A 114,230-nucleotide genomic window follows, 5' to 3' on the forward strand; every position below is an offset into this window, starting at 1 on the left:
TTTTGCACTCATTGTGCGGTTCCTCACGGGCCGCGCCAGACACCTGCACAGCAGGAGACCAGAAGAGGCGCGGGCCCAAACAAAAAGCCCCGGCGGGGAAGCCAGGGCTTTTGTCGATCCTGCCTGCAAGGGGAGCGGGCAGCGATCTGGGCCGAGGCTGAACGGTGTGACCACAGTTCAGCCGGGGCAAGAACCGTGTTCAGTCGAAATGGTTGAACATGAAACAGGACATAGCAAAAACTCCTTGCGGTGCGCTGCAGAAGGTCATTCGTTACTGCAGCGATAGGAAGATGAGCGCTGAATGTAGTGCCAAGACTGGCGGGAATCAAGCATTATACAAAATTCGTTGCAAAAATGCAACCCCTCAACAGCGGGCTTTGCACGACTTTTTGCTGGCTTTGGGCGCCATCTGCCGGCAAGTTGCCAATGATGCAAAACGCGCGCTGCAGGGCGTCGCGGTTGGCGGCATTTTTGCGTACCCCGCCGTCGGCGGCCCGCAGCAGCCAGCCAGCAAGCGCCAACCGCTGTTATTTCAATAGCGCTTGCGGCCTGCCTTGCGGTGCTTGGCGTGCTCGGCCTTCCTGGCCTGGTGCTCGGCTTCCGTGGCCTCTCCTGCAGCACGCCACTGCTCGAATTCTGGCGGCGTCTCCAGCGTGATGCGGCCCAGCATCTGCGTGCGGAAATCGGTGATCAGCAGCTCTGCCGCCTTTTGCAGGTTCACCCGGCCACCGCTCATCACAGCGCCGCGCTTCTTGCCAATCAGGGTCAGCAGTTCGTCGTCGTGCAGCGCGGCAATCTCCTCGTCGTCCAGACCGAGCTTGTAGCGTTCGTCCAGCTGGCGGGCATAGTGCTTTTGCAGGTACAGCAGCAATTCCAGGGCAACCAGCTCGTCGTCATACGCATTGCGGCCCACCGAGCCGCAGGCGGCCAGGTTGTAGCCGGTCTGCGGCACGATGATCTTGGGCCACAGCATGCCGGGCGTGTCCCACAGGTAGAAATCGTCGTCCAGCACGATGCGCTGCTCGTCCTTGGTCACGCCGGCCTCATCGCCTGCCTTGGCCTGGCTTTTGCCGCTCATGCTGTTGATCAGGGTGGATTTGCCCACGTTGGGCACGCCGCAGATCAGCACCCGCATCGGCTTGGCCATGCCGCCGCGCCCGGGGGCCAGCTTGCGGCAGGCTTCCACCAGGCGCTTGGCGGGCGCGGGCTCGCTGGCATCGAGCGGCAGGGCCTTGGTTTCGTGCTGCGCGTCGTACCAGTCCACCCACAGCGCCGTGCGCGCGGCGTCGGCCATGTCCTGCTTGTTGATGATCTTGAGCGTGGGCTTGTGGCCGGTCAGCTCGGTAAGCGCCGGGTTGGCGCTTGATCCCGGCATGCGCGCATCAAGCACCTCGATCACCACATCGATGTCTTTGATGCGTTCGGCAATCAGCTTGCGCGTCAGGTGCATGTGCCCCGGGAACCATTGGATACTCATAATCTTGCTTTCTGCAGGCTGCCAGGGCCCGGTGCGCCTGCGGACGACGCAGGTGCCGGATAATGCAGCCATGTCTTCTTTATCTCAACGCCAGTGGGATGCGCAGCGAAAATCCGATCAGGATCTGCTCATCAAAGGCATTATTCTGGTCATGATCGGGCTGGTGATTGTTGTGTCGCCCTCTGTCAGCCAAGGCGCTATTGTGCAGGGAGTTTTCGCCAAGGCCGCTGCGGTGGGTTGGTTTTCCCTGGTATTGGGGGCGGCCTTTGTGGTGCGCTTTGGCCTGCGCCGCAAGGCCGTGCCGCCACGCCCCACGGAATGACAGCCCCTTCGGGCGCCACTGCCCTGCCCACCCTGCAGCCGCTCACCAGCCTGCGTGCCGCGCGGGACTGCTTTGACACGCTGCTGGCGGCAGCCACGGCGCGCGGCATCAGCCTGCGCACGCCGCCCGACGCCCCCACCACCTGCTGCGGCCGTGGTTGCAATGGCTGCGTGTGGGAAGGTTTTTTTGCCGCCGCCATGTATTGGCAGGAATGCGCGCTGCAGGCCCTGGCCGACACCGAAGCGCACCCCACCTCGCCCGGCGCCCCATCGGGCATTCAATCCTGCGCCTGATCAATTCGCCTGCGCGGCCTCTGCGGCAGGCATTTCGGGCTCCTGCCGTGCCAATGCCTGGTGAATCTGCGCGGCATCGGCCTGCAGCTGCCGCGCCAGGATGCGCGATGCCGCAAGGCGCCGCATCAGCCAGGGCAGCAGGTCGCGGTCTTCCGGGTCGGGCACAGGCTCTGGTGCGGGCGGTTTGGGCAAAGCGGCGTCTCCGGGCTGCGGCGTTGCAGCCACGGGCGCCAGCAGGTGCGCGTCGACGTCGGCCACCGTCTCCTGCAGTTGCTGCACGGCAAACGACGACGGCGTCTGCCCCCGGCGCATCATCAGCATGATCTTGACCGAGGTCATCTGCCCCAGCAACTGGTAGCAGTGGGCCTGCAATTGCTCCAGCGCCTGCAGCGGCGGCTGCACGGCGCGCGGCTCCTTGAGCGAACGGTCCACCGCCTGCACCAGCGCCGAGAGGCTGTCATAGGCTTCGCGCCGGGCGAGGCGCCAGGCGAGCTCGGGGGCGTTGTCCACGGCCTGCAACTGCTCCACCGAGAGCGATGTGCGCACATGCGCGGCCTGGGCCTTGAGCACTCGCTGCACCAGCGCAGGCACTTGCGAGCGCTCCCACGACGGCAGCACATAGGCAAACGCCCAGGCGATGCCGGTGCCGATGATGGTGTCGACCACGCGCTCGAACATGTGGAAGCTCGTGCTGCCCTCGGCATTGAGCATGTGCGCCTGCACGAGGCCCAGCACGGTGGCACCCATGGCGGTGAACAGGTAGCGCCGCAGGGCAAAGCCGTGCGATATGCCCTGCGCGAGCGTGAGGCACAGAATCAGCGCCAGCGGCGGCAGATGTGCCGACAGGATGGCCAGCGCCGCCACGCAGCCCAGCAAGGTGCCCAGCACGCGGATGGTGCGCCGCTCCAGCGTCTGCGCCAGGCTGCCGCGCAGCACCACCACGATGGTCAGCAGCACCCAGTAGGCGTGCGCCTTCCAGGGCAGAAGCTGCACCACCACATAGCCCAGCGCAATCGCCAGCGCAGCGCGAATGGCGTGGCGCAGCGGGGGCGCGTCCCAGCTCATCAGTCCCTTGAAGGGCGACCACGACCAGGCGGTGGGGCTGACGAACATCTGCCAGCTGGCGCGCACCACGGCCAGATCGGGCTCGGCCTCGTCGCGGCCCAGCTGGATCAGGCGGTTCACCTCGCCATGGATGCGCACGATGCGCTCGCTCAGCTCCTGCGATAGCGCCTGCGGCGGCAGGGCTGCGGGGTCGTACTGGTCGGGCAGCGCCTCTTCCAGGCGTTGACGCGGTGTGCAGGCCGCCTTCATGGGCAGCAACAAGGTGTTCAGGTTGGCCATGGGCTGCGGCTTGCGTGCCCACAGCAGGCTGTCTGCCAGGTGCACCAGCTCCAGCGCCAGCGCACGCAGCATGGCCTGCTGGGCCAGCAGCATGGGCGCCTGCTCGGGCACCTTGCGCAGGTGTTCCAGATCGAGCTCGCAGGCGAGCAGATGGTCGCGGATGTCGAGCATCTGCATCAGCATGCCCGCCAGTCGCTGGCGGCGCGGGGTGCGCGGGCTCTCCAGCACGATGTCGCGTGCCGCCTGCAGCTGGTCGGCAAAGGCGGCGTGCCGCGCCAGCAGGTTTCCCATGTGCGCCGCCTGCGGGCTCTGGCGCGAAAAGCTGCCGAAATTGCGGTCGGCCAGGTTGTCGCCATAGGCCTCGCCGTCCACCGTTTCGTCGTCCAGCCCGACATGGCGCGCGGCGTCGGGCAGCACCATGCGTGCCTGCTCCAGCATCAGCGCGGCCAGCGACAGCACCGTATCGGCGATGAACTGCACGCGGTAGCGCAGGTTGAGGATAGCGTTGGCCGCCACGGCATACACCAGGTAGACGGCAGCACCGATGACGAAGAACAGGGTCGATTGCGTTGCCACTTCCAGCACATGGCCGGGCTGCGGCGTGATCGACATGGCCAGCACCATCGCCAGCACGACGGCAATGGCCACCGGCCCGCCCCGCTTGCCCCAGGCCATCCACAAAAAGCCGAAGAAGGTGGAGAACACGGCCAGAAAACCCAGCAGCACCGGGTGCTGGTGCAAAAGCTGCACCAGCCAGAACAGCGGCGCCCCCAGCAGTGGCGCTGGCAACATGCGCCAGAATTTGCCGCGCTTGGGCGCCGGCATGTCCACCACGATGGTGACGATCACCCCCACCGAGGCCGCCGCCGCATGCTGCACGCCCCAGACCAGGTGCACCAGCGTGGTGACGAGGAACAGGCCCAGCGCCACCTCCAGCCCATTGAGCACATAGTGATTGAGCAGGCTGCGCTTGAAGGTGCGCCAGCTGCGGTCGGGAGAGAAATGCGCCATGGCTGAACGATACGGGATGGATGGAGTTCTTGTTGTCAGACAAATGATAGCGCCGCGATTGTGCGCGCCGTCAGCTATCAAAAAAGAAGCAGGCTGCCGCTTGCAACTTCTTGCAATCCACTGCCCTGCGCTGCAGCCTGGGTGCAACAAAAAAGCCCGCGCAGGCGGGCTTGGGTATGGATGGCTTTACCAGCGGTGTCAAACGACCAGGTGTTCGGGCGACATATAGCACTGGCGCCATTCTTCAAACGGCACGGTGTCGGCCGCTTCCAGCGATTTCTGGGCGCTCACGGAATCGGTGGCCAACGCCTGGTAGCGGGCGGTCAGTGCCTCGCTCCAGGGCTGGGCCAGCGTGGCGGCGCGGGCCGCTTGCGACTGTGCGGCGCCAAAGGCCTTGAACTGGCCCTGGAACTGCCCGGTCACCGCTGCCAGCACCTGGGCCGATGGCGTCTGTTCGGGATTGGCCAGCAACTGGTGCGCTGCAGCCAGCGCCTGCGAATAGTCCTGCACGCCGTGGGCAGCATCCAGCGCCGCCGCAATGGGCGCGCAGGCCTGCAGCACCTCTGCGGCCCACTCGGTCAGCAGCACCGGCTGGCCGTTGCGCTGCAGTTGCAGGCCCGGTTCGCGGCCGCGTTCGGCAGTCAGGTGCTGGTTGTGCTTCATCTCGGCGATTTCGGCAGGCGAATCGGGCGGGCTGTCCGACAGCAGGCAGTGCAGCAGGAACACGTCCAGCAGGCGCATGGTCTGCGCCGAGATGCCCATGCTCTCGAATGGATTGATGTCCATCAAGCGCACTTCGACATATTCGACACCGCGCTCCCGCAGTGCATGCAGGGGGCGCTCGCCGCGCTGCACGGTGCGCTTGGGGCGGATGGTGCCGTAGAACTCGTTTTCGATCTGCAGCAGGCTGGTGCCCAGTTGGTTGTATTCGCCGCCCAGGTTCTGGATGCCGATCTTCTCGTAGGCAGGATACGGCTGGGTGAGCGCGCCGTACAGCGAATCGGCGTAGCCCTTGAGGTGGTTGTAGCTGACGCTGATGGATGCCTGCGCATCGCTCTGGTAGCCCAGGCGCCCCATGCGCAGCGATGTGGCATGCGGCAGGTAGAGCGCGCCGCTGCCGTCGCCCAGTGGCTGCAGCTGGTGCTGCCGGCCTTCCACAAAGCACGGACAAAGCAGCGGAGACGCGCCAAACAGGTACAGCAGTACAAAGGCCTGGCGGCGGAAGTTGCGGATCAGCGCAAAGTACTCTTCGCTGCTGATGCCGGGCATGGACCAGTTGTAGTGGATGCCCGAGATGGTCTGCATGCGGCGGCCATAGCGGTGGCCCAGGCCCATGCGGTACACGCTTTTGCTGCGGCCGATGTTGGACGAGCCGTAGCTGCCCAGCGGAATGGTTTCGTCCGGCGGCAGCGAGCAAGGCATGCTCGAAATCCACAGGCGCTCGTCATTGGCCTGCAGCACCTGGTACACATACTGGTGTACCTGCGAGAGGTCGTCCAGGCACCCCTGCACGCTTTGGTGCACGCCGGTGATGATTTCGATCTGCGATTCGCTGAAGTCGGTCGTGATGCTGGGGTGCGTCAAGGCCGAGCCCAGGGCAGCGGGGTGCGGCGTCATCGCCAGCGCGCCGTCCTCGGTCACGCGCAGGCCTTCTTTTTCAATGCCTCGGCCGATGTGCAGCAGGCGCTCGCGGCCGACCGCGTCGATTCGTTGTTGGATATGGTTCATCTGCATTGTTGTGTGCCAAGCTGAGGCAGCACATTATCAGGTTGTGCCCGCCTTGGTTGCGCCATGCGCAGTCAGCCCGCGCCCGCCCCGGGATTTTGCCAGCCCGCCGCTGCGCAAGCGCTGCCGGCAGTGTAGGCGGCCGCAGCCCGTCGCCTTTTGCCGGCAAAAAAGAGAGCTGCCAGTGATTGCCAGCCCTTCGTTACAACCACAAAACCCATTGAAACCAAATATTGGCGAGCGCTACCAGCTATTGTTTTGTGCAACGCCCCCCTGTATGCCAGTGCAGGCGGCCTGCTCAATGCAGCTTTTGCAGGGCCTTGCGCATTTCCATGTCGGCCTGCACAAAGCCGTTGTCGGGCACGGCATCGCCCTGGCGGTCGAGCACCTGGGGCAACTGCTCGGCCAGACGCGTATCCATATCGGCCAGCGGCACGCAATCGGTGCTGATGTGGACGCCGCGCGTCATGGTGATGTGCGATGCCTCGAAGCTGCCTGCGCCTGCGCACAGGATGGTGCGGGTGGGCGCGCTCTCGTGCGCCAGCACCAGCATGGCAGGGCACACCAGCTCAGGGCGCAAGGCTCGCAGCACCTCGGGCGCCATCAGGCCCTCGGTCATGCGGGTGGCCGCCGTGGGCGCCAGTGCATTGACATGGATGTGGTACTTGGCGCCTTCAAGCGCCAGGGTCTGCATCAGGCCGACCAGGGCCATCTTGGCCGCGCCATAGTTGCTCTGCCCAAAGTTGCCGAACAGGCCCGATGACGAGGTGGTAAGCACGATGCGCCCGTACCCGGCCGCCTGCATGTGGGGCCACACCGCCTTGCAGCAGTGCACGCTGCCCATCAGGTGCACATCGAGCACCTGGCGAAAATCGTCCAGCTCCATCTTGGCAAAGCTTCTGTCGCGCAGGATGCCGGCGTTGTTGACCAGCACGTCGATCTGGCCCCAGCGCTCCATCACCTGGGCCACCATGGCTTCGACCGCTGCAAAATCGGTGACCGATGCATGGTTGGCCATGGCGGTGCCGCCTGCCGCCTCGATCTCCTGCACCACCTTTTCGGCCGCCGACGAGTTGCCGCGGCCATCGACCGCGCCGCCCGGATCATTGACCACCACCTTGGCGCCACGCCGCGCCAGGGCCAGCGCATGCTCGCGGCCCAAACCGCCGCCTGCGCCCGTCACAATCGCTACCCGTTCGCTGAAGTCCAATCCCATAGCTGCACCTTTTTGGCTGCGGAGTGCGCGCAGGCACCCCTGTATTGTTTGACTGCCTCCGCCCAAGCGCGAAAGCCGTGATGCAGAGGCACTGTAAGCCAGCCGCCCCACCATTTGCGCCGCTTGGGCGACAGGGCTGTACTCCCAGGAATCCGCTGCAACGCCGTCGCCAGTTGGGATGAACGCGGAACGGGATGAGCCGCAAGACGTCTTTTGAAGGCGAGCCGTAGCCATTGCCGAGGAAGACAACGCAGCGGATCGCCCGAGACCGCGTTCAGACCACGGCAGGGTGTTTTGCAGAAGATCCCTAGGGTTATCCCGAAATTTACTGAACAACCATGTGGATAAGTGGCCGATCCCGGCCAATTCAACCGCTAAGCCCATGTTTTTATTACGCACGTGTTACATTGCCCGCAATTTCAGCAAAACCGGGTCCACCAATGGTTTTGCTCATTTGCATATACCAGGCAAGCGCGAGGCGCTATGCTTTTTTCAGTTGATTTGTTACCAGCACCGGCGTCTGCCCGTGCATTGATTTCCCATGCCGATCACTCCAGAGCTTTACAACGCCCAAATTGATAACGAAGACATCCAGGTCGACGCCTGGGCCGACACGCCATTGCTGCAATCGCTGGAAGAAGGTGGCGTGGACTGGCCCAGCAGCTGCCGCAACGGCACCTGCCGCACCTGCGTGGGCCGCCTCAAATCAGGCAGCGTGCACTACGAAATTGAATGGCCGGGCCTGAGCCCCGAGGACAAGGAGGCAGGCTGTATCCTGCCTTGCGTCGCCTACCCCGACGGCAATGTGGTGCTGCTGCGCGGCGAATATTGATTCAAATTTGATTCAAATCAAGCGATCCATCCCGGTGCGGACCGAGGCCCTCCCATGCCCTCAAGTATGGGAACCTCCCCGCAGGCGCCATGCGCCTGGTCTAAAATTGGGGTTTGTACTGCCTGCCGGGTGCCACCAGCGCCTGCCAGGTCACGCAACGGCAACCCGCCACCTATGTTCTTTAAAGGCAATCCATGAGCAGCCCCTTGTCCCCTGCACCGATCTCCCCGGTGGAGGAAATCGTTGCCGAAATGCGCGCTGGGCGCATGGTCATCCTGGTCGATGAAGAAGACCGCGAGAACGAAGGCGATCTGGTGCTGGCGTCCGACCATGTCACGCCCGAAGCCATCAATTTCATGGCCAAGTGGGGCCGTGGCCTGATCTGCCTGACCCTGACCCGCGAGCGCTGCGAGCGCCTGGAGCTGCGCCAGATGACGGCGCGCAACGGTGCCCCGCTCTCCACCGCCTTTACCGTCTCCATCGAAGCTGCCGAAGGCGTCACCACCGGCATCTCGGCCGCCGACCGCGCCCGCACCGTGCAGGCCGCCGTGGCACCCCATGCCAAGGCCAGCGATCTGGTGCAGCCCGGCCACATCTTTCCGCTGCAAGCCGTTGATGGTGGCGTGCTGATGCGCGCCGGCCACACCGAAGCGGGCTGCGACCTGGCCCGCATGGCTGGCTGCTCGCCTTCTGCCGTCATCTGCGAGGTGATGAAGGACGATGGCACCATGGCCCGCCTGCCCGACCTGCAGCTGTTCTGCGCCGAGCACGGCATCAAGATCGGCACCATTGCCGACCTGATCGAATACCGCAGCCGCAACGAAACCCTGGTCGAGCGCGTCAGCAGCCGCAGCCTGCAGACCGCGCACGGCGAATTCACCGCTCACCTGTATGAAGACCGCGCCAGCCACGCCGTGCACATCGCCCTCGTCAAGGGCGAAGTAAAGGCCGAGATCGACGTGCCCGTGCGCGTGCACGAACCCCTGTCGGTGATGGACCTGCTGGAGACCAACCGCTCCATGCACAGCTGGACGCTGGACGCCAGCCTCGCCTACCTGGGTGGGCAGGACAGCGGCGTGGCCGTACTGCTCAACTGCAATGAAAGCGCCAGCCAGCTGGTGCAGCAGTTCGACGGCAAGGCCCGCGCTGCCCAGGCGCCCGAGCGTGGCCGCATGGACCTGCGCACCTACGGCATTGGCGCGCAGATCCTGCGTGACTGCGGCGTACAGAAAATGCGCCTGATGGGCGCCCCCCGCCGCCTGCCCAGCATGGCAGGCTACGGACTCGAAATCACCGGATATATCAGCAAGGAATAAGCCATGTTTGGAGCAGAAAAAGGCAAGGCCATCAACCTCGACGGCAGCAAGCTGTCCATCGGCATCGTGCAGGCGCGCTTCAATGAAAGCATCACCAACAGCCTCGCAGACGCCTGCCTCCAGGAGCTGGCAGCCATGGGGGTGCAGGCAGACAACATCCGCCACGTCCTCGTGCCCGGCGCGCTCGAAGTGCCCGTCGCCCTGCAGGCCATGGCCGAATCGGAAGATTTCGATGCACTGATCGCCCTGGGCTGCATCATCCGAGGCGAAACCTACCACTTTGAACTGGTGGCCAACGAGTCGGGTGCCGGTGTCACGCGCATTGCGCTGGATTTCCAGATTCCGATCGCCAACGCCATCATCACCACCGAAAACGAAGCGCAAGCCATCGCACGCCAGACGGAAAAAGGGCGCGATGCCGCCATCGTCGCCGTCGAAATGGCCAACCTGCTGGAAACACTATGAACAACCACGACCAGAGCGAATCCTCTCCCGACAAGCGCCCGCCACGCCAATCCCGCAAGGGCCTGACCTCGACCGGCGCGCGCAAGGCAGCCTCCAAGTCCACCCGCAGCCGCTCGCGCGAGTTTGCGCTGCAGGCGCTCTACCAGCACCTGGTCAGCGGCAACAGCGCCAGCAGCATCGACAGCTTCACGCGCGACCTCGCAGGCTTTCACAAGGCCGACGCCGCGCATTACGACGCCCTGCTGCACGGCTGCATCGAGAACGCCGAAGCGCTCAACACCCAGATCGTGCCGCACCTCGACCGCCCGATGGCCGAGATCTCGCCCATCGAGCACGCCTGCATGTGGATCGGTGTGTACGAGTTCCAGCACTGCCTGGATGTGCCATGGCGCGTGGTCATCAACGAAAGCATTGAACTGGCCAAGGAATTTGGCGGCACCGACGGCTACAAATATGTGAACGCCGTGCTCAATGCCCTGGCGCCCGCCCTGCGCGCTGCCGAAGTGGCAGCCGACCGCAACACGGCGGCCTGATCCCCAGACAACCGATGCCCGCACTGCCTGCCGGCATCGGTTCTGTCTTTTGCGCTTGTCCGTCATGCAGTTATACTTTTGATAGCGCATTGCGTATCAACAGCAAGCGCCAGCACCTGTTTCACCCTTGATTGCAGAGACCATGAAGATTGCCAACCGTGCCGACCGCATTGAACCGTTCTATGTGATGGAAGTGGCCAAGGCCGCCCAGGCACTGGCGGCCAAGGTGGCGGGCACGGCCGATCCCATGATCTTCCTGAACATTGGCGAGCCCGATTTCACCGCGCCACCTCTGGTGCAGAAAGCCGCCAGCCAGGCCATCGAAAGCGGCCTGACGCAGTACACGCCTGCGCTGGGCATTGCACCGCTTCGCGAGGCGCTGTCGGCCTGGTATGCGCAGCGCTTTGGCGTCGATATTCCGGCCCGCCGCATCGTGATCACGGCAGGCGCATCGGCCGCGCTGCAACTGGTGTGCCTGGCGCTCATCAATGCGGGCGACGAGATTCTGATGCCCGACCCGAGCTACCCCTGCAATCGCCACTTTGTGAGCGCCGCGGAAGGCAATGCCGTTCTGCTGCCCACCACGGCCGCAGAGCGTTTTCAGCTGAGCGCCGACAAGGTGAGCACCACCTGGGGCGACCGGACACGTGGCGTATTGCTGGCATCGCCCAGCAACCCCACCGGCAGCTCCATTGCTCCCGCCGAGCTGCGCAAGATTCACGATGTGGTCAAGGCACGGAATGGTTTCACCATCATCGACGAAATCTACCTGGGCCTGTCGCATGACGACACCTACGGCCAGACGGCACTCGCCCTGGGCGAGGACATCATCTCGATCAACAGCTTCAGCAAGTACTTCAACATGACCGGCTGGCGCCTGGGCTGGGCCGTTGTGCCCGAGGCGCTCGTGCCCGCCATCGAGCGCCTGGCGCAGAACCTCTTCATCTGCGCCAGCACCATCAGCCAACATGCGGCGCTTGCCTGCTTTGCCCCCGAGAGCATTGCCGAGTACGAACGCCGCCGCGCCGAATTCAAGGCGCGCCGCGACTACTTCATCCCCGCGCTCGAAGCGCTCGGCATGCCCGTGCCGGTGGCGCCCGATGGCGCTTTCTACGCCTGGGCCGACTGCACGCAGGCAGCGCAGAAGCTGGGCATCGCACCCGGCAAGGATTGCAGCTGGGACTTTGCCTACGCCGTGATGGAGCGCGCCCACCTGGCCATCACGCCGGGGCGCGATTTCGGCACGGTGGACACGGGCCGCTTTGTGCGCTTTTCCACCGCCAACTCGATGGAGCAGCTGCAGGAAGCCATCGCCCGCCTGCGCAAGCTGCTGGCCTGAGGCGCACTGCAATGACCTCCAGCGCCCTGCCCTTCACACACAGCCTCCGGATCTACTGGGAAGACACCGATGCTGGCGGCATCGTGTTCTATGCCAACTACCTCAAGTTCATGGAGCGCGGCCGCACCGAATGGCTGCGCTCGCTGGGCATCGAGCAGCAGCGCCTGCGCGACGAGGTGGGCGGCATGTTCGTGGTGAGCGAGGCCAATATCAAATATTTACAACCTGCGCGGCTGGATGATGAACTCGTCGTCACCGCGCAACTCCAATCCGCAGGCCGCGCGTCCATGACCATAGCGCAGCAGGTGCTCTTAAAACCGAAGCAACCAACGGATACACCTGTGCTGCTGTGTGAAGGCACAATCCGTATCGGCTGGGTCGATGCTGCCAGCATGCGGCCCGCAAGAATTCCTCCAACCCTGATTCAAACCATCTCATGAACCCCCAAGAAATGTCCATTGCCAGTCTGGTCTTGCACGCCAGCTGGGTAGTGCAACTCGTGATGCTGATCCTCGTCGGCGCCTCGGTCGCCTGCTGGGCCACCATCTTGCGCAAGGTGGGGATGCTCAAATCGATCAAGAACAAGAATGAAGCCTTCGAGACCGATTTCTGGTCTGGATCGAGTCTGAACGAGCTCTACCAGAACGCCATCCACAACGTCAAAACCTGCGGCCCCATGGAACGCATTTTTGCCAGCGGCATGCGCGAATACCAGAAGCTGCGCGAGCGCCACATCACCAACCCCGACACCCTGCTGGACGGCACCCGCCGCGCCATGCGCGCCAGCTTCCAGCGCGAGATGGACGAGATCGAATCGGGCCTGTCGCTGCTGGGCACCATCGGCTCGGTCTCGCCCTACGTCGGCCTGTTCGGCACCGTATGGGGCGTGATGCACGCCTTCACCGGCTTTGCCAACATGGAGCAGATCACGCTGGCCACCGTGGCCCCCGGCATTGCCGAAGCGCTGGTGGCCACCGCCATGGGTCTGTTCGCCGCCATTCCGGCCGTCACGGCCTACAACCGCTTCTCCAGCGGCATCGACCGCATCGCCAGCCAGCAGGAAACCTTCATCGAAGAGTTCTCCAACATCCTGCAGCGCAACCTGGGTGCCCAGCCGCTGCACGCTGCGCACTAACAAGATTCAAAGGAAACTGCCATGCCGGCCGTAGCCTCTCGCGGAAAACGCAACCGCCGCACCGTGAACGAAATCAACATGGTTCCGTTCATCGACGTGATGCTGGTGCTGCTCATCATCTTCATGGTGACGGCACCCATGCTCACGCCCGGCGCCATCAATGTGCCCAAGGCGGGCAAGAGCGTACGCCCGCCCACCAAGAACATCGCCCATGTGCTGCTCGAAAAGGACGGCACCATCCAACTCAAGACCGGCAAGGCCACCAAAGCCCTCACGGTGAAGGAGCTGGGCGACGCCGCCAAGGCCTGGCAGACCGAACAGCCCGATGACAGCGCCGTACTGCTGGTGGCCGACAAGGACCTGAGCTACCAGAAGGTGATGGACGCCATGGGTGCCCTGCAGCGGGCCAACGTGCAGCGCATTGCCCTGCAGGTTGCAGGCGGCGCCAGCAAGTAAGCAAAAAGACGAAAAGCTTCCATGTCCCCTCGCCAAGAACGCGACCAGTTCGCACCACCCAAGCCACCGTCGCGGACCAAATCCTGGTCCCTAGCCGCGGTTGCGCACTTGCTGGTGGTGATTGCACTGTTGTGGACGGTGCGCAACCCGCGAGACAGCGACCAGCCCGCTGTCGAGGCCGAGCTGTGGGCCCCCACCAATGAACAGTCCGCGCCTGCCCCGGTCACGCCCCCGCCAGCTCCCCAGCCGGTGCCTGAACCGCCGCCACCGCCTCCCCCACCACCTGCTCCCGCGCCCCAACCCGTGGTGACGCCGCCGCCCAAGCCTGTTGCAGCACAGGAGGATGACGACGACCACGAAGCCGAGATTGCCCTGCGCAAGAAAAAGGAGCAGGAAAAGAAGCTGCGCGAGCAAAAGGAACAGAAGGAGCGCGAACTGGCCGAACGCAAGGAAGCCGAGCGCAAGAAGCAAGCCGAGCAGGACAAGAAGGACCGCATCGAGCAGGAGAAGAAAGAAGCCAGGGAAAAGGCGCAGAAAGCCGAGGCCGAACGCAAGGAAGCCGACCGCAAGAAGCAGGCCGAGCAGGACAAGAAGGACCGCCTGGAGCAGGAGAAGAAAGACCGCCTGCAAAAGGAAAAGGACGCCAAGGAAAAAGCCCAGAAGGAACAAGCCGAGCGCGAAAAGGCCGAGAAGGCCGAAAAAGCCAAGGCCGATGCCAAGGCCAAGGCGGAAGCCGACGCCAAGGCCAAAGCCAAGGCAGCAGCCGATGCCAAGGCCGCCGAAGCCCAGCGTGCCGCCAATCTGGCGCGCATGCAGGGACTGGCGGGGGCCGATGGTGCATCCGGCGCCTCCAAGGGCGGCTCGCCCGGCGGTACCGCGAAGGGCGCAGGCGGCCCATCCGGCGGCTATGGCGGCCGAGTGGCAGCCAAGGTGCGCCCCAATATCGCCTTCCCGGACGATATCCAGGGCAACCCCCGCGCCGAGCTGGAAGTGCGTGCCGCACCAGACGGCACCATCGTCGGCGTGCGCGTGGTCAAATCCAGCGGCAACAAGGCTTGGGACGACGCCGTGGTGCGCGCCATGCACAAGACCGAGACGCTGCCCAAGGATGTGGATGGCACGGTGCCGAGCAACCTTGTCATCGGCTTCCGCCCCAAGGACTGAGCGCACGGCAAACTCCGCACATGTGCTGATCGCCAGCAGCAAAAAACAAAAGCAGCTTCGGCTGCTTTTGTTTTCAGCGCACTTTTTCAGCGAACTGCCATATAGGTCCCCAGCAACAGCAGGCTCGCAAACAGGCAGCGCTTGAAGAGCTGGGGCGACAGCCGCCCGCGCAGCCGCTCGCCACACCACATGCCTGCCAGTGCGGGCAGCAGCCACAGTGCAGACCATGCCCATTCGGCCATGGCCACGCCGCCATGCTGCTGCAGGCTGATGGCCAGTGCGATGGTCGATACCGAAAAGCTCAGGCCCATGGCCTGGATCAGGGCATCCTTGCCCAAGCCCAGGCTCTGCAGATACGGCACCGCCGGGATGACGAACACGCCGGTCAATGCCGTCACCACACCCGTGGCCGCACCCACCAGCGCGCCCAGCATGGCATGCGCCAGCGACTGCTGCCTGCCGTCCGCAGAAGCCGGAATCACCAGGGGCCTGCCCCACAACCCCCATAGCGCATACAACACCAGCGCCGCGCCCAGCCAGCGTTGGCTGCTGGCCAGTTGCAAGGCGCCAAACTGCCAGGCTGCGCCCAAGGTACCGATCACCACGCCCAATTGCATGGGCCACAGCTGCCGTGCCAAGACGCGCAACTGTGGCCAGGGGCGCATTTGCCACATATTCGTCACCATCGAGGGCAACACCAGCCAGGCCGCAGCGGTTGCCGGGCTCAGCCACAGCGCCAGCAACGCCATCGATACTGTGGGCAAGCCCAGGCCCACGACCCCTTTGACCATGCCCGCAACCACAAAGACGGCTGCAACACCCAGCCACCAGCCCGGATCCGTCATGCGCCACCTCCATAGGCCCGCGTGTTTGCAGCAGCCATGGCAACACAGCCCGCATCTGCAACCGGAGGGAGCAGTGGCAAGCCATGCAGGCACCCATTCATTTCAGTTTTTTCCATAGAAAAAATTCTGAACCAAGCGTCTTCACAATACAAACTGGATAGTTTTGACAATCAGTATGGAAAATCCATATCAAAAACATCAACACCCCGCTACCATGGATTGATGCATCCAACCTCCCTTTCACGCTTTGCCTGCCATGCGCTTTGACCTGCAAGACCTGCGCCTCTTTGTGCACACGGTGGAATCGGGCACCATCACGCAGGGCGCCGAGCGCAGCCACATCACCCTGGCGTCGGCCAGCGAGCGCATCCGCGGCATGGAAGCCGTGCTGGGCACGGCCCTGCTCTCGCGCAGCAAGCGCGGCGTGTTGCCTACCGAGGCCGGGGCCGTGCTCCTGCCCCACGCGCGCCGCATGCTGCTGCAGATGGAGCAGATGGCAGGCGACATGCAGGCCTTTGGCGAAGGACTGGGTACACGCATCGAACTGCTGGCCAACACCTCGGCCATCAGCGAACACCTGATTGCACCGCTCGGCGCCTTCATGCAGGCCAATCCGCTGCTGCGACTGGAGCTGCGCGAATGCACCAGCGACACCATTGCACGCGCGCTGATGGACGGAGAGGCCGACCTGGGTGTGCTCTCCAATGCGGCACCCTCCGGCGCGCTGCATACGCAGACCTGGCGCGCCGACCCGCTGGTACTGATGGGCCCTGCGCCGCTGCTGGATGGCATGCCAGCAGATATTGAGCTGCCCCACCTCAAGGATTTGCCGCTGCTGGGACTGCTCCCGCAGCATGCCTTGCAGCAGCTGATTGCCACGCAGGCGTTGCAGGCAGGCGTTGGCCTGCGCTACCGTGCCAGAGCGCCGCATCTCGACGCCCTGTGCGACTGGGCCGCCATGGGCCTGGGGGCAGCACTGGTACCGCAGGCTGCCGCGCAGCGTTGCGTTGAGCGCTGGCCACAGGCGCCACTGCGCATCCTCCCCCTGGCTGCCGGATGGGCCGCGCGCCACCTGGTGCTGGCCTGCCGCAACCCCGAGCAATTGCCTGCGCATGCGCAGCAACTCTGGGCTTTTTTGATGGAACTGCCTGCAAGCCCATAGCCGTTTCAATGCCCGCAACACGCGAGGTTTTTGGCCGCAAGCCCGCCAAGTTGTGCAACACTTGCGCGCTTATGTTTTTCCGCCCCTCTTTTCTTCTCGCGCCCGCCCTGCTTTCCTGTGCCGCTACGGCTTTTGCAGCAGGTTTTGATGACTGCCCGCAATTCTTCGCTGGCAAGGCCCCGGTCATTCAAGGCTATGGCCAGCAGCGTGCGCTGTGCTTTGAGGAGTTTGCGGTGCTGCACTCGGGCCAGACCAAGACGCCGCTCTACACCGCCCAGCGCCTGAACGCCCGAATGCTGAACAAGGCCAAGGATCTGAAGCGCAATGACAAGTTCTATGAGGAAGCCCGCCTTCCCGAATCCGAACGCGCCCTGCTCTCCGACTACCGCCGCTCTGGCCTCAGCCGGGGCCACATGGCAGCCGCAGGCGACATGAGCACCACCTTTGGCAAGGCGCAGAGCTATTCGCTGGCCAATATGGTGCCGCAGGACCCGACGCAGAACGGCAAGCCCTGGTCGCAGATCGAGCAGGATACGCGCCGCTACATCCGCCGCGCCCGGGGCGATGTGTACGTGATCACCGGCCCGGTGTTCAGCAGCCGCCAGCCCCGCACGATCGGCAACAGCGAAGTCTGGGTGCCGGACGCCGTGTTCAAGATGGTGTACGACCCGGCCACCGGCGAGCGCTGGGTGCATCTGCAGGCCAACCAGAAATCCACCCGTGCCGGCAAGCCGATCAGCTACGAGGAATTTGTTCAGCGCACGGGCATCCGGCTGCTGAACTGAGTGGCCTGGCCCCTGAATGGCGTAGCCCCCGGGGAACGACCATGAAAAAGAGGCCTTCCGGCCTCTTTTGCGTCATGCGGTGCGCGGCAATCACCGCCTAGGCGTCGTTGGCGGCATCCAGAAAGGCCTTGCCTTCCGTCAACGGCGCAAAGCGGTAGGACGCAGGCGTGCGGCTGAGCTTGACCGGCGCGCCCAGGCCGGTGTATTCGCCCATTCTGACGACCAGCTCGCGGTGCTGGGTGTGCGGAGCCTGCAGGGCCTGTTCCACATTCAGCACCGGGGCAGCGGGCACGCCGATGTCCATCAGCTCCTCCGCGAGCTTGACACCGTCCAGCGCAGCAAAAGCCGTCTCCAGCAGCGGCTTGAGCGCGGCCCGGTGCACCGAGCGCTGGCCCGCCGTGGCGTAACGCGGGTCGTCCGCCAGCCCTTCTTGGCCAAGGTGCTTGCACATCAGGCGGAACTGGCGGTCGTTGCCCACAGCCAGAAAAATGGGCGAGGTACCGGTGCTCACCACATCGTAGGGGTAGATGTTGGGGTGGGCATTGCCGGAGCGGCCGGGAATCTTGCCATTCATGAACCAGTTGGCTGCATGCGGGTGCAGCAGCGAAATGCCTGCGTCGTAGAGCGATGCATCCACCAGCTGGCCCTGGCCGCTGGCCGCGCGCTCGTGCAGCGCCAGCAGCACGCCGATGACGGCGTTCAGGCCCGTCACCATGTCGACCACGGGCAGGCCCACACGCAGCGGATCACGGTCGGCTTCGCCATTGATGCTCATCAGGCCTGCCATGGCCTGGATGGCGGCGTCGTAGCCGGGCAGGCTGCCCAGCGGGCCGTCGGCGCCAAAGCCGGTCACACGGCACCACACCAGGTGCGGAAACACATGCTGCATCTGCTCGTAGCCGATGCCCCATTTCTCCATGGTGCCGACCTTGAAGTTTTCCACCACCACGTCGGCCTGCGCCATCAGTTCCTTGATTTCCCGCTGCCCCTCGGGGCTTGCCAGGTCCATGAACTGGATGCGCTTGTTGCGGTTGAGGCCAAAATAGTACGAAGCTACGCCGTCGCGGAACGGGGGGCCCCAGGTGCGGGTGTCGTCGCCCTGCGGCGGCTCGACCTTGAGCACATCGGCGCCATGGTCGCCCAGGATCTGGCCGCACAGCGGGCCACCCAGGATGCGCGAGAGGTCCAGCACGCGCACGCCCTTGAGCGCGCCGGTATTGGGAATGGATTGCGGAGTATTGCTCATGCTCGGATGCTGATGGTTGGGCCCTGATTGTGCGTTCAATCCAGCGTCACACCCGACTGCTGCACAACGGATTTCCACTTGTCCACTTCGGTCTTGATGAAGCCCGCCAGGTAGGCTGGCGAACGGTCAGGCGATGCCTCCAGCCCCTGGGCGGCAAATGCCTTCTTCACAGCGTCCGAATCCAGCGCCTTGGAAAAGGCCTGGTTCAGCACCTGAATGCGGTCCTGCGGCGTTCCCTTGGGTGCCACCACACCAAAGAATACGCTCACGTCATAGCCTTTGAGGCCCTGCTCGGCCACGGTCGGAATCTCGGGCATGGCGCTGGATTTTTTGGCGGTGGCCACGCCCAGCGCCTTCACCTTGCCGGTCTTGATGTACGGCATGGCGGTGAGGATGTCGGTGAAGGTCATGTCCACCTGACCGGCCAGCAGGTCGTTGAGCGCAGGGCCCGTGCCCTTGTAGGGAATGTGCTGCAGATGGGTGCCGGCAACGCCGTTGAACATGACACCTGCCAGGTGCGACGAAGCGCCGTTGCCCGACGAGGCAAAGTTGAGTTTGCCAGGCTGGGCCTTGTCGAGAGCAATCAGCTCCTGCACGTTCTTGACGGGCAGATCGGGCTTGACCACCAGGATGTTGGGCAGGTAGCCCACGTAGATGATGGGCGCAAAGCTGGTGCGCGGATCGTACTTGATGGCCTTGTACAGGCTCTGGTTGATGGCCAGCGGGCCGGAGGTGCCAAACATGATGGTGTAGCCGTCAGGCTTGGCACGCGCCACGTACTCGGCGCCAATGTTGCCGCCAGCGCCCGCCTTGTTTTCCACGATCACGCTCTGGCCCAGCTCCTGCGTCATTGCGGTGGCCAGAATGCGCGCCATGGCATCCGTGGGCCCGCCCGGCGGGAAGGGCACGGTGAACATGATCGGGCGATCAGGAAACTTCTCTGCCGCACTGGCCACCGAAGCGCCCATCCACTGGCCCATACCTGCGGCCACGAGGGCCAGCAACATGCTGCGTTTTTTCATCATCTGTCTCCTTGCATCTTGTTGTTGCGCTGCCTGCAGCACGGTTTTGCGCCGCACCACAGAACAACTCACTATCAAAAAAGCAGCTTATGGCGCACACACCGTGCGTGCCATCAGCACTTTTTCCTAAAACTGCTTGTATCAACCGGTCGCCGCCTTACCGCCAGTCGGCAGGCACGGCGCCGCTCTCCAGCGGATCGCGTGGCAGCACGCGGTGCAGCAGCACCAGTTGCGACAGGCGCAGGCGCTCTGCAGATCCGGTCTTGCCCGCTTCCCATGCCATGGCAATCGCCGTGGTGCAGTTGTACAGGCCCGTGGCGGCCTGGCGGGCCAGCGCGTCGCCACCTTCCTGCGCGGCACGCTCGGCCAGCGCACTGGCGCGGCCCAATGCGTCTTCCAGCGCCTTGCGGTAGCCTGGGCTGGTCGTGCTGTGGTCGAGCAAATCCTTCAGATACGCCTGCAATACCGGCAGCGAGCCTTCGCGCTTGATGGCGCGGATCACATCGAGCGCCACGATGTTGCTGGTGCCTTCCCAGATCGAGCCCAGGTGCGAATCGCGCACCAGGCGCGGATCGCTCCACTCTTCGATATAGCCGCAGCCGCCACGCACTTCCATGGCGTCGCCCGTCACCTTGCGCGCATCGCGGCAGGCGCGGAACTTGATCATCGGCGTGAGGATGCGCAGCAGCGCGTAGGCGTTTTCTTCACCCGCGTCCGAGCGCATCAATGTGCGCGCGGTCTGGAACACCATGGTGCGGGCCTGCTCGGCGGGCACGCGCAGCTTGTCGAGCTGGCGCTGCATCAGCGGCATGTCTTCAAGGCGCTTGCCGAAGGCGATGCGCTCGCGTGCGACGAACTCGGCCTCGGCCACGGCGCGGCGCATCATTCCTGCCGAACGCACGCCATTGGAGAGGCGCGAGTTGTTGACCATGTCGGCCATCTGCACAAAGCCCCGGCCCTGCTCACCCACCAGGTAGGCCACGGCGCCGTCCATGCGGATCTCGCCACTGGCCATGGATTTGGTGCCCATCTTGTCCTTGAGGCGGATGATGCGGTAGTGGTTGGCGCTGCCGTCGTCCAGCGTGCGCGGCAGCAAGAAGAGCGAAATGCCCTTCATGCCGGCAGGCGCGCCATCGACATGCGCCAGCACCATGGCAAATGCTGCATCGGGGTTGGAGCAGAACCACTTGTCGCCTGTCAGGCGCCAGCTGCCATCGGCAGCCGCCTTGGCAACGGTCTGGGTGTTCGAGATATCGGAGCCCGCCGCCTGCTCGGTCATGAACATCGCGCCCTGGGCCTGCGTGTCCCAGTCCAGCGACAGGAGCTGAGGCAGGTATTTGTCTACCAGCGCCTGGTCACCGAACTTCTTGAGGGTGCGGGTGAGCGAGTCGGTCATCGACAGCGGGCAGCACAGCCCGAACTCGGACTGCACGAACAGGTACGTCAGCGCATATTTGACGATGGGCGGCATCTTGCCCTTCCAGCCCAGCATGTCGTCGCGGTGCGAGATGGCCTGCAGGCCGAACTGGCCGTAGGCAATGCGCTCCAGCTCTTCATAGGCCGGGTGCTTGATGATGCGCTGCCTGTCTTCGCCCGCGCGGGTGCGGTATTCGAGCGTGGGCGGGTTCTTGTCGGCAATGCCTGCCAACTCGTCGATCCGGCCACCTGCCAACTCTCCCATGCGCGCAAAATGCGGCTGCAGATGCGCTAGCAGATCGACAGGCAGATACAGCTTGAGCAGTGCCTGCAGCTCGGGATCGGTCTCGTAGAAATTGGCGCCATGGCGATCTGGCACCGGGTGTTCGTTGGACAGCACCGTCTTGGCAATGGCAGTATGCTGGGGCTGGTCATGGGCGGACATGCGCGTCTCCTGGAAAGCGGGTCTGTCGCCACAGTTCCACCTTGGAGCCTGCAGCGCAGCCTGTGTTCGATCGCTGAATTTCAGCACCCTGGCCGATTCGCGTCAAATATTATTAAAATCTTGATCGATACATATTAAGTATGAATAGCTTCCCAGAGCCATGGAACCAACCGTGGATGAAGGAGCCCGGATTCAAGGAGACAGCATGGAGCTGCGCCTTCTCAACTACTTCGCCACCCTCGCCGAAGAACTGCATTTCAGCCGCGCGGCCAGGCGCTTGTCCATATCGCAGCCGCCGCTGTCGGTAGCCATCAAGCAGCTGGAAGAGGAAATTGGCGCCCAGCTGTTCGAGCGCACCAGCAAGGGCGTGCGCCTGACGCCTGCGGGCGAGCACCTGCTGCCCCGCGCGCGGCAACTGCTGACCCTGTCCCAGCAGGCAGTGCAGGAGACGCGTGATGTGGGCCATGGCGTTCGCGGCCACCTGCGGCTGGGTTTTGTCGGGTCGGCCTTGTACCGTGGCGTGCCGCAGGCACTGGCAGCCTTTCAGGCGCAGCACCCGCAGGTGCGCGTGGACATGCTCGAACTCAACAGTGCCGAGCAGGTGCAGGGCCTGCAGCAGGGCCGGCTTGATCTGGGTCTGGTGCACAGCATTCTGCTGCCCGAAGGCATTGCCAGCCAGTTGCTGATGGAGGAGGCCTTCGTCGCCTGCCTGCCCGAAGGCCACGCATTGGCGAAGGAGCCGGATATCGATCTGGCGCGCCTGAAGGACGAGCGCCTGATTCTCTTTTCCAGCGCCGTCTCGCCGGTCTACCACCAGCGCATCTACCAGATGTGCATGGCGCACGGCTTTGCCCCGGAGATTCGCCACGAGGTACGGCACTGGTTATCGGTGCTGTCGCTGGTCTCCCACGGCCAGGGAACCGCCATCGTGCCCGCTGCCCTGCAGCGCGTGGGCATGCCACGGCTCGTCTTCAGGCCGCTGCAGGGCCAGCACCCCGTGTCCGAACTGCTGGCAATCTGGCGCAGCCAGCCGGACAACGCGCTGGTGCAGGATCTGCTGCACAACTTGCGCGCTGCCGTCAGCGCCATTGGCAAAGGCAAGGTATAGCAGCCAAAGGCACGGGTAACCTCATCCAAGTGAGACTACTCACTAGTGCTTATACAGCGTGCACTTCAACTATTATTTTCATAGCGTTTTCATTCAAGACCGGCAGCGTTTTTTCCGCCGGTTTCTGTGCTTGGGCCTGACGGGCCGCCTGCCATGCAACACCCTCTTCAGCGGATGCAGCGAAACAATTTGCACAAAATAACTGTACAAATAAACAGTTTCATAAGATACTTAATACTGTTTTTATATACAGATATTCATCCATGGAAACTGTCACCCTGATCGAAGCCCACCTGCAGGATTGCCAGGGCATTGAACCGGCGCTGCGCAGCAAGGCAGAAGCGCGTTTTGTCAAAGAGCTGCAGCGCCAGTTCCCTTCGGAACAAGCACTGGTGGAGGCATGGGAAGCGTGGAGCAGCGCTGCAGAAGGCGCTGATGAGATCAACCCCGGCCAGGAACAGTTGGCCCGCAGCTGGCTCAAGGCCTTTGAACGCGCCCGGTTTGCCGGCTTTCGCGACATCGCGGTAGAAGAAGCGTTTTTTGAAGTCAAGCTGCATTGATGCCTTGCTAGCAGGCCCAGCGTGGAAGCTGGGCTCCGGCTTCCAGCTGTCTGCAAGTCGAGCGGGGCGGCCTCTGGCGGCAAGTTCAGACAACCGCCCGCTGACTCGGCATGGCTGCCCGCCGCGTGGCGCGCAGCCCCATCCACTGCAGATCGGCCAGGGCCAGCACAACAACCGCCTGCACCGCCACCCATGCCACGCCCCAGCCGCTCAATACCAGGCTGGAGCCCAGAACCAGGGCCGCACAAGCCAGCGCCCAGCCCAGATTGCCCACGGCCACCAGCCCGATCAGTGTGCGCGGCACTGGCTGGCGGCGCGCCATCCAGCCCGCAGCCAAGGCATAGGCCAGCAAAAAGAGCCCCGTCCCGGCCAGCAAGGATGGAGGCAGGCCCGTCAAGCGGGCGAGCGGCTGCGTAAAAGCCAGCTGGGCAATGCCTGTACCCGCACAGGACGCTGCATCGGCCCACATCACACGGGGCAAGAACCGGGGAGAAGCAAAGACGGACATGAAAGACTCCTGTTGAATGAAGTAGGTCTGCGGCCAGTCCAGTACCGGCTGCTGGGCTCCATGATTCCCGCCTGCTCGCATGGCGTCGATAACCTCGCAGGTCATGGCGCGCTCTTCCCAGTTGCCACTACGATGCAGGCATGAACACCAGCACCGCGCCCTCCCCTCATGCATCTCGTGCACCCGCTGCGCCTCCAGGGGCCCGCACCCCATTTGGCGAGCACCTGCGCCATTGGCGCCAGCACCGCCGGTTGAGCCAGCAAGGCCTGGCGCTGGAAGCCGATATTTCGACCCGGCACCTGAGCTATGTGGAAACCGGCCGCGCGCAGCCCAGCCGCGAAATGGTGCTGCGCCTGGCCGAGCGCCTGTCGGTGCCGCTGCGCGAGCGCAATGCGCTGCTGGTGGCTGCGGGCTTTGCGCCCATGTACCAGGCGCGCCCACTGGACCATCCTGATCTGGCGGCAGCACGCCAGGCCGTGGAGCTGGTGCTCCGGGGCCACGAGCCCAACCCCGCGCTCGCGGTGGATCGGCACTGGAATCTGGTGGCCGCCAATGCCATCGTGCCGCTGCTGCTCGAAGGCGTTGCGCCGCACCTGCTGGTGCCGCCGGTGAATGTCCTGCGCCTGAGCCTCCACCCCGAAGGGCTGAGCCCGCGCCTGGCCAATGCCACGCAATGGCGAGCCCACCTGCTGCACCGCCTGCAACAGCAGATTGCAGCAACAGCCGACAGCCAGTTGCAGGCCCTGCATGACGAAATCGCCGCCTACCCCTGCCAGGGCGGCGAGGATGCCTCGCACGGCGCTGGCCCCGACAGCCACATTGCCGTCCCCTTCGAGCTGCACACCTCTGTGGGAAAGCTGAGCTTCATCAGCACCATCACCATCTTCGGCACGCCGGTGGATGTGACCCTGCAGGAGCTGGCGGTCGAATCCTTCTTTCCTGCGGATGCCGCAACCAAAACGGCCTTGGCGGACATGCGTGCCGCCATGCAGGCTGCGGCTGGCGCCCCCGATGCCTGATTGCCCGGCTGCACGGGCCGAACGCAGCCCCCCCTTGCCGATGCAATGAAAAAACCCCGCCAGACATCATCTGGCGGGGTTTGTCTAGGGGCGTGGCAAATGCAGCCCTGTGCTTCAGCAGCCCTCAGGCTACTGAGCCTCAGACCTTCTCTGCGACTTCTGCGTACTCCGAGATTTCGTTGAAGTTCATGTAGCGGTACACCGAGGCCTTGTCGGCATCGATCACGCCCATTTCCTGCAGGTACTCTTCCTTGGTAGGCAGCTTGCCGATGCGCGATGCAATGGCAGCCAGCTCGGCCGAGCCCAGGAACACGTTGGTGTTCTTGCCCAGGCGGTTGGGGAAGTTGCGGGTGGAGGTGGAGATCACCGTTGCACCTTCGCGCACCTGGGCCTGGTTACCCATGCACAGCGAGCAGCCGGGCATTTCGGTACGTGCACCAGCAGTGCCGAAGGCGGCGTAGTGGCCTTCCTTGATCAGCTCGCTCTGGTCCATCTTGGTGGGCGGTGCCACCCACAGCTTGACGGGGATGTCACGCTGGCCGCCCAGCAGCTTGGCTGCAGCGCGGAAATGGCCGATGTTGGTCATGCACGAACCGATGAAGGCTTCATCGATCTTGGTGCCGGCCACTTCGGACAGGAACTTGGCGTCGTCCGGGTCGTTGGGGCAGCAGACGATAGGCTCCTTGATGTCGGCCAGATCGATCTCGATCACGGCGGCGTACTCGGCGTCCTTGTCGGCTTCGAGCAGGTCGGGCTTGGCAAGCCAGGCTTCCACCTTCTCGATGCGGCGCTGCAGGGTCTTGGCGTCGGCGTAACCGTCGGCGATCATGTTCTTCATCAGAACGATGTTCGAGGTCAGGTACTCCTTGATCGGCTCGGGGTTGAGCTTGATCGTGCAGCCAGCGGCCGAGCGCTCTGCCGAGGCGTCGGACAGCTCGAATGCCTGCTCCACCTTCAGGTCGGGCAGACCTTCGATTTCGAGAACCTTGCCCGAGAAGATGTTCTTCTTGCCAGCCTTGGCCACGGTCAGCAGACCTGCCTTGATGGCGTACAGAGGAATTGCGTGCACCAGATCGCGCAGCGTCACGCCGGGCTGCATTTCACCCTTGAAGCGCACCAGCACGGATTCAGGCATGTCCAGAGGCATCACGCCGGTGGCGGCACCGAAGGCCACCAGGCCCGAGCCTGCAGGGAACGAGATGCCGATGGGGAAACGCGTGTGCGAGTCGCCGCCGGTGCCCACGGTATCGGGCAGCAGCAGGCGGTTGAGCCAGCTGTGGATCACGCCGTCACCAGGACGCAGGGCCACGCCGCCACGGTTGGAGATGAAGGCAGGCAGCTCGCGGTGGGTTTTCACGTCCACGGGCTTGGGGTAGGCTGCGGTGTGGCAGAAGGACTGCATCACCATGTCAGCCGAGAAGCCCAGGCAAGCCAGATCCTTGAGCTCATCGCGGGTCATCGGGCCGGTGGTGTCTTGCGAACCCACGGTGGTCATGCGAGGCTCGCAGTAGGTACCGGGACGAATGCCCTGGCCTTCTGGCAGACCGCATGCACGGCCGACCATCTTCTGCGCCAGCGTGAAGCCTGCATTGGAAGCAGCAGGGGCTTGCGGCAGGCGGAAAGCGGTGGATGCAGGCAGGCCCAGCGTTTCGCGGGCCTTGGCGGTCAGCGAGCGGCCGATGATCAGGTTGATACGGCCACCGGCTTGCACTTCATCGAGCAGCACGTCGCTCTTGAGGGCGAAGTCGGCGATCTTGGCGCCATTCTTCTCGACCTTGCCTTCGTACGGGAAGACGTCGAGCACATCGCCCATTTCCATCTTCGAGACATCGACTTCGATCGGCAGCGAGCCGGAGTCTTCCTGCGTGTTGAAGAAAATCGGCGCAATCTTGCCGCCCAGCGTCACACCACCAAAGCGCTTGTTGGGCACGAAGGGGATGTCCATGCCGGTCGCCCAGATGATGGAGTTGGTGGCCGACTTGCGCGAAGAGCCGGTACCGACGACGTCGCCCACGTAGGCGACGAGGTGGCCCTTTTTCTTCAGGTCGTCAATGAACTGCATCGGGCCGCGCTTGCCATCTTCCTCGGGCTTGAAGGCCGCGTCTGGGCGGGTGTTCTTCAGCATCGCCAGGTAGTGCAGCGGAATGTCGGGGCGGCTCCATGCATCGGGCGCTGGCGACAGATCGTCGGTGTTGGTTTCGCCAGGCACCTTGAACACGGTGACCGTGATCTTTTCCTCGACCTTGGGGCGCGAGGTGAACCATTCGGCATCGGCCCAGCTCTGCATCACTTCCTTGGCCTTGGCATTGCCAGCCTTGGCCTTGGTGGCGACGTCGTTGAAGTAATCGAACATCAACAAGGTCTTCTTGAGCGCTTCGGCGGCCACCGCGGCGACTTCGGCATCGTCCAGCAATTCGATCAGCGGCTGCACGTTGTAGCCACCCACCATGGTGCCCAGCAATTCGGTCGCCTTGGCCTTGGAGATCAGGCCCACCTTGATGTCGCCATGCGCAACCGCTGCCAGGAAGGACGCCTTGACCTTGGCAGCATCGTCCACGCCCGGGGGCACGCGGTGGGTCAGCAAATCCAGCAGGAAAGCGTCTTCACCAGCGGGAGGGTTCTTGATCAGCTCGATCAGCTCGGCAACCTGCTTGGCATCCAAGGGCAGCGGGGGAATGCCCAGTGCGGCGCGTTCAGCCACATGGTCGCGGTAGGCTTTCAACATACTTACTCCGGTTCTCTATTTCAATGGTGGGGCGCGCCGTGCCTGCTGCATCCGCGCCGCTGACAGGGATCAGCGGCCGTTGCCTTCAAACAAGGCGGCGGGGGGGTTTTTCTTGATGGCTTCAGCCACCTGGCTTTGCTCCGGGCTCATGCATTCGTCAGCCATGCGCTGGCCCAGCTTGCGGTTGATGAGCATGGATTTGTTGGCCACTTGCAGCCACATCGCGCCTGCCTTGGCATCTTCCAGACGCACCGTACCGGTGGAGGTGGAAACAGGCGACATGTGGTACTTGAAGCCCTTGCCTTCCACAAAGAAGTAGCCGGGGTTGACCGAATCCTTGGCAATGCTCACCGAAGCGCCCAGTTCGCAGCTGATGCGGCCCTGGTACACCTGCTCGGCAATGGCCAGCTCGGCAGGCGTGAGCGTCTGCTGGGTAGGAATGGCGGCGGCAGAGCCGACGGCTACTGCACCAGCAGCGCCAGCGGCAACCGCGGCGCCCTTCTTGGCGGTGGATTTTTTGGCAGCCGTTTTCTTGGCGGGGGCTGCGGCCTTCTTGGCCGTAGCGGCGGCAGGCTTGGCGGGCTTCTTTTCTGCAGCCTGTGCACCCACTTGAACCAAGGCCAGCGCAGGAGCCAGCACCAACAACGAAATCACGCGATTTTTCATAACAATAACTCCCGCGATACAACGCAGAAACAGATTGGAAATAGGCTGACCGGATCTGGTTACAGCCACTCCCGCACTGTACTCGGCAAAGGGCAGCCAGTTTGCGCAGCCCGCTCCAAAACTTGCCAAAAGTAACGATAACTGGCGCGATCGTGTAACACTCCATCCACACTGATGGGGGCCCACTGCGCATCGGCCGCAGCCCGCACAATGCGTGCAGCCAGTGCGACTTCCGCCTCCGCCGGCGCAAATGCCTGCAGGATCGGGCGAATCTGTGCGGGGTGAATGCTCCACATGCGCGTATAGCCAAACTCGCTGGCCGCCCTGTGGGCAGCCTGCTGCATCGCGTCAGGATTTTTAAACTCTGTTACCACGCAATGCGACGGCACCTTGCCATAGGCGTGGCAGGCAGCGGCAATTTCGAGCTTGGCCCGCACCACGAGCGGATGCGTGAATTGCCCCTGCACGCCCATGGCGCTGGAAGGAATTGCGCCGCCGTGGGCAGACACAAAATCCATCAGCCCGAAGCTGATGCTCTGCACGCGCGGGTGCGCGGCAATCTCGAATGCGCGGTGCACCGCCTGCGGCGATTCGATCAGGACATGCAGAGGCACATCCGCATCGGTCGCACGCTGGAGCAGCTTTTCCGCCTGCACCACATCGTCCACCGACTCCACCTTGGGCAGCATGATGTGGCAGAGCCTGCTGCCCGCTTCGCCCGCAATCATGGCGATGTCATCGGCAAACGACGGATGATCCACCGCATGCACGCGTGCAGCCACCCGAGCACCCGGCGCGGCGCCATTGGCCAGCGATACGACGAGCCGCGCATGTTCCTTCTCCTGACCGACGGCAGCGCCGTCTTCACAGTCCAGGGTCACATCGAACACGCAACGGCCAAACTCGGCCATCATCTCTGCCTGCAAGGCCAGGCTTTTGCGCATGCGCTCTTCCACGCCGCTGTAATGGTCGCACACCGGCAAGCTCAGGGCGCCGCCCTGGGCGCCGAGCAGAACCTGTGCAGGATGGATGGCAGAAACGCTCATATCGGGCATCAGATGGGGCGCCTGGCCACCAAAAACAAGCGAGGGAATGCCAGCAGGCGCTTGCCATCGTTGCGCTTGCCGTAGGCCGCGTCGATGCGGCGCGTGTATTCGGTCAGAAAGCTGGCTTGCAGTTCGGAATTCAAAGGCTCCAGGAACGGACGCAGTCCGGTGCCACGAACCCATTGGACAATGGCCTCGGCACTGTCCATTGGGTGCTGGTATGCCGTGCGCCACACATCCACCTGCGCGTCACGGGCCAACAAATCGTAGTAGTCATTCAAGGCGAGCAAATCGGTGCGAACCGCATGCGGATCACCGATATGGTCTGCCCAGGGTTGCTCGGCAGCCACTGCACGCATCAGGCGGTGCGTAGGCTCTTCGCGGTTGTCCGGCATCTGGATGGCGAGTACGCCACCGGGCGCCAGCATGCCAAGCAGGCGCGGAAAAAGCTGTTCGTGATCCGGCACCCATTGCAGTGCGGCATTGGCAAAGATCAGGTCAGGCAGGCGGCCATTGATCTTTTCAGGTTGCCAACTGGCGATATCTGACAGTTCGAAGCGGGCATTCGCAAGACGTGCACGCGCAGCCGTGAGCATGTCCTGCGAATTGTCGACACCCAGCACCTGTGCATGCACAAAGCGCCGGGCCAGAAGTTCAGTGGAATTGCCCGGGCCGCAGCCGATGTCCACGACATACGCCGCGTCATCAGCCAAAGGGACTCGCGCCAGCAGCTCGGCGGCCGGGCGCGTGCGCTCGTCCTCAAAGCGGCTGTAGAGTTGGGCGTTCCACTGAACCATGTCTATTGCCTCGCCAGATTACAGCAGGTGCTTGACGCCATCCTGCTCGCCTTGCAGCTCGGCCAGGGTCTTGTTGATGCATTCTTGCGAGAAGGCATCGATTTCCAGGCCGGTCACGATCTTGTACTCACCGTTTTCGGTGGTCACAGGGAAGCCGAACACGATGCCGGCAGGGATGCCGTATTCACCGTTGGAAGGCACGCCCATGGTGACCCACTCGCCATTGGAGCCCAGGGCCCAGTCGCGCATGTGGTCGATGGCGGCATTGGCGGCAGAGGCTGCCGACGACAGGCCACGAGCGGCGATGATGGCAGCACCGCGCTTGCCCACGGTAGGCAGGAACACATCCTTGTTCCATTCCTGGTCGTTGATGGTTTCCTTCACGGATTTGCCGTCCACCGTGGCAAAACGGTAGTCGGCATACATCGTGGGCGAGTGGTTACCCCAGACGGTCAGCTTGCGGATGTCGCCCACCTTGAAACCGGCCTTGGCAGCCAGTTGCGAGGCAGCACGGTTGTGGTCCAGACGCAGCATGGCGGTGAAGTTCTTCGCTGGCAGGTCAGGTGCCGACTTCATGGCGATGTAGGCATTGGTGTTGGCAGGGTTGCCCACCACGAGCACCTTCACGTTGCGCGAAGCCACGGCGTTCAGCGCCTTGCCTTGTGCAGTGAAGATCTGTGCATTGGCGGCCAGCAGGTCGGCACGCTCCATGCCAGGGCCGCGGGGACGGGCACCCACGAGCAGTGCGTAGTCGGTGTCCTTGAAAGCCTGCATGGGGTCGCTGTGGGCTTCGATGCCGGCCAGCAGCGGGAATGCGCAGTCTTCCAGTTCCATGATCACGCCCTTGAGCGCGTTCTGGGCCTTTTCGTCCGGGATTTCCAGCAATTGCAGGATGACTGGCTGGTCCTTGCCCAGCATTTCGCCGGAAGCGATGCGGAACAACAGGGCGTAACCGATTTGACCAGCGGCGCCGGTGACAGCGACACGTACGGGCTTCTTGCTCATGGGAAAACTCCAGAAAATAGATGAGAGGTGTCCATCCAGGCCATTACCGGTAAAACATGTCGCTTTACGGCTGGCAGCATCCCAGTTACAGGCCTGTAAACAACGTGCAAGTGTACTCTTGAACAGATCACTCAGTCAATTTGTCTTATGTCTTATATAAGATATGATTGCAGCTTCGGTTGCTACAATATGTGCATCCGAGATACGTACTGACTGGCGCCGCCCGACGAGCGGCGCACGAGAGGTTAAGCCTCCGAAGAGACAAGCGCATGACATCCTCCACCCCCAACGCAAACGACACCAGCAGCACGCCTGCGGGCGACAGCGTGGGTGGCGGCGCACCGGCTTTCAGCCCGCTCTATCAGCAGATCAAGAGCCTGATCCTGCAAAGCCTGCAGGCAGGGGCCTGGAAGCCAGGGGAGATGATTCCCAGCGAAATGGAGCTGGCTGCCCGCTACCGCGTCAGCCAGGGGACCGTGCGCAAGGCCATTGACGAACTGGCTGCCGAGAATCTGCTGCTGCGCCGCCAGGGCAAGGGCACTTTTGTGGCCACCCATGCAGAGCGCAATGTGCAATACCGCTTTCTGCGGCTGCTGCCCGATGCCGGTGATCGCAACGAAGAAGGGCCCACCCAGCGCAATATCATTTCGTGCCGTACCATCAAGGGCCTGAGCGACATCTGCAAGCTGCTGCAGGTTCCCACGGGTGAATCCCTGATCCACGTGCGGCGCGTGCTGGTTCTGGCGTCCACACCCACCATTCTGGAAGACCTCTGGCTGCCCAGCAGCAACTTCAAGGGCCTGTCTGCCGAGCAGATGCGCGACTACCCCGGCGCCACCTATGCCATGTTCGAGGTGGAATACGGCGTGCGCATGGTGCGTGCCGAGGAGAAACTGCGCGCCGTACTGCCGGACGAAGCGCAGGCCCAGCTTCTGCACGTAGACCAGGCCACCCCGCTCCTCAGTGTGGAGCGCGTGGCCTATACCTATAACGATGTTCCCATGGAATTACGAAGAGGACTTTACCGCACGGACACCCACCACTACAGCAATACCCTGAGCTAGTGCGCCGGTCAAGTCATAGCGATCACCCAGGGGTTAATGAAAAACCCTCAGACCTTTGCGCTGCATTGCAATAAAATTTTCCCGGTTTGAGCAACCCGATTACATAGCAGTTACATCCACGAAAGATATCCTCACCATGACAGATACCACGAAAAAGCGGCCAGAGTTCCGAAATATCAACCCTCTATCGGACCTCACGACCTATCGCCTGCCCGCGGCTGCCAAGCTGTCGATCCTGCACCGCGCCAGCGGTCTGATCATGTTTGTGCTGCTGCCATTCGTGATCTGGCTGCTCGATACCTCGATTTCGTCGGAATACTCCTACGCCCGATTTGCCGCCGCCTTCAACACGGGTGCCGGCATTTTTGCTGGCTGGTTCATCAAGCTGGTGGTGCTGGCACTGATCTGGGCCTACCTCCATCACTTCTGCGCCGGTCTGCGCCACATCTGGATGGATGTCTCGCACAAGTCGGTCACCAAGGAATTTGGCCGCTCTTCCGCCCTCGCCTGCTTTGCAATCAGCCTGATCCTCACCGCGATCCTGGGTGCCAAGCTGTTTGGCCTGTATTGATCGCCTGCGACTGCATTACCCAAGAATAGAAAGGAAATCCCATGTCCGTCAATTACGGCTCCAAGCGTGTCGTGACAGGTGCCCACTACGGCTTGCGCGACTGGCTGGCCCAGCGCGTGACCGGCCTGCTGATGGCGCTGTTCACCGTGGCCCTGCTGGTGCAGGTACTGCTGATCAAGGGCCCCATCGGCTACGAGCAGTGGGCAGGCATCTTTGCCCACCAGTGGATGAAGTTCATCACCGTCGGCACCCTGGTCGCCCTGGCCTACCACGCCTGGGTGGGCATGCGCGAAATCTTCATGGACTACATCCAGCCTGCCGGCCTGCGCCTCGTGCTGCAGGTGTTCGTGCTGGTGTGGTTGGTTGGCTGCCTCGGCTGGGGTCTCCAGGTCCTGTGGCGTCTGTGATCCCTGCGATTGAAAGAAAACAATGAGCTATACAAAAGAGAACATCACCAAACGCAAGTTTGACGTGGTCATCGTTGGCGCAGGCGGGTCTGGCTTGCGCGCTGCACTGGAGCTGTCCAAGGCTGGCCTGTCCGTTGCGGCACTGTCCAAGGTTTTCCCCACCCGCTCGCACACCGTGGCGGCGCAGGGTGGTGTGTCCGCATCGCTGGGCAACATGTCGCCGGACAACTGGGAATGGCACTTCTACGACACCATCAAGGGCTCCGACTGGCTGGGCGACCAGGACGCCATCGAGTTCATGTGCCGTGAAGCACCCAAGGTTGTGTACGAACTTGAACACTTCGGCATGCCTTTTGACCGCAATCCCGATGGCACGATCTACCAGCGTCCATTTGGCGGCCACACGGCCAACCATGGCGAAAAGCCTGTGCAACGCGCCTGCGCCGCAGCCGACCGTACCGGCCACGCCATGCTGCACACGCTCTACCAGCAGAACGTCAAGTCCAAGACCAACTTCTTCGTGGAGTGGATGGCACTGGATCTGATCCGTGACGAATCGGGCGATGTGATCGGCGTGACCGCGCTGGAGCTGGAAACCGGAGACCTGTATGAGCTGCACGCCAAGGCCGTGCTGCTGGCTACCGGTGGTGCTGGCCGCATCTTCCAGGCATCGACCAACGCGTTCATCAACACCGGCGACGGCCTGGGCATGGCGGCGCGCGCTGGCATTCCGCTGCAGGACATGGAGTTCTGGCAGTTCCACCCCACCGGCGTGGCCGGCGCGGGCGTGCTGCTGACCGAAGGCTGCCGTGGTGAAGGCGCCATTTTGCGCAACAGCGACGGCGAGCGTTTCATGGAGCGCTATGCGCCCACCTTGAAGGACCTGGCTCCGCGCGACTTCGTCTCGCGCTCGATGGACCAGGAAATCAAGGAAGGCCGTGGCTGCGGTCCCAACAAGGACTACATTCTGCTGGACATGACCCACCTGGGCGCCGAAACCATCCACAAGCGCCTGCCGTCCGTGGAAGAGATCGGCCACAACTTCGCCAACGTGGACATCACCAAGGAGCCAATCCCCGTGGTGCCCACCATCCACTACCAGATGGGTGGCATTCCTACCAACATCAACGGCCAGGTCGTGGTGTGGGATGGCGAGAAGAACAACGTGGTCAACGGGCTGTACGCCGTGGGCGAATGCTCCTGCGTGTCGGTGCACGGCGCCAACCGCCTGGGCACCAACTCGCTGCTGGACCTGCTGGTGTTCGGCAAGTCGGCCGGCAAGCACATCGTCAACTACGTCAATGGCTATGGCGAATTCAAGGAAATGCCTGAAAACGCTTCCGACTTCTCGCTCTCGCGCCTCAACAAGCTCGATGAATCGAGCAGTGGCGAATATGCGCAGAACGTGGCCAACGACATCCGCAACTGCATGCAGCAGCACGCAGGTGTGTTCCGCACGCAAAAGAGCATGGACGAAGGCGTCAAGAAGATTGCCGAGATCCGCGCTCGCGTGGGCGGTGTAACCTTGAAGGACAAGTCCAAGGTCTGGAACACGGCCCGCATGGAAGCACTGGAAGTGGCCAACCTGATCGAAGTGGCGCAAGCCACCATGGTCTCTGCGGCTGCCCGTACCGAATGCCGTGGCGCCCACACCGTGGATGACTACGAGCATCCCGCCGACGATCCCAAGTACCCTCTGGGCCGCAATGACATCGACTGGCTCAAGCACACCCTGTGGTACAGCGATTCCAACAGCCTGGATTACAAGCCGGTCCAGCTCAAGCCTCTGACCGTGCCATCCGTACCTCCCAAGGTCCGTACGTTCTAAATCCACGCAGCCCACGAAAGAACATCCCAAATGAAGCGTACTTTCAAAATCTACCGCTACGACCCCGATAAAGACGCCAAGCCTTACATGCAGACGGTCGAGGTGGAACTCGACGGTCACGAGCGCATGCTGCTGGACGCACTGGTCAAGCTCAAGGAGATGGATCCGTCCATCTCGTTCCGCCGCTCCTGCCGTGAAGGCGTTTGCGGTTCGGACGCCATGAACATCAACGGCAAGAATGGTCTGGCGTGCCTGACCAACATGAACACCTTGAAGGGTGAGATTGTGCTCAAGCCGCTGCCTGGCCTGCCCGTGATCCGCGACCTGATCGTGGACATGACGCAGTTCTTCAAGCAGTACCACTCGATCAAGCCCTACCTGATGGCTGACAGCTTTGTCGCCAACGACAAGGAGCGTCTGCAGTCGCCCGAAGAGCGCGAAGAGCTCAATGGCCTGTATGAGTGCATTCTGTGCGCCAGCTGCTCGACCAGTTGCCCATCGTTCTGGTGGAACCCTGACAAGTTCGTGGGCCCGGCCGGTCTGCTGCAGGCCTACCGCTTCATCGCGGACAGCCGCGATGACCACACCAGCGAACGCCTGGACAATCTGGAAGACCCGTACCGTCTGTTCCGCTGCCACACCATCATGAACTGCGTGGACGTGTGCCCCAAGCACCTCAACCCCACGAAGGCGATTGGCAAGATCAAGGAACTGATGGTTCGTCGCGCCGTCTAAGAACCGGGTAGAGCAAAGATGGAAAACGAACTGCTGGATGAACGTGCCCGTGATCTGCTGCGTTGGCGCAGCCGCCGCGGCCTGGTGGAGAACGACATCTTCATCGAGCAGTTCTTCCACACCTATGGAGCAAGCCTGAATGTCCGCCAGGCGCAAGGGCTGACCGCTTTGATGAATCTGTCGGACAACGATCTGTTGGATTTGCTGCTCAACCGCAAGGAACCAACAGGCGACCTCGACACACCTGATGTTCATGAAGTGCTGGGAATGCTGCGCAGCCGAAAACACCGCACATCCCTAGCGGACTAACTCGAGAAGGAACCAGTTATGAAACTAGCAGACAACAAAGCCACGCTATCGTTTAGCAATGGCTCAGCAAGCGTGGACCTGCCGGTCTACCAGGGCAGCATCGGCCCGGATGTGATCGACATCCGCAAGCTGTATGCCCAGACCGGCATGTTTACCTATGACCCAGGTTTCCTCTCGACGGCTGCCTGCCAGTCCGCCATCACGTACATCGATGGCGACAAGGGTGAACTGCTGTACCGTGGCTACCCCATCGAACAGCTGGCCAAGAGCTGCAACTACCTCGAAACCTGCTATCTGCTGCTGTACGGCGAACTGCCCAACGAAAAGCAGAAGGCCGACTTCGAGAACACCGTGACCCAGCACACGATGGTCAACGAGCAGATGCAGTTCTTCCTGCGTGGCTTCCGTCGTGACGCGCACCCCATGGCTGTGCTGACCGGTCTGGTTGGCGGCATGTCGGCCTTCTACCATGACAGCACCGACATCAACAACCCTGAGCACCGCAACATCGCCGCGATCCGCCTGATCGCCAAGATGCCAACCCTGGTTGCCATGGCGTACAAGTATGGCGTTGGCCAGCCCTACATGTACCCCAAGAACGATCTGTCGTATGCAGGCAATTTCATGCGCATGATGTTCGGCAACCCTTGCGAGGAATACCAGGTCAATCCCGTGGTGGAACGCGCACTGGACCGCATTTTCATCCTGCACGCAGACCACGAGCAGAATGCATCGACCTCCACCGTGCGTCTGTGCGGCTCGTCGGGCACCAACCCGTTTGCCGCCATTTCCGCTGGCGTGGCTTGCCTGTGGGGTCCTGCCCACGGTGGCGCCAACGAAGCCTGCCTGAACATGCTGGAACACATCCAGGCCAATGGCGGTATCGCCAAGGTGGGCGAGTTCATGGAACAAGTGAAGGACAAGAACAGCGGCGTCAAGCTGATGGGCTTTGGCCATCGCGTCTACAAGAACTACGACCCACGCGCCAAGCTGATGCAGGAAACCTGCAACGAGATCCTGGAAGAACTGGGGCTGGAAAACGATCCGCTGTTCGCCCTGGCCAAGCAGCTGGAAAAGATTGCCCTGGAAGACGACTACTTCGTGTCGCGCAAGCTGTACCCGAACGTCGACTTCTACTCCGGCATCGTGCAGCGCGCCATCGGCATCCCTGTCAAGCTGTTCACCGGCATCTTTGCCCTGGCCCGCACCGTGGGCTGGATCGCCCAGCTCAACGAGCAAATGGCAGATCCCGAGTACAAGATTGGCCGTCCTCGCCAGCTGTACACCGGCTCGGTGGTGCGCGACGTCAAGCCTATCGCGCAGCGCTGATCTGCCTCTGCAAGCACCTCATATCGAGGTGCGCCCGCAGCACAAACCCGCCTCTGGCGGGTTTTTTCTTGGCCTGTACGACACGCAGCACCCTCTTACCTGGCAATAACCTGCTCAAGAGGCTGTCAAGGGGCAATTTCATATCTGTGACACATTAATGCCGCTTTAAGCTGCTCCCGCGACCATGCGCGGATGAAGTTTCTTGCCCGGCTGCTCTCTCTCGCTGGTAAATCCATTGTCCCCCCCGGCAGTGCTGCCCTCCCGCCCTCCATGGCTGGCAACCCGCCCGCTCTGGGTGAACTGGCATTGCGCTCCAGCCGAGGCCTGGTACGGGCTCGTCCCGTATGGTGGGTTGCGCTGGTCATCAGCCTATGGCTTGCCAGCATTGGAAATCTGGCCTTGTGGAAGGCTGTTGCAGGCATCTCCGGCCTGGGAAATACCCAGCAGTGGGGATTGGGTCTTGCCCTCGGCCTGGCCATTGCCTTCGCTTGCTGGGCCATCCTGAATCTGCTCAGCTGGGGCCGTGCATCCAAGCCAGTGATGGTGCTTCTGTGCTGGGTGTCGGCGTTCGCAGCGTACTTCATGCTCAATTACGGCATCTCCATTGACGCGTCCATGCTGGTCAATGTGCTGCAGACCGATGTGCGTGAAGCGCGCGATCTGCTGCACTGGAGCCTCTTTGTCACCGTAGGGGCCATCGCGGTACCACCTACCTGGTGGTTGCTGCGCCAGAACCTGCAGCCCAACACCAGCTGGCGCCCGCTGCTGCGCCAGTTTGCGTTCATGCTGCTGGCCGTGGTGGCCATGGTGCTGGTGGTTCTGGCAGGCTTTCGCCCCATCTCCTCCACCATGCGCAACCACACACAGCTGCGCTACATGATGAACCCGCTCTCCACGCTGTATGCCGCAGGCAGCCTGGGCGTGCAGCAATTCCATCGCCGCGACACCACGCTTTACCCCATTGGTCAGGATGCCAAGCTGGGCGCCAGCTACATCGGCCAATCGCAATACCCCATCTATGTGCTCGTGGTGGGAGAAACCGGCCGTGCGGGCAACTTTGGCCTGTATGGCTATAACCGCGCGACCACGCCCCAGCTTTCTGCCCGCAATGATCTGGTTGTAGCCAAGGATGCCTGGTCCTGCGGCACCAGCACTGCAGTATCGCTGCCATGCATGTTCTCGCACCTGGGGCGAGACGGTCAGAACAGCAGCAAATCCTACGAAAACCTGCTGGATGTGCTGCAACGCGCTGGCCTCGCCGTGCTGTGGGTAGACAACCAGTCGGGCTGCAAGGGCGTATGCGCTCGCGTACACAGTGCCGGAACCCTGCCCGCCAGCAATCAGCCATCCGCTCCCGAAAAAACCGATGCAGGCAAAGCCATTGGCCTGAACCCACAGGAACAAGCCGCCCTTTGCAAGGATGGCGAGTGCGTCGACATGGCCCTGCTGGACGATCTGGACAATCGCATCGACGCACTGCCTGTGGAGCAGCGTGCGCGCGGCGTGGTGCTGGTACTGCACCAGATGGGCAGCCACGGACCGGCATATTTCAAGCGCTCGCTTTCCCAGGATAAGAAATTTGCGCCCGAGTGCACCAATGTGGCCCTGCAGTCATGCGACCGTGAATCGCTGGTCAACGCCTACGACAACAGCATCATCGCGACCGACCGGATGCTGGGCGGCCTGATTGGCTGGCTGGAGCAGAAAGGCCAGCGCCAGCCCACCGCCATGATGTACGTGGCCGACCACGGCGAATCGCTGGGCGAGAACAATATCTATCTGCACGGCCTGCCCTACTCCGTCGCACCCGACGTGCAAAAGCATGTGCCCTGGATCACCTGGCTGTCGCCGCTGATGCAGCAGCGCATGGGTGTCAATACGGCCTGCCTGCAGCAATCCCTGGGCAGCAGCAGGATCAGCCACGACAACTACTTTCACTCCGTGCTGGGCCTGACGGATGTGCAAACCAGTCTGCACAACGCCAAGCTGGATATTTTTGCCGGTTGCGCCAATCCCGGCAGCAGCCAGGCACGCCCGGGTGTGGCGGGCATGCCAGCCCATACCGGCGCCCCCGCCTGAATATCTGCCCCTGCAGCACGGGTGGCAGCTCTGTATGCACCCAAACCAGGCTAAAAAAGGCTGCTTTGCTGCGGCCCGCGCTGGCGCTGCTGCCAAGCGGCAAAGGGGGCCCAATCCAGCGGCTCCCGCTCGCGTCCGTAACCCAGCTGCTCGCAACTGCGCACAAACCGCTGGCGAACCAATTGCGCCCACAGGCCCTGGCCTTTCATGCGGGTGAGATAGTCGCTGTTGTAGCTTTTGCCACGCGTGCGCTCCTCGTCGCTGATCTGGTGCAGGTCGCGCACACGCTCCATCACCCGCGCGGCTCTCTGCGGGTAGTGTGCCTGCAACCATTGCTGAAACACACCGTTCAGCTCCCAGGGCAGACGCAGCACTGTGTAGAAAGCGGTGGTTGCACCTGCTTCACGTGCAGCCTCCAGCACCTGCTCCATGTCGTCGTTCAGAAAGGGGATGTGCGGCGCAACACTGACGCCCACAGGAATCCCTGCTTCTGCAAGGCGGCGTATGGTTTGCAGCCTTCGGCGCGGTGCGGCAGCGCGTGGCTCCAACAACCTTGCCAGCCTCCCATCCAACGTGGTGATGGTGATATAGGCCGCAGCGCGCTTGTGGCTTGCGGCTTGCGCTATCAAATCAATATCGCGCTCGACACCACTGCTTTTGGTGATCACCGAGAACGGGTGGCAGGCTTCGTTCAGAACCTCGATCACCTGCCGCGTCAGCCGCCAGTCTCGCTCGATGGGCTGGTAGCAATCGGTCGCCGAGCCAATGTTGAGCGAGGCCGGCCGGTAGCGGGGATGGCCGATCTCGCGCCGCAGCACCTCTGCAATATTGGTCTTGGCAAACAACTGCGTCTCGAAATCCAGCCCCGGCGATAGATTGAGGTAGCTATGGTATGGCCGCGCATAGCAATAGATGCAGCCATGCTCGCAGCCCCGGTACGGGTTGACCGAATGGTCGAAGAAGATGTCTGGGGAATCGTTCTTCTGGATCGCACTGCGTGCCCGCTCCTCGTGCACCTGGGTGCCCAGTGCCTGCGCAGCCTGCTGCCACCAGATCGCTTCGTCATGCGAGGCCTCCTGCTCTTCCGCATCCATACCGACACCTTGAGCCACGGCTCCATTCCAGCCATCATCCAGCCATTCGCGCTGCTCCTTGGCAAACCGGTGCAGGGGCGCAGAGACGGCCCCGCGCCCTTTCAGAGGCGGGCGAGCCGGCCCAACCGCCACTGGAACCGGCTCCGCATCTTCACCGGAACGCACCCACTCCTCACCATCAGAGACGATGGGAGAGCGAGAGGAATGCTTGTTTTGCGGCACGGTACTTCATCATTGATACTGTGTATTCATACAGTATACAAAGACAAGACAGACTTGCCAATGGGATGAATTGACCAACTTCTATTCGCACCAATATGGTGCGAGATTGCGGATCGCCTACAGTTCGACTTTTCATCATCCGGAGGAAGTTTTGATGTCTCGCAAGCCCCATCTCATCTTGTCGTCGCTGGACGTGGATCGCCTGGAGGCATTGCTGGCACAAATGTCTGCCGCAGCTTTCCCTGGAAAGGCCGATCTGGAAGCGGAAATTGCGCGTGCCGACATCGTCGATCCCACGGACATTCCGCCCGATGTGGTGACCATGAACTCGACTGTCACCTTCGACATGGCTGAATCGGGCAAACAGTTTCAGCTCACCCTGGTCTACCCCAAGGATCTGGATGGCAGCACCGAAAAGGTCTCGGTCTTCGCCCCGGTCGGCAGCGCACTGCTGGGCCTGTCGGTCGGAGACGAGCTGGCATGGCCTTCGGTGGGCGGCAAGAGCATGACCGTGCGCGTGACCGGTATCGTCTACCAGCCGGAGCGCGCTGGCGAACTGCACCGCTGACCCTTCAGGCCATGGCAACCCCATGAAAAAGCACGCCATGGCGTGCTTTTGTTTCAGGTCGCATCGACCAGCGCTTACAGCGCAAAACGGGCACTCAACAAGCTCACGACAAGGCCTGCGCCGATAAAGCCCAACTCCCAACGCGCCACGCCTTTGAGACTGGGCGTACGCGCCTCCACAAAATGATAGAGCACGCGCCCCGACAGCAGTGACAGTGCGAATGCCACACACATGCCCAGCCAGTTGAGCCAGGGCTGTGTCGCAATCACTTGCGAAGCCACGGCATTGCACAGCACCACGATGGAAAAGTGGACGAGGAATACCGAGTACGAAAACTGCCCCAGCGACTGCAACCAGCGCAGCGGAGCAATATGGCCGGCCAGCCAATCGCCCACCTTCCCATCGGAGGGTACACGCATCAACCACAGCAAAGCCACGGCACTGGCGCAGGCTACGGCAATGCGCAGGCGGAACTCGATCTCGAACGAAACGAACCCCAGCAGGAGAAGCAACGCCGTCCATGCCCAGGGACGGCTGCTGGACCTGCCCCAGTAAGCCAGCATGCCCACGCCATAGGCGCCGATGAAGTAGACAAACCACATGTCCAGATCGCTGTTGCGGTTGAGCACCCACAGTGACAGTGCGGTCAGACCGATCACCAGGTACTGGCTGACGGACAGACCCATCCAACGCCGCTCCCAGCCACGCGTGGCGGCAAACAGCAACGTCACTGCAGCAAACAGCTGGAAATCGATGGCCACATACCAGACACCAGCCGACAGCGCGTCTTCACCCGTGATGTCCTGCAGCATCAGGGCATTGGCAATCAGTTGGTGCCAGCTGGGCTCGCCGGGTACGGATTCATGCGCAAACCAGGGGCGTACCAAGGCGGCAATCAGAACGGCAAACAGCAGCGCAACGGAATATGGGGCCAACAGTCTCAGCGCGCGTTTGCCGATTTTTTCCAGCGGCTGGCCAAACCGGGCAACGCCCTGGGGCGCCAGGCTGGCGGCAGCCAGGTAGCCGCCCATGACCAGGAAAATCTGCACGGCGATGCGGGCATAGTCCGCCAGCCAGTCGATGACTCCCGGGGTGACTTGGCGAGCCACGTCGGACATCGGGCCATAGAAGGCCAGGTGATGCCACACGATGGCCGCGCAGCATGCTCCTTTGATGACGTCCAGCCACAGATTGCGATTGTTATGCGTTGTTGTAGAAGACAAGGTCGTCAGGCTGGCCGCTCACCGCTGGGGGAAAGACCGGCCCGTTCCAACCAATCGCTGCAAACGTGGATTGGAGGGGCACGCCAGGAAAGTCTTCCAGCAGTGGAGACCAACAATGGTCAAACACAGTGGCAACACTGCATAAACAGTGCCGCTCAAGGTCTAACGCCTGTTTGCGTATGCTGGTTGACGCCGCAACACACAAATTCGTCCTCTTTACACAGAACAAACTTCACTGCGCTGCTGCCCTGCCACAATGGATTCAGCATTTTCTGAAAAGACCGATAATCCGACCATGAAAACGCCCGAAGCTCCTCTGCCCGAACTCACCCGCCAGTTTGTTTCGCATTTTGGCGAAATGGGCAGCCGCTGGGGTATCAACCGTACCGTCGGGCAGATCTATGCACTGATCTTTCTGTCGCCCCGCCCAATCAATGCCGATGAGATTGCCGAAGGCCTGTCGTTCTCGCGCTCCAATGTCAGCATGGGGTTGAAAGAGCTGCAGTCCTGGCGCCTCGTGCACATGCGCCACCTGCCTGGCGACCGGCGTGAGTATTTCGAATCGCCCAACGATGTGTGGGAGATATTCCGCACACTGGCGGAAGAACGCCGCCGCAGAGAGATCGAGCCCACGCAATCCATGCTGCGCTCCGCCCTGCTGCAGGAAACCCATTCGGACGATGAGAAGTACGCCCAACAGCGCATGCAGGAAATGTACGATCTGATCGACCGCCTGATGACCTGGTTTGACGACGTGCAACGCCTGAACCCGGAAACCGCGATGCAGCTGATGGGCATGGGCAGTGCGGTCACCCGCGTGCTCAGCCTCAAGGATCGCCTGACGGGTAAATCCGCAGGTAAAAAAGAAAACAACGACTAAGAACGTGTTGACGCTCTAGGGCTGCTCAGTGCCTAGCGGCTTGGGCGCAAGAACGATGCGCAGCTTGTCCGCCTGCACTTCCATGCTGTGCACCGTATAGCCCAGTCCTTTGAGCAGCATGCGCTGGCTGGCAGGAAGCTCATACACGGCAAGGCCGTTCAACACTTGCTCCGCCAGGCGCGGCGCATAGGTTTGGAACATGGGCTGGTATTGAAGCGGCACGCCTTGCATGTGGAGTTGCTCCACGCGGACATGCTGCATGCGGATGGTACTGTCGGCATCGCTGTAGTACAGGCCGAAATCCAGCGCTATCTGGCCCGGATACTCGGTGTTCATCAGCTTTTCAGTCACCCAGATATCCAGCATGGTGCGCAGGCTGTTGCTGCTGGCCAGCAACTGCACGGCGGGCTTTTGCAGCTGAATCACCACCATGCCCTGCCACGACCGCGCCAGTGGAAACTTTGCCGCCACAGCGCTTTGCAATTGAGACTGGGTAATGCTGATGCTGCGCGCGCCCTGCGGCAGGGCGGACGAGGCCGCTCTCTCCACGCCTGCGGCAAAGCCGGGCAATGCCGAAAGCGCCAGCAGCCCACCTATACAGGCGCGGCGGGATATTGAAAATGCAGGTGGCCTGCGTCGCTGAAACATACAAAACTTATAGCAGATGGCGCACCATTGGAGCGCACCATCAGCCAAAAGTTCTGTAAACAGCTGTACAACTGTCGAAACGCAAGCTCGCAGGCCAGCGCGGTGCTCAGGCCACAGCGCTCTCACTTGCTGCAGCGGAGCGCTCGGCAGCGGCAGCACGTTCCACCAATCCGTCACGGGCAGCGAAATACTCGCGCTTGAGGCGCGCCACCAGCTCCGCTGCCGGCACCACCTGCTTGATGGCACCAATGCCCTGGCCACTGCCCCAGATGTCTTTCCAGGCCTTGCGCTCCTTGCCAAAGCTCATCGAGCTTGGATCAGAGACCGGCAGATTGTCCGGATCCATGCCAGCCGCGCGGATCGACGGGCTCAGGTAGTTGCCATGCACGCCGGTGAACAGGTTGCTGTAGATGATGTCATCCGAATTGGAGCTGACAATCATCTGCTTGTACTCTTCCACGGCACGTGCTTCGTCGGTCGCGATGAAGGCCGAACCGATATAGGCAAAGTCCGCACCCATGGCCTGCGCCGCCAGTACCGAGCGGCCGCTGGCAATGCTGCCCGACAGCGCCAGCGGGCCATCGAACCATTCACGGATTTCCTGCACCAGTGCAAACGGGCTCTTGATGCCCGCGTGGCCTCCCGCGCCTGCTGCCACGGCAATCAGGCCATCCGCCCCCTTGTCGACGGCCTTGTGCGCAAAGGTGTTGTTGATGATGTCGTGCAGCACCACGCCGCCCCAGCTGTGCGCTGCCTGGAACACGTCTTCGCGCGCTCCCAGCGAGGTGATGAGGATGGGCACCTTGTACTTCTCGCACAGCGCCATGTCGTGCTCCAGACGCTCGTTGGTGCGGTGCACGATCTGGTTGATGGCGAACGGTGCTGCAGGGCTGTCCGGATTGGCGCGGTTGTGCGCAGCCAGCTCTTCGGTAATCTCCGCCAGCCAGTCTTCCAGTTGCTCGGCCGGCCGGGCATTGAGCGCAGGCATGGAGCCCACAATGCCCGCCTTGCACTGTGCAATCACCAACTTGGGATTGCTGATGATGAAAAGCGGCGAACCGATCACTGGAAACGGCACGTGTTTCAATGCGCCAGGAAGTTGGGACATGGGATCTCCTTCGATTCAAAAGGCCTTCGGGCCTGCCGACGGCCACTCTTGCCAAAGGCCGCCTGTCATAGGTAATCGGTGTAAAAAAAGCTGCTCACGCCCACCATGTTTGCGCAAGCAGCCCCTTGCTTCATGGCAATCCGGGCGGTCATCATTGGCCGCCTGCCCTGCCGTCAGAAGCTATCGAGCGGCAGGGCCATCACCGATGCGCCGCCGTGCAGAATTTCATCACGCAATGCCGAGGTTTTTACCAAAATATGCTCGCCATAGAAACGAGCGGTTGTCACCTTGGCTTCGAGGAAAGCCTTGTCGCCATTGCCAGCCGCCAGCAGCTCCTGCGCTGCCAGCAAGGCGCGGCCCATCTGCCAACCCGCCACCAGGTTGCCCGCCAGCATCACGTACGGCACACTGCCGGCAAACACATCGTTGGGTGCCGATTTGCTGGTGCTGACGACAAAATCCACCACATCCAAAAACGCCTTGCGGGCTTTTTCCAGATTGATGGCCAGTGAGCTTGCACCCTCGGTACCGCTGGCAATGAGTGCCTTCTCGGTCGCCTCGATCTGGCTGGCGATGCCCTTGGCCACCTGCCCGCCATCGCGCGCCGTCTTGCGGCCCACCAGGTCGTTGGCCTGAATGGCAGTGGTGCCTTCGTAGATGGTCAGGATCTTCGAGTCCCGGTAGTACTGGGCTGCCCCGGTTTCCTCGATGAAACCCATGCCGCCATGCACCTGCACGCCCAGGCTGGTCACCTCCTGGCTCATTTCGGTGCTGTAGCCCTTGATCAGTGGCACCAGAAACTCATAAAAGGCCTGGTTGACCTTGCGGACCTCTGCGTCGGGGTGCTGGTGTGCAGCATCAAACGATGCGGCCCCCGTCAGCGCCATCGCACGGCAAGCCTCGGTGTAGGCGCGCATGGTCATCAACATGCGGCGGATATCCGGGTGGTGAATGATGGTGGCACTGCCCGCCACGCTGCCGTCCACCGGGCGGCTCTGCACACGCTCTTTGGCGTAGGCCACTGCATGCTGGTAGGCGCGCTCGGCAATGGCCACGCCCTCCATGCCCACGGCGTAACGCGCAGCGTTCATCATGATGAACATGTATTCGAGGCCCCGGTTCTCCTCGCCCACCAGGTAACCCACCGCACCGCCGTTGTCACCATACTGCAGCACGCAGGTGGGCGATGCCTTGATGCCCAGCTTGTGCTCGATGCTGACGCAGTGCACATCGTTGCGCGCACCGAGCGATCCGTCGCCATTCACCAGGAACTTGGGGCAGACAAACAGGCTGATGCCCTTGACCCCTTCGGGCGCCCCTGCCACGCGGGCCAGCACCAGGTGCACGATGTTCTCTGCCATATCGTGCTCGCCGTAGGTGATGAAGATCTTGGTGCCAAAGAGCTTGTAGCTGCCATCGGCTTCCTTGTCGGCACGCGTTCGCACCAGGGCCAGATCGGAGCCAGCCTGTGGCTCGGTCAGGTTCATCGTTCCCGTCCACTGGCCGGAAACCAGCTTTTCGAGATAGGTATTCTTGAGCGCATCGCTGCCGGCAGTCAACAGGGCTTCGATGGCACCATCGGTCAGCAACGGGCACAGGGCAAAGCTCATGTTGGCGCTGTTGAGCATTTCGACACAGGCCGCGCCAATCGTCTTGGGCAAGCCTTGCCCGCCCGCATCCACGGGGTGCTGCAAACCCTGCCAGCCCCCCTCCACATACTGCTTGAAGGCATCCTTGAAGCCGGGGGTTGTGGTGACCGTGCCGTCCTTCCAGGTGGAGGGATGCAAATCCCCTGCCACGTTGAGTGGTGCCACCACTTCTTCATTGAAGCGCGCGCACTCTTCCAGCACAGCCTGTGCGGTATCCAGGCCGGCATCCTCAAAGCCCGGGATCTGCGCCACCTGGTCGATCCTGGCCAGGTGTTCGATCGCAAACAGCATGTCTTTTACGGGCGCCTTGTAGCTCATTGTCTTGTCTCCAACCATCAAATCAATCGCGTATCGCTCAAAGAAAAAGGCACCACGCCGGATGCCTTTTGTATGCGCTCTTTTACAGCTTGCCCACCATCTCGGGCACGGCCTCGAACAGGTCGGCCACCAGGCCATAGTCGGCCACGCTGAAGATCGGCGCCTCCTCGTCCTTGTTGATCGCCACGATCACCTTCGAGTCCTTCATGCCCGCCAGGTGCTGGATCGCCCCCGAGATGCCCGCTGCAATGTACAGCTGCGGCGCCACGATCTTGCCCGTCTGGCCCACCTGCAGGTCGTTGGGCGCGTAGCCCGCATCCACCGCCGCGCGGCTCGCGCCAATGGCCGCGCCCAGCTTGTCGGCCAGCGGGGTGATGACTTCGTTGAACTTTTCCGCACTGCCCAGCGCCCGCCCGCCCGAGACGATGATCTTGGCAGCCGTGAGTTCGGGCCGGTCGTTTTTGGTGACTTCACGGCCTGCGAAGGCGCTTTTGCCGCTGTCAGCGACAGCAGCTGCGGTTTCGACGGCCGCCGTGCCGCCGGTCGCTGCTGCTGCGTCAAAGCCGGTGGTGCGCACGGTGATGACTTTCTTGCCGTCGGTGCTTTGCACGGTGGCGATGGCGTTGCCCGCGTAGATGGGGCGCTCGAAGGTGTCGGGGCTGTCCACCTTGGTGATGTCGCTGATCTGGGCGACGTCGAGCTTGGCAGCTACGCGCGGGGCGACGTTCTTGCCGCCTGCCGTGGCGGGAAAGAGGATGTGGCTGTAGTTGCCTGCGATGGCGAGCACTTGCGCGGCCACGTTTTCGGCCAGGCCGTCCTTGAGCGATGCGCCTTCGGCGAGGATGACTTTGGCAACGCCTGCGATCTGGGCTGCGGCCTGGGCAGCAGCGGCTGCGCCTTCACCTGCCACGAGGATGTGGACGTCGGCTCCGCAGGCCTTGGCGGCCGTGACGGTGTTGAGGGTGGCGGGTTTGATGCTGTGGTTGTCGTGTTCTGCAATAACGAGTGCGGTCATGATGTTTCTTTCAAAGCCATTGATGCGTTGGTCTGCCCTAGCCGGGGTTAGATGACTTTGGCTTCGTTCTTGAGTTTGTCGATCAGGGTGGCCACATCGGGCACCTTCACGCCTGCGCCGCGCTTGGCAGGCTCTGCCACTTTGAGGGTTTTGATGCGGGGGGCCACATCCACGCCCAGCTCTTCGGGCTTGACGGTGTCGAGCTGCTTTTTCTTGGCCTTCATGATGTTGGGCAAGGTGACGTAGCGCGGCTCGTTCAGACGCAGGTCAGTGGTGATGACCGCTGGCGTTGTCAGTTGCAGGGTTTCGAGGCCGCCGTCGACTTCACGGGTGACACTGACCTTGTCGCCCGCGACTTCGACCTTGGAGGCGAAGGTGGCCTGGGGGAGGTCTGCCAGCGCTGCGAGCATCTGGCCGGTCTGGTTGCAGTCGTCGTCGATGGCTTGCTTGCCGCAGATGATGAGGCCGGGCTGCTCCTTGTCGACCAGGGCTTTGAGGAGCTTGGCAACCGCCAGGGGCTGGAGCTCTTCGGTGGTCTCGACCAGGATGCCGCGATCGGCGCCAATGGCCATGGCCGTGCGCAGGGTTTCCTGGCATTGGGCCACGCCGCAGGAGACGGCGATGATTTCGGTGACGACGCCTTTTTCCTTGAGGCGCACGGCCTCTTCCACCGCGATTTCGTCAAACGGGTTCATGCTCATCTTGACGTTGGCAATGTCCACTCCCGTGCCGTCGCTTTTGACGCGCACTTTCACGTTGTAGTCCACCACGCGCTTGACGGGTACCAGTACTTTCATAAACCTCGACTCCTGAGTTATTTGAAATGGGTCTGCGCCAGTTGGCCTGCTGCTTGCATCCACCTGACAACGGGAATGGCTGAAGCGATCATCGCACAAATTAGCACGACCGTGCTTTTTTATACCCAATCGACAACGTCGCCTTGATTATCTGCGCATCACTGCGCACTGCTCCATTTTCCGCACAAGTTGGCAGTGCATCAGCCTTGTGCGGCAGGTATTGCACCGCCCGCATTGTTCTGGATATGCAAAACCCGTTGCGGGAACGGAATGTCGATCTGCGCAGCGCGCAGTCCTTCCAGCATGGCGATATTGACCGCCGAACGGATGTTGGCCTGCCCGTTGACTGGGTCATTGATGTAGTAGCTGAGGCTGAATTCCAGCCCATCGGCGGCAAAATTGACCAGGTAGGCCACAGGCGCAGGCGTTTTGAGCACCCGTGTCTGCGCGATCGCCGCCTCCTGCAGGATCTGCTGAACCTGGGCCACATTGCAGTCAGCCGCGACCACGATATTGCTGGTCAGGTTGAATTTCTGGTCGGCAGCGGTAAGGTTTTCCACCCGCTGGGTGATCAGGGTTTCATTGGGCACGATGGATTCGCGCCCGTTGCCGGCGCGTATCACGGTGTAGCGGGTACGGATGTCGGTGATCCGGCCTTCAAAACCATCCACGCGCACGTTGTCGCCAATGCGCAGGGCCCGCTCGATCAGCACGAGAAAGCCGCTGACATAGTTGGAGGCGATCTTCTGCATGCCAAAACCCAGGCCGACGCCCAAGGCGCCACCGAGCACGGACAAGGCAGTGAGATCCACCCCCACCAGCGACAGGGCCACCAACAGCCCCACGGTGATCAGCACCATCCGCGTCAGATTGACGGCCATCTTGCGCATCGACAGATCGCTGACCATGTCGTCGATCACCCGCTGCTCGAATGTGGCCGAAATCCACAGCACCACGATCATCACGATGCCGACCGACAAAACGCCCTGCAGCAACTCCAGAACGGAGATCGAGGTCTTGCCAAACGCAAAGCGGATCGCATCGAGCTCGCCCGTCACAGCTGGCAGCACGCCCAGAATACCCAGCACAGCGACACCCCAGGCCAGCCAGGAGAAGATACGCTCGATGAGCCTCACCACGGTGGAATGCGGAAAGGTTTTGGCCAGCACGCGCGCCACCAGGCGGATGACTGCCAGCGACAGCAGAATCTGCACGCCCAGGCGCAGCAGAAACACGGGCTGGTAGTGCTCCACCACCATACGGGCCCCGGCGGTGAACAACAGGGCCAGCAGTGGAAACAGGGCACCACCCCAGGCTGAAGTGCCAAACCAGACGGATGGCCCGCCATCGTAGCGGCGGTACAAGGCGCGGGCTAACAAGCCAGCGAGCACCAGACAAGCCAGCAACACCCCCAGCTCCAGCAAGGTGCTGGCCTGGCGAAAATCGTGAATCAGTTTCTCAAAGATATCCATAGACCATTCCATGACCACCCGGTAGCCATTCCATTCCCTAGAAAAGATTGACGCCAAAACACAAGGGCGGCATATGCCACGCACATGCCGCCCTTGCTGTCCATTACCGGGCTTGCTCAGCCCTGCGGCCAGACCGGCTTGCGCTTTTGGGCAAAGGCCTGCGCGCCCTCTTGTGCATCCGCATCCATCATATTCGTTGCCATGCACTGGCTGGCCATCTGGTAGGCAGCCTCCAGGCCCAATTCGCGCTGCTGGTAGACCAGGGCCTTGCCCATGCTGACGGCAACACGCGGCTTGCTCACGATTGCTGCAACGAGCTGCTCCACCTCGGCATCGAGCTGGTCTTCGCTGGCAAGCCGGTTGACCAGCCCTTGCGCCAGCGCGTCCTGCGCGCTGATGAAATCGCCCGTCAGCAGCATTTCCATTGCCTGCTTGATGGGCACGTTGCGTACCAGCGGCACACTGGGCGTGGCGCAGAACAGGCCATAGTGGATGCCACTGGTGGCAAAGCTCGCGTCGCTGCTGGCCACCGCCAGATCGCACTGTGCAACCAGTTGGCAACCGGCTGCCGTAGCCATGCCCTGCACCCGTGCAATCACCGGAACCGGTAGTTTTTGAATGGCCAGCATGACCTTGGTGCAGCGGTTGAACAGGTCCTGGTACCACGCGCGATCCGGGTGCGCAGCCATGTCCTTGAGGTTGTGGCCCGCGCAGAACGCGCGGCCACTGGCTGCCAGCACCACGGCTCGCACGGTTTCGTCCTTGCCAATGGCCACGAGGGCCGCCTGCAGTGCGGCGAGCATCTCGTCCCCCAGTGCATTGAAGCGTGCGGGGTCATTCAGCGTCAGGGTCACAACGCCCCGCGCATCGCGGGTCTGCAAAAGAACAGCGGAATCCGTCATCAGAGCTTCACCTCACAAATCGGCCAGAACACGGATGTGGGCCTCCACGCTGGCGGCCAATGGCGCCATCATGTAGCCCCCTTCCAGGCAGGAGACGATTCGCCCCTTGCTGAAACGCCGCGCCACATCCTTGATGCGGTGCGTGATCCAGGCATAGTCGGCCTCGACCATGCCCAACTGGCCCATGTCATCCTCACGGTGGGCATCAAAGCCGGCACTGACAAAGATCATCTCGGGCTTGAACGCTTCCAGCCGCGGCATCCAGTAGGTCTCCACAATCTCGCGGATGTCCATACCCTTGGTATAGGCAGGTACCGGCACGTTCAGCATGTTGCCAGCTGGGTCCTTGTCGCCGCTGAATGGGTAAAACGGATGCTGAAAGATGCCGCACATCAGGATGTGCGGATCACCCGCGCAGATGTCTTCGGTGCCGTTGCCGTGGTGCACATCGAAATCCACGATCGCCACGCGCTGCAGCTGGTGTCGCATCAGCGCGTACTTAGCCGCCAGTGCCACATTGTTGAAAAAGCAAAATCCCATGGCCTGTTTGCGCGTGGCATGGTGGCCCGGCGGGCGCACCGCGCAGAAGGCATTTTCCATCTCGCCGCCAATCACGGCATCGGTGGCGGCCAACGCGGCCCCGGCAGCGCGCAGGGCTGCGTTCCAGGTATGGGCGTTGACGGAGGTATCGGTATCCAGCATCAAGGTGGCCGGGCCGCCCACGGCCTGGTTGTCGCCCGCCATTTCCGACAGGCCCCGGATCGCGGCAATGTGCAAGCGATCGTGGCCCAATTCCAGATCGGAGACCATGGCCTTGGGCGCGTCGCGCCGCTCCAACGCATCGCCCACGCCCGTCATCAAAAGCCGGTCTTCAATGGCATCGAGCCGCTGCGGACACTCCGGATGGCCTGCGCCCATGTCGTGCATCCAGCAATCGCGATGTGTGAAATAACCTGTCTTGGACACCGCTTTCGTCTCCTTGATTGTTTTTGTCGTATATCGTTATGGCATGCAAACGCAGCACACCATACAAAAATTATTGGCTCAGCTTAACACGGTGATTGTGGGGAAACCGGCTCAGGTTCAGGATTGTCTGACCTGTTTGCTGGCGGGAGGTCACCTGCTGATCGAAGATGTACCCGGCGTGGGCAAGACCACGCTGTCGCACGCTCTGGCGCGCACATTGGGCCTGCAGTTCTCGCGCGTGCAGTTCACCGCCGATCTGATGCCCAGCGACTTGACGGGCGTATCGGTGTATGAGCGCGAACAGCAGAATTTCGTCTTCCACCCGGGGCCCGTGTTCACCCAGGTCCTGCTGGCCGACGAGATCAACCGCGCCAGCCCCAAGACGCAAAGCGCCCTGCTCGAAGCCATGGAGGAAAAGCAGGTCACCGTCGAGGGGGCCACGCGTGCGCTGCCGCAGCCGTTCTTTGTCATCGCCACACAGAACCCGCTGGAGCAGTTGGGCACCTACGCCCTACCCGAGAGCCAGCTCGATCGCTTTCTGATGCGCATCTCGCTCGGCTACCCCGACCAGGCGGCCGAGTTCCAGCTGCTGGCTGGCCAGGGGCACCGCGACATCGCCAACCAGCTGCCCGCCCTGACCTCTGCCGTCGAGTTGAAATTCCTGCAGCAGGAAGTGAGCAGTGTGCGCGCCAGTGATGCGCTGATCCACTATGTGCAGGCGCTGATTGCGGCCACACGCTCAGGGCGATGGTTTGTGCAGGGCCTGTCGCCACGCGCAGGTATCGGCCTCATCCGCGCCGCCAAGGCACAGGCACTGATCCATGGCCGCGACTATGTCGCTCCCGATGATGTGCAGGCCATTCTGCCGCAGACCACGGCGCATCGCCTGGTGCCGGTGAGCAGTGCAGGCCGCAGCGCAGTCGAGCAGGTGCGCGCCATGATGGACAGCGTGCCGCTGCAATAAGGTGAGCACTCTGCGTTTTACAGATGTGCGTCAAAGCCCATTTTGGCCCAAACAATGGCGCCAGCGCATGCGCCTGTGGTGGCTGGGCAAACTGGCCCATAGCAGCGTCCACACCATCACGCGGCGCAATCTGTACCTGCTGCCCACCCGTGCGGGCTGCATGCTGGGCCTGACCTTGCTGGTGCTGCTGGTGGCCAGCATCAACTTTCAGCTCAATCTGGGCTTTCTGCTGACCTTCATGCTGACTGGAGCGGCTCTGGTCTCCATTGGTATCGGCTACCGCAACCTGCTGGGCCTGCAGTTGTCATTGCATGCGCCGCAAACGCAGTTTGCCGGGCAGGCGCTGCGCGTGGAGCTGCGCATCGACAATCCCAGCCGCCGCGCGCGCTTCGCCCTGGGCGTGCGGCACTACCAGGATGAGGAATACAGCATGGCAGACGTCGGCGCTCAGGCCAGCGCCACCGTGCAGCTCGCCGTACTGGCACAACAGCGCGGATGGCAGCCTTTGCCAGCGGTAGTGATGGAGACCCGCTTTCCGCTGGGCGTGTTCCTGATGTGGACCGTGTTCCGCAGCAGCGAAAACGCCCTGGTCTACCCCAGCCCCGAGGCCCACCCGCCGCCATTACCACTGGGCGCAGCCGATGCAGGCATGGGCAGCAGCGCCAGCCTGCGTGCAGCGAGTGGCGAATTCGATGGTGTGCGCGGCTACCGACGCGGAGATCCCTTGAAACTGGTGGTGTGGAAGAAGGCCGCCAGTGCCATGGCGACCGAGATGGGCACTGGCAGCAGCCATTTTGTGGTGCGCGACAACCAACACCAGGCCCAGCAGGACCTGTGGTTGGACGCGAGCCGCTGCGGCCTTGCCGAACGCGAGGCGCAGCTCTCCCGCCTCACGGCCTGGGTGCTTGCTGCAGACCAGCAGGGTTTGCGTTACGGTTTGCGTACACAGACCGGTAGCGGCGAGATAAGCCCGGACGCCGGCGCAGAGCACCGCCTGGTCTGCCTTCGGGCTCTGGCGCTGGCTTGAGGGGGAGCACATGGCACAAAACCTGTCCCCATCGACCACTGCAATGCGCCCCACATGGCCCAGCCTGCCGCGCGAAGCGCGCGATACCGTGTTTCTGCTCGTCGTCGTGGCCTGGGTGCTGCTGCCGCTTGCGGCATCCCTGCCCATCTGGGCGACGGCACTTGCGTACACCCTGCTGCTGTGGCGCGGTGTGCTTGCCGTGCGCCAAAAGCCGCTGCCCGGGCGCTGGGTGCTGGTGGCGCTGCTGGCATGTGTGGTGGGAGCTACGGTTGCCAGCTACAAAACCATTGTCGGTTCGGAGGCCGGTGTCACCCTCATCAGTATGCTGCTGGCACTCAAGACCATGGAGATGCGTGCCCGGCGTGATGCCATGGTGGTGTTCTTTCTTGGTTTTTTTGCGCTGCTGGCCAATTTCCTGCACTCGCAATCGCTGCTCACCGCCCTGGCCATTGCCATTGGCCTGGTGGGCCTGCTGACCGCCTTGGTCAACGCGCACATGCCGGTGGGCCAGCCTTCGCTCAAGTACGCTGCAGGCCTGTCGCTGAAGATGATCGCCATCGGCGCGCCACTGACACTGGCTCTGTTCGTACTTTTTCCGCGCATGGCTCCGCTATGGGGCGTGCCCAACCCGAATGCCGGGAAAACAGGGCTCTCTGATGAAATGACGGTCGGCAACATGGCATCGCTGGCGCAGGACGAAGGCATCGCGTTTCGCGTCAGATTCGATACCCCTGGCAACCAGCCGCCACCCGCCAACCAGCTCTATTGGCGCGGCCCGGTATTGGCTGATTTCGATGGCACCACTTGGCGCACCACTCCCAGCTTTCGCGCAACCGACGACAAGCTGTTTGACGACATCGTCACCACCGGCGAGCCACTGCGCTACGAACTGACACTGGAGCCACACCAAAAACCCTGGCTGCTGGCACTGGATCTGACCCGCACCCCGCCTGTACTGCCCCGTGGCCGCGCCTACAGCACCGGCGATCTGCAATGGCTGAGCAACCGACCGATTGCCGAAGTCACCCGCATCGCCATGCAAAGCCATACCAGCTATCGTTTCGGTATGCAGACGGGCAACCGGGAGCTGGCCTTTAATCGGCGCCTGCCCGCAACCAGCAATCCGCGCACCCGTGCCTGGGTGCAGCAGCTGGTGGCAGACATCGGCGACACGCCCAACCGCGACCAGCAATTGGTACAGCGCCTGCTGGCCCAGTTGCGCACCGGCGGCTACACCTACACGCTCGATCCCGGCATCTACAGCGGTCAGGCGGCCGACCTGTTCTGGTTTGACCGCAAGGAGGGCTTTTGCGAGCACATCTCCGCCGCTTTTGTAGTGGCCCTGCGCAGTGCAGGCGTGCCTGCCCGCATCGTGACCGGCTACCAGGGCGGAGAGCTCAATGGCGTGGATGGTTACTGGACGGTGCGCCAGGCCGATGCGCACGCCTGGGCAGAAGTCTGGCTCGGTGAGCAGGACGGCTGGGTGCGTGTGGATCCCACCGGCGCCGTTAGCCCCGGGCGCGTGGGTGCCGCGCAACGCCTCAACACCAGCAATTTCATGGGCATCAGCGTGAACAGCCCCGCCGCCATCAGCGGCCTGCAGCGCATGCGCGCCGTTTGGGAAGCTGTCAACAACAGCTGGAACCAATGGGTGCTGAACTACACCCAGCGCGAGCAGATGGATCTGCTCGGCAAACTCGGCCTGCAAAGTCCGAACTGGATGGATCTGGTGCGAATCCTGGGCGTGCTGGTAATGGCCGGCGCCCTGATTGCAGCCGCAGCTCTGCAATACCAGCGTCGCCACACCGATCCCTGGCTGGCACTGATCGCGCAGGCGCGCAAACGCCTGGCCAAGGCCGGCATCGCCAGCAGCGACAGCAGTACACCACGCAACCTGGCAAACGCCATTCGCCACCGGATACCGGATTCTCCCGAAGCCCGCGCCTTTGCCAAATGGCTGCAGGCCATGGAGCAGCTGCGCTATGCCACGCCAGCAGGCAAAGCTGCACCACAACACTCCCTCGCCGCCTTGCGCAAACAGTTACGACAATTGCCCTGGCCCAGCCTGGCAACGCAAGCCAACAAGGTATAAAGCCCCCATGCACCGCATTCTCCAAAGTACGATTGTTCTCATAGCCGCCACGGCCTGCCTGACAAGTGCCCATGCACAGAAATCCTCCAAGAAAGCACGCGACAGCGAAGCCAGCGCTTCGACGCAGAGCTACGCCAGCCGCCCGGAAGCCGATGTCTTTGTGCGCGAAGTTGCTTCCCGCCGCCATATCGACGAAGCATGGCTGCGCGCCAGCCTGAGCCAGGCGCGCTTCAACCCTACAGTGCAGCGCCTGATGACCCCGCGCACGGGCCCTGCAGGCGTGAAAAACTGGCGCGCCTACCGCAGCCGTTTTGTCGAACCCATCCGCATCCGCGCCGGTCTGCGCTTCTGGAACGAAAACGAGGCCACCCTGGCGCGCGCCAAGCAAACCTATGGCGTGCCTGCCGAGTACATCGTCGGCATCATTGGCGTGGAAACCATCTACGGCCAGCAGATGGGCAATTTCAGCGTGGTCGATGCACTGGCCACCCTGGCATTCGACTACCCTTCGAGCCACCCGCGCGCAGCAGACCGCGCCCAGTACTTTCGCGGTGAGCTGGAGCAATTTCTGACGACGGCTTATCTGAACAACGCCAACCCGTTCGACACCGTAGGCAGCTATGCAGGCGCCATGGGCATGCCACAGTTCATGCCCACCAGCTGGTCCAACTTTGCCGTCGATTTCGATGGCGATGGCAAGATCAACCTCTTCACCAGCAAGGCCGATGCCATCGGCTCGGTGGCCAACTACTTTGTCGCCCATGGCTGGCAGCGCGGCATGCCGGCCTATTACGACATGCAGCTGCGCAGCACACCGGCGCAGCTGGCTGCCTTGCTCGAGCCCGACATCAAGCCCAGCTTCAGCGCCGCAGACATGGCCACCAACGGCGTTCAACTGGCGCCGCCCGGCAACAGCCATAGCGGTCTGCTGGCTCTGATCGAGCTGAAAAATGGCGACGGAGAGACGCAGTACGTGGCAGGCACGCAGAACTTCTACACCATCACCCGCTACAACCTCTCGAGCTTCTACGCCATGTCGGTGATCGAGCTGGGCCAGGCCATCAAGCGCGCGCGCACCGGCGCGCCAGCCCTGCCCGATACCGACAGCGAAGCGCAGGAGCCCAGCAGCGAAAGCACCAACTCACCGGCTGCCGAAGCCGCCGCCAAAGCCTATCTGCGCAACAAGGCGCGCCAGCAGCGCACGCCTGACCCCGCCAACTTCAGCACGCCATAAGGCGCGCAATATGGCCGCTGTCGAAAGGGTTTCAAGAGCAGCTCCGTAAAAATAAAAACAGAGAATTTCTCTTGAAATCAACGCTTCTCCATCCAACTACCAGTCATCCAGCAGCAATCGTGCTGCGCTGATAGAAAAGGAATGAAGATGATCATGAGCCCTCTGCTGCATCGCTCCGCTTTTGCTGTTTCGCCCGTCGCCATGGACGCTGCCCTGCAGCGCTTCCTGCAGACCACCACCTCCACGTCCGCGAACGAAAAGGTCAACCAGGACGCCAATGTTTTCACCATCCAGCTTGATGTGCCTGGCCTCTCCCGTGAGCAGCTGACCATTGCGCTGCAGGACAAGACGGTGCGGCTGAGCAGCGTGGAAGGCGCACCGCGCAGCGTGCAACGCGCCTGGAAACTGCCCGCTGTGATTGACGCAACCCTTTCCAAGGCAACATTGGAGAACGGCGTGTTGACCTTGATCCTGGCCACCCACCAGCCAGAGCCCACGGTACAGACGCTCAGCATCCAGTAACGAGGCAATCACCCAAAAGCAAACGGGGCCCAAGCGGCCCCGTCTTGCTGCCCGAAGGCGCATGTGCGGCCTACACCACGGCGGACGGCACCACGATGGAATCGAGCGGCCAGCGCGGCTTCACGTCAAAAGCGTAGATCTTCTCGGCCTGTTGCTGCCCTGCCTGTATGCGCATGGCAGCCGCCATGGCAATCATTGCGCCGTTGTCGGTACACAGATGCAGCTCCGGGTAATGCACGCGCACGCCGCGCTTGGCGCAGGCAGCATTCAATTGCTCGCGCAGCAGGCGGTTCGCGCCCACCCCACCAGCAACCACCACGCGCTTCATGCCGGTGTCCCTGAGCGCATTCAAGGTTTTCTTCACCAGTACATCGACGATCGCCGCCTGCGTGGAAGCCGCCAGATCGGCCTTGCGCGTATCCAGCGTGTCACCCAGCTTCTTGGCCTGCGTCAACACGGCTGTCTTCAAGCCTGCGAATGAAAAATCCAGATCGCCACTGTGCAAGAGCGGGCGCGGCAGCTTGAAGGCTTCGGGATCGCCGCCTTGTGCAAGGCGCGAAAGCTCCGGCCCGCCCGGATACGGCAGCCCCAGCAGCTTGGCAGATTTGTCGAAGGCCTCGCCTGCAGCATCGTCAATGGTCTCGCCCAAAATTGCGTACTGCCCCACGCCATCGACGCGCATCAGTTGCGTGTGGCCACCCGATACCAGCAGTGCGACAAACGGGAATTGCGGCGGATCATCGCTCAGAAATGGCGACAGCAAATGGCCTTCGAGGTGGTGGACACCAAGCACAGGCTTGTCCAGCGCCGCAGCCATGGCGCAGGCCACGCCAGAGCCCACCAGCAGCGCACCGGCAAGACCCGGCCCGCGTGTGAAGGCGATGGCATCGATATCATCCAGCGCGCAGCCAGCGTCCTGCAGCACCTTTTCGGTCAGGGGCAACACACGGCGGATGTGGTCGCGGCTGGCCAGCTCTGGCACCACGCCGCCATAGGCACGGTGCATCTCGATCTGGCTGTAGAGCGCATGGCTTAGCAGTTGCGGCACAGCGCCACCTTCCTGCGTGCGCACCAAGGCCACACCCGTTTCATCGCACGACGATTCGATTCCCAAAATCAGCAAACTCATGGGGCGAAAGTGTAGGCGCTTCAAGGGGCGGACATGAAAAATCCCCAACACCACCCCGCGTCGCGGGAAGGTATTGGGGATGCATTGAAGCAGTGGCGAGCGGGCCTGCGATCAGCGGCGGCCACCGAGCAGCGAGCCGCCAATCTTCATCAGATCGCCCACATCCAGCTTGCCGTCGCCATTCTGGTCCAGAAGCGATCCCAGCAGGCCGCCGCCCAAGCCACCTTGCTGTTGCACGCGGCTCTGCTCCTGGCCCAGGGCACTACCCAGATCGGACGAATTCATGCCGCCAGCCATCACGCGCTGCGCAAGGAACGACATCACAATGGGCGCCAGCATCTTGAGCAGGTTGCCTGCATTGTTTCCAAGACCCGTGGCCTGCCCCAGGTTGCTGGAAGCCTGGTCCTGCTGGCCACCAAAAATGTGACCCAGGATGCTGCCACCATCAAGCGCAGCAGGGTTGCCGCCCGCGGGAGCGCCGCCGCCCATGGCACCACCCAGCACGCTGCCCAGCATGCCGCCAAGGCCACCCAGGCCGCCACCGGCCTGGCTGCCACCTGCACCTCCGCCCAGCAACGAGCCCAGCAGACCTCCCAGGTCCGGGCCGCCGGCGTGGTCACGTTGCAGCGCGCCAAACAGGGCATCGGCTCCTGCGGCGTTTTGCGTGTTGTTGCCCAGGGCGCCCAGCATCATCGGAATGGCAGCCTGCACGGCCTGCTCGGTCTGTGCTTCGCTCTCGCCCAGGCTTTGCGCCATCTGCTGCATGGGTGCGCCTTGCAGTTGCTGCAGCAGCTCTTCAACCATCGATGGAGATACGGACATAGGGTTTCCTTTCATGCGCCCAAAAAGGCATTGGCTCAGACCGCCGATATTAGGCCCTTGCCACCGCTTTGCAGCCGCTCACAGCGCAAAACTTCGTCAATTGTCACAGCACTCGGAATGATTGGCATGACAAATGCAAGTCTGCGAAGCATTTGCACCGGACAAGGGCGGCAGGCGCCATACCCGCATGTTGGGAAGCATGATTTTTCTTATTACTTTTCCATCTATAAAACCTAAAATAATATGCCAAACATTCCTGCATACCATGGCCATACAGCACTACATCAAAGAGATCGGTCGCGGCGCACGTGGCGCCAAGGCGCTGGACCGCACACAGGCGGCTGACCTGCTTGGCCAGATTCTGGATGGTCAGGTCAGCGACTATGAGGTAGGCGCCTTCTGCATCGCCATGCGCATCAAGGGTGAAACCGCCGACGAGATGTGCGGCCTGTGGGATGCCGTGCATGCGCGCATCACTCGCATTCGCGTGCGAGGCTCTCAGGGATCGAATGGTGCAGCCATCGTCATCCCCAGCTACAACGGCGCACGCCGCCTGCCCACCCTCACGCCATTGCTGGCGCTGCTATTGGCGCGCGAGGGGCTCCCGGTCCTGGTGCACGGCATGCAGACCGAAGCCAGCCGCACCTCGGTGTTCGCCGTGCTGCAACGCCTGGGCATCAGCACACTCCCTCAGGCAGGCATTCTGGAGCCCGCCCAGGTTACCGCCGTGCATACGGCCACGTTGCTACCGGCGCTGGCGCGGCTGCTGGCCGTACGCCAGGTGATCGGCCTGCGCAACCCGGGCCACAGCGTTGCCAAGCTGCTGCAGCCCGTAGCGGGCCCCGCCCTGCTGCTGGGCAGCTACACCCACCCCGAGTACCTGCCCATGCTGCAAGCTACGCTGACCCAACTGGGTCTCAATGCCCTTCTCTCCCGTGGTCTCGAAGGCGAGGTCTGCGCGGACCCGCGCCGCACGCCTCAGTACGACGGCTTCGTACATGGTCACCATCAATTGCTGCAGGCGCGTGCCGCAGGCACCGACGGCGAAGTGCCGGGCCTGCCTGACAGCATTGACGCCGATAGCACCGCCCGCTATACCGAGGCAGTGCTCGCGGGCCGCCTGCCAGTGCCTCCCGCTCTTGCGCAACAAGTGCAGCACATACGCTGCCTGGTGGATTTGGTGAGAAATTCGGCCTTATCGCCGTCCGAACAATCGCAGAATGCTATTGAATCAGGAACAAAATCCCATGACTGATGAACTTTTTGCCCCTTCTGACAACGCCGATCTGCCCACTACGGCCAAGCCATTGGCTGGCAGCTGCACGCTGGTGGGTGCCGGACCGGGCGACCCAGACCTGCTGACCATCGCTGCCGCCAAGGCCATCGGACGAGCCACGGTATTGCTGGTGGACGATCTGGTGAACGACGCGGTACTGGAATGGGCAGCGCCCGGCGCGCGCATTGTGCATGTGGGCAAGCGCGGCGGCTGCCAGAGCACACCCCAGGCCTTCATCCAGCGGCTGATGCTGCAGGAGGTGCAAAGCGGCGAGCAGGTCGTGCGCCTCAAGGGGGGCGATCCATTCATTTTTGGCAGAGGCGGCGAAGAAGTGGAATTTCTGCGCGCCCATGGCGTCACACCCCGCATCATCAACGGCGTCACGGCGGGCCTTGCCGCCGTCACCAGCCTGGGGGCGCCGTTGACCCACCGCGAACATGCGCAAGGCGTGGTGTTCATCACCGGACACGCCAAGCCCGGCGGTGCAGGGCCCGACTGGGTGCAGCTTGCCCAGACGGCCCACAGCGCCCGGCTCACCCTTGTGATCTACATGGGCGTGGCCAGCGCCAGCAGCATCACCCAAGGCCTGCTGCAGGGATTGCCTGGGAATACGCCAGTGGCCGTGGTGCAGCACGCCAGCCTGCCGCAGCAACGCCAGGCGATCACCACCCTGGCAGAGCTGCCCGCCACCATGGCACGCGAGCAGCTGAGTAGCCCGAGCGTCATCGTGGTGGGCGATATCGTCCACTGCGCGGCCCTGGCGGCTCAAGCCGAGCAGTCCGTTGATCCGCAACAAAGTGGCGATACCGCACTCCACGATACCTCCTCTTTTTACGACTACGATAGCGAGACGCTGCTCGCCCGTGCACCACGACGAGCAGCGCAACCGTAAAACTGCAGCCGGGTGCCCCAGCGCCCCTGGCAATGGCAGTTACGGCCCGCCAGCAGGCCACCCAGCTGCTGGCCTCACTAACAAGACGAGGAGAAAACGTGAAGCCAACGCAACATGCATGGCGCTTGGGAGCCATCGCCATCACCGGCCTGTGTGCAGCGCTCATCAGCGGCTGCAACACCGAATTTGGCGTGGACCCCGGCGACGGCGAAACCCCGGGCAACCCCGATTACCCCACGCTGGATAACAAACGTCCCCAGAGCTTTGCACTGGCCAGCGTTGGCAGCCAGCCCGCCAATTCGCTCGAAAGCATGGCCCAGGCCATGACGCAAAGCGCTGATTTCATTGCTGTGGATCTGGTCATGAGCAAGGATGGCACTCTGGTGGCCCTGGGCTCTCCCGATATCACCAACATTACCAATATCGCCGACCACTCCGAGTTCTCCGACCGCAAGACCACCAAGGTGATCGACGGCATTTCGGTCACTGGATGGTTTGCTTCCGACTTCACGCTGGCAGAACTGCAGACATTGCGCCTCAAGAATCCAACGGGCTCCAGCACTTCGACCGACATCAACAGCTTCCGTATCCAGTCACTTGCGCAGGTGTTCGATTGGGCAAAACGGCAAGCCCGCACGCCCGGGCTCTACCTGCAGACCCACAACCCCACCTACCATAGCAAGCTGGGGCTCCCCATGGAAGACAAGCTGATCGCCGCGCTGCAGCAGGCAGGAAACACGTCAGCCACCTCGCCCGTGATGATCCGCTCAACGGAAGTTCAGCACCTCAAAACCTTGCGCGACAAGACCAAGGTACGGCTGGTGCAGATGATTCAGGGCAGTGACCTCTCCCCCTGGGGCGTGATCCAGTTGTCAGCGCCCTATGACCGTCCGTATGATTTCACAGTGGCAGGCACGGCAACCACCTATGCCGACATGGTCACCACTGCAGGCCTGGCGCAGATCAAGACCTACGCCGATGGCATTTCGCCATGGAAGCCTTATGTCATCTCGGCCACCTATCTGGACAAAAACAATGATGGCCAACCTGACGATCTGAACAATGACGGCAAACTGGACTACCGTGATCGTCAAATGATGACCGCCTCCGACTTGGTAAAAAACGCCCACGCAGCCAACCTGTTTGTGCACCCGTTTAAGTTCTCCAGCGATGTCATCACGCTGGCCAGTGATTTTGCAGGTGACGCCAGCAAGGAATACAAGCTGTTCTACAAAGTAGGCGTGGATGCCGTTTTGTCTGCCAACCCGGCAGATGCCAACAAGGCACGCTGATCACTTGCCTTCGCGCTCGCACATCTGTGCCTGAAAATACAAAAGCCAGCGCCTTCGCTGGCTTTTGTGTTTCAGAGTCATTTACAGGTTTGACGGGATCGCGCGGCGCGCAATCAATTACTGCCCACCCGCACCTCCTGCCGCAACGTCGGTCTGCCGGGTTTCGGCAAAGCGCCGGGCCAGCTCCTTGCGCAGTTCCTTGCGGGTGATGGCAGCATTCCAGCGGCGCTTTTCCTCATCGGTTTCGGGCTGCAGCGGTGGCACGGGCACTGGCTTGCGATTGTCATCCACCGCCACCATCGTGAAAAAGCAACTGTTGACATGGCGCACGCTGCGCTCCTGGATATTCTCGGCCACCACCTTGATACCCACCTCCATCGACGAAGTACCGGTGTAGTTGATGCTGGCATAAAACGACACCAGCTCACCCACATGAATGGGCTCCAGAAACATCACCTGGTCGACGCTCAGCGTGACCACATAGCGCCCTGCATAGCGGCTGGCACAGGAATAGGCCACATTGTCGAGCTGACGCAGGATGGCCCCGCCATGCACATTGCCAGAGAAATTGGCCATGTCGGGCGACATGAGCACGGTCATCGTGAGTTGGTGGTGTGGAAGACGCATGGCCGCAATTGTAGGGATCTGCGGCCCAAAGCGACACTGCCCTCCAGGCAATAGACCCACGCCCCCGGCTGCTATGCTGGCGCCACCATGCGAACACCTGCCCCCGAGCCCGCATCCCCCGTGTTGCAGCCTGCCCAGTTGCAGGCGCTGCAAGCCGTGCAAAGCCGTGGCACCAGCCACCACGGTGCAGCAGCGCTGGCCCCCATTCACATCCACTTTCATGCCGATTGGATGTATGGTGGCCAGCCGGTAATGGCACAACTGGCGGCCAGCGGACGCTACCAATCGCAGTTTGAAAGCGGCTGGAGCAACGGCAGCTACAGCCCGCAATCCGGTGGTCAGCGCTGGCAGTGGGAACATGACTGGTTTGGGGGCGCCTACGACACATCGCCTGCATGCAGCCGCCCGGTGTATGGTGCCGTGGATCTGACCCCATTGGGCCATGCAAGCAGCATTGGCTACGGCGCGGCTCCGCGTTTTGGCAGCGCCTATCTTGTGCTGCACCCGCAACTGGCAATGCGCAGCAGCTTCTGCGACCCTGACAGCTACTGGCAGCCCACGCATGTGGGCCTGTGGCCGCAGATGGATTGGCAACAGCTGCGATGCCTCGCACTGCCCGACCCGCTGGACCAGTATGTGGAGGCACAAATCCATGGGGGCCTGGTGCTGGCACGCGATGTGGCGGCCATCGTGCTGGATCCGAGCCTGGCGGACAGCCCGGCTGCGGCTGCGGCCACGCGCTGCGGTGTGCCGGTGCGCTGGCACGGCGGCTACCGGTTGACGGCAGCCATGCTGATGGATGCTGCCGCCTATCGCGGCGCAGAAATCGCAGATGCGCTGCAAGACATGTTGGTACAGCTGGAAGGCACTGAGCACCAATGCCTGACTCCCGCAACGCTAGGCAGGGCACAGGCAGAGCACCCTGCTCGCTACGGTGGCCCTATCCTGAAAAAGGCCTGGCACTGCATGGCCCGTTTCGGGCGAACGATGTGATGGCGTATGTATCGCCGATAATGCAGCGCTTTTCAGGTGTTGCACCGTCCCCAAGCGCAGCCCGTGCCTGCATCCCCCCAGGCGGCCTCTTGAAAGCGCGGTTCAGCGCGATGATTCATTTCAAGAAAATTGCATAAGCCGTGCAGCCCTCAAGCACAGCCAGCTCTCTTTTTAATAGCATTTCAGCATGTCCCCATCCAACGCCTCTCTGCAATTTGACGCGGTCATCATCGGCGCCGGTGCTGCCGGACTGTTTTGCGCCGCTCAGGCGGGGCAGCGCGGGCTTCAGGTCCTTTTGATCGATCATGCGGCCAAAGTGGCGGAGAAAATCCGCATCTCAGGCGGCGGGCGCAGCAACTTCACCAACCGCGATCTGGATGTGCGCGCACCGCACAAGCACTTTGTCGGCCAGAATCCGCAGTTCTGCCGCTCGGCGCTCTCGCGCTTCACGCCTGCCGATTTTGTGGCCCTGGTCGACAAGCACGGCATTGCCCACCATGAAAAACACAAAGGCCAGTTGTTTGCCGACCGTTCGGCCGAGGACATCATCGCCATGCTGCTGGCCGAGTGCGAGGCCGGCCGTGTGGAGCGCTGGCAGCCCTGCGCTGTCAAAAATATAGAAAAAATGGCAGACAGCGAAGATGCAAAAAGCACCTATCGCTATCAAATTGATACTGATCGCGGGCGCGTGCAGGCCATCAACCTCGTCATCGCCACCGGTGGCCTCTCCATTCCCAAGATCGGCGCCAGCGATCTGGGCTACCGTCTGGCCCAGCAGTTTGGCCTGAAGCTGGTGGCACGCGAGCCCGGCCTTGTGCCCATGACCTTTGACGGTGCTGCGTGGGCACCCTACGCACAACTGGCAGGCCTCGCACTGCCCGTGGTGATTGGCACGGGCAGCAAGAAGACCCGCATGGAGTTTCACGAAGATCTGCTCTTTACCCACCGAGGCCTCTCTGGCCCGGCGATTCTGCAAATCTCCAGCTACTGGCAGGCAGGCACGCCCATCGACATCAACCTGGTGCCCGAGCTGGATGTGGCCGCGCACCTGCTGGCCGCCAAGCAACACTCACGCAAGCTGATTGCCAACGAACTGGCCGCCATCGTGCCGGCACGCCTTGCCGACGCCTGGGTGGCACAGGATTCTGACTGGCAGCGCCCGATTGCCGAGGCCAGTGACAAAGCCCTGCTGCGCCTGGCAGAACGCCTGGCATGCTGGCAACTAACACCGACAGGTACAGAAGGCTACCGGAAAGCCGAAGTAACCGTGGGCGGGGTCGACACCAGCGAGCTGTCGCAGCAAAGCATGGAAGCCAAGCACGTGCCCGGCCTGTTCTTCATTGGCGAGGTGGTCGACATCACCGGTTGGCTGGGTGGCTACAACTTTCAATGGGCCTGGGCCAGTGCAGCTGCGTGTGCAGGGTCGTTGCAATCTTCCAATTAATTTATTAAAAATATACAATTGATTTGAAATTACAATTATTAAAATTGCGATCGCCCTAAAATAACGAAATATTACAACTTTGGCACAGGGGTGGTCATGTCCTTCATATCAAACCATTTCGGGCGTGGCGCCCTTCGGGCCGCCCTGGGTGCGCTTTGCATCGGCGCTGCAACAATGGCGGCAGCACAGGTGCCCAAGGTGCTGATCATTGGCGATGCGTATGTGTTGTCAGGCACCTTTTTCGGCCAAACCTATGCAAACGGTGCCTATAACGAAATGGTGGCAGCGGTCACTGCATTGGGCGGCTCTGCAGCAGACGTCACGCAAAAGAACTTTGATATCACAGGGGCCGGCGGCAACCCGACAACAATCACGGCCAGCGATTTCATTCCACCCGGCGGCGGACAATACGACATTGTGGTGATGACCGCTGTTTATGGCGGCTTCAATGCAGCCAGCGTGAACGCATTGCAGTCCGCCATCCAGAGCCGTGCGGCCAATGCATTCTTCCTGTACCCCGACCAGTGTTCGGCATGCGCACCAAATATTGACCAGATCACCAGTCCCATCATCAATGCGGCAACTGGCTGGGGTATTTCAAGAGGCGTCTTGTTCAACGACAGCTCACAAGGAGCCGGGCCTGGCAGCGTTGTTCTCAACACCGCCACGCCCCTGGCAAGCTCGTTTACCTCGCTCAACCCCATGACGGTGCTCGATTATCGAGCCCTAAACAATGTGCCCGCGTACAACGTGCTGTACATGCCGCCGCAAACTGCCTCGCCCGGAGACCCATCACCTCGCCCCCCGATCACGATGCCCACCCCGGCGGACGTCGCCAACAACACCCGCATCAACAATGTCTCAGCCCTGATCGTGCCCCGGGCACAATCCTTCAGCGGCAACGGCGCCTGTATCTTCACGATCAGCGATGTCAATCCGCTGGCCCTCCCGGGAAATCCCCCTGTAGGCAGGTTGGGCTCGATCATGGTCAACGCCGCCACATCCCCTACCGGCTCCTGCGCTGCGCAATCAGGCAGCATTGCGATCAGCAAGACACTTGCACCGCTGCCCGCTCAGGCTCCCGTGGTCTGGCCATTGAACTTCCAGTTCACGGTCACCTGCGACAAACCTGCGGCAGGCACCAACTATGCCGTTCCCCCGCTGGCATTCAGTGCAGCTGGCACACAAACCACCACCGTCGCCGACATTCCCGCAGGTGCCAACTGCAGCGTTTCCGAGCAGGCCCCCGCAGCCATCTTCGGCTTCCGCTGGGAAATCGCCCCTGCGGCTCCCGTCAACGTAGCAATCACTGAAGGTGCGCAATCCCCTACTGCGTTCACCAATACCCTGGTGCCGACGACCGGCAGCATCGCCATCAGCAAGACCCTGGCTCCGCTGCCTGCAGGCGCGCCAGTGACCTGGCCACAGAATTTCAACTTCACTGCCACCTGCAGCCTGCCGACGGCAGGATCTACCTATACCGCCAGCGCCAGCTTCAATTCCGCGGGTAGCCAGACTGCCACCATCACCAATGTGCCAGAGGGCGCTGTCTGTAGCCTGAGCGAAACGCAGCCCGCCGCGCCTGCGGCGCACACCTGGGATGCGGCGGCATTCTCTCCTTCAAGCGTTACGGTAGCCGCTGGTCAGACTGCCAGCAGTGCCATCACCAACCGCCTGCAGACCATCCCTCCAGCGCTGGGCACGGTCCTCATCACCAAGACCCTGGCACCACTTCCTGCCGGAGCACCGGTGACATTGCCTCTCACCTTCAACTTCACGGCCACCTGTGACAAGCCAGCGGCAAACACGCCCTACACCACAAGTCTCAGCTTCGCTGCCGCCGGTAGCCAGACCGCCACGCTGGCCACCATTCCTGCAGGCTCCAATTGCACGCTGAGTGAAGCGCTGCCCGCTGCGCCTTCCGGCTATACATGGGACGCGCCTGCTTTTGCCCCGGCAACGGTCAGTGTGGCTGGTGGGCAATCGGTGAGCACGGCGATCACCAATACCTTGCGCACCAATGCGGCGCCTGCTGGTGCAGCGCCCGTGCCCAGCAATACGACTGCGGGCCTTGCGGCCATGGCGGTACTGCTTGCCGTCCTGGGCATCCGCCAACGCCGCAACACCGCACGGTCGTTGCATTCGGAGAAAAACCAGTTATAATCTCAGGCTCTTTGCTGGCAAAGCCCTGTCTGCCAATACTAGTCAATATGACAGGGCACAACCGCCATACAAGGCTTTGGGGCCCGATCTTCCCCAAAACCCTCTGTTGGCACCAATGGAAAACATTAGCTAATGACGACTATCCGTGTAAAAGAAAACGAACCCTTTGACGTTGCTCTGCGCCGCTTCAAGCGCACCATCGAAAAACTGGGCCTGCTGACCGATCTGCGCGCTCGCGAGTTCTACGAAAAGCCAACTGCCGAGCGCAAGCGCAAGAAGGCTGCTGCCGTCAAGCGCCACTACAAGCGCGTTCGCAGCATGCAGCTGCCCAAGAAGCTGTACTGATCGCAGCTTTCACACCAGGCGCATTGACTGCCCAGGTTGTGACACCACCCGCGCTCGGGACGCCAGGCGCGGGTTTTTCATTTTCTGGCGTAGCCGCCCCGGCCCACCCATACAACTTCGGCAGCCCGCCGCTCGCGCCTCCGGCCTGCCCCACAAGGAGAAAGCCATGAGCTTGAAAGCACAAATCACCGAAGACATGAAGACCGCCATGCGCGCCAAGGACCAGGAACGACTGGGCACCATCCGCCTGCTGCAGGCTGCGATGAAGCAGAAGGAAGTGGATGAGCGTGTCGAGCTGGATGACGCCATGGTCATTGCCATCGTCGACAAGATGATCAAGCAGCGTAAGGACAGCATCGCAGCCTTTGAAACCGCGAACCGCCAGGACCTTGCCGACAAGGAAAAGGCCGAGATCGAAGTGATCCAAGCCTACTTGCCAGAGCGCATGTCCGCAGAAGAAGTCACCGCAGCCGTTCAAGCCATTGTTGCTGAAGTGGGCGCCTCAGGCCCCGGCGACATGGGCAAGGTCATGGGCGCCGTCAAGGCCAAGCTGGCTGGCAAAGCCGACATGGGCGTGGTGTCTGCCGCCGTCAAGGCTGCACTGAGCCGCTGAAGCCTTTTGAAGGGGCTGCCGAGCCGGTTTCAATTTGTCGCACTTTAGCGCCCAATACCTGCTTTTCAGCACCAATACAAGCTGCCGTACAATACCCGGTTGGTTACGCAGGCAATGCGTTGCCAATTTTTTGCCCGTCATTTAATTGAAGAGACCCATGCGACTGTTTACAAAGAGCATTACCGCTGCACTGATCTCCTGCGCGTTTTCTGCAGGCTGGGCCGCAAACACGATCACGCCACAGAACGGCAACTGGATCATCACCAATGAACTGACGGGCAAACCTGGCCGCGGCATGGGTATCGACGTACAGGACGGCGTCTTCCTGATGCAGCTGTACAACTACAATCAGGACGGCTCGGCCACCTTCCACATGGCTACCGGCCCCGTGGTTGACAACAAAGTGGTTGCTCCACTGATCCAATACAAGGACGGCCCTTCGTTTGGCGGCGCTCCCAAAAATGGCACCGAAGCAGCCAACGCAGGGAATGTCGAAATCGAGTTCACGAGCCGCACCACGGCGACCATCAAGTTGCCTGGCGAAAAAATCAAGCGGATGCAGCGCTTCAACTATGAGAGCATGCCGGAAGACCAATGGTCTGATGTCGCATTTTCTGAGCGTTGGGCCATGGTGGAGTTCGATGAGAACGACAAGCCGGTCAAGACCTATTTTGCCGACATCGGCCTCGGATCGCAGCTGGCCCTCAATCCGGACATGGATCCAGGCTGGCCTTATGGCAAAAGCAATAAATTCACGGTTCGCCGCTTTGACACCGCCACGCCCAAGCAGTATGGGTTCATGGAGTGCAATTACACGGGTGCCGACCATCTGTTTGCCTGCGAAGGCGAAGAAATCAACAATAGCGGCACCGCCACCGCTCGCCAGCCTACAACGCTGACCATGGAGCGCAGCCTGGACGAGCTGCACGGCACCATCACCGTGGGCACTGGCGGCGCCAAGCGTCGTGTGCTGGGCGCACGGGTAGAGAAGGTGGCCTACAGCATCAAGGATAACAAGCTGGTTACCGACCAGTTCTTCCGCCGCAACTCCTTGCCCGAAGCTGGCACCTGGATTGTCACCAGGGAAGTTACCGGCAAGGCTGGCCGCGGCATTTCCCTGGATGTGCAAAAGCCCACCAATGCCAAGCACACCTTGTTCATGCCTATCTACAACTATACGAACACAGGCAAGGCAACCTTCCATATCGGACTGCAGGTCCACAGCCCCAGCGTGGTACCCGTCCCCGATACTCCGTCCATCCGACTACTGCAATACAGGGAAGGCCGCTATCTGGGTGGCCCAGCTGCCAATGGCGTCGAGGACGGCTATGCAGGTATGGCCGACCTGACATTCGCCACCACCGCAACCGGCCTCATCCAGTTCCCGCAGGAAGATTCTCTGCGCATGCAGCGCTTTTACTTCGGGGTCAATGCGGAAAGTGTCGACAGCCTGGTTGGCACCTGGGCACTGGTTCCCCATGCAGGCGCACTCAAGCATCGCATCCTGAATCTGGTGAAGACCGGCGATGGCGTGGTTGAAGACAAGGAAGCGGGCTACACCTGCTTCTCCAACTACTGGTTGGAGTTCCGCTTTGCCTGCGAACCAAAGACGCCAACCGGTGACCAGCAGCGCATCCGCATCGGAACCGGCTTCTATGGCGCAGCGCGCGCCATCATGGGAGATGGTGGCCCGTTGCCCGATACCTCTCCCGAGTTGACCGTCATGCGAATTGCAGATGGCAAGGGCAATCTGGTTCAGGCTGGCCCACTGTATCTTGATCCATCGATCGATGATGGCACAAACGGCCCCGATGATGGCTCCGAGCAGCCTGCACCCAAGCCCAACAAGCCCCCTGTTGCCGTGATTGCAGATGTCACCAATGCTGTCCATGGCAAGATTGTCAATCTGGACGGCAGCAGCAGCTCCGATGCAGACGGCAACCCCATCACCTACAAATGGGCGCTGGTTTCGGCACCTGAGGGCAGCACCGCATACCTGTCATCGAGCACCAGTGCCAAGCCCAGCTTCCTGGCAGACAAGGTGGGCCAGTATGTGATCGTGCTGATCGTCAATGATGGCAAGGACAACAGCCAGGCCGCCCAGACGACCGTCAACGTGAAGGCCACCAACAATGTCCTGCTCTACAGCATTGGCAGCACGGGCACCAATGACACCACGGAAAACCTGGTGACCTGGCCCTACACTGCGACGCCAACCTCCACCGTCAGTTGCGAAGGCAATTGCGGCACGACCTACAAAGTGGCCGGCTACAAGCTGGTGGCCAATGGCAGCAACTACACCATTGCCGACCTGAAGACGGAGAACCTGACGCCAGACTCTCCAGTGAAGCCCACTTTTGACGGCCTCAGGGACGGTCAGGTCGTGACGGCGGGCCAACCACTGGCATTTGCCCTGCGCAGCACTTTCACCAATGGTGAGACCGTGAAGCTGCAATACAGCTTCACCATCAAGGAAACCGGTCAGAAATTCTCATACCTGGCGACGTTCAAGAGCAACTGAGCGTTGACGCCATGACTGAGCCTTCTGTGCACTGCACAGAAGGCTTTTTTACTTTCACCGCCACCTCAAAGGCATCAACGAGTTCAATAGCGCCACCGCTAAATGCGAGCCGATGAAGGGCCATAGCCACTCAGATACCCCAGCAGTGCCCTTGCAGCTAGTGGCAGTTGGCTCTCATCCCTGCAACTGATCGCAAAGCGCCGGTACGCCCAGCTGTCGGCAAGCGGGACCACGCGCACATCGGTATTGGCTACGTAGGATTGCGCCACTTCGCGTGGCACCACGCTGATGGCCAGATTGGCCTGCACCACGCGCAGGGCAGCGTCGAAATTGGAAACATGTACCCGGTGGCGCAGGCTTTTGCCTTCCTGTGCCGCAGCGCGGGTCAGCAGAATCTGTACCGCGCTCAGGGCCGGCATGCTGACGTGTTCGTAATCCAGCACATCGGCAAAGTGCACCTCGTCCAGCCGGGCAATCGGGTGAGTCTTGTGGGCGGCAATAGCCAGCCGGTCGCTGCGGTAGGGGCGCGTCTGCAGACCAGCCAGATCAGCCGCATCCCAGCAGATGCCCATGGCTGCTCTCCCTTCTCGTACACCACGCACCACGTCCGGGCTTACACATTCTTCCAAGGTAACGCGGATGTTGGCGTGCGCAGGCTGCTGCAAGAAACAGGCAACATCTTCGGCCAGCGATTCGGCCATCACCGAGGCTGTCACCAGCACCCGCACCTGCCCTTGCACGCCCTTGCTGTAGGCGGCCATCTCCTGCTGCATGTGGTTGGCGGCCGCGAGCATGGTGCGGGCGTGCTCCAGCAAGGTCTCCCCCGCTGCAGTGGGCCGCAGGCCGCGCTTCTCGCGCAGAAACAGATCAGCTCCCATCTGGTGCTCCAGCTGCGCCAGACGCTTGCTGATGGCCGAAGCCACCAGTGCTTCTGATTGCGCCACCTTGGCAATGCTGCGCTGCTCGCACACCTGCACGAACAGGCGCAGGTTCAACAGGCTGAGGTCATGCATGGGCGCACCTCCCCAGGCAATCATAGGCTGCACATACAGACCTGAAGGCGGGGAGCTGCGCATAGCTGCAGGCTTTTAGATCTTCCATTTTGGAACTACATAGCTTCTCAAATTGATTATTGCTGACGCTTTGGAAATTTTAGAATCCAAGCCAGAACAACCCCACGGAGACAGCCTCTTGCAAACCGCACTCCCTTCTGGCGTTTCCGCCACCATCCGCGAGGTAGGCCTGCGCGATGGCCTGCAAAGCGTCGCCACCATCGTAGGCACCGCAGAAAAATGCATCTGGGTCGACGCCGCCTACGCTGCCGGCGTGCGCGAAGTGGAGGTCGGCTCCATGGTGCCCGCCCGGCTGTTGCCGCAATTGGCCGATACCGAGGCCGTGCTGCAGCATGCGCTGCAATTGCCGGGCCTCGTGGCATCTGTGCTCGTGCCCAATCTCAAGGGGGCGGAACGGGCCTTGGCAGCCGGAGCCCATGCGATGATCGTGCCGCTGTCGGCCAGCCATGCCCACAGTCTGGCCAATCTGCGCAAGACACCCGATGAAGTGGTGGCTGAAGTCGGTCGCATCCGCGCAGCGCGCGATGCATCTGGCGCTCCTACCACCATCGAAGGGGGAGTCGGCACGGCCTTCGGGTGCACCTTGCAGGGCGAAGTGGCAGAAGCAGAGGTGCTGCGCCTGCTGCAGGCCCTGCTCGATGCTGGCGCCGACCGCGTCAGCCTAGCCGACACCGTAGGCTACGCCGATCCAGTTTCGGTCGCCCGCCTGTTTGACAAGGCCTTGCGCCTGGTCGGCGACAGATTGCGCTATGCACATTTCCACGACACACGCGGCATGGGCCTCGCCAATGCCTACGCAGCCTGGCAAAGCGGTATGCGCGGCTTTGATGCCTGCCTGGGGGGCATTGGCGGCTGCCCGCACGCGCCAGGCGCCAGTGGCAATGTGGCCACCGAAGACCTCGCCTACATGCTCGAACGCATGGGCGCCAGCACGGGCATCCAGGTGCCTGCATTGCTGCAATTGCGGCAGCAGCTGCAGCACTGGCTGCCCGGCGAAACCTTGCACGGCAGCCTGTGGCAGGCCGGTGTCATTGACGGCGGCGCCGAGCTATCTCCTCTCGCAGCCACAGCCTGAGTTTTCACAAATATTTTCAACGAAATCCATCTGTCGCTCATACACAAAGCGCTGACAGTTATCAAATCATGAGTCACCTATCTCCGTCCGGAACCCCAGCCTCTCTGCCACTTGCGGGCCTGCGCGTGGTCGAATTCACCCACATGGTCATGGGCCCTACCTGCGGCATGGTGCTGGCCGACCTGGGGGCAGAGGTCATCAAGGTCGAGCCGGTCGAGGGCGACCGCACCCGCCACCTGCTGGGCGCGGGGGCTGGTTTCTTCCCCATGTTCAACCGCAACAAGAAAAGCATCGCCCTGGATCTGCGCCAGCCACAGGGGTTGGAGGCGGCCATCCGGCTGGCCAGCACCGCCGATGTGGTGGCGCAGAACTTCAAGCCCGGCGTGATGAAAAAGTATGGTCTCGACTACGCAACGCTCTCCAGGCTGAACGACCGCCTCATCTACGTGAACCACACCGGCTTTCTGCCCGGGCCGTACGAGCACCGCACCGCGCTCGACGAAGTGGTGCAGATGATGGGAGGCCTTGCCTACATGACAGGCCGCCCCGGCGACCCGCTGCGCGCGGGCACCAGCGTCAACGACATCATGGGCGGCATGTTTGGCGCCATCGGCGCCATGGCTGCGCTGATGCAGCGGGCGCAGACCGGCAAGGGCCAGGAGATCGATTCCGCATTGTTCGAAAACAATGTGTTTCTCGTCGGCCAGCACATGATGCAGTACGCCGTGACCGGCCAGGCCGCCGAGCCCATGCCCAATCGCATTTCGGCCTGGTCGGTGTACGACGTTTTCACGGTGCAAAACGATGAGCAGATCTTTCTGGCCGCCGTCAGCGACGCGCAGTGGACGGCAATGTGCACCGCCTTTGGCTGGAGCGATCTGCTGGCCGACGCGCAATACGCCACCAACAACAGCCGGGTGCGCCTGCGGCCCCGCTTGCTGCCCGAACTGCGCCAGCGCTTTGCGCCGATGACGGCAGCACACATCGCCCAACAGTTTGATGCCAGCGGCCTGCCCTATGCCCCCATCAGCAAGCCCGAGCAGTTGCTGAGCGACCCGCACCTGCTTGCCACGGGCGGCCTGGCCGATGTGCGCCTGACCGATGGCGAGCGCGCCGGCCAGCAAGCGCCCACCACCCTGCTGCCCATCCGCCTGGGAGGCGAGCGCCTGGGCGTACGCCTGAACCCGCCGCAACTGGGTGAGCACACCCAGGAGTTACTGCACAGCCTGGGCTATGACGACGCAGCGATTGCAACCCTGCGCACCTCTGGAGCCATTGCAGGCTAGCTGCAGAGACAAACTTTTGATTTGATAGCAATCACCGCTTACCAAACGGGCGCAGACCCGCATTCAGGAGACAAGGCATGAACGCATCCCCATCCATCACCCGCCGCCAATGGCTGGCTTCCACCATCGCCTGTGCCGCTGCCGCCACAGTGCCACCATGGGCCCAGGCAGCAGCCTCCCACGGCAAGCCGCTGCGCGTCATCCTGCCGCTGTCGGCCGGCTCGGGGGCAGACGGAGCCATCCGCGCCATCGGCCCCAGCATCGGCAAGGTGCTGGGCCAGGCCCTGGTGATCGAGAACCTGCCCGGCGCGGGCGGCATCACCGGCACCGCGCAGCTGGTGCGCGCGCCCAAGGATGGCTCTACGATCGGCATCATCAGCAACAACCACGTCGTCAACCCCAGCCTGTACAAGAACATTCCGTTCGATTCGATCAGCGACATCACGCCCATCACCATCATTGGCAGCACGCCTTTCGTGCTGGTTGCCAGCCCCAAGCTGCCCGTGCGCAATGTGCAGGAGCTGATCGCCTATGCCAAGGCCAACCCGGGCACGCTCAACTATGGATCTTCAGGCAACGGCACTATCCTGCATCTGGGTGCAGCCATGTTTGTGCAGCAGGCCGGGCTGCAGATTCCGCACATCCCCTACCGCGGCATGGGCCAGCTGATGAACGACCTGCTCAGCGGCCAGGTACAACTGGGTGTGGTGGCCGTTGCACCCGCTGCGCCACATGTCAAAGCCGGCGCGCTGCGTGCCCTGGGCGTCACCAGCGCCAAACGGTCGGACGCACTGCCCGACGTGCCCACAATCGCTGAACAGGGACTGCCAGACTATGTGCTGGATGGCTGGATTGCCGCCATTGCACCGGCCGGGCTGGCCGACGCGGAACGGCAACGGTTGTACCAAGGCTTTGTGCAAGGCGTTGCGGCCCCCGAGGCCACGCAGGCGCTGGTGGCGCAGGGATACGATATCCAGCTGATGCCGCCTGCACAGACGACGGCCTTCATCCGTGAAGAAAAATCACGCATGGAAGCCGTGGTGAAAGCAGCCAACGTGAAATTAGATTAACCAAAGGCATTGCGGCAGCTCTCCTACAGGCGCGGAACTATTGAAGCCCTACGCTGTCACACTCCATCGCAGTGCAGACCATGTACGCCACGGCAAAATGCGGGATTCACCTGCAAAGCTGTGGGCCCGGCTGCAACTACCATCGCAAGGACCACCAAGGCATCGCTCACCAGGCCGATGACGGGCCCTGCCTTTCTACGAGGAGTTTTCATGAAAAAAATGCGCTTGCTGGCTACCGCCGCACTGATCGCCGCCGCCCCTTTCGTCACCACCACCGCCATGGCTCAGAACCACACCAACAACTCCAATGCAGCCGATACCGGCCCCACGCTGACCCTGGATGCCGAGGCATCGACCCGCGTGGCCGAAGACACGGCCTGGGCGCAGTTCAGTGTGGAGAAGGAGTCAAAAGACCAGGCGCAGGCACAACAGCTGGGCAAAACCGCGCTGGCTGATGTGCTCGCCACGGTGAAGAAATCGCCTTCGCTGCAGGTCACCACCGAGAACCTGTTCACCACGCCCGTCTACAACAAGGACGGCAAGATCTCCAGCTGGCGCACCAACTTCAATGTGCAGATCGAATCGACCGACACCGCCCAGGTCGGCCAGACCATGGCTGCCTTGATGGACAAGGCGCGGCTGGCGGGCTCCGGCTTTCGCCTGTCGGACGCTGCCCGCAAAAAAGCGCAGGATCAGTTGATTGCCGAAGCCGTCAAGACTTTTGAGGCCAAGGCCAAGGTCACAGCAAGCGCCATGGGGTTTGCGCGCTATGAATATGGCAACATCAACCTGAACCAGAGCGGCACCAGCCAGCCCATGATGCGTGCCAACCGCGGCTACGCCATGGCCATGTCCAAGTCGGCGGATGCCAGCGAACCCGTAGGCCTGGAAGCTGGCTACACCACGGTATCGGTCACGCTGTCGGGCTCCGTCAAGCTGATCAAGTAAGCGTTGCGCGCAGCCTGTACAGCGTTATAGGCTGCGCGACAGAATCAGCGCCACGCCTGCCACCGTCAAAACAGCGCCAAGGCATGCACCCCAGGTGGGCGCCACGCGGGTCTTCCACCACAGCAGCGGCAGCAGCAGAATCGGTGAAATCGACGACAGCATGCCCACCAGGCCCGCGCTACCGTATTTGAGCGCTGCCAAAATCAGCGTCATGCCAAGCGCCATCGACAAGAAGGCGCTGCCCGCTACCAGAGCCCAGTCACGCTGCGCCATGGGCGCCTGCAAACGGGCAGGCTGCCAGCGCGCCACCAGCAGCAATGCATGAAAGCCAAAGCCTGCCGCCATGCGGATGGCCGATGCAGCCACAGGATCAACCTGCGGCCCCATCACCGGCTTGACGACCAAGGTACCCAAGGCCTGTCCCAGTGCAGCCAACAGGCCCAGGCCTACACCCGCCGCCAGGCGGCCACGCGTGGCTTCCCACTCCGTAGCGCTGCCCGCGCGCGAGCCAAAGGCAATCGCCGTCATCACCCCTCCCACCAGCAGGGCGCAGCCCACCATGGCAGTGCCGCCCATGCGCTCGCCCAGAAACAGCGTAGCCAGCACGGCAGACATCATCGAGTGCGTGGCAAACAGGATTCCCGAGCGGCGAGGCCCGAGCCGGTTCATGCAGGCGAAAAGCACCGTATCGCCAATAAAGATGCCGATGAAACCCGAAAGCACCAGCACCGCAACCAGCGTGGGATTGAGCGTGCCCCAGCTACCCGCAACGGTAGCCCAGCCGCCCAGCATGACACTGGCAAATACCATGCGCCAGCGCGTAAAGGCGAATGCCCCCATCTTGCGCGAGACCGGGGCAGAAAAAAGCGCAGCCATCGCCCAGCAGGCGGCAGCCAGCACGGCCAGGAATTCAGGAGGAAAAGGGAGGTGAGACACGGCAGATCAGCGAAAACCGCAGCAAGGGCACATGCTGTCCCGCAAATGCTGCACAGCCCATGCCAATGGCGCTAGGATGCGTGGCAAAGCTGGCATCCTCCTTGCAAAATGGCAAGGACGCGCCATTGTAGGTCTGCCGCCGCAGGCTGGCAGTGCCACCTAGACACCTAGAGGACGATCCATGAGCAAGAAACAACGCATCGCCGTACTGGCTGGCGACGGCATCGGCAAGGAAGTGATGCCCGAAGGAATCCGCGTGCTGGAAGCTGCTGCCAAGCGCTTCGACCTGCCGCTGGAGATGCAGCACTTCGACTGGGCGCACTGCGATTACTTTGCCCAGCACGGCCAGATGATGCCCGACGACTGGAAAGCCCAGTTGCAAGGCTTCGATGCCATCCTGTTCGGCGCCGTAGGCTGGCCCGCCACCGTGCCCGACCACGTCTCGCTGTGGGGTTCGCTGCTCAAGTTCCGCCGCGAGTTCGACCAGTACATCAACCTGCGCCCGGTACGCCTGTTTGATGGCGTGCCCTGCCCGCTGGCTGGCCGCAAGCCGGGCGACATCGACTACTACGTGGTGCGCGAGAACACCGAAGGCGAGTACACCGCGCTGGGCGGCATCATGTTCGAAGGCACGGACCGCGAAATGGTGCTGCAGGAGGCCGTTTTCACCCGCAAGGGCGCAGACCGCCTGCTCAAGTTCGCGTTTGACCTGGCCCAGAGCCGCAGCAAGAAGCATGTGACCCTCGCCACCAAGTCCAATGGCATTGCCATCAGCATGCCCTGGTGGGACAAGTGCGCAGAAGCCATGGCCAAAAACTACCCCGATGTGGTGCTGGACAAGCAGCACATCGATATCCTCACCGCCCGCTTTGTGCTGCAGCCCGGCCGTTTTGACGTGGTGGCAGCCACCAACCTGTTCGGCGACATCCTCTCCGACCTGGGCCCGGCCACCACCGGCACGATTGGCCTGGCACCATCGGCCAACCTGAACCCCGAGCGCAACTTCCCCTCGCTGTTTGAGCCTGTGCATGGCTCCGCACCCGATATCTATGGCCAGAAGATCGCCAACCCTATTGCCATGGTCTGGTCCGTGGCGCTGATGCTGGATTTCCTGGGCAACGGCCAGGGCGCATGGCGGCAGGCACACGATGCCATTGTGGACGCGATCAGCCAGACCATTCTGAGCGGCCCGCGCACGCCCGATCTGGGTGGACAGGCCAAGACAGACGATGTGGGCCAGGCCATTGCGCAATTGCTCGCCTGAGCGCCTGGCAAGGCTGCGCACAGCCACTGCGTTGGCCGCCTTGCTGGCATGCGCGCCCCAGGTACAGGCGCGAGGCTACACGCCGCAGGGCAGTTGTGGCGGCTACGAGCGCGTGAGCATCGGCAGCCCGGCAGGAACCTGCGTAGCCCTGGTGGCCGATGAACGCGATGGCCTGCGCGCGCCGCGCCGGGTGCTGGAGATCAGCCCGGGCCGCCTGTGGATCATCGACATGGGCAGCTGGGTGCCCCACCAGGGACGGCTGCTGGAAGTGACACTGCCCGCGCAACCGACTGCCACGCCCATGCAGCGCCCACAGATCAAGGTGCTGGCAGACAAGCTGGACCGCCCCCTGGCACTGGTGCGTGGCCCGGATGCGCAGGTCTACATTGGCGAGGCGGGCCGCATCTGGCGCACGCCGGTGCCAGCAGCAGGCCAGCCGGTACAGCCGCAGACGGTGCTGGACGCACTGCCCAACGACGGTGCCCACCCGCTCAAGGAAATCACGTTCGGGTTGGATGGCAGCCTCTATGTCAACATGGGCTCGGTCACCGACCGCTGCCAGGACGCGCAGGGCGAGCTTGCCTATCCGTGCCCCGAGCGCGAGGCCATGCAGTTCCGTGGTGCCGTCTGGCGTGCGGTGCTTCACAACCCGCCAGTACCTGGGCAGCCGCCTGTGCAGCAATTTGCACCCTTTGCACTCGGCCTGCGCAATTCGGTGGCGCTTGCCACGCTGCCCGATGGCCCGGCCGCAGGCAGTCTGTGGCAAGGCGAAAACAATATCGACTACCGCGACAAAAATGAACCGCCGGAAGAGCTGAACGAGCTGGTCGCGGGCGCAGACTACGGTTGGCCCTATTGCGTGGGCCAGCAACGCGTGGCGCGCGGCTACGACAAGCGCGTCCAGTGCGCGTCCACCAGAGCACCCCGCATGCTGTGGCCTGCGCACACGGCGCCGCTGCATTTGCTGACCACATCCGTTGCCAGCCCCTTCCAAGGTCAGTTGCTGGTGGCCTGGCATGGCCCGCAGGGCCATCGGGTGGTGGGCTTTGCGCGCCAGAAGGACGGCAAGCCAGGCGGAAAACCGGTGGAATGGCTGACCGGATGGACGGCAGACGGAAACATGCGCCCGCTGGGCCGCCCCACCGGCCTCGCGCTGAACCACCTGGGGCAATTGATGGTGGTGGAAGACTACAACCGCACGCTGCTGATGCTGTTGCCCGACACCACGACCCGAGCCATTCGCAAGCGCTGAACCGCAGCCAACCATGCCGCGTGGGCGACATCCAGCCGCTCCACGTGCTTGCTGATCCTGAGCCCCGGCCTATCATCTGCAGTTATCCATCCCTGCTGCGCAGGCCCGCCTTAGGGCGCCCTGCAGCCACCGCGACATGACTGCGCTCCCCTCTTCCGTGCCCCCGGGCCCTACCCCGCCGCCCGGCCTTTACTTCGGCTGGGTGATCGTCGCGGCTTCCACCATCCTCACGCTGCTCACGGTTGGCATGCGCATGGGCATTGGCCCGTTCATGCTGCCCATGTCGGAGGATCTGGGCTTCAGCCGCAGCCTGCTCTCGTCCATCGTGGCAGTCGGCATGCTCTGCTATGGCCTGGGCATGCCAGCGGCAGGCTGGCTGGTGGCGCGCAAGGGCACGCGCACCGTTTTGCTCACAGGCACCGCCATTGTCGTGCTCGCCTGCCTCTGGACGGTGAACGCCCGCACGCCATGGAGCTTTTTCTGGGCCTATGGCGTCGCGCTGTCACTCGGGCTGGCCTTTACCAGCCCGGTGGCAGTCACACCCATGATCAGCCGATGGTTCACGCGCCAGCGTGGCATGGCTTTGTTCTTTCTGTCGACAGGTTCGATGGCGGGCATCGCGGTGATGACACCCGTCTTCACCACCACCATCGGCCTTTGGGGTTGGCAGCGCACCCTGCTGGGATTTGCGGTGGTGTTTGCGCTCATCATCGGCGCCATGGCACTGTGGATCGTGCGCGACGATGCCCCCGAAAATACCGATCTGACTGCTGCGCAAATTGACAAAAAACGGCAGACAACGCCAGCGCATCAAACGCCAGCAGCTAAGAAATCAGAAGCAATCACCTTTACCCAGGCCATCGCAACCGCACCGTTCTGGCAGATATTCCTGGGCCTGTTTGCCTGCGGCTTCAGCATGAACCTGCTGGGCACCCACGGCATGCCCATGCTGATGGACCATGGCTTTGACGCGGGCAGCAGCGCGGGCGGCATCGGCCTCATCGGTTTTGTGGCGATTTTCAGCACCCTGGCGCTGGGCAAGCTCTCCGACATGGTGCCGCGCCGCTACATCCTTGCTGTCATCTACCTGGTACGCGGCCTGGGCTTTGTGGGCCTGGTGGCGGTCGTTCACCACTGGCAGCTGTATGCAGTGGCTGCCATTGGCGGCATTGTCTGGGCTGGCTCGATTGCTGCGTCTTCTGCCATTCTGGGCGATCTGTACGGCATCAAGCTGGTAGGCCTGCTATACGGATGGGCCTACCTGGGCCACCAGATCGGCGCCATGATCAGCAGCTGGCTCGGTGGCTGGGCCTTCGAGCAGTTTGGCACGCACTGGATTGCCTTTGGCGCCGCTGCCATGCTGCTGCTGGTTGCGGCGTGCGTCTCGCTGCTGCTGCCCACCAAGCTCAAACCATGAAAAATACCCGCATCAGCGGGTATTTTGACGGGCCAAGGCTAGGGCAGGCCAGATTGGGAAGACTCCCTGCCTGGCCCCTATTTCCGTGGCAACTGCGGCGGCTTGACCAGATCGTCCAGCGACAGGCCCCTCTCGCGCAGCAGACTCTCCAGCAAGGGCTTGAGCTGGCCCAGGCTTTCATCCACGGCTTCGCGCACGGTATCCACCACCACTTGCGTGCCGCGCTCGATCTCGATGTTGAGGCCATCGCCCACACGCTTGGCTTCAAACACCGTCATGCGGCGGGTTTCGGGGATGAGCCAGACCTCGAACCAGCCTTCCTGGCGGTTCACCTCGGCAACTGTCAGGCTGGCGCCGTTGATGGCGATATAGCCCTTGGCAAACACGTAGCGTCGAAAGGCTTCGGGCACGGCCACGCGCATCACATAGTTGTTGTCGAATTCGCGAATCGCAGCCAGGGTTCCGGTGAAATCCACATGGCCGGACAGCGGGTGGCCGCCAATCTCGGCCCCGTCCTTGGCTGCGCGCTCCACATTGACGGGCGAGCCCACCTGCAACTGGCCCAGGGTGGTGATGTTCAGGCTTTGCAGCATCACATCAAACCGTGCATGCTGCGCGTCCACCAGTTCGGTCACTGTCAGGCATACGCCATCGTGCGATACGCTCGCGCCAATGGCCAGATCCTGGCAAAAGCCTGGAGGAAAGGCAACCGTGAACGTGCGCAGGCCGGGCTGGTCGTCAATGGCGCTGATGGTGGCGACCGCCTGAATGATCCCAGTGAACATCAGGAACCCGCCACCTTCATCTTGCCAACAAGAATGCTGCCCAGGGTCTTGGAGCCCGCGCAGTACTCATCGGCACCCACAGCCAGAGTGTCCTTGAACATGTCCTTCAAGTTGCCAGCAATCGTGATTTCCTGCACGGGAAAGGCAATCTGCCCATTCTCGACCCAGAAACCGCTGGCGCCACGCGAGTAATCGCCCGTCACCGGGTTCACGCCCTGGCCCATCAGCTCGATCACGAAAAGACCCGTACCCAGCTTTTGCAGCATGGCGGCAAGATCGTCAGTTGGCCGCGTCTTGGAGGAATAGAAGTGCAGGTTGTGCGCTCCGCCCGCATTGCCCGTGGTCTTCATGCTCAGCTTGCGGGCCGAGTAGGTGGACAGAAAATACCCATTGACCTTGCCGTCTTCCACCACATGGCGCTTGCTGACACGCACGCCTTCGTCGTCGAACGGCGCACTGCCCTTTCCGCCAATCAGGAAGGGATCTTCCACCAGCTGGATGTGCTTGGGGAACACCTTTTTACCCAAGGAACCCAGCAGGAAGGAGCTGCGGCGGTACAGCGCGCCGCCGCTGATGGCCTGCACCAGCGAACCCACGAGGCCCGCGGCCAGCGGCGCATCGAACAGCACCGGGCATTCGGTGGTCGGAATCTTGCGTGCATTCAAGCGCGACAAGGCGCGCTCTGCGGCGTAGCGCCCGACGATAGTCGGGTCGGCCAGGTCTTGCGCGCGGCGCATGCTGCTGTACCAGGCATCGCGCTGCATGTCGGCACCCTTGCCCGCTATGGGGGCCACCGAGATACTGTGGCGTGAGCTGGCGTAGCCGCCGGCAAAGCCGTTGGTATGCGCACTGTAGAAATGGCTTTGCTGGGCCGATACGCCAGCGCCCTCGCTATTGGTGATGCGCTTGTCGGTGGCAAAGGCGGCCGCTTCGCACTGCAGCGCCAATTGTGCGGCTGCCTCGCTGTCAATAGCCCACGGATGGAACAGGTCAAGTTCGCGTTGCTCGGCTGCTGGCACAATATCGGCTGCATCGGGCAGGCCGGCAACCGGGTCTTCGGCCGTGAAACGGGCGATGTCATAGGCTGCTTGCACCGTGCGCTTTACCGCTTCGGTCGAAAAATCCGAGGTGCTGGCATTGCCTCGGCGTTTGCCGATATACACCGTCACACCCAGCGACTTGTCGCGGTTGCGCTCCACCGTCTCCAGTTCGCCCTTGCGCACGCTGACCGACAGGCCTGCGCCTTCGGAGGCATCTGCTCCGGCGTCGGTGGCACCCAGTGTTTTGGCATGCGACAGTGCCTGCTCGACAAGGTCTTTGAAAAATGCGCGGCTGTAACTGAAGCCGGTTGCGGCCTGGGCATCGCCCTGGCTGTTGGAGCTGGATACGGTTTTTTTCATACTGCCCGCTATGATACTGATAACCGCCATCGCCCTGGCACTGAGATGGGCTGAACGACCTGCGCAACCAGCGTGCGCAGCAGAGGCAATGGCCCGTTCAGCTCCTCCCTGCCGGGCTGTGGCCTTTTGAACAAAAGCATAACCATGTCACGCAAACCCAAAAAAGGCTATTTCGTTCGCGGCAAGTTCGTGGCCGAAGGCAGCGAACTCGATATCGAGCTGAAGGCCGAACTCAAAGGCACGACCGAATCGAGCAAGTCCGATCTGAAAAAGGAAATGGACGCCCTGCAGGACCTCGGCAAGGAACTGCTCACGCTGCGCAGCGATCTCTTCAACCGCCTGCAACTGCCCGAGATTCTGGTGAACGCGCTGGCCGAAGCCAAGCGCATCACCAACTTCGAAGGCAAGCGCCGCCAGATGCAGTTCGTTGGCAAGCTGATGCGCAGGCTCGACGAAGGCGAGGTGGCCGCCATCAATGCCGCACTTACAGAGCAGAAAGAAGGCTCCGGCATTGAAAAAGCCCTGCTGCATGCCTCGGAACAGTGGCGCGACCGCATGATTGCAGACGACGATGCCGTGGCGCAATGGATCAACGAGGCGCCGCAGACCGATATCCAGCAGCTGCGTTCGCTGGTGCGCCAGGCGCGCAAGGACATGCCCGGCGCCCATGAAGCCAATGTGCAGGAATCCACCGGGCAGGCCGCCCGCAAAGGCCGCGCATACCGCGAGCTGTTCCAGCTGGTACGCGACCATGTGATGGCCGCCCACGCAGCACGTGTGCAGGCATCCGCGGCAGATGACGATGCCAGCGACGAGGATTGAGAGAAAACAGCCTCTGGCGCATGGTGGATGCCCACAATCAGCTATCAAAATATGAGTATTGCATACGACTCCGTCAAAATCGGCATTGTCTCGATCAGCGACCGCGCCAGCAGTGGTGTGTATGAGGACAAAGGCCTGCCCGCCCTGCAGGATTGGCTGGGCCGTGCGCTGCACAACCCGGTGGCCTATGAAGCACGCCTGATTGCCGACGAGCAGGCGCTGATCAGCCGGACCCTGGTCGAACTGGTGGATGCAGGCTGCAGCCTGGTGCTGACCACGGGCGGCACCGGCCCGGCGCTGCGCGATGTAACGCCTGAAGCCACCCTGGCCGTGGCTGACAAGGAAATGCCTGGTTTTGGTGAGCAGATGCGCCAGATCAGCCTGCGCTTCGTACCCACGGCCATCCTGTCGCGCCAGGTCGCCGTCATTCGGGGCCAATGCCTGATCATCAACCTGCCCGGCCAACCCAAGGCGATTGCAGAGACGCTGGAAGGCCTGAAGGACGCCGAGGGTACGCAAATCGTACCTGGCATTTTTGCCGCCGTACCTTACTGCATTGACCTGATCGGCGGCCCCTATCTGGAAACGCAAGACGCGGTGTGCAAGGCCTTTCGGCCCAAGAACGCCGTCCGCGCTCCTCGCAACTAAATCCGGCTACGCCTCACCCGACTGCGGCAAGAAAAACCCGCCAGGGCATTCAGCAACTGGCGGGTGGGGTTATTTCAACGCAGCGATCAGGCTTGCGCCTTGCGTTGGCGGCGCCAGGCCAACAGGCCAATGCCGCCCGACAACAGTGCCAAAGCCGCCTGACCCAGGATAGGAACCGGCGTGGCCTGCGCCGATGGCGTACCGGGGTCGCCCGCCACCATAGCAACACCGCCCGGATCGCGGATCACACCGTCAGCCACCAGATCGTCATCGCCCAATTGGCCGTCCGTCAGGTTCAGCACCACCTTGTTGCCACTGATGGTGGCATTGGGGTATACATACCAGTGGTCCTTCTGGTTGTCTGCCGTCTTGCCAAACTTGTAGTACCTGGCGTTTGCGGGCAGCGCCTCGGGATAGGTCAGTTCCACCGTGGCGTTCTGCCCTGCCTGTCCACCCGTGAGCTGCAGGCTCACCAGGCCAAACGGAAAGCTCACGCCTTGAGGCGGCTGTGAAGCAGCGCTGACGGCCACCGGCTTGCCAGTATCAAACGCCCACAGACCTGTGCCACCGCCACTGACACTGGCCTGTACATTGCCTGCCTTACCAACTGCCGCCAGGGAAGCCGTTGCAGGCTGGGCCGCGAAATCAAACTGAAGCTGGCACTGGCTGGTCAGCGTGCCCGTGGTGTAGATGGAGCGATCCGCGTTCCAGCTGCCTGCCGGGCAGCTGCTGCCGGCGGCTAGCCCGAGCAGCTGGTAACCCGGCTGCGGCACCACCGTGCAGCTGCTGGTCTGGCCCGGTACGGCGCTGGAGCACCCAACGCTGCCCGCCGATGCCACGTTGGGCACGCCCACTACGCCATGGCTGCCATCGCCAACAATCAGCGTCACGGGCTTGCCCAGGATCACATAACTGTAGTTGGCATCCATCTTGTGGCGATAGCCGGGCATGACGATGGCCGTGCCAGCCGTGCTGAAGCTCAGCGTGCCGCCGTTGCCCTGCGCCACGGTGGCAGTGCCTCCCAGGTACACCAGCTCATTGGCCACTGCAGCCTTTTTGTCCTGCAACTGCGTGAGCAGCTCAACCTCCAGGTTCACCGGCGTGTTGAGCGCCAGCACGCCTTGCTGTGGCTTGGCAGAAATATCGACCGGGAAGTCGCTGGCCAGATAGGCGTGGTCGGTGGTAATGCCGTGCGTGCCCCAGCTGTAGTACTTGTAGAAATCTGCGGGCGTATTCACCGTCCATGGCCAGAATGTAACGCCGCGGTGCTTGGCCGCCTCCATGGTGCGCTGGCTGATGGCGCCATAGCTGGGGTTGAAGGTGGAGGAATTGGCCTGGGTGGCGTCCAGCACGTTGCGCACGCTGTTGGTCACATCGGCGTTCTCGGCAATGCTGTTGAGAAAGCCGCCAGTCAACTCCGGCATCTGCTCGGCACTGCGCTTGAGCTGGTCGCTGCTGAACGAGATGGCAACCGACTGGTCGGCCACGCCCTCTTGCTCCATCTCCTTCCTGAGCTGGGCAATGATGCGTGGGTTGGCACTCTTGAGCTCGATCACATGGGTGATGGGCTTGTCCTTGAAGGCCTGGAAATACTCGCGCATGGTGGGCACCTGGTAGCCCTTGCCCTTGGTGCGCAGGGCCTTGACCTGATCGAGGCTCATGCCTTCGACAGCGCCGGTGCCGGTCGTGGTGCGGTTGACCGTGTCGTCATGCATGATGACAAGGTGGTCGTCGGTGGTGATGTAGATATCGTTTTCCACCGCATCGGCCCCGGCGGCCACGGCTGCTCTCGCGCTTTCCAGCGTGTTTTCGTCTTCACGGCTGGGCATGCCGCGGTGGCCGATCACCAGCGGCTTGCGCAGCAGGGTGTTGGCGGGCAGCTTGCGCAGCACCTCGGCGTAGGCAGCGCTGTTGGCCGACACCACGCCGTTGACGCCGCTGGTCAGGATGCGCGCCGCCTGTTCAGGGGTATCCGCTTCGGCACTTGTCCATACCGTGATCAGCAGGCGCTGCAGGCGGGCCACGAAATCACGGTGGCTCAGGTTCGCGGGCAGAATGGCGATCTTGGCGCCAGCGCGATTGGTGTCGCCGGAGATCGTGAGCAGATCCTGGGTCGATGTGCCCAGATTGCGCTGGCTGAAATCCGCGGCCGTGCGCACCTTGGGCAACGCCACGCGCGCCTGCTTGAGCAGTGCCACGTCGCCAGACAGCAGCGTGACATCAGCCAGGTTGTGTACATCGTTGGAGAAAGCCACCAGCGCATTCACCGTGGCCGCATCGGCGATACGCAGCAGCGGTATGGTGTTGCGCGAAGCCTGCTCGTAGTACGCCTTGAGGGTGCCCACCACGGCGCCATTGGCGTCCTTGAGGTTGAGCGCGCTATCCAGGCTCAGCAAGCTCGTGCTGACGCCCGTTCCATCCAGCACCACGCCAGCATGGGCCGCCTGCACCAGCGTCGGCGCCATGGCGGCCAGCGTGCCGGTGTCCTGTACGGTGACAGGCATGTCAAGATCGGGCAAAGGGGTCAGCTGCTCGGTCACCTTCAGGCTCTTGACGCGCATGACCAGCCCCGCCGTCTGCATGCCGATACCGCCTTGGGTCAGACCAGATGTGATGACGACATCGTGCAGCAAGACTCCATTGAGGTATTGCCGAACACGGTTCCCATGCACCACCACGCTGGCAATATAGGTCTTGTTCCTGTCGATGGCTTCGGTAAAAGCCTTGGTGCTGGTCACCGACCATGCACCCGCCTTGCGGAACGCGAATTCAGTGCCGTTGCTAGCCGTGGCGTTCTGTCGCATCGCGAATTGGTGATACGGCTCATAAGGATAGGTTCCGCCGTCTGCAGAACTGCGGTACATCACACTGCCCCAGCGGGTATTGCTGTTCACCTTGTCGAAGGTGAACTCCATGTCGATGCGGTAGTTGGACAGCTTTTCCAGCTCCACCGGCAGCATGACGGCCGTCATCGCGGTGTCGTTGGCGGTGCCGTCGATCAGCAGGTTGCCGGTTGCCGCGTCGATGGACGCCTTGCCCTTGTTCCATCCAGGCGTGCGCCAGCCGGCTGGCAGGCCGGTTGCGGCCTTGTCGTTGAATACCTTGTCGAGATACACCTGCCCTTGCGGATCTGCCTTGGCCAGCCTGGCCTCCAGTGCCTGCAGCGACTGATCGTTTGCAACCACCGCCCTTTCAGTGGCCAGTGTGGTTTGAAAGGACAAGGTCAGCAATGTTGCCATTGCTGCCACAAGAGGTAGGCGTCGCATAGTATCCCCAAATGAAAGGCGAGAGTTTTGCAACAATGAATGACAGGGTCATGAAAAACATCCAGCCCCTTCCCTTTGGAATCCACCAGAATTATCAAAAATAGATATTTTGAAATTCATTGTTAGATTGGAAATATCCGCACCATAAATATACAAAGCGACGTAACTTGGGCGACAAGAAAAGGCAGGTGCAACGGTTTTCACTATCACGCACCACAAGCAATGCTTCTAGCATGCATGCAGAGACCTATCCACTCCAACCGATCACAAAGGAGCCATTCATGTTCAAGCCCTCGTCCCACGTTCTGCGCCCTGTCATGGCAGCCTGCGCGCTCGCATGCGGCCTGCTGGCAATCCCAGCCCACGCCCAGAACAAGGTTCGCCTGGGTTTCCTGACCGACATGTCCAGCCAGTACGCCGACGGCGACGGCAAGGGCGGTGCCACAGCAATCCAGATGGCTATTGACGACTTCGGCGGCAAGCTGCTGGGCAAGCCGATCGAATTGATCGCTGCAGATCACCAGAACAAGGCAGATATCGCATCCACCAAATCACGCGAATGGGTGGACACACAGGGCGTGCAATTGTTGATCGCTGGCACCAATACCGCCACGGCTCTTGCCATGGGCCAGGTAGCCAATGAGAAGAAGCGCGTGCTGCTCATCAATGGCGCATATTCCTCGGGCATCACCGGTGCCAACTGCTCGCCATACTGGGTGCACTACAACTCCGACACCACAGCCATTGCACGCGGCACTGGCAAGGCCGTGGCAGAGCAAGGCGGCAAGAGCTGGGCTCTGCTGGTGTCCGACTACACCTTCGGCCACACGCTGGAAAACGACATTACCAAGGTCATCACCGCCAACGGCGGGCAGGTGCTCAAATCAGTTCGCGCACCTTTTCATGCCAACGACTTTTCGTCCTACCTGATGCAGGTGCAGGCGAGCAAGGCGCAGATTCTGGGCCTCGCCAATGCAGGTGGCGATTTCATGAACTCGCTCAAGGCAGCGCGCGAGTTTGGCGTCACCCCCAAGATGAAACCTGTGGCGCTGATGGTGTTTGCCAATGAAGTAGAGAGCCTGGGGCTCAAACTTGCCGGCGGCCTGATGTTCACCGACAGCTGGTTCTGGGACCGTACCCCTGAAGCGCGAAAATGGACGGATCGCTTCTATGCCAAGACCGGCAAGATGCCGACATCGCTGCACGCATCTGACTACTCCTCTGCAATGAGCTATTTCAAAGCCGTGGAAAAGGCCCAGACCCTGGATGCCGACAAGGTGATGGCCACGCTCAAATCCATGGAGCTGAACGACATGTTCGGCAAGGGCAAGATCCAGCCCAATGGCCGCTATGTGCACGACATGTACCTGCTGCAGGTGAAGACGCCCGAAGAATCCAAGGCCAAGCACGACTCGTTCAAGCTGATCAAGGAGCTGCCCGGCGACACGCTGTTTGCCAGCAAGGAAGAGGCCAACTGCCCTATCTGGAAATAAGCCCGGCCAACCGCAGGCCCATACAGCACAAAAAACACAAAAGCCGCAAGAGTTTCTTGCGGCTTTTTGCTATGAAAATTAAAGCGATAGCGCGCTACGGACAAGCGCCAGCTGCCACTTTCACCCCAATCCTTTCATTCAAAGCCACGCATCTGCGCCCACTCGGCAAACGGCGCCCGGTCGGCGCGCAAGGTATTGATCGGTGCCTGCGTGTCTTCATAGCCCAGCGCCACACCGTAGGCAACGCGGTAAGGCTCGGGGGCCTTGAGGACCCGTTCCACCGTATTGCCATATCGGCGCCAGAAACCTTGGGGACAGGTGGCCATGCCGCGCTCGGTGGCCAGCAGCATGAAGGACTGCAGATAGATGCCAAGATCCACCCACTGCGCATAACCCATGCGCTCATCTGCAAACACCACAATACCTACCGGCGCCCCGAAGAACTGGCCATTCCTGGCCAGTTGCTCCAGGCGTGCCGCCTTGTTCTCGCGCGGGATGGCAATGGTCTTGTACAAATCTTCTCCGTTCTTGAAGCGTCGGCTGCGGTACGGCTCCCACAGGTTGGGCGGATACGACAGGTTGCTGACCTGCTCTTCGTCGGGCTGCGCCGCAGCAATGGCATCCGTGAGCTGCGTCAAGGCCGCCCCCGCCAGCGCCACCACGCGCCAGGGCTGCAGATTGCCTCCGGAGGCCGCCTGCGCCGCATCGCTCATCAGGCTGTGCACCTGATCTGCCGTAGGGGCCTTAGGTAAAAACGCGCGCACCGAGCGGCGCTCTTTCATGGCTTGAGAGACATTCATGGCTGGGTCTTTCTTCGATGGAAATCACAGGCGATAGGCCGTCACTGCAGGGAAGTTTAGTGCAGCGCAGCAAATAGGTCTGACACTTTCGTTGCAAGATACAGGTGAGTCACTTGTGGAGGCGCTACGATGAAACCCCAGGGACCCTCTGCAAACCGCCTTTGTACAGGCCCTCATTGCCGGACGCTTGCCATGCACATCACTGCCATCCAATCCGACATCACAAGCTTGCAGGTGGATGCCATCGTCAATGCCGCCAACTCGTCGCTGCTGGGCGGTTGTGGTGTCGACGGCGCCATTCACCGGGCCGCTGGGCCCGAGCTGCTGCACGAATGCCGATTGCTGGGCGGCTGCAAAACGGGTGACGCCAAGATCACGGGTGGCTACCGGTTGCCCGCCAAGCACATCATCCACACGGTAGGGCCTGTGTGGCGCAATGGCGAAAATGATGAAGCAGCAATGCTTGCGGCATGCTACCGGCACTCGTTGGCCCTGGCCGAAAGCGTGGGTGCACAGACCATTGCCTTCCCCAGCATCAGTACCGGCATCTATGGCTACCCCATTGCACTTGCAGCACGCATCGCCGTGGCAACCGTCAAGGCATGTGCAGGAAACGCGCCCTGCGTTCAGTCTGTGGTGTTCTGCTGCTTTTCGGCCAGCGACCTGGAGGTGTATGTGCAGGTACTGCGTGAGCTGGCAGACTGAAGACGACGACTCTCCATCAATAGCTATCAAACAAATAGCGGCCAGCGCTTGATGGATTGGCGCTGGCCGCTATTTTCGTCTCTATCTCACACCGCTCAACGCGCTGTCGTATCCGATGCGATCGGAATGTAGAACTCCCCGCCCGTGCGGTTGAACTCTTCTGCCTTGGCCTGCATGCCCACCGAGATGCCCTGCTCTGCCGCCACGCCTTGCGACTTGGCGAAGTCCCGCACTTCCTGGGTGATCTTCATCGAGCAGAACTTGGGCCCGCACATGCTGCAGAAGTGCGCCACCTTGGCGCTGTCCTTGGGCAGCGTCTCGTCGTGGAACGCACGCGCCGTGTCGGGATCCAGGCCCAGGTTGAACTGGTCTTCCCAGCGGAAATCGAAGCGCGCCTGAGAGAGTGCATCATCGCGCGAACGTGCGCCCGGGTGGCCCTTGGCAACGTCGGCAGCGTGCGCCGCGATCTTGTAGGCGATGATGCCCTGCTTGACGTCGTCACGATCGGGCAGGCCCAGGTGCTCCTTGGGCGTCACATAGCACAGCATGGCGGTGCCAAACCAGCCGATCATGGCCGCACCGATGGCGCTGGCGATGTGGTCGTAGCCCGGGGCGATGTCGATGGTCAGGGGGCCCAGGGTGTAGAACGGCGCTTCGTGGCAGTGCTTGAGCTGCTCGGTCATGTTGGCCTGAATCATGTGCATGGGCACGTGGCCAGGGCCCTCGATCATGGTCTGCACATCGTGCTTCCATGCGGTCTGGGTCAGTTCGCCCAGTGTCTTGAGCTCGGCAAACTGTGCTTCGTCATTGGCATCGGACGCGCAGCCAGGGCGCAAGCCGTCGCCCAGCGAGAAGCTCACGTCGTACTGCTTCATGATGTCGCAGATATCCTCGAAGTGCTCGTACAGGAAACTCTCGCGGTGGTGGGCCATGCACCACTTGGCCATGATGGAGCCGCCGCGCGAGACGATGCCGGTGCGGCGCTGGGCCGTGAGGTGGATGTAGGCGAGGCGCACGCCGGCGTGGATGGTGAAGTAGTCCACGCCCTGCTCGGCCTGCTCGACCAGCGTGTCGCGGAAGATCTCCCAGGTCAGGTCTTCGGCGATGCCGCCCACTTTTTCCAGCGCCTGGTAGATGGGTACAGTGCCAATGGGCACAGGCGAGTTGCGGATGATCCAGTCGCGCGTGGTGTGGATGTTCTTGCCGGTGGACAGATCCATCACGTTGTCGGCACCCCAGCGAATGGCCCAGACCAGCTTTTCGACCTCTTCCTCAATGCTGGAGGTGACCGCCGAGTTGCCGATGTTGGCGTTGATCTTGACCTTGAAATTGCGCCCGATGGCCATGGGCTCAATCTCGGGGTGGTTGATGTTGGCCGGAATGATGGCGCGGCCGCGCGCCACTTCGTCGCGCACGAACTCGGGCGTGATGATCTTCGGAATCGCTGCGCCCAGGCTGTTGCCAGCCAGGCGCGCTTCGCGCGCCGCATCTTGCTGGTACTCGGCCATCCATTCGCGGCGGCCATTCTCGCGCAGGGCTACATATTCCATCTCGGGCGTGATGATGCCCTTGCGCGCATAGTGCATCTGGGTGACGTTGCCACCGCTCTTGGCCCGGCGTGGCTGGCGCTGCAGCGCGGCGGCCTCGGCCCGCAGCTGGGCCACGCGTGCATCTTCTTCACCGCGCTTGCCACCATCGTCCAGCGCCACGCGCAGGCGGCCTGCATAGTATTCGCTGTCACCACGTGCTTCGATCCAGCCGCCACGCAGGCTGGGCAGGCCGCTGCGCACATCGATCACCGCCGACGGGTCGGTGTAAGGCCCCGAAGTGTCATACACGCTGACCTGCTCGCCATTGGTGAGTGCGATGTCGCGCACTGGCACGCGCAGATCCGGGTGGAGGGCGCCACTCAAATAGCGCTTGGTAGATGCCGGAAAAGGCTGGCGGGATTGGGCCAGCAACTGGGCAAAGCGGGCTGCATCAGGGGCGTTGCCTGCGGCGGGGGTGAAGATCGAATCGGGGGCGTTCATTGCAGTCTCCAAAAAGCGTATGAAGTTCATCAAACGCTCCGTGGAGTGCTGGGCCCGCTCTGATCTGGTGGTGATGGCTTTGGTGCCACAACCATCCTGTACCGGAGGAGCCCTTTGCACTGGCTGGCCAATGCTGAGGCTCCCTCTGGAATCTGCCGATTCCAGCCAAGGCCGTTGCGCCCCGAAAGCTCGCCCAAAAAAGACAAAACCCCAGTGCGCGAGGCGCCTGGGGTGTGCTGTGCCCATGGATGGATGCCCCGCATCCTCTTGTCCAAGGGCCCTGCGTCAGGGTCCCGCTCTTCTTCCGCCGGTATGAACCGGATCAAGTTCGTCGGGTTCGCTAGTCAACAGTCTTGCAACTGCCTTTCGCATCTCAGCGCTTTCGCACACCCCGGAGCTGCATGCAGTATAGCCGGTTCAAGCCGTACTGCGCCAGCCCTTCCTCCTCAATGTGTACACCAGCCCCATTCGCTCAAGCCCATGCGGGGTTTGCCCTGTTTTGGTGCTTACCCCAGTAGGCACTGCCCATTCCGCCTGCAACCATCGGGGCGCAGCAGCCCATGGGTCTCCCGCACCGGGCTTGCGCGCCATACGCATGTCTTTTTTTGAACAAGGAGTGCTCCCATGAATATTCCTGCAATGCCACGCCCACCCTCGCGCCGCGCGCTCCCACTCCGCAGGCGCGCAATAGCTGCAGCGGCTGCCGGCTGCGTGCTTACCTTGGCGGCCCAGGGTGTCCTGGCGCAGGACAAGGTGCGAATCGGGTTCATCACCGACATGTCCAGCGTCTATGCGGATGTAGACGGCAAGGGCGGTGCTCTTGCCTTGCAGATGGCGATTGATGACTATGGTGGCAAGGTGCTTGGCAAGCCGGTGGAGCTGATGGTTGCCGACCACCAGAACAAGGCGGATCTGGCAGCGTCCAAGGCGCGCGAATGGTTTGACCAGCGCGACATGCAGATGCTGGTGGGCGGCACCACCTCCAGCACCGGCCTTGCCATGGCCAAGGTGGCCGAGGAGAAAAAGCGCCTCATCATTGTGAACGGCTCGGGCACATCGGCCCTCACCAATGACCAGTGCAGTCCGTACACCGTGCACTACGCCTATGACACGGTGGCGCTGGCAAAGGGCACCGGCGGCGCCATTGTGGGCCTGGGAGACAAGGACTGGTTCTTCCTGACCGCCGATTACGCCTTCGGCCATGCCCTGGAAGCCGACACCACCAAGGTGATCAAGGCAGCGGGAGGCCGCGTAATCGGCTCGGTCAGGCACCCCATCAATGCATCGGATTTCTCGTCCTTTCTGCTGCAGGCACAGAACTCCAAGGCACAGATCCTTGCCATGGCCAATGCAGGGGGAGACACCATCAATACCATCAAGGCGGCGCGAGAGTTTGGCGTGACCAAAACCATGAAGCTGGCGGGCCTGCTGCTTTTCAGCTCGGACATCCACAGCCTCGGTCTCAAGCAGACTGAAGGGTTGATGTTTACCGACAGCTGGCACTGGGATCTGAACCCGGAAAGCCGCAAGTTCTCGGATCGCTTCTTTGAGAAATTCAAAAAGATGCCCACCTCGCTGCAGGCGGCCGACTACTCGGCCATGATGACTTATCTCAAGACTGCCGACAGGATCAAATCCACCGATTCGGACAAGGTGATGGCCGCACTCAAGTCAGAACCCTTGTCCGATTTTTATGCCAAGGGCACCATTCGCCCCGATGGCCGTTACGCCCATGAGATGTACCTGATGCAGGTGAAAGCACCTGCAGAATCCAAAGGTGCCTGGGACTACTTCAAGGTCCTCAAGACACTCAGCCCGGATGAGGTGTGGACGACCAAGGCGGAATCCACCTGCAAGCTCTGGAAATAATCCTACTCCCCAAAAAACCAAAGGCCCGCACATGCGGGCCTTTGTCGTTGGCAGCGCAGCGGAGAAGCTGCGCAGAGGGGCTTATTTCTTCCTGCGATCCACAAAGGCGATCAATTCGCCCATGATGCCCCGACGGAAGGCCAGCACGCAAATCACAAAGATGAGGCCGGTGACAATGGTCACGGATTCACCCAGGGTGTTGAACCATTCCACACCCGTCCAGCGCGACAGCGCGCTGCCGATATCACCGATCTTGTTTTCCAGGGCCACAATCACCGCAGAACCCACGATAGGTCCGGACAGCAAGCCCAGACCACCCACCAGCGTCATCAGGATGACCTGGCCCGAAGCGGTCCAGTGCACATCCGTCAGCGTGGCAAAGCCCAGCACGACCGTCTTGAGCGAACCAGCCAGTCCTGCCAGCGCTGCCGAGATGACAAACGCCAGCAGCTTGAAGCGATTGACGTCGTAGCCCAGCGAGATGGCGCGTGGCTCGTTCTCCTTCAGGGCCTTGAGCACCTGGCCAAACGGTGAATGCACGGTTCGCATGATCAGCAGGAAAGCGAGCACGACAATGACGAGCGCCACGTAGTACATCGTGATGTCGCTCTCCAGGCTCAGCACGCCAAACAGCTTGCCGCGCGGTACGGCCTGCAGACCATCTTCGCCGCCGGTAAACGGCATCTGCAGGCAGGCAAAGAACAGCATCTGCGCCAGCGCCAGGGTAATCATCGAGAAGTAGATGCCCTGGCGGCGAATGGCCAGCCAGCCAAACACCAGGCCCAGCAGCGCACCGAAGGCCACACCAAACAGAATGCCGAGTTCAGGTGTCAGATGCCATGTCTTGATGGTATGACCCGTGATATAGGCAGCGCCACCAAAGAATGCAGCATGGCCGAACGACAGCAGCCCGGTATAGCCCAGCAACAGGTTGAAGGCGCAGGCAAACAGCGCAAAGCACATCAGCTTCATGACGAACACTGGATAGGCGCCCATCAACGGGGCTGCAATCAGCCCCAGCAGCAGCAAACCGTATCCCCATTTGGCAAATTTCTTGGAATTCATCCCCTAGCCCTCACTTCGCTTTGCCAAACAGGCCTGCTGGGCGCACCAGCAACACAATCACCATGATCACGAACACCACGGTGGCCGAAGCTTCTGGATAGAACACCTTGGTGAGGCCTTCGATCACGCCCAGGCCCAGGCCCGTGACGATCGCGCCCATGATCGAGCCCATGCCGCCAATCACCACCACCGCAAACACGGTGATGATCAGGTTCTGCCCCATGAGAGGCGTAACCTGGTAGACCGGCGCCGCCAGCACGCCGGCAAAGGCAGCCAGGCCTACGCCGAATGCATAGGTCAGCATGATCATCAATGGCACATTCACACCAAAGGCTTCAACCAGGCGTGGGTTTTCCGTACCGGCGCGCAGGTAGGCGCCCAGGCGCGTCTTTTCAATGACGAACCAGGTCGCAAAGCACACCACGAGCGAAGCCACCACCACCCACATGCGGTAGTTGGGCAGCATCATGACGCCAACATTGGTCGCACCTTCGAGCAGCTCAGGCGTGTCGTAGCCCAGGCCCGATACGCCATAGATCGAGCGGAACACGCCCTCGATCAACAGCGACAGGCCCAAGGTCAACAGCAGGCCATAGAGGTGGTCGAGCTTGTAGATGTGGCGAAGCAGGAAGCGCTCGATGACCATGCCGATGAGACCCACCAGGATGGGCGAGAGCAGCAGCATCACCCAGTAGTTGACCTGGAAGTACGATGCGGCCATCCACGTGAACATGGCCCCCAGCATGAACAGTGCTCCATGTGCGAAATTGATCACATTGAGCAAGCCGAAGATAACTGCCAACCCCAGACTGAGGATGGCATAGAACGACCCGTTGACGAGGCCCAGCAGGAGCTGGCTCATCAAGGCCGGAACTGAAACACCAAAAATTTCCATGAGGGGCTCACGAATCAGTGGATGAACACGCGCCGGGATTCAGCTTATTTCCAGAGAGCGCACTTGGATTCGGCCTTGGTGGTCCACACCTTGTCAGCCGGCAAGGTCTGCAGCACCTTCAGGTAGTCCCAGGGCTTCTTGGACTCGGCCTGCTTCTTGACCTCCACCAGATACATGTCGTGTGCGTAGCGGCCATCGGGGCGGAGCACACCCTTGCCGTAGAAGTCATTGAGCGGCGTGCTCTTGAGGTGTGCCATTACCTTGTCGGCATCCGCTGTCTTCACAGCTTCGACGGCCTTCAGGTAGTTCATGGTGGCGGAGTAGTCTGCAGCCTGGATGTCGGTAGGCATGCGCTTGGTCTTGGCGAAGAACTTCTCGGCGAACTTGCGCGATTCGTCGTTCATGTCCCAATACCAGCTGACGGTGTGCAGCAGGCCTTCGGTGTTCTTCAGGCCCAGGCTGTGGATGTCGGTCAGGAACACCAGCAGACCTGCGGTCTTCATGGTCTTGTTGATGCCGAATTCTTTCGCAGCCTTGACGCTGTTGATGAAGTCGCCACCTGCATTGGCCAGGCCCAGCACCTGGGCCTTGGAGTTTTGCGCCTGCAGCAGGAAAGAGGAGAAGTCAGATGCATTGAGCGGGTGCTTGACCGTACCCACCACCGAGCCACCGCTGGCCTTGACGACGGCTGCGGTATCGTTCTCCAGCGAATGACCGAAGGCATAGTCCGCAGTCAGAAAGAACCAGCTCTTGCCGCCACGCTCGACCACGGCACTACCCGTACCCTTGGCCAGAGCCATGGTGTCATAGGCATAGTGCACGGTGTAGGGGCTGCATTGCTCGTTGGTCAGGGCTGTTGCGCCAGCGCCGTTGACGATGAACACGCGCTTTTTCTCCTGCGCAATCTTGGCCATTGCCAGTGCGGTGCCGGAGTTGGTGCCGCCAAACAGCATGGTGACGCCTTGGGTATCTACCCACTCACGTGCCTTGGATGCGGCGATATCCGCCTTGTTCTGGTGATCTGCGGACACCAGCTCGATCGGCTGGCCCAGCACCTTGCCACCAAAATCGTCAATGGCCATCTGGATGGCTACCGCGCCGTTCTTGCCCTCGACGTCTGCGTACAGACTGGACATGTCGGTAATGAAGCCGATCTTGACCTTTTCCTGCGCCTGGGCCGCGCCGGCAGCAAGGGCCATCAAGCAAGTGACCTGTGCAATGGTTGTGAGCTTCGCTTTCATCTCTGTCTCCTGTAAAAACACTTCTGATGGTCCAGCAGTGGTTGTCATGCTTTCTGCGGACCTTGAAAAAGAGAGCAGTCAGCGCTTATTGATTGCGGGTGTCAAAGACTTCTCTACCCCAAACCCAATCAAGCCAGGCGCTGCCAGCTATTATTTTTATCAAACACCCAACAAGGTGTTGAGCAGCGGCATCTTGGCCTCCAGCTCATCAGCCCCAAACTGCTCAACGATCTGGCCGTGTTCCATGACATAAAGGCGGTCTGCCAGAGGAGCAGCAAAACGGAAGTTCTGCTCCACCATCACCACCGTATAGCCCTTGGCGCGCAAGCTGACGATCATGCGGGCCAACGCCTGCACGATCACGGGCGCAAGCCCTTCGGAGATTTCATCGAGCAGCAGCAGCTTGGCGCCTGTGCGCAAAATCCGCCCCACGGCCAGCATCTGCTGCTCGCCACCCGACAGCCGGGTGCCCTGGCTGTGCTTGCGCTCGGCCAGGTTGGGGAACATTTCGTAGATTTCGGCGACCGACATGCCTGGCGTCCCCATCTTCAGATCGGGCGGCAACATCAGGTTTTCCTCACAGGACAGGCTGGCGAAAATACCGCGCTCTTCCGGGCAGTAGCCCAGCCCCAGGTGGGCGATCTTGTGGGTTGGCATGCCGATGGTTTCGACGCCATTGACCTTGATCGAGCCCTTGCGAGACCCTGTCAGGCCCATGATGGCGCGCATGGTGGATGTGCGACCCGCTCCATTGCGCCCCAGCAATGTGACCACTTCGCCCGGCATCACGCGCATGTTCACGCCATGCAGCACGTGCGACTCCCCATACCAAGCCTGCAGGTCGGAGATTTCCAGGGCAGGCGTCATATTCTTGTCGTTCATCTCAGTGCGCTCCCTGCAGCTGGCCGTCCGTCGTGCCCATGTACGCTTCCATCACCTGCGGGTTCTGGGACACCGTCTGGTAATCGCCTTCGGCCAGAATCGCGCCGCGCTGCAGGACGGTGATGCGGTCCGCAATGGTGGAGATCACCTTCATGTTGTGTTCCACCATCAAAATGGTACGGCCTGCCGACACCTTCTTGATCAGTTGCGTCACCCGGTCCACGTCCTCATGGCCCATACCCTGCGTTGGCTCGTCGAGCAGCATCAGCTCAGGCTCCATGGCCAGCGTCGTCGCAATCTCCAGCGCCCGCTTCTGGCCATAGGGCAGGTTCAGGGTCACCTCATTGGCCATGTGGGCCAGGCCCACTTCATCGAGCAACTCGACGGCGCGGCCGTTGAGGCTGTCGAGCGTGCGCTCGCTGCTCCAGAAATGAAAAGAGGTTCCCAACTGGCGCTGCAGTGCGATACGCACGTTTTCCACCAAGGTCAGGTGCGGAAAGACTGCCGAGATCTGGAACGAGCGAATCACCCCGCGCCGTGCAATCTGCGCTGGCTCTTCCTTGGTGATATCGACGCCATTGAAATGAATGACGCCCTTGGTCGGGGTCAGAAACTTGGTCAGCAGGTTGAAGCAGGTGGTCTTGCCCGCGCCATTGGGCCCGATCAACGCGTGGATGGATCCCCGCTGAACGGACAAGTTCACGTTGCTGACCGCTGTAAATCCACGGAACTCCTTGGTGAGATCCTGGGTTTGAAGAATGACATCACTCATTGGCACTGCACCACTTCGCTTAAAAAAGTTCGGCGCATCCTTGCACGTAAAGGACACGCCGCTTCGACAATGCCCATGTTAGGAAAAACTATCAAGAAGTCATAGTGGGGAAAGCCTGTAAGTACGCATGCGTAAGCGTTTTCCCGTGGGCGCGAGCTGCTCATATTTTTATAGTCATCGGGATGACATGCAAGATGCCCGCCAGACCTGCACCCTCAATGACTGTGATGCCCTCAATGACGATGAGATTGCTATGAATTAGGAAGCAGAAAACACAAACAGCCAGTGTGGTACTGGCTGTTTTGATTGAAAAATGAAAATGCTACTGCAGGCTGTGTTTTGCAGCTTCGGGCAGCAGCAAGGGAACGACGTCGATTCCGTCGTCCGCCAACGATCGCCGCTCGTCTGCAGTTGCCGTGCCGCGAATGGCACGGCCCTCCACTTCACCTTCATGCATCTGGCGTGCAAGCCCTGCAAAACGCGAGCCCACGTCTTCGGTGTTCTCCACGATGTGGCGAGAAACCGCGAGCCATGCCTGCTGCATGGCTTGAAGATCGGCAACCGGCGCGGCCGCATCGCCTGCCGCTCCCTGGCGAACCTCTTGGGTGGGCTTGACGCGAGCGGATACTGCGTTGGATTTGCGTGCCAGGCGCGGAGCGTTCAGACCCTTGACGATCTCGGCAGAGCCGCACATCGGGCAACTGAGCCAGCCATCCTGCTGTTGCTGCGCAAACTCTGCATCGGAAGCAAACCAGCCTTCGAACACGTGGTTCAAAGGGCAGCGCAGATTGAGAACCTTCATGCGCTAGTCCGCCGAACGGCTTTTGCGAGTCAGGTATTGGTAGACGAATCCTGGAAAGGCAAAAGTCAGAAATAGCGTGGCAGTAATGGCGTAAAACTCCCAGCCCTGGGAGCTGCGCTGCCCGGCCTTGCCTTCCAGCAGCAAGGCCAATGCCCCTGTCAGCACATACAGCACCACCAGCTCGACCAGCCGTATCCACAGGGCTTTGCCGCCCACACTGCCTCGGGGGCCGACGGCGAAAAGGCGCTGGTTGAGAAAAGGAATGTTGGCTGCGACAAAGCCCGCCACTATCACGAGCCAGATGGATGCAGTGATAGACATGCGGGCTTTCTTGCAGAAGGACTACAGCTTAGCTTGCCAATGCACGCAGCACGGCATCGGAGCACAGCTTCATCAGGCCGCCGGGCACAATGCCCAGGATGAGCACCAAGGCACCATTGACGACCAGCACGGCACGCACATCCAGCGGGGCCGAGACCTTGGCGGCCGTGATGGGCTTGTCAAAGTACATGACCTTGACCACGCGCAGGTAGTAGAACGCACCGATCAGGGACATGATCACGGCAAAAACGGCCAGCGCAATGTACAGACCGCTGCCCGATGCCACCAGCGCTTGCAGCACAGCCAGCTTGGAGTAGAAGCCCACCAGCGGAGGAATACCCGCCATCGAGAACAGGCAGATGGCCATCACACCGGCATACAACGGGCTGCGCTGATTCAGGCCTGCAAAATCGGCAATCTCTTCGCTCTCGAAACCTTCGCGGGCCAGCAGCAGCACCACGCCGAAGGTGGCCAGCGTCGTCAGCACATAGGTCACCACGTAGAACATGGCGGCACTGTATGCGTTGCCAGCGGTAGCCGCCTCTACATTGCCATTGACCACACCGGACATCAGGCCCAGCAGCACAAAACCCATTTGCGAGATGGTCGAATACGCCAGCATGCGCTTGATATTGGTTTGCGCAATGGCGGCGAGGTTACCCACCAGCAACGACATGATGGCCAGCACCGCCAGCATCTGCTGCCAATCAATGGCCAGCGGCAGCAGGCCGTCCACCAGCAGGCGGATCACGATTGCAAAAGCTGCCAGCTTGGGGGCACCGCCAACGATGATGGTGACAGCCGTTGGCGCGCCCTGGTACACGTCAGGAACCCACATGTGGAATGGAACCACACCCAGCTTGAAGGCCAGGCCAGCCACCACGAACACCAGACCGAAGACCAGCACTTGGTGGCGGATTAGGCCGGAGTTCACAGCCTTGAAGACCTCGCCGATGTCGAGCGAACCGGTCGCACCATAGATCATGGACAGGCCGTACAGCAGGAAGCCCGAAGCCATGGCACCCAACACAAAGTACTTCATGCCGGCTTCAACAGCTTTTTCGTTTTCACGGCGCAGGCATACCAGCGCGTAGCTCGACAAGGTGAGCAATTCCAGGCCCAGGTAGATGATCAGGAAATTGTTGCCCGAGATCATCACGTTCATGCCCAGCAAGGCCAGCAGGGACAGCGAGAAGTACTCGCCACCACGCAGCATTTCGCGATCACGCGCATAGCCGCGGCCATAGACCAGGGTCACCGCCATGGCGATGGCTGCAAAGCACTTGAGCCAGTTGCCCATGGAGTCGGAAACCACCATGTTGCCAAAGGCGTAGAAGGTATTGCCCGCACTGGCATACATGCCTGTGATCACGGCCACCACCACCAGGGTCAGCAGCGACAGGATGTAGGTCACGGTACGACCACGGCTCTTGACGCCGAGGTCCACCAGGGTGATGACGCAGCCCATCACCAACAGCACGATTTCAGGATAGATAGCCAGCCAGCTGATGTTATCAATCATCTCAAGTCTCTCAATTCTGTCCGGGCATCACAGCTTGGACGTGGCGACATGCTTGAGCAGGTCAGCAACCGACGCACCCATCACATCCGTGAATGGCGCAGGATAGATACCCATGTACAGCACTGCGGCTGCCAACACGGCCAGGATAAAGAATTCGCGGCCGCCGATATCCTGCAGCTCACGGACATTGTCATTGGTCACTGGGCCAAAGTACACGCGCTTGTACATCCAGAGGGTGTAGGCCGCGCCCAGGATCAGGGCAGTTGCAGACAGCACGCCGATCCAGAAGTTGAACTTGGTGGCACCCAGGATTACCATCCATTCACCGATGAAACCAGCGGTGCCCGGCAGGCCGCAGTTGGCCATTGCAAACAGCAGCGCGAAGGCAGCAAACTTGGGCATGGTGTTGACCACGCCGCCATAGGCCGCAATTTCGCGGGAGTGCACGCGGTCATACAGCACGCCGATACACAGGAACATGGCGCCTGAGACGAAGCCGTGGGCAATCATCTGCACAATGCCGCCCATTACACCGATATCGTTGAAGATGAAGAAACCCAGGGTCACAAAACCCATGTGAGCCACCGACGAGTACGCCACCAGCTTCTTCATGTCCTTCTGCACGATGGCCACCAGGCCCACGTAGATCACGGCAATCAGCGACAGCGCGATGATGAGCCAGGCCCACTTGTGGGCAGCGTCAGGCGCAATCGGCATCGAGAAACGCAGGAAGCCATAGGCGCCCAGCTTCAGCATGATGGCAGCCAGCACGGCAGAACCACCGGTAGGCGCTTCCACGTGCACATCCGGCAGCCAGGTGTGCACCGGGAACATCGGAACCTTCACCGCGAAGGCAGCGAAGAAGGCAAAGAAGATCAGCGTCTGCTCCGTCATCGACAACGGCAACTGGTGCCAGGCCAGAATTTCGAAGCTGCCTGCCTTGGTGTACAGGTACAGGATCGCGATCAGGGTCAGGAGCGAGCCCATCAGCGTGTACAGGAAGAACTTGAAAGCCGCGTAGATGCGGTTGGGTCCGCCCCAGATACCGATGATCAGGTACATCGGGATCAGCGTCGCTTCGAAGAACACGTAGAACAGCAGACCGTCCAGTGCCGAGAAAACGCCGATCATCAGACCCGACAGAATCAGGAATGCGCCCATGTACTGGTTGACGCGCTCGGTAATGTTCTCCCAGGACGCCAGCACCACGATCACCGTAATGAAGGCCGTCAGCGGAACAAACCAGAAGGAGATGCCGTCAACGCCCAGGTAGTAATTGATTCCAAAACGTGGAATCCAGGAAGCCTTTTCGACGAACTGCATGGCCGAAGTACCAAGCTGGAAGCCTGTGTACAGCGGTATCGTGACCAGCAAGCCAGCCAGCGCGCCGATCAAGGCGATCCAGCGCACCATCTTGGCTTGTTCTTGCTTGCCGAAAGCCAGCACCACCGCGCCAAAGACGATGGGGGTCCAAATTGCAAGACTCAACAATCCCATTTTTCTTCTTCCTTACTTGTTGAGCAGCACAAAGTACGTCATGGCCAGGAAGATGCCCAGAATCATGACCAGTGCGTAGTGATACACATAACCCGTCTGCAGCCAGCGCACCAGTGCAGCGATACGGCCAACCACCTTCCAGGAGCCATTGACGATCAGACCGTCGATGAGACCCTGGTCGCCAACCTTCCAGAACACATTGCCGAATACGCGTGCGCCACGGGCAAAGACGTTCTCATAGACCCAATCCACGCCGTACTTGCCTTCCAGCACCTGGTACAGGCCGATCTTCTGCGAAGCGCGCTTGATGGCTGCAGGAATCTCGGGCTTGACCATGTAGAAGATGAAGGACACCACGACACCTGCCAGGGCCAACCAGAAAGGCGCAGCGGTGAAGCCATGCAATGCCATCGGCACCCAGCCGTGAATCTTCTCTGCCAGTTCCGCCATGGCACCATGCTTGGAGCCATCGACATAGATCACGCCCTTGAAGAAATCGCCAAACAGCATGGGCATCAGCGCGATGGCGCCAATCACCACCGAAGGAATGGCCAGCAGTACCAGAGGCAAGGTCACAACCCATGGCGACTCATGCGGCTTGGCATCGTGGCCATGGCCGTGATGGTCGTCATGACCATGGTGGTCATCATGGTGCGCATCGGGGTTCTGGTCGTAGCGCTCCTTGCCGTGGAACACGATGAAATACAGGCGGAACGAGTAGAACGCGGTGATGAACACACCGGCCAGCACGGCAAAGTTGGCAAAGCCGGCAGCAGGCAGGTTCGAAGCATGCACCGCCTCGATGATCGCATCCTTCGAGTAGAAGCCCGAGAAGAATGGCGTACCGATCAGCGCCAGATTGCCCAGCAGGAAGGTGATCCAGGTGATGGGCATGTACTTGCGCACGCCACCCATCCAGCGGATGTCCTGGTTGTGGTGCATGCCCATGATCACGGAACCAGCTCCGAGGAACAGCAGCGCCTTGAAGAATGCGTGGGTCATCAGGTGGAACACCGACACCGAATAGGCCGACACACCCAGTGCAATGGTCATGTAGCCCAGTTGCGACAGTGTGGAATATGCAATCACGCGCTTGATGTCGTTCTGGATGATGCCCAGAATACCCATGAACAGCGCAGTGATCGAACCAATCACCAGGATGAAGTTGAGCGCAGCGTCCGACAGCTCATACAGCGGCGACATGCGCGAAACCATGAAGATACCGGCGGTCACCATGGTAGCCGCGTGGATCAGTGCCGAGATGGGGGTTGGACCTTCCATCGAATCAGGCAGCCAGGCGTGCAGCGGAAACTGTGCCGATTTGCCCATGGCGCCAATGAACAGGCAGATGCAGATCACGGTCATCAGCGACCAGGTGGTACCCGGCAGAGTGATGGCACCCAGCTCATTGGTCTTGGCGAAGATTTCGGTGTAATTGAGCGTGCCGGTGTAGGCAGCGATCAGACCAATGCCCAGAATGAAGCCGAAGTCACCAACGCGGTTGACCACGAAAGCCTTCATGTTGGCGAAGATGGCGGTTTCCTTCTTGAAGTAGAAACCGATCAACAGGTACGACACCAGACCCACCGCTTCCCAGCCGAAGAACAGCTGCAGCAGGTTATTGCTCATCACCAGCATCAGCATCGAGAAGGTGAACAGCGAGATGTACGAGAAGAAACGGTCATAGCCGTCGTCTTCCGCCATGTAGCCGATGGTGTAGATGTGCACCATCAGCGACACGAAGGTCACCACGCACATCATCATTGCCGTGATGGAATCGATCATGAAGCCGATTTCCATCTTCAGCGAACCCACCGTCATCCAGGTGTAGAGCGTCTGGTTGAAGGTGGCACCTTCGAACACAACGCTCTGGAACGTCATCGCAGAGATGACGAAAGCAATCAGCACACCCAGGATGGTGAGCGAGCGGCTACCGACACGGCCAATACGGTTGCCACCAAATGCGGTACCGAATATGCCTGCCAGCAAAGATCCTGCGAGCGGAGCCAATGGCACCGCCAACAGTGTTGAAGCAGAAAGGGTTTGACTCATTCTTCTTAACCTTGCAAGTATTGGTGCCTCAACCCTTCAGGGCATTGAGATCTTCCGCATCAATGGTGGATTTGTTACGGAACAGCAGCACCAAGATAGCCAAGCCAATAGCCGACTCCGCAGCGGCAACCGTCAAAATAAAGAACACGAAGATCTGTCCGTGCATGTCACCCAGGTAATGGGAGAAGGCAACGAAGTTCATGTTCACCGCGAGCAGCATCAGCTCGATGGCCATCAGCAGCACAATCAGGTTCTTGCGGTTCAGAAAGATTCCGACCACAGACAGGGCAAACAGCATTGCCCCGAGAGTCAAAAAGTGACCAAGTGTCAGTGTCATGCCTTCTTCTCCTCGGTTGCGGCAGCTTCTTGCACCACAGGGGCAGCAGGCTTCACCGTTTCCACCTTCACCAGCTTCAGACGGTCTTCGGCACGCACGCGCACCTGCAGCGAAGCATCGATCGCCTTGGAATCCTTGCGATGGCGCAGTGTCAGCGCAATCGCAGCAATCATGGCAACCAGCAGGATCACAGCGGCGATCTGCACGGGGAACAGGTACTCGGTGTACAGCAGCGTGCCCAGCGCCTTGACGTTGCTGTAGGGAATGACCTTGCCGGCAGCATCCACCACCGTTGGAATCACCTTGGGCTCATCCACCATGCTGAAGCCGCCGATGAGCACGACGCCCATTTCGAAGGCAACAATCGCAAAAATCACAGCGGCGAGTGGAAAGTTCTTCCAGAAGCTCTTGCGCAGCTGGTCGATGCGGATATCCAGCATCATCACCACGAAGAGGAACAGCACCATCACGGCGCCCAGGTACACCATCACCAGAACGATGGCCAGGAACTCAGCCTTGAGCAGCAGCCAGATACCGGCAGCCTGTGAAAACGCCAACATCAGGTGCAGCACAGCGTGCACCGGATTTGGGGCAGTAACGACCCGGAATGCCGCGTATAGCAGCACCACCGAGAACAGATAGAAAAAACCAGTTGTGACGTCCATGTGGGGCTCTTTTCAATCAGTCTCCAAGCGCCGCCTTAACGGTACTTTGCGTCCGCAGCCTTGGCTGCAGCAATTTCAGGTTCGTAACGGTCGCCCACGGCCAGCAGCATTTCCTTGGTGAAGTACAAGTCGCCGCGCTTTTCACCGTGGTATTCCAGAATCTGGGTCTCCACGATCGAGTCAACGGGGCAGCTTTCTTCACAGAAGCCACAGAAAATGCACTTGGTCAGGTCGATGTCATAACGGGTGGTGCGGCGCGAGCCGTCATCACGCACATCCGACTCGATGGTGATCGCCATGGCAGGGCAGACGGCTTCGCACAGCTTGCAGGCAATGCAACGCTCTTCACCGTTTTCATAGCGGCGAAGCGCATGCAGGCCACGAAAACGTGGAGAAAGCGGCGTCTTTTCCTCGGGGAACTGAACGGTGATCTTGCGCGCGAAGGCGTAGCGACCGGTCAGGGCCATGCCCTTCATCAATTCCCAGAGCATGAAGCTCTTGAAAAAGTCCTTCACCGAGAAAGTGCGGGGAGAAACTGCAGTAGTCATGTTGTGTGCCTCCGCTTACTTCCAGATGTTCCAGGGCGACAGCAGCCAGCCGCCGACAAAGACCAGGTACACCAGGGTCACGGGGATGAAGATCTTCCAGCCCAGACGCATGATCTGGTCATAGCGGAAACGCGGGAAAGTCGCACGGATCCAGATGAACATCGACACCACCAGGAAAGTCTTGGCAGCCAGCCAGATCCAACCGGGGATGAACGACAGGAATTCGAAAGGTGGCAGCCAGCCGCCCAGGAACATGATCACGGCCAGGATGGACACCAGCCACATGCTGGCGTATTCGGCCAGGAAGAACACGGCAAAGCCCATGCCCGAGTATTCAACCATGTGGCCGGCCACGATTTCGGCTTCGCCTTCCACCACGTCGAACGGGTGACGGTTGGTTTCGGCCACGCCCGAGATCAGGTAGACGATGAACATCGGCAGCAGAGGCAGCCAGTTCCATGACAGGATGCTTGCGCCAGCCGAAGCCATCATGCCCTTGCCCTGCGCAAGCACGATTTCGGTCAGGTTCATGCTGCCCGTGACCATGATGACCACCAGGAAGCAGAAGCCCATGGCGATTTCATAGGACACCATCTGGGCCGATGCACGCAGCGCGCCCAGGAAGGCATACTTGGAGTTCGATGCCCAGCCAGCGATGATCACGCCATAGACCTCGATCGAGGTGATTGCCATCACCAGCAGCAGGCCGACATTGACGTTGGCCAATGCCACATCAGGTCCAAAAGGAATCACCACCCAGGCTGCCAACGCAGGCATGATGGCCATGATGGGGCCCAGACGGTACAAGCCGGAACTTGCAGCCGTCGGCGTGATGATTTCCTTGGTCGCCAGCTTCAAGCCATCGGCCAGAGGCTGCAGCAAACCGAAAGGGCCCACACGGTTGGGACCGTAGCGCACCTGCATGAAGCCCAGCAGCTTGCGCTCCCACAGCGTCAGATAGGCCACCGCGCCCATCAGGGGCAGCACGATGCACAGAATCTTGATCAGGTTCCAGATCACCGGCCAGACCAGCGTTGACCACCAGTTCGCTGCGATCAGTGTCAGACCGCCGTTGTAAATCGCGTCAATCATGGTGCCACCACCTCCGAGGATTGGCGGGCATCCGCAGTCATTTGCAGCGCAGGCGCACGACGCACGATTCCATCCAACTGGTAAATGCTTGCGACAACCGGCTCCTGGGTTGCAGGGGCCGACACCGCCATATTCGTCTTGGTGCTGTTGGACAGCAGCTCAGCAGGAACCTGGTCCTGCGAGCGCGTGGCCACGGCCAGCACATCCTGGGACGACTCGAAGTCCATGCCTGCTGCACCGAGCAGATTGCCCATGACGCGCAGCACCTTCCAGGCTGGTCGTGCATCACCCAGCGGCTTGACGACGGCATGGAAACCCTGCACGCGGCCTTCGGCGTTCACGAACGAGCCCGATGTCTCGGTGAATGGCGCAATCGGCAGCAGCACATCGGCGATGTCCATGTTGGCCTTGAACGGGCTCAGGCTCACCACCATCTCGCAGCCCTGCAGACCATTGCTGCCAGCGGCTGAATCGAACGCGGGTTCCGTGTTCAGCAAAATGGCTGCCTTGATGCCGCCAGCCAGCATCTGGCCTGCATGGAGACCCTGCCCTTGCGGCACGGCGCCCACCCATTGCGCACCCACCGTATTGGCCGCTTCCGTGAGGAAGCCGACGGTTGCACCCGTCTGGGTACCAATCCAGTTGGCGATCGCCAGCAGGGTGCTGGCTTGCGCATGGTGCGCTACTGCATTGCCCAACAGGATGGCCTTCTGCTCACCGCTTTGCAGTGCACGAGCGATCTCGATGGCTTCAGGCGTGACCGTACCTGCATTGTTCGGCGCCTCAACGCCCTTTGACTGGGCGATGGCGGCTGCGACCGAAGACAGCGCGTAAGCCCACTGCGCAGCAGGAGCCAGCAACTGGTGAGCCACAGGCATGGCCAGATCGAAGGCCTTGGCATTGATCGTGGCGACCACCGCTCCCTTGCGGGCAGCCTGGCGAATACGCTGTGCGAACAGCGGATGTTCCTTGCGCACGTTCGAGCCCACCACCAAGGCGGTGTTCAGATCCGACAGCGAAGCAATGGAACGGCCCAGCCAGCGAACGCCGTCGTCCTTGGCAAATTCGGCATTGCGCAGGCGGTAGTCGATATTGCGGCTACCGAGGCTGCGCACCAGCTCGCCTGCCAGGAACAATTCTTCCAGCGTGCTGTGCGGGCTGACCAGCGCACCCAGTGCCTCGGCACCATGATCGCGCTGCACACCCTTGATGCCATTGGCCACATATTCCAGGGCGACCTGCCAGCTGACTTCCGACCATTGACCACCTTGCTTGATCATGGGCTTGGTCAGGCGCTCTTCGCCGTTGAGTGCTTCGTAGGAGAAGCGGTCACGGTCAGCGATCCAGCATTCGTTGACGGCATCGTTCTCGAAAGGCACGACACGCATCACCTTGTTGTTCTTGACCTGAACGATCAGGTTCGCACCCGTGGAGTCATGGGGCGAGACAGACTTGCGGCGGGACAGTTCCCAGGTACGGGCGCTGTAGCGGAAAGGCTTGCTCGTCAGTGCGCCAACGGGGCAGATGTCGATCATGTTGCCCGAAAGCTCGGAGTCGACCGTGTCGCCCACCACCGTGGTGATCTCGGAGTGCTCACCGCGGTTGACCATGCCCAGCTCCATCACGCCGGACACTTCCTGTCCAAAGCGCACGCAGCGGGTGCAGTGGATGCAGCGGCTCATCTCTTCCATGGAAATGAGCGGGCCCACGTTCTTGTGGAACACCACGCGCTTTTCTTCCTGGTAGCGCGAGCTGCTGCCGCCGTAACCTACGGCCAGATCCTGCAGCTGGCACTCGCCACCCTGGTCGCAGATCGGGCAATCCAGCGGGTGGTTGATGAGCAGGAACTCCATCACCGATTGCTGGGCCTTCACCGCCTTGTCCGAGGTGGTGCGCACAATCATGCCTTGCGTCACTGGCGTGGCACACGCAGGCATGGCTTTGGGAGCCTTTTCCACGTCCACCAGGCACATGCGGCAGTTTGCCGCGATCGACAGTTTCTTGTGGTAGCAGAAGTGAGGGATGTACTTGCCCGCAGCGTCAGCCGCGTGCATGACCATGCTGCCTTCCGCGACCTCGACCTTCTGACCGTCTATTTCAATTTCAACCATATGCTCACTCGCGATCAGGAAGAAGCAGCGGTCTGCTTTTCAGCAGCGTTGATCTTTGCTTCGAATTCATGGCGGAAATGCTTGATCATTGCGCGCACCGGCATGGCAGCCGCGTCGCCCAATGCACAGATCGTGCGCCCCATGATGTTGCCGGCCACAGAGTCCAGCATGTCCAAATCTTCCTTGCGGCCATGGCCATGCTGGATACGATCCACCATGCGCCACAGCCAGCCCGTGCCTTCGCGGCAAGGCGTGCATTGGCCGCAGGATTCGTGCTGGTAGAAGTACGACAGACGCAGCAGGCTCTCGACCATGTCGCGCGAGTCGTCCATCACGATGACGGCACCCGAGCCCAGCATGGATCCGGCCTTGGAGATGGAGTCGTAGTCCATCGTGCATTCCATCATGATGTTCGCCGGCAGCACTGGCGCGGAAGATCCACCAGGAATCACTGCCTTCAGCTGGCGGCCCGTACGCACACCACCGGCCAGCTCCAACAGCTTGGAGAATGGCGTTCCCAGCGGAACCTCGTAGTTGCCTGGCTTGTTCACATCACCGCTGACCGAGAAGATCTTGGTGCCGCCGTTGTTCGGCTTGCCGCACTCCAGATAGGCCTGACCACCGTTTCGGATAATCCATGGCACCGCAGCAAAGGTCTCGGTGTTGTTGATGGTGGTGGGCTTGCCGTAGAGGCCAAAGCTCGCAGGAAAAGGCGGCTTGAAGCGAGGTTGCCCCTTCTTGCCTTCAAGCGACTCGAGCAGAGCCGTTTCCTCGCCGCAGATGTAGGCGCCAAAACCATGGTGTGCGTGCAGCTGGAAGCTGAAACTGCTGCCCATGATGTTGTCACCCAGGTAGCCGGCCGCACGGGCTTCTTCCAGAGCAGCTTCGAAGCGATCGTAGACCTGGAAGATTTCGCCGTGGATGTAGTTGTAGCCCAGCGAAATACCCATCGCGTACGCGGCAATGATCATGCCTTCGATCACGATGTGCGGGTTGTACATCAGGATGTCGCGGTCCTTGCAGGTGCCCGGCTCGCCCTCGTCCGAATTGCATACCAGATGCTTTTGGCCGGGGAAGTTGCGGGGCATGAAGCTCCACTTCAGACCGGTAGGGAAACCTGCGCCACCACGGCCACGCAGTCCCGACTCCTTCATGGTCGCGATCACCTGGTCTTGGGTCAGGCCCTCGCCACCGTCCTTGCCCAACAGTTTGCGCAGGGCCTCATAGCCACCACGCGCCTCGTAGTCCTTGATTGACCAGTTGGTGCCGTTCAGACCCGCATAGATCTGCGGATCGATATGGCGGTCATGGAAGCAGGTTTCGACGCCAGTTGCCTGGAACTGCTTGAGAATTTGAGCGGATGTAGTCACTTGGTGTCCTCCGCTGCGCGCAATCCATCCACCAGCTGGTCCAGTTTCTCGTCATCCATGAAGCTGCACATATGGCGGTCATTGACCAACAGCACCGGCGCGTCCGCACAGGCACCCAGGCACTCGGACTGTTCGACGGTGAACACGCCATCGGCGGTGGTATCACCCATCTTGATGCCCAGCTTGTCTTCGAGGTGCTTGAGCGCCTCACGGCCACGGCGCAGCTGGCATGGCAGGTTGGTGCATACGCTCAGCTTGTATTTGCCAACCGGATGCTGGTTGTACATGTTGTAGAAGGTGGTCACTTCATGCACGGCAATTTCCGGCATCTCCAGGAATTCGGCAATGACTGCCTCGCTCTCCTGGCTGACCCAGCCCTCTTCCTGCTGCACGATCGACAGACAGGCCATCACGGCCGACTGCTTCTGCTCTGCCGGATACTTGGCAACTTCGCGTGCAAAACGTGCTTTTGTTGCTTCGGTAATCATCGGTCAACATCTCCAAACACGATGTCCAGGGTGCTCAGCACCATCACGGCGTCAGCCAGCATGTGGCCGCGGCTCAGCTCATCAAGAGCGGCCAGATGCACGAATCCCGGTGGACGAATCTTCATGCGATAGGGCTTGTTGGCACCATCGCTCACCAAATAGATGCCGAATTCACCCTTGGGGTGCTCCACAGCCGCGTAGGCCTCGCCCTCGGGCACCTTGAAGCCTTCGGTGAACAGCTTGAAGTGGTGAATCAGCTCTTCCATGTTGCTCTTCATCGCTTCGCGATCCGGAGGAGCAACCTTGTG

At 61.5% G+C, this 114,230-nt stretch carries 105 protein-coding genes and 1 riboswitch (1 of these 106 running past the window's edge); of the genes, 53 read left to right on the forward strand and 52 right to left on the reverse strand.

All coding sequences use genetic code 11. The features are described from left to right. Window positions 1–218 precede the first annotated feature (218 nt). Window positions 219–539, forward strand: a complete 321-nt coding sequence (locus ACH2DG_RS02430; RefSeq protein ID WP_395024136.1) for a hypothetical protein — start codon at window positions 219–221, stop codon at window positions 537–539. On the opposite strand, the gene ylqF is transcribed toward ACH2DG_RS02430, so the two are convergent. Further along, window positions 533–1,477, reverse strand: coding sequence for a ribosome biogenesis GTPase YlqF (ylqF, locus tag ACH2DG_RS02435; RefSeq protein ID WP_395024137.1), 945 nt, complete (start codon window positions 1,475–1,477; stop codon window positions 533–535). The genes ACH2DG_RS02430 and ylqF overlap by 7 nt on opposite strands. 70 nt (window positions 1,478–1,547) lie before the next feature. On the opposite strand from ylqF, the gene ACH2DG_RS02440 reads away from it, so the two are divergent. Together ACH2DG_RS02440 and ACH2DG_RS02445 are read left to right on the forward strand one after the other, a co-directional pair. Further along, entirely contained in the window at window positions 1,548–1,799 is a 252-nt protein-coding gene (locus tag ACH2DG_RS02440) for a hypothetical protein (RefSeq protein ID WP_395024138.1), read from the forward strand. Next, window positions 1,796–2,092 (forward strand): oxidoreductase-like domain-containing protein, encoded by a 297-nt coding sequence (locus ACH2DG_RS02445; protein WP_395024139.1) that lies wholly within the window; start codon window positions 1,796–1,798, stop codon window positions 2,090–2,092. The genes ACH2DG_RS02440 and ACH2DG_RS02445 overlap by 4 nt, the downstream gene beginning before the upstream one ends. On the opposite strand, the gene ACH2DG_RS02450 is transcribed toward ACH2DG_RS02445, so the two are convergent. The 3 genes from ACH2DG_RS02450 to ACH2DG_RS02460 all read right to left on the reverse strand — a co-directional run bounded on the left by ACH2DG_RS02450 (window position 2,093) and on the right by ACH2DG_RS02460 (window position 7,388). Further along, window positions 2,093–4,447: an FUSC family protein gene (locus tag ACH2DG_RS02450; protein WP_395024140.1), complete on the reverse strand. Its 2,355-nt coding sequence runs from the start codon at window positions 4,445–4,447 to the stop codon at window positions 2,093–2,095. Window positions 4,448–4,645: 198 nt separating this feature from the next. Beyond that, window positions 4,646–6,175 (reverse strand): glutamate--cysteine ligase, encoded by a 1,530-nt coding sequence (gene gshA, locus ACH2DG_RS02455; protein ID WP_395024141.1) that lies wholly within the window; start codon window positions 6,173–6,175, stop codon window positions 4,646–4,648. A 295-nt stretch (window positions 6,176–6,470) separates the two neighbouring features. Beyond that, window positions 6,471–7,388 carry an SDR family NAD(P)-dependent oxidoreductase gene (locus ACH2DG_RS02460; protein WP_395024142.1) on the reverse strand — a complete coding sequence of 306 codons (918 nt, stop codon included), beginning with the start codon at window positions 7,386–7,388 and terminating at the stop codon, window positions 6,471–6,473. A gap of 541 nt (window positions 7,389–7,929) precedes the next feature. Between ACH2DG_RS02460 and ACH2DG_RS02465 the strand changes: the two genes are divergently transcribed. From ACH2DG_RS02465 to tolA, 9 genes are all read left to right on the forward strand, one after another. Beyond that, window positions 7,930–8,220, forward strand: coding sequence for a 2Fe-2S iron-sulfur cluster binding domain-containing protein (locus tag ACH2DG_RS02465; protein ID WP_184707258.1), 291 nt, complete (start codon window positions 7,930–7,932; stop codon window positions 8,218–8,220). 194 nt (window positions 8,221–8,414) lie between these two features. Next, on the forward strand, window positions 8,415–9,536 hold the full coding sequence (ribBA, locus tag ACH2DG_RS02470; protein ID WP_395024143.1) for a bifunctional 3,4-dihydroxy-2-butanone-4-phosphate synthase/GTP cyclohydrolase II: 1,122 nt from the start codon (window positions 8,415–8,417) through the stop codon (window positions 9,534–9,536). Between the two features lie 3 nt (window positions 9,537–9,539). After that, window positions 9,540–10,001, forward strand: coding sequence for a 6,7-dimethyl-8-ribityllumazine synthase (gene ribH, locus ACH2DG_RS02475; RefSeq protein WP_395024144.1), 462 nt, complete (start codon window positions 9,540–9,542; stop codon window positions 9,999–10,001). Next, complete coding sequence (nusB, locus tag ACH2DG_RS02480) at window positions 9,998–10,534, forward strand: transcription antitermination factor NusB (RefSeq protein ID WP_224151890.1); 537 nt, start codon at window positions 9,998–10,000, stop codon at window positions 10,532–10,534. Before ribH ends, nusB begins: the two co-directional genes overlap by 4 nt. A 142-nt stretch (window positions 10,535–10,676) precedes the next feature. Continuing rightward, the gene (locus tag ACH2DG_RS02485; RefSeq protein ID WP_395024145.1) at window positions 10,677–11,873 is read left to right on the forward strand and encodes a pyridoxal phosphate-dependent aminotransferase; all 1,197 of its coding nucleotides are present in this window, start codon (window positions 10,677–10,679) and stop codon (window positions 11,871–11,873) included. An 11-nt stretch (window positions 11,874–11,884) separates the two neighbouring features. Beyond that, window positions 11,885–12,313 carry a tol-pal system-associated acyl-CoA thioesterase gene (gene ybgC, locus ACH2DG_RS02490; RefSeq protein ID WP_395024146.1) on the forward strand — a complete coding sequence of 143 codons (429 nt, stop codon included), beginning with the start codon at window positions 11,885–11,887 and terminating at the stop codon, window positions 12,311–12,313. Then, window positions 12,310–13,008: a protein TolQ gene (gene tolQ, locus ACH2DG_RS02495; RefSeq protein ID WP_224151887.1), complete on the forward strand. Its 699-nt coding sequence runs from the start codon at window positions 12,310–12,312 to the stop codon at window positions 13,006–13,008. Before ybgC ends, tolQ begins: the two co-directional genes overlap by 4 nt. A 21-nt stretch (window positions 13,009–13,029) precedes the next feature. Continuing rightward, window positions 13,030–13,464 (forward strand): biopolymer transporter ExbD, encoded by a 435-nt coding sequence (locus tag ACH2DG_RS02500; protein ID WP_395024147.1) that lies wholly within the window; start codon window positions 13,030–13,032, stop codon window positions 13,462–13,464. 21 nt (window positions 13,465–13,485) lie between these two features. Further along, window positions 13,486–14,628 (forward strand): cell envelope integrity protein TolA, encoded by a 1,143-nt coding sequence (gene tolA, locus ACH2DG_RS02505; protein WP_395024148.1) that lies wholly within the window; start codon window positions 13,486–13,488, stop codon window positions 14,626–14,628. A gap of 86 nt (window positions 14,629–14,714) precedes the next feature. Here tolA and ACH2DG_RS02510 read toward each other — a convergent pair whose 3' ends face one another. Further along, entirely contained in the window at window positions 14,715–15,473 is a 759-nt protein-coding gene (locus tag ACH2DG_RS02510) for a sulfite exporter TauE/SafE family protein (protein ID WP_395024149.1), read from the reverse strand. A 256-nt stretch (window positions 15,474–15,729) separates the two neighbouring features. Between ACH2DG_RS02510 and ACH2DG_RS02515 the strand changes: the two genes are divergently transcribed. Then, window positions 15,730–16,635: a LysR family transcriptional regulator gene (locus ACH2DG_RS02515; RefSeq protein WP_395024150.1), complete on the forward strand. Its 906-nt coding sequence runs from the start codon at window positions 15,730–15,732 to the stop codon at window positions 16,633–16,635. Window positions 16,636–16,706: 71 nt separating this feature from the next. Next, a complete protein-coding gene (locus tag ACH2DG_RS02520) occupies window positions 16,707–17,420 on the forward strand; it encodes a DNA/RNA non-specific endonuclease (protein WP_395024151.1) in 714 nt (237 codons plus the stop codon). Window positions 17,421–17,517: 97 nt separating this feature from the next. On the opposite strand, the gene ACH2DG_RS02525 is transcribed toward ACH2DG_RS02520, so the two are convergent. From ACH2DG_RS02525 to ACH2DG_RS02535, 3 genes are all read right to left on the reverse strand, one after another. Beyond that, window positions 17,518–18,666: a CaiB/BaiF CoA transferase family protein gene (locus ACH2DG_RS02525; protein WP_395024152.1), complete on the reverse strand. Its 1,149-nt coding sequence runs from the start codon at window positions 18,664–18,666 to the stop codon at window positions 17,518–17,520. Between the two features lie 35 nt (window positions 18,667–18,701). Continuing rightward, complete coding sequence (locus ACH2DG_RS02530; protein ID WP_395024401.1) at window positions 18,702–19,673, reverse strand: Bug family tripartite tricarboxylate transporter substrate binding protein; 972 nt, start codon at window positions 19,671–19,673, stop codon at window positions 18,702–18,704. Window positions 19,674–19,845: 172 nt separating this feature from the next. Continuing rightward, window positions 19,846–21,549: an acyl-CoA dehydrogenase family protein gene (locus tag ACH2DG_RS02535; RefSeq protein ID WP_395024153.1), complete on the reverse strand. Its 1,704-nt coding sequence runs from the start codon at window positions 21,547–21,549 to the stop codon at window positions 19,846–19,848. A gap of 205 nt (window positions 21,550–21,754) precedes the next feature. Between ACH2DG_RS02535 and ACH2DG_RS02540 the strand changes: the two genes are divergently transcribed. Both ACH2DG_RS02540 and ACH2DG_RS02545 read left to right on the forward strand, forming a co-directional pair. Further along, window positions 21,755–22,657: a LysR family transcriptional regulator gene (locus tag ACH2DG_RS02540; protein ID WP_395024154.1), complete on the forward strand. Its 903-nt coding sequence runs from the start codon at window positions 21,755–21,757 to the stop codon at window positions 22,655–22,657. Window positions 22,658–22,920: 263 nt separating this feature from the next. After that, entirely contained in the window at window positions 22,921–23,217 is a 297-nt protein-coding gene (locus ACH2DG_RS02545; RefSeq protein ID WP_224151878.1) for a hypothetical protein, read from the forward strand. Window positions 23,218–23,302: 85 nt separating this feature from the next. Here ACH2DG_RS02545 and ACH2DG_RS02550 read toward each other — a convergent pair whose 3' ends face one another. Then, a complete protein-coding gene (locus ACH2DG_RS02550; protein WP_395024155.1) occupies window positions 23,303–23,725 on the reverse strand; it encodes a hypothetical protein in 423 nt (140 codons plus the stop codon). Window positions 23,726–23,865: 140 nt separating this feature from the next. Here ACH2DG_RS02550 and ACH2DG_RS02555 point away from each other — a divergent pair, with 140 nt between their 5' ends. Then, window positions 23,866–24,744, forward strand: a complete 879-nt coding sequence (locus ACH2DG_RS02555) for a helix-turn-helix domain-containing protein (RefSeq protein WP_395024156.1) — start codon at window positions 23,866–23,868, stop codon at window positions 24,742–24,744. Window positions 24,745–24,883: 139 nt separating this feature from the next. On the opposite strand, the gene acnB is transcribed toward ACH2DG_RS02555, so the two are convergent. The 5 genes from acnB to ACH2DG_RS02580 all read right to left on the reverse strand — a co-directional run bounded on the left by acnB (window position 24,884) and on the right by ACH2DG_RS02580 (window position 30,983). After that, window positions 24,884–27,469, reverse strand: coding sequence for a bifunctional aconitate hydratase 2/2-methylisocitrate dehydratase (gene acnB, locus ACH2DG_RS02560; RefSeq protein WP_395024157.1), 2,586 nt, complete (start codon window positions 27,467–27,469; stop codon window positions 24,884–24,886). A 69-nt stretch (window positions 27,470–27,538) separates the two neighbouring features. Then, complete coding sequence (locus ACH2DG_RS02565; protein ID WP_395024158.1) at window positions 27,539–28,135, reverse strand: hypothetical protein; 597 nt, start codon at window positions 28,133–28,135, stop codon at window positions 27,539–27,541. 59 nt (window positions 28,136–28,194) lie between these two features. Then, complete coding sequence (locus tag ACH2DG_RS02570) at window positions 28,195–29,181, reverse strand: HpcH/HpaI aldolase/citrate lyase family protein (protein WP_395024159.1); 987 nt, start codon at window positions 29,179–29,181, stop codon at window positions 28,195–28,197. A gap of 8 nt (window positions 29,182–29,189) precedes the next feature. Then, window positions 29,190–29,978, reverse strand: a complete 789-nt coding sequence (gene tam, locus ACH2DG_RS02575; protein WP_395024160.1) for a trans-aconitate 2-methyltransferase — start codon at window positions 29,976–29,978, stop codon at window positions 29,190–29,192. An 18-nt stretch (window positions 29,979–29,996) separates the two neighbouring features. Then, complete coding sequence (locus ACH2DG_RS02580; RefSeq protein WP_224151872.1) at window positions 29,997–30,983, reverse strand: malate dehydrogenase; 987 nt, start codon at window positions 30,981–30,983, stop codon at window positions 29,997–29,999. 269 nt (window positions 30,984–31,252) lie between these two features. Here ACH2DG_RS02580 and ACH2DG_RS02585 point away from each other — a divergent pair, with 269 nt between their 5' ends. The 8 genes from ACH2DG_RS02585 to ACH2DG_RS02620 all read left to right on the forward strand — a co-directional run bounded on the left by ACH2DG_RS02585 (window position 31,253) and on the right by ACH2DG_RS02620 (window position 39,305). Continuing rightward, entirely contained in the window at window positions 31,253–32,047 is a 795-nt protein-coding gene (locus ACH2DG_RS02585; protein ID WP_395024161.1) for a GntR family transcriptional regulator, read from the forward strand. Window positions 32,048–32,183: 136 nt separating this feature from the next. Further along, on the forward strand, window positions 32,184–32,618 hold the full coding sequence (gene sdhC, locus ACH2DG_RS02590) for a succinate dehydrogenase, cytochrome b556 subunit (RefSeq protein ID WP_395024162.1): 435 nt from the start codon (window positions 32,184–32,186) through the stop codon (window positions 32,616–32,618). Window positions 32,619–32,659: 41 nt separating this feature from the next. Next, on the forward strand, window positions 32,660–33,025 hold the full coding sequence (sdhD, locus tag ACH2DG_RS02595) for a succinate dehydrogenase, hydrophobic membrane anchor protein (protein ID WP_224151869.1): 366 nt from the start codon (window positions 32,660–32,662) through the stop codon (window positions 33,023–33,025). A gap of 22 nt (window positions 33,026–33,047) precedes the next feature. Beyond that, window positions 33,048–34,853: a succinate dehydrogenase flavoprotein subunit gene (gene sdhA, locus ACH2DG_RS02600; RefSeq protein ID WP_395024163.1), complete on the forward strand. Its 1,806-nt coding sequence runs from the start codon at window positions 33,048–33,050 to the stop codon at window positions 34,851–34,853. Between the two features lie 30 nt (window positions 34,854–34,883). After that, window positions 34,884–35,588: a succinate dehydrogenase iron-sulfur subunit gene (locus ACH2DG_RS02605; RefSeq protein ID WP_224151867.1), complete on the forward strand. Its 705-nt coding sequence runs from the start codon at window positions 34,884–34,886 to the stop codon at window positions 35,586–35,588. Window positions 35,589–35,606: 18 nt separating this feature from the next. Next, window positions 35,607–35,897, forward strand: coding sequence for a succinate dehydrogenase assembly factor 2 (locus ACH2DG_RS02610; protein ID WP_395024164.1), 291 nt, complete (start codon window positions 35,607–35,609; stop codon window positions 35,895–35,897). 18 nt (window positions 35,898–35,915) lie between these two features. Next, a complete protein-coding gene (locus tag ACH2DG_RS02615) occupies window positions 35,916–37,226 on the forward strand; it encodes a citrate synthase (RefSeq protein ID WP_395024165.1) in 1,311 nt (436 codons plus the stop codon). Window positions 37,227–37,496: 270 nt separating this feature from the next. After that, on the forward strand, window positions 37,497–39,305 hold the full coding sequence (locus ACH2DG_RS02620; RefSeq protein WP_395024166.1) for a phosphoethanolamine transferase: 1,809 nt from the start codon (window positions 37,497–37,499) through the stop codon (window positions 39,303–39,305). A 50-nt stretch (window positions 39,306–39,355) separates the two neighbouring features. On the opposite strand, the gene ACH2DG_RS02625 is transcribed toward ACH2DG_RS02620, so the two are convergent. Beyond that, the gene (locus tag ACH2DG_RS02625) at window positions 39,356–40,564 is read right to left on the reverse strand and encodes a PA0069 family radical SAM protein (protein ID WP_395024402.1); all 1,209 of its coding nucleotides are present in this window, start codon (window positions 40,562–40,564) and stop codon (window positions 39,356–39,358) included. Window positions 40,565–40,775: 211 nt separating this feature from the next. On the opposite strand from ACH2DG_RS02625, the gene rnk reads away from it, so the two are divergent. After that, on the forward strand, window positions 40,776–41,189 hold the full coding sequence (gene rnk / locus ACH2DG_RS02630) for a nucleoside diphosphate kinase regulator (protein WP_395024167.1): 414 nt from the start codon (window positions 40,776–40,778) through the stop codon (window positions 41,187–41,189). A gap of 74 nt (window positions 41,190–41,263) precedes the next feature. Here rnk and ACH2DG_RS02635 read toward each other — a convergent pair whose 3' ends face one another. Beyond that, window positions 41,264–42,412, reverse strand: a complete 1,149-nt coding sequence (locus ACH2DG_RS02635; protein ID WP_395024168.1) for an acyltransferase family protein — start codon at window positions 42,410–42,412, stop codon at window positions 41,264–41,266. Between the two features lie 295 nt (window positions 42,413–42,707). Here ACH2DG_RS02635 and ACH2DG_RS02640 point away from each other — a divergent pair, with 295 nt between their 5' ends. After that, entirely contained in the window at window positions 42,708–43,292 is a 585-nt protein-coding gene (locus ACH2DG_RS02640; protein ID WP_395024169.1) for a GbsR/MarR family transcriptional regulator, read from the forward strand. A 15-nt stretch (window positions 43,293–43,307) separates the two neighbouring features. Here the strand turns inward: ACH2DG_RS02640 and ACH2DG_RS02645 are convergent, their stop codons facing one another. From ACH2DG_RS02645 to ACH2DG_RS02680, 8 genes are all read right to left on the reverse strand, one after another. Continuing rightward, complete coding sequence (locus tag ACH2DG_RS02645; RefSeq protein ID WP_395024170.1) at window positions 43,308–43,940, reverse strand: hypothetical protein; 633 nt, start codon at window positions 43,938–43,940, stop codon at window positions 43,308–43,310. Window positions 43,941–44,046: 106 nt separating this feature from the next. After that, window positions 44,047–45,048 (reverse strand): NAD(P)H-dependent flavin oxidoreductase, encoded by a 1,002-nt coding sequence (locus ACH2DG_RS02650; protein WP_395024171.1) that lies wholly within the window; start codon window positions 45,046–45,048, stop codon window positions 44,047–44,049. Between the two features lie 173 nt (window positions 45,049–45,221). Beyond that, the gene (locus tag ACH2DG_RS02655; RefSeq protein ID WP_395024172.1) at window positions 45,222–47,015 is read right to left on the reverse strand and encodes an acyl-CoA dehydrogenase; all 1,794 of its coding nucleotides are present in this window, start codon (window positions 47,013–47,015) and stop codon (window positions 45,222–45,224) included. Between the two features lie 82 nt (window positions 47,016–47,097). Beyond that, the gene (locus ACH2DG_RS02660) at window positions 47,098–48,030 is read right to left on the reverse strand and encodes an electron transfer flavoprotein subunit alpha/FixB family protein (protein WP_395024173.1); all 933 of its coding nucleotides are present in this window, start codon (window positions 48,028–48,030) and stop codon (window positions 47,098–47,100) included. Window positions 48,031–48,077: 47 nt separating this feature from the next. After that, the gene (locus ACH2DG_RS02665; RefSeq protein WP_395024174.1) at window positions 48,078–48,827 is read right to left on the reverse strand and encodes an electron transfer flavoprotein subunit beta/FixA family protein; all 750 of its coding nucleotides are present in this window, start codon (window positions 48,825–48,827) and stop codon (window positions 48,078–48,080) included. 200 nt (window positions 48,828–49,027) lie between these two features. Beyond that, on the reverse strand, window positions 49,028–50,299 hold the full coding sequence (locus ACH2DG_RS02670; protein WP_395024175.1) for a mechanosensitive ion channel family protein: 1,272 nt from the start codon (window positions 50,297–50,299) through the stop codon (window positions 49,028–49,030). Window positions 50,300–50,415: 116 nt separating this feature from the next. Further along, on the reverse strand, window positions 50,416–51,201 hold the full coding sequence (locus ACH2DG_RS02675; RefSeq protein WP_395024176.1) for an enoyl-CoA hydratase: 786 nt from the start codon (window positions 51,199–51,201) through the stop codon (window positions 50,416–50,418). Window positions 51,202–51,213: 12 nt separating this feature from the next. Further along, window positions 51,214–52,119: a histone deacetylase family protein gene (locus ACH2DG_RS02680; protein ID WP_395024403.1), complete on the reverse strand. Its 906-nt coding sequence runs from the start codon at window positions 52,117–52,119 to the stop codon at window positions 51,214–51,216. 91 nt (window positions 52,120–52,210) lie between these two features. Here ACH2DG_RS02680 and ACH2DG_RS02685 point away from each other — a divergent pair, with 91 nt between their 5' ends. The 5 genes from ACH2DG_RS02685 (at window position 52,211) to ACH2DG_RS02705 (ending at window position 58,006) form a co-directional block, all read left to right on the forward strand. Then, on the forward strand, window positions 52,211–53,131 hold the full coding sequence (locus ACH2DG_RS02685) for a MoxR family ATPase (protein WP_224151852.1): 921 nt from the start codon (window positions 52,211–52,213) through the stop codon (window positions 53,129–53,131). A gap of 67 nt (window positions 53,132–53,198) precedes the next feature. Next, window positions 53,199–54,158 (forward strand): DUF58 domain-containing protein, encoded by a 960-nt coding sequence (locus tag ACH2DG_RS02690; protein WP_395024177.1) that lies wholly within the window; start codon window positions 53,199–53,201, stop codon window positions 54,156–54,158. Window positions 54,159–54,168: 10 nt separating this feature from the next. Then, window positions 54,169–56,250, forward strand: a complete 2,082-nt coding sequence (locus tag ACH2DG_RS02695) for a transglutaminaseTgpA domain-containing protein (RefSeq protein ID WP_395024178.1) — start codon at window positions 54,169–54,171, stop codon at window positions 56,248–56,250. Window positions 56,251–56,257: 7 nt separating this feature from the next. After that, complete coding sequence (mltB, locus tag ACH2DG_RS02700; protein ID WP_395024179.1) at window positions 56,258–57,484, forward strand: lytic murein transglycosylase B; 1,227 nt, start codon at window positions 56,258–56,260, stop codon at window positions 57,482–57,484. A 147-nt stretch (window positions 57,485–57,631) separates the two neighbouring features. Further along, window positions 57,632–58,006 (forward strand): Hsp20/alpha crystallin family protein, encoded by a 375-nt coding sequence (locus ACH2DG_RS02705; protein WP_395024180.1) that lies wholly within the window; start codon window positions 57,632–57,634, stop codon window positions 58,004–58,006. Between the two features lie 70 nt (window positions 58,007–58,076). Here the strand turns inward: ACH2DG_RS02705 and tsaD are convergent, their stop codons facing one another. Then, window positions 58,077–59,135 carry a tRNA (adenosine(37)-N6)-threonylcarbamoyltransferase complex transferase subunit TsaD gene (tsaD, locus tag ACH2DG_RS02710; protein ID WP_395024181.1) on the reverse strand — a complete coding sequence of 353 codons (1,059 nt, stop codon included), beginning with the start codon at window positions 59,133–59,135 and terminating at the stop codon, window positions 58,077–58,079. Between the two features lie 111 nt (window positions 59,136–59,246). Continuing rightward, window positions 59,247–59,957 carry a DUF937 domain-containing protein gene (locus tag ACH2DG_RS02715; RefSeq protein ID WP_395024182.1) on the reverse strand — a complete coding sequence of 237 codons (711 nt, stop codon included), beginning with the start codon at window positions 59,955–59,957 and terminating at the stop codon, window positions 59,247–59,249. Window positions 59,958–60,222: 265 nt separating this feature from the next. Here ACH2DG_RS02715 and ybiB point away from each other — a divergent pair, with 265 nt between their 5' ends. From ybiB to ACH2DG_RS02730, 3 genes are all read left to right on the forward strand, one after another. Further along, window positions 60,223–61,212: a DNA-binding protein YbiB gene (gene ybiB, locus ACH2DG_RS02720; protein ID WP_395024183.1), complete on the forward strand. Its 990-nt coding sequence runs from the start codon at window positions 60,223–60,225 to the stop codon at window positions 61,210–61,212. Beyond that, window positions 61,205–62,125 (forward strand): uroporphyrinogen-III C-methyltransferase, encoded by a 921-nt coding sequence (cobA, locus tag ACH2DG_RS02725; protein WP_395024184.1) that lies wholly within the window; start codon window positions 61,205–61,207, stop codon window positions 62,123–62,125. Before ybiB ends, cobA begins: the two co-directional genes overlap by 8 nt. Before the next feature lie 98 nt (window positions 62,126–62,223). Then, window positions 62,224–63,417 carry a glycerophosphodiester phosphodiesterase family protein gene (locus tag ACH2DG_RS02730; protein WP_395024185.1) on the forward strand — a complete coding sequence of 398 codons (1,194 nt, stop codon included), beginning with the start codon at window positions 62,224–62,226 and terminating at the stop codon, window positions 63,415–63,417. A 117-nt stretch (window positions 63,418–63,534) separates the two neighbouring features. Here the strand turns inward: ACH2DG_RS02730 and ACH2DG_RS02735 are convergent, their stop codons facing one another. Beyond that, the gene (locus ACH2DG_RS02735; RefSeq protein ID WP_224151842.1) at window positions 63,535–64,044 is read right to left on the reverse strand and encodes an acyl-CoA thioesterase; all 510 of its coding nucleotides are present in this window, start codon (window positions 64,042–64,044) and stop codon (window positions 63,535–63,537) included. An 87-nt stretch (window positions 64,045–64,131) separates the two neighbouring features. On the opposite strand from ACH2DG_RS02735, the gene ACH2DG_RS02740 reads away from it, so the two are divergent. The 6 genes from ACH2DG_RS02740 (at window position 64,132) to ACH2DG_RS02765 (ending at window position 72,123) form a co-directional block, all read left to right on the forward strand. Further along, window positions 64,132–65,037, forward strand: coding sequence for a DUF3626 domain-containing protein (locus ACH2DG_RS02740; protein ID WP_395024186.1), 906 nt, complete (start codon window positions 64,132–64,134; stop codon window positions 65,035–65,037). A 187-nt stretch (window positions 65,038–65,224) separates the two neighbouring features. Beyond that, on the forward strand, window positions 65,225–66,481 hold the full coding sequence (locus ACH2DG_RS02745) for an NAD(P)/FAD-dependent oxidoreductase (protein WP_395024187.1): 1,257 nt from the start codon (window positions 65,225–65,227) through the stop codon (window positions 66,479–66,481). 96 nt (window positions 66,482–66,577) lie between these two features. After that, the gene (locus tag ACH2DG_RS02750; protein ID WP_395024188.1) at window positions 66,578–68,644 is read left to right on the forward strand and encodes a DUF5979 domain-containing protein; all 2,067 of its coding nucleotides are present in this window, start codon (window positions 66,578–66,580) and stop codon (window positions 68,642–68,644) included. 132 nt (window positions 68,645–68,776) lie between these two features. Beyond that, complete coding sequence (gene rpsU, locus ACH2DG_RS02755; RefSeq protein ID WP_007833691.1) at window positions 68,777–68,989, forward strand: 30S ribosomal protein S21; 213 nt, start codon at window positions 68,777–68,779, stop codon at window positions 68,987–68,989. Window positions 68,990–69,155: 166 nt separating this feature from the next. Further along, window positions 69,156–69,602, forward strand: a complete 447-nt coding sequence (locus ACH2DG_RS02760) for a GatB/YqeY domain-containing protein (RefSeq protein WP_395024189.1) — start codon at window positions 69,156–69,158, stop codon at window positions 69,600–69,602. A gap of 157 nt (window positions 69,603–69,759) precedes the next feature. Further along, window positions 69,760–72,123 carry a PKD domain-containing protein gene (locus ACH2DG_RS02765; RefSeq protein ID WP_395024190.1) on the forward strand — a complete coding sequence of 788 codons (2,364 nt, stop codon included), beginning with the start codon at window positions 69,760–69,762 and terminating at the stop codon, window positions 72,121–72,123. Between the two features lie 98 nt (window positions 72,124–72,221). Here ACH2DG_RS02765 and ACH2DG_RS02770 read toward each other — a convergent pair whose 3' ends face one another. After that, a complete protein-coding gene (locus ACH2DG_RS02770; protein WP_395024191.1) occupies window positions 72,222–73,136 on the reverse strand; it encodes a LysR family transcriptional regulator in 915 nt (304 codons plus the stop codon). Between the two features lie 178 nt (window positions 73,137–73,314). Here ACH2DG_RS02770 and ACH2DG_RS02775 point away from each other — a divergent pair, with 178 nt between their 5' ends. The 4 genes from ACH2DG_RS02775 (at window position 73,315) to ACH2DG_RS02790 (ending at window position 77,575) form a co-directional block, all read left to right on the forward strand. Beyond that, window positions 73,315–74,271 (forward strand): hydroxymethylglutaryl-CoA lyase, encoded by a 957-nt coding sequence (locus tag ACH2DG_RS02775; RefSeq protein WP_395024192.1) that lies wholly within the window; start codon window positions 73,315–73,317, stop codon window positions 74,269–74,271. Between the two features lie 68 nt (window positions 74,272–74,339). Beyond that, complete coding sequence (locus tag ACH2DG_RS02780) at window positions 74,340–75,557, forward strand: CaiB/BaiF CoA transferase family protein (protein ID WP_395024193.1); 1,218 nt, start codon at window positions 74,340–74,342, stop codon at window positions 75,555–75,557. 77 nt (window positions 75,558–75,634) lie between these two features. Beyond that, the gene (locus tag ACH2DG_RS02785) at window positions 75,635–76,627 is read left to right on the forward strand and encodes a Bug family tripartite tricarboxylate transporter substrate binding protein (protein WP_395024194.1); all 993 of its coding nucleotides are present in this window, start codon (window positions 75,635–75,637) and stop codon (window positions 76,625–76,627) included. 210 nt (window positions 76,628–76,837) lie between these two features. Beyond that, window positions 76,838–77,575 carry an SIMPL domain-containing protein gene (locus tag ACH2DG_RS02790; RefSeq protein ID WP_395024195.1) on the forward strand — a complete coding sequence of 246 codons (738 nt, stop codon included), beginning with the start codon at window positions 76,838–76,840 and terminating at the stop codon, window positions 77,573–77,575. Window positions 77,576–77,599: 24 nt separating this feature from the next. Here ACH2DG_RS02790 and ACH2DG_RS02795 read toward each other — a convergent pair whose 3' ends face one another. Next, complete coding sequence (locus ACH2DG_RS02795; protein WP_395024196.1) at window positions 77,600–78,511, reverse strand: DMT family transporter; 912 nt, start codon at window positions 78,509–78,511, stop codon at window positions 77,600–77,602. Window positions 78,512–78,692: 181 nt separating this feature from the next. Between ACH2DG_RS02795 and ACH2DG_RS02800 the strand changes: the two genes are divergently transcribed. From ACH2DG_RS02800 to ACH2DG_RS02810, 3 genes are all read left to right on the forward strand, one after another. Next, the gene (locus ACH2DG_RS02800; RefSeq protein ID WP_184705786.1) at window positions 78,693–79,775 is read left to right on the forward strand and encodes a tartrate dehydrogenase; all 1,083 of its coding nucleotides are present in this window, start codon (window positions 78,693–78,695) and stop codon (window positions 79,773–79,775) included. Beyond that, window positions 79,741–81,027: a PQQ-dependent sugar dehydrogenase gene (locus ACH2DG_RS02805; protein WP_395024197.1), complete on the forward strand. Its 1,287-nt coding sequence runs from the start codon at window positions 79,741–79,743 to the stop codon at window positions 81,025–81,027. Before ACH2DG_RS02800 ends, ACH2DG_RS02805 begins: the two co-directional genes overlap by 35 nt. A gap of 136 nt (window positions 81,028–81,163) precedes the next feature. After that, the gene (locus tag ACH2DG_RS02810; RefSeq protein ID WP_395024198.1) at window positions 81,164–82,444 is read left to right on the forward strand and encodes an MFS transporter; all 1,281 of its coding nucleotides are present in this window, start codon (window positions 81,164–81,166) and stop codon (window positions 82,442–82,444) included. 77 nt (window positions 82,445–82,521) lie between these two features. On the opposite strand, the gene ACH2DG_RS02815 is transcribed toward ACH2DG_RS02810, so the two are convergent. After that, window positions 82,522–83,229: a riboflavin synthase subunit alpha gene (locus tag ACH2DG_RS02815; RefSeq protein ID WP_395024199.1), complete on the reverse strand. Its 708-nt coding sequence runs from the start codon at window positions 83,227–83,229 to the stop codon at window positions 82,522–82,524. Beyond that, window positions 83,229–84,629 (reverse strand): metalloprotease PmbA, encoded by a 1,401-nt coding sequence (gene pmbA, locus ACH2DG_RS02820; protein ID WP_395024200.1) that lies wholly within the window; start codon window positions 84,627–84,629, stop codon window positions 83,229–83,231. The genes ACH2DG_RS02815 and pmbA overlap by 1 nt, the downstream gene beginning before the upstream one ends. 144 nt (window positions 84,630–84,773) lie before the next feature. Here pmbA and yjgA point away from each other — a divergent pair, with 144 nt between their 5' ends. Then, the gene (yjgA, locus tag ACH2DG_RS02825) at window positions 84,774–85,451 is read left to right on the forward strand and encodes a ribosome biogenesis factor YjgA (RefSeq protein ID WP_395024201.1); all 678 of its coding nucleotides are present in this window, start codon (window positions 84,774–84,776) and stop codon (window positions 85,449–85,451) included. 51 nt (window positions 85,452–85,502) lie between these two features. Beyond that, complete coding sequence (gene mog, locus ACH2DG_RS02830; protein ID WP_395024202.1) at window positions 85,503–86,099, forward strand: molybdopterin adenylyltransferase; 597 nt, start codon at window positions 85,503–85,505, stop codon at window positions 86,097–86,099. 86 nt (window positions 86,100–86,185) lie between these two features. Here mog and ACH2DG_RS02835 read toward each other — a convergent pair whose 3' ends face one another. After that, window positions 86,186–89,320, reverse strand: a complete 3,135-nt coding sequence (locus tag ACH2DG_RS02835; RefSeq protein WP_395024203.1) for a glycerophosphodiester phosphodiesterase family protein — start codon at window positions 89,318–89,320, stop codon at window positions 86,186–86,188. Window positions 89,321–89,646: 326 nt separating this feature from the next. Here ACH2DG_RS02835 and ACH2DG_RS02840 point away from each other — a divergent pair, with 326 nt between their 5' ends. Continuing rightward, on the forward strand, window positions 89,647–90,858 hold the full coding sequence (locus ACH2DG_RS02840) for an ABC transporter substrate-binding protein (protein WP_395024204.1): 1,212 nt from the start codon (window positions 89,647–89,649) through the stop codon (window positions 90,856–90,858). 134 nt (window positions 90,859–90,992) lie between these two features. On the opposite strand, the gene ACH2DG_RS02845 is transcribed toward ACH2DG_RS02840, so the two are convergent. Beyond that, window positions 90,993–91,658, reverse strand: coding sequence for a nitroreductase (locus ACH2DG_RS02845; RefSeq protein WP_395024205.1), 666 nt, complete (start codon window positions 91,656–91,658; stop codon window positions 90,993–90,995). Window positions 91,659–91,850: 192 nt separating this feature from the next. Here ACH2DG_RS02845 and ACH2DG_RS02850 point away from each other — a divergent pair, with 192 nt between their 5' ends. After that, complete coding sequence (locus ACH2DG_RS02850; protein ID WP_395024206.1) at window positions 91,851–92,363, forward strand: O-acetyl-ADP-ribose deacetylase; 513 nt, start codon at window positions 91,851–91,853, stop codon at window positions 92,361–92,363. A gap of 95 nt (window positions 92,364–92,458) precedes the next feature. On the opposite strand, the gene thiC is transcribed toward ACH2DG_RS02850, so the two are convergent. After that, window positions 92,459–94,393, reverse strand: a complete 1,935-nt coding sequence (gene thiC / locus ACH2DG_RS02855; RefSeq protein WP_395024207.1) for a phosphomethylpyrimidine synthase ThiC — start codon at window positions 94,391–94,393, stop codon at window positions 92,459–92,461. A 282-nt stretch (window positions 94,394–94,675) separates the two neighbouring features. Beyond that, window positions 94,676–94,797, reverse strand: a riboswitch (TPP riboswitch). Window positions 94,798–95,032: 235 nt separating this feature from the next. On the opposite strand from thiC, the gene ACH2DG_RS02860 reads away from it, so the two are divergent. Beyond that, window positions 95,033–96,262, forward strand: coding sequence for an ABC transporter substrate-binding protein (locus ACH2DG_RS02860; RefSeq protein ID WP_395024404.1), 1,230 nt, complete (start codon window positions 95,033–95,035; stop codon window positions 96,260–96,262). An 81-nt stretch (window positions 96,263–96,343) separates the two neighbouring features. Here the strand turns inward: ACH2DG_RS02860 and ACH2DG_RS02865 are convergent, their stop codons facing one another. The 18 genes from ACH2DG_RS02865 to ACH2DG_RS02950 all read right to left on the reverse strand — a co-directional run. Beyond that, complete coding sequence (locus ACH2DG_RS02865) at window positions 96,344–97,327, reverse strand: branched-chain amino acid ABC transporter permease (protein ID WP_395024208.1); 984 nt, start codon at window positions 97,325–97,327, stop codon at window positions 96,344–96,346. Window positions 97,328–97,337: 10 nt separating this feature from the next. Continuing rightward, entirely contained in the window at window positions 97,338–98,222 is an 885-nt protein-coding gene (locus ACH2DG_RS02870; protein WP_395024209.1) for a branched-chain amino acid ABC transporter permease, read from the reverse strand. A gap of 44 nt (window positions 98,223–98,266) precedes the next feature. After that, window positions 98,267–99,463 (reverse strand): ABC transporter substrate-binding protein, encoded by a 1,197-nt coding sequence (locus tag ACH2DG_RS02875; RefSeq protein WP_395024210.1) that lies wholly within the window; start codon window positions 99,461–99,463, stop codon window positions 98,267–98,269. Between the two features lie 159 nt (window positions 99,464–99,622). Next, on the reverse strand, window positions 99,623–100,330 hold the full coding sequence (locus ACH2DG_RS02880; protein WP_395024405.1) for an ABC transporter ATP-binding protein: 708 nt from the start codon (window positions 100,328–100,330) through the stop codon (window positions 99,623–99,625). A gap of 16 nt (window positions 100,331–100,346) precedes the next feature. Next, window positions 100,347–101,117 carry an ABC transporter ATP-binding protein gene (locus tag ACH2DG_RS02885; protein ID WP_395024211.1) on the reverse strand — a complete coding sequence of 257 codons (771 nt, stop codon included), beginning with the start codon at window positions 101,115–101,117 and terminating at the stop codon, window positions 100,347–100,349. Window positions 101,118–101,439: 322 nt separating this feature from the next. Continuing rightward, entirely contained in the window at window positions 101,440–101,919 is a 480-nt protein-coding gene (locus tag ACH2DG_RS02890) for a DUF1178 family protein (protein WP_395024212.1), read from the reverse strand. 3 nt (window positions 101,920–101,922) lie between these two features. Beyond that, window positions 101,923–102,240, reverse strand: a complete 318-nt coding sequence (locus ACH2DG_RS02895; RefSeq protein WP_395024213.1) for a DUF2818 family protein — start codon at window positions 102,238–102,240, stop codon at window positions 101,923–101,925. A 28-nt stretch (window positions 102,241–102,268) separates the two neighbouring features. Further along, window positions 102,269–103,762: an NADH-quinone oxidoreductase subunit NuoN gene (gene nuoN / locus ACH2DG_RS02900; protein ID WP_395024214.1), complete on the reverse strand. Its 1,494-nt coding sequence runs from the start codon at window positions 103,760–103,762 to the stop codon at window positions 102,269–102,271. Window positions 103,763–103,789: 27 nt separating this feature from the next. Beyond that, on the reverse strand, window positions 103,790–105,259 hold the full coding sequence (locus ACH2DG_RS02905) for an NADH-quinone oxidoreductase subunit M (protein ID WP_224151812.1): 1,470 nt from the start codon (window positions 105,257–105,259) through the stop codon (window positions 103,790–103,792). Between the two features lie 12 nt (window positions 105,260–105,271). Beyond that, complete coding sequence (gene nuoL / locus ACH2DG_RS02910; protein ID WP_395024215.1) at window positions 105,272–107,311, reverse strand: NADH-quinone oxidoreductase subunit L; 2,040 nt, start codon at window positions 107,309–107,311, stop codon at window positions 105,272–105,274. Between the two features lie 28 nt (window positions 107,312–107,339). Further along, window positions 107,340–107,648, reverse strand: a complete 309-nt coding sequence (gene nuoK / locus ACH2DG_RS02915) for an NADH-quinone oxidoreductase subunit NuoK (RefSeq protein ID WP_184705829.1) — start codon at window positions 107,646–107,648, stop codon at window positions 107,340–107,342. Beyond that, window positions 107,645–108,313 (reverse strand): NADH-quinone oxidoreductase subunit J, encoded by a 669-nt coding sequence (locus ACH2DG_RS02920; RefSeq protein ID WP_184705831.1) that lies wholly within the window; start codon window positions 108,311–108,313, stop codon window positions 107,645–107,647. Before ACH2DG_RS02920 ends, nuoK begins: the two co-directional genes overlap by 4 nt. Before the next feature lie 35 nt (window positions 108,314–108,348). Further along, entirely contained in the window at window positions 108,349–108,861 is a 513-nt protein-coding gene (nuoI, locus tag ACH2DG_RS02925) for an NADH-quinone oxidoreductase subunit NuoI (protein ID WP_184705833.1), read from the reverse strand. Window positions 108,862–108,876: 15 nt separating this feature from the next. Continuing rightward, window positions 108,877–109,953, reverse strand: coding sequence for an NADH-quinone oxidoreductase subunit NuoH (gene nuoH / locus ACH2DG_RS02930; RefSeq protein WP_395024216.1), 1,077 nt, complete (start codon window positions 109,951–109,953; stop codon window positions 108,877–108,879). Then, window positions 109,950–112,064 carry an NADH-quinone oxidoreductase subunit NuoG gene (gene nuoG / locus ACH2DG_RS02935; protein ID WP_395024217.1) on the reverse strand — a complete coding sequence of 705 codons (2,115 nt, stop codon included), beginning with the start codon at window positions 112,062–112,064 and terminating at the stop codon, window positions 109,950–109,952. Before nuoG ends, nuoH begins: the two co-directional genes overlap by 4 nt. 14 nt (window positions 112,065–112,078) lie before the next feature. Continuing rightward, window positions 112,079–113,434 (reverse strand): NADH-quinone oxidoreductase subunit NuoF, encoded by a 1,356-nt coding sequence (nuoF, locus tag ACH2DG_RS02940; RefSeq protein WP_224151807.1) that lies wholly within the window; start codon window positions 113,432–113,434, stop codon window positions 112,079–112,081. Then, on the reverse strand, window positions 113,431–113,922 hold the full coding sequence (nuoE, locus tag ACH2DG_RS02945) for an NADH-quinone oxidoreductase subunit NuoE (RefSeq protein WP_224151806.1): 492 nt from the start codon (window positions 113,920–113,922) through the stop codon (window positions 113,431–113,433). The genes nuoF and nuoE overlap by 4 nt, the downstream gene beginning before the upstream one ends. Next, a protein-coding gene (locus tag ACH2DG_RS02950) for an NADH-quinone oxidoreductase subunit D (RefSeq protein WP_395024218.1) crosses the window boundary here: on the reverse strand, window positions 113,919–114,230 show its final stretch. The gene runs 942 nt beyond the window's last position; only the last 312 of its 1,254 coding nucleotides appear in the window; its start codon lies off the right edge, out of view — the gene reads right to left on this strand; the stop codon is at window positions 113,919–113,921. The genes nuoE and ACH2DG_RS02950 overlap by 4 nt, the downstream gene beginning before the upstream one ends.

It is taken from the genome of Comamonas odontotermitis (assembly GCF_040396735.1).
GTDB classification, from domain to species: domain Bacteria; phylum Pseudomonadota; class Gammaproteobacteria; order Burkholderiales; family Burkholderiaceae_C; genus Comamonas; species Comamonas odontotermitis_C.

Coding starts and splice junctions, on each gene's coding strand:
- ACH2DG_RS02665 (WP_395024174.1), bottom strand. CDS start 48,827: ATGAAAGTACTGGTACCCGTCAAGCGCGTGGTGGACTACAACGTGAAA.
- ACH2DG_RS02645 (WP_395024170.1), bottom strand. CDS start 43,940: ATGTTTCAGCGACGCAGGCCACCTGCATTTTCAATATCCCGCCGCGCC.
- ACH2DG_RS02785 (WP_395024194.1), top strand. CDS start 75,635: ATGAACGCATCCCCATCCATCACCCGCCGCCAATGGCTGGCTTCCACC.
- ACH2DG_RS02515 (WP_395024150.1), top strand. CDS start 15,730: ATGCGCTTTGACCTGCAAGACCTGCGCCTCTTTGTGCACACGGTGGAA.
- ACH2DG_RS02440 (WP_395024138.1), top strand. CDS start 1,548: ATGTCTTCTTTATCTCAACGCCAGTGGGATGCGCAGCGAAAATCCGAT.
- nusB (WP_224151890.1), top strand. CDS start 9,998: ATGAACAACCACGACCAGAGCGAATCCTCTCCCGACAAGCGCCCGCCA.
- ACH2DG_RS02850 (WP_395024206.1), top strand. CDS start 91,851: ATGCACATCACTGCCATCCAATCCGACATCACAAGCTTGCAGGTGGAT.
- ACH2DG_RS02765 (WP_395024190.1), top strand. CDS start 69,760: ATGCGACTGTTTACAAAGAGCATTACCGCTGCACTGATCTCCTGCGCG.
- ACH2DG_RS02535 (WP_395024153.1), bottom strand. CDS start 21,549: ATGTCCGCCCATGACCAGCCCCAGCATACTGCCATTGCCAAGACGGTG.
- nuoH (WP_395024216.1), bottom strand. CDS start 109,953: ATGATTGACGCGATTTACAACGGCGGTCTGACACTGATCGCAGCGAAC.
- ACH2DG_RS02525 (WP_395024152.1), bottom strand. CDS start 18,666: ATGAGCAATACTCCGCAATCCATTCCCAATACCGGCGCGCTCAAGGGC.
- ribBA (WP_395024143.1), top strand. CDS start 8,415: ATGAGCAGCCCCTTGTCCCCTGCACCGATCTCCCCGGTGGAGGAAATC.
- tam (WP_395024160.1), bottom strand. CDS start 29,978: ATGGTTCAGTGGAACGCCCAACTCTACAGCCGCTTTGAGGACGAGCGC.
- ACH2DG_RS02705 (WP_395024180.1), top strand. CDS start 57,632: ATGATCATGAGCCCTCTGCTGCATCGCTCCGCTTTTGCTGTTTCGCCC.
- tsaD (WP_395024181.1), bottom strand. CDS start 59,135: ATGAGTTTGCTGATTTTGGGAATCGAATCGTCGTGCGATGAAACGGGT.
- ACH2DG_RS02735 (WP_224151842.1), bottom strand. CDS start 64,044: ATGCGTCTTCCACACCACCAACTCACGATGACCGTGCTCATGTCGCCC.
- ACH2DG_RS02895 (WP_395024213.1), bottom strand. CDS start 102,240: ATGTCTATCACTGCATCCATCTGGCTCGTGATAGTGGCGGGCTTTGTC.
- ACH2DG_RS02580 (WP_224151872.1), bottom strand. CDS start 30,983: ATGAGCAAGAAGCCCGTACGTGTCGCTGTCACCGGCGCCGCTGGTCAA.
- ACH2DG_RS02445 (WP_395024139.1), top strand. CDS start 1,796: ATGACAGCCCCTTCGGGCGCCACTGCCCTGCCCACCCTGCAGCCGCTC.
- ACH2DG_RS02675 (WP_395024176.1), bottom strand. CDS start 51,201: ATGACGGATTCCGCTGTTCTTTTGCAGACCCGCGATGCGCGGGGCGTT.
- ACH2DG_RS02905 (WP_224151812.1), bottom strand. CDS start 105,259: ATGGGATTGTTGAGTCTTGCAATTTGGACCCCCATCGTCTTTGGCGCG.
- ACH2DG_RS02530 (WP_395024401.1), bottom strand. CDS start 19,673: ATGTTGCTGGCCCTCGTGGCCGCAGGTATGGGCCAGTGGATGGGCGCT.
- ACH2DG_RS02510 (WP_395024149.1), bottom strand. CDS start 15,473: ATGACGGATCCGGGCTGGTGGCTGGGTGTTGCAGCCGTCTTTGTGGTT.
- ACH2DG_RS02920 (WP_184705831.1), bottom strand. CDS start 108,313: ATGGACGTCACAACTGGTTTTTTCTATCTGTTCTCGGTGGTGCTGCTA.
- ACH2DG_RS02780 (WP_395024193.1), top strand. CDS start 74,340: ATGAGTCACCTATCTCCGTCCGGAACCCCAGCCTCTCTGCCACTTGCG.
- tolQ (WP_224151887.1), top strand. CDS start 12,310: ATGAACCCCCAAGAAATGTCCATTGCCAGTCTGGTCTTGCACGCCAGC.
- ACH2DG_RS02545 (WP_224151878.1), top strand. CDS start 22,921: ATGGAAACTGTCACCCTGATCGAAGCCCACCTGCAGGATTGCCAGGGC.
- ACH2DG_RS02695 (WP_395024178.1), top strand. CDS start 54,169: ATGGCACAAAACCTGTCCCCATCGACCACTGCAATGCGCCCCACATGG.
- ACH2DG_RS02450 (WP_395024140.1), bottom strand. CDS start 4,447: ATGGCGCATTTCTCTCCCGACCGCAGCTGGCGCACCTTCAAGCGCAGC.
- tolA (WP_395024148.1), top strand. CDS start 13,486: ATGTCCCCTCGCCAAGAACGCGACCAGTTCGCACCACCCAAGCCACCG.
- nuoK (WP_184705829.1), bottom strand. CDS start 107,648: ATGACACTGACACTTGGTCACTTTTTGACTCTCGGGGCAATGCTGTTT.
- ybiB (WP_395024183.1), top strand. CDS start 60,223: ATGGCCATACAGCACTACATCAAAGAGATCGGTCGCGGCGCACGTGGC.
- nuoE (WP_224151806.1), bottom strand. CDS start 113,922: ATGATTACCGAAGCAACAAAAGCACGTTTTGCACGCGAAGTTGCCAAG.
- ybgC (WP_395024146.1), top strand. CDS start 11,885: ATGACCTCCAGCGCCCTGCCCTTCACACACAGCCTCCGGATCTACTGG.
- nuoL (WP_395024215.1), bottom strand. CDS start 107,311: ATGAGTCAAACCCTTTCTGCTTCAACACTGTTGGCGGTGCCATTGGCT.
- ACH2DG_RS02555 (WP_395024156.1), top strand. CDS start 23,866: ATGAACACCAGCACCGCGCCCTCCCCTCATGCATCTCGTGCACCCGCT.
- ribH (WP_395024144.1), top strand. CDS start 9,540: ATGTTTGGAGCAGAAAAAGGCAAGGCCATCAACCTCGACGGCAGCAAG.
- ACH2DG_RS02605 (WP_224151867.1), top strand. CDS start 34,884: ATGAAGCGTACTTTCAAAATCTACCGCTACGACCCCGATAAAGACGCC.
- ACH2DG_RS02860 (WP_395024404.1), top strand. CDS start 95,033: ATGCCACGCCCACCCTCGCGCCGCGCGCTCCCACTCCGCAGGCGCGCA.
- ACH2DG_RS02740 (WP_395024186.1), top strand. CDS start 64,132: ATGCGAACACCTGCCCCCGAGCCCGCATCCCCCGTGTTGCAGCCTGCC.
- thiC (WP_395024207.1), bottom strand. CDS start 94,393: ATGAACGCCCCCGATTCGATCTTCACCCCCGCCGCAGGCAACGCCCCT.
- ACH2DG_RS02845 (WP_395024205.1), bottom strand. CDS start 91,658: ATGAATGTCTCTCAAGCCATGAAAGAGCGCCGCTCGGTGCGCGCGTTT.
- ACH2DG_RS02810 (WP_395024198.1), top strand. CDS start 81,164: ATGACTGCGCTCCCCTCTTCCGTGCCCCCGGGCCCTACCCCGCCGCCC.
- acnB (WP_395024157.1), bottom strand. CDS start 27,469: ATGTTGAAAGCCTACCGCGACCATGTGGCTGAACGCGCCGCACTGGGC.
- ACH2DG_RS02715 (WP_395024182.1), bottom strand. CDS start 59,957: ATGTCCGTATCTCCATCGATGGTTGAAGAGCTGCTGCAGCAACTGCAA.
- ACH2DG_RS02500 (WP_395024147.1), top strand. CDS start 13,030: ATGCCGGCCGTAGCCTCTCGCGGAAAACGCAACCGCCGCACCGTGAAC.
- ACH2DG_RS02615 (WP_395024165.1), top strand. CDS start 35,916: ATGAAACTAGCAGACAACAAAGCCACGCTATCGTTTAGCAATGGCTCA.
- ACH2DG_RS02430 (WP_395024136.1), top strand. CDS start 219: ATGAAACAGGACATAGCAAAAACTCCTTGCGGTGCGCTGCAGAAGGTC.
- ACH2DG_RS02650 (WP_395024171.1), bottom strand. CDS start 45,048: ATGTCCCAACTTCCTGGCGCATTGAAACACGTGCCGTTTCCAGTGATC.
- ylqF (WP_395024137.1), bottom strand. CDS start 1,477: ATGAGTATCCAATGGTTCCCGGGGCACATGCACCTGACGCGCAAGCTG.
- ACH2DG_RS02610 (WP_395024164.1), top strand. CDS start 35,607: ATGGAAAACGAACTGCTGGATGAACGTGCCCGTGATCTGCTGCGTTGG.
- ACH2DG_RS02690 (WP_395024177.1), top strand. CDS start 53,199: ATGCGCCTGTGGTGGCTGGGCAAACTGGCCCATAGCAGCGTCCACACC.
- ACH2DG_RS02885 (WP_395024211.1), bottom strand. CDS start 101,117: ATGAGTGATGTCATTCTTCAAACCCAGGATCTCACCAAGGAGTTCCGT.
- mltB (WP_395024179.1), top strand. CDS start 56,258: ATGCACCGCATTCTCCAAAGTACGATTGTTCTCATAGCCGCCACGGCC.
- ACH2DG_RS02655 (WP_395024172.1), bottom strand. CDS start 47,015: ATGAGCTACAAGGCGCCCGTAAAAGACATGCTGTTTGCGATCGAACAC.
- nuoI (WP_184705833.1), bottom strand. CDS start 108,861: ATGACTACTGCAGTTTCTCCCCGCACTTTCTCGGTGAAGGACTTTTTC.
- ACH2DG_RS02815 (WP_395024199.1), bottom strand. CDS start 83,229: ATGTTCACTGGGATCATTCAGGCGGTCGCCACCATCAGCGCCATTGAC.
- sdhC (WP_395024162.1), top strand. CDS start 32,184: ATGACAGATACCACGAAAAAGCGGCCAGAGTTCCGAAATATCAACCCT.
- mog (WP_395024202.1), top strand. CDS start 85,503: ATGAGTATTGCATACGACTCCGTCAAAATCGGCATTGTCTCGATCAGC.
- ACH2DG_RS02760 (WP_395024189.1), top strand. CDS start 69,156: ATGAGCTTGAAAGCACAAATCACCGAAGACATGAAGACCGCCATGCGC.
- ACH2DG_RS02790 (WP_395024195.1), top strand. CDS start 76,838: ATGAAAAAAATGCGCTTGCTGGCTACCGCCGCACTGATCGCCGCCGCC.
- ACH2DG_RS02745 (WP_395024187.1), top strand. CDS start 65,225: ATGTCCCCATCCAACGCCTCTCTGCAATTTGACGCGGTCATCATCGGC.
- ACH2DG_RS02840 (WP_395024204.1), top strand. CDS start 89,647: ATGTTCAAGCCCTCGTCCCACGTTCTGCGCCCTGTCATGGCAGCCTGC.
- ACH2DG_RS02570 (WP_395024159.1), bottom strand. CDS start 29,181: ATGAGCGTTTCTGCCATCCATCCTGCACAGGTTCTGCTCGGCGCCCAG.
- yjgA (WP_395024201.1), top strand. CDS start 84,774: ATGTCACGCAAACCCAAAAAAGGCTATTTCGTTCGCGGCAAGTTCGTG.
- rnk (WP_395024167.1), top strand. CDS start 40,776: ATGTCTCGCAAGCCCCATCTCATCTTGTCGTCGCTGGACGTGGATCGC.
- ACH2DG_RS02800 (WP_184705786.1), top strand. CDS start 78,693: ATGAGCAAGAAACAACGCATCGCCGTACTGGCTGGCGACGGCATCGGC.
- nuoN (WP_395024214.1), bottom strand. CDS start 103,762: ATGATTGATAACATCAGCTGGCTGGCTATCTATCCTGAAATCGTGCTG.
- cobA (WP_395024184.1), top strand. CDS start 61,205: ATGACTGATGAACTTTTTGCCCCTTCTGACAACGCCGATCTGCCCACT.
- ACH2DG_RS02520 (WP_395024151.1), top strand. CDS start 16,707: ATGTTTTTCCGCCCCTCTTTTCTTCTCGCGCCCGCCCTGCTTTCCTGT.
- ACH2DG_RS02565 (WP_395024158.1), bottom strand. CDS start 28,135: ATGAAAAATCGCGTGATTTCGTTGTTGGTGCTGGCTCCTGCGCTGGCC.
- ACH2DG_RS02870 (WP_395024209.1), bottom strand. CDS start 98,222: ATGGAAATTTTTGGTGTTTCAGTTCCGGCCTTGATGAGCCAGCTCCTG.
- nuoG (WP_395024217.1), bottom strand. CDS start 112,064: ATGGTTGAAATTGAAATAGACGGTCAGAAGGTCGAGGTCGCGGAAGGC.
- ACH2DG_RS02875 (WP_395024210.1), bottom strand. CDS start 99,463: ATGAAAGCGAAGCTCACAACCATTGCACAGGTCACTTGCTTGATGGCC.
- ACH2DG_RS02620 (WP_395024166.1), top strand. CDS start 37,497: ATGGCTGGCAACCCGCCCGCTCTGGGTGAACTGGCATTGCGCTCCAGC.
- gshA (WP_395024141.1), bottom strand. CDS start 6,175: ATGAACCATATCCAACAACGAATCGACGCGGTCGGCCGCGAGCGCCTG.
- ACH2DG_RS02805 (WP_395024197.1), top strand. CDS start 79,741: ATGTGGGCCAGGCCATTGCGCAATTGCTCGCCTGAGCGCCTGGCAAGG.
- ACH2DG_RS02640 (WP_395024169.1), top strand. CDS start 42,708: ATGAAAACGCCCGAAGCTCCTCTGCCCGAACTCACCCGCCAGTTTGTT.
- sdhA (WP_395024163.1), top strand. CDS start 33,048: ATGAGCTATACAAAAGAGAACATCACCAAACGCAAGTTTGACGTGGTC.
- ACH2DG_RS02770 (WP_395024191.1), bottom strand. CDS start 73,136: ATGCATGACCTCAGCCTGTTGAACCTGCGCCTGTTCGTGCAGGTGTGC.
- sdhD (WP_224151869.1), top strand. CDS start 32,660: ATGTCCGTCAATTACGGCTCCAAGCGTGTCGTGACAGGTGCCCACTAC.
- ACH2DG_RS02465 (WP_184707258.1), top strand. CDS start 7,930: ATGCCGATCACTCCAGAGCTTTACAACGCCCAAATTGATAACGAAGAC.
- ACH2DG_RS02660 (WP_395024173.1), bottom strand. CDS start 48,030: ATGACCGCACTCGTTATTGCAGAACACGACAACCACAGCATCAAACCC.
- ACH2DG_RS02750 (WP_395024188.1), top strand. CDS start 66,578: ATGTCCTTCATATCAAACCATTTCGGGCGTGGCGCCCTTCGGGCCGCC.
- ACH2DG_RS02585 (WP_395024161.1), top strand. CDS start 31,253: ATGACATCCTCCACCCCCAACGCAAACGACACCAGCAGCACGCCTGCG.
- pmbA (WP_395024200.1), bottom strand. CDS start 84,629: ATGAAAAAAACCGTATCCAGCTCCAACAGCCAGGGCGATGCCCAGGCC.
- ACH2DG_RS02670 (WP_395024175.1), bottom strand. CDS start 50,299: ATGGATATCTTTGAGAAACTGATTCACGATTTTCGCCAGGCCAGCACC.
- ACH2DG_RS02540 (WP_395024154.1), top strand. CDS start 21,755: ATGGAGCTGCGCCTTCTCAACTACTTCGCCACCCTCGCCGAAGAACTG.
- rpsU (WP_007833691.1), top strand. CDS start 68,777: ATGACGACTATCCGTGTAAAAGAAAACGAACCCTTTGACGTTGCTCTG.
- ACH2DG_RS02865 (WP_395024208.1), bottom strand. CDS start 97,327: ATGAATTCCAAGAAATTTGCCAAATGGGGATACGGTTTGCTGCTGCTG.
- ACH2DG_RS02460 (WP_395024142.1), bottom strand. CDS start 7,388: ATGGGATTGGACTTCAGCGAACGGGTAGCGATTGTGACGGGCGCAGGC.
- ACH2DG_RS02685 (WP_224151852.1), top strand. CDS start 52,211: ATGCAAACGCAGCACACCATACAAAAATTATTGGCTCAGCTTAACACG.
- ACH2DG_RS02485 (WP_395024145.1), top strand. CDS start 10,677: ATGAAGATTGCCAACCGTGCCGACCGCATTGAACCGTTCTATGTGATG.
- ACH2DG_RS02880 (WP_395024405.1), bottom strand. CDS start 100,330: ATGACGCCTGCCCTGGAAATCTCCGACCTGCAGGCTTGGTATGGGGAG.
- ACH2DG_RS02680 (WP_395024403.1), bottom strand. CDS start 52,119: ATGGGCGCAGGCCATCCGGAGTGTCCGCAGCGGCTCGATGCCATTGAA.
- ACH2DG_RS02890 (WP_395024212.1), bottom strand. CDS start 101,919: ATGAAGGTTCTCAATCTGCGCTGCCCTTTGAACCACGTGTTCGAAGGC.
- ACH2DG_RS02550 (WP_395024155.1), bottom strand. CDS start 23,725: ATGTCCGTCTTTGCTTCTCCCCGGTTCTTGCCCCGTGTGATGTGGGCC.